The sequence below is a fragment of the Pedobacter cryoconitis genome, from assembly GCF_003259615.1.
Taxonomy (GTDB): Bacteria; Bacteroidota; Bacteroidia; order Sphingobacteriales; family Sphingobacteriaceae; genus Pedobacter; species Pedobacter cryoconitis.
Genome location: NZ_QLLR01000025.1, coordinates 1 through 94,934, shown reverse-complemented (window position 1 = coordinate 94,934; position 94,934 = coordinate 1). Strand labels below are relative to the sequence as shown.

General features: G+C 39.1%; 76 protein-coding genes and 1 tRNA gene. 26 read left to right on the top strand and 51 right to left on the bottom strand.

The window, feature by feature from the left end; translation table 11 throughout:
- Positions 1-39 precede the first annotated feature (39 nt).
- Complete coding sequence (locus tag LY11_RS19890; RefSeq protein ID WP_170132733.1) at positions 40-507, bottom strand: helix-turn-helix domain-containing protein; 468 nt, start codon at positions 505-507, stop codon at positions 40-42.
- Between the two features lie 40 nt (positions 508-547).
- On the opposite strand from LY11_RS19890, the gene LY11_RS19885 reads away from it, so the two are divergent.
- From LY11_RS19885 to LY11_RS19865, 5 genes are all read left to right on the top strand, one after another.
- A complete protein-coding gene (locus LY11_RS19885; RefSeq protein ID WP_111635381.1) occupies positions 548-2,203 on the top strand; it encodes an ISL3 family transposase in 1,656 nt (551 codons plus the stop codon).
- Between the two features lie 417 nt (positions 2,204-2,620).
- The gene (locus tag LY11_RS19880; protein WP_111635380.1) at positions 2,621-3,805 is read left to right on the top strand and encodes an RAD14 family DNA repair protein; all 1,185 of its coding nucleotides are present in this window, start codon (positions 2,621-2,623) and stop codon (positions 3,803-3,805) included.
- Between the two features lies 1 nt (position 3,806).
- Positions 3,807-4,949, top strand: coding sequence for a thiol-activated cytolysin family protein (locus LY11_RS19875; RefSeq protein WP_146610878.1), 1,143 nt, complete (start codon positions 3,807-3,809; stop codon positions 4,947-4,949).
- Between the two features lie 16 nt (positions 4,950-4,965).
- Complete coding sequence (locus LY11_RS19870; protein WP_111635378.1) at positions 4,966-5,997, top strand: thiol-activated cytolysin family protein; 1,032 nt, start codon at positions 4,966-4,968, stop codon at positions 5,995-5,997.
- A gap of 324 nt (positions 5,998-6,321) precedes the next feature.
- Complete coding sequence (locus LY11_RS19865; protein ID WP_111635377.1) at positions 6,322-7,869, top strand: S41 family peptidase; 1,548 nt, start codon at positions 6,322-6,324, stop codon at positions 7,867-7,869.
- A 114-nt stretch (positions 7,870-7,983) separates the two neighbouring features.
- On the opposite strand, the gene LY11_RS19860 is transcribed toward LY11_RS19865, so the two are convergent.
- From LY11_RS19860 to LY11_RS19840, 5 genes are all read right to left on the bottom strand, one after another.
- Positions 7,984-9,519, bottom strand: coding sequence for a thiol-activated cytolysin family protein (locus LY11_RS19860; RefSeq protein ID WP_111635376.1), 1,536 nt, complete (start codon positions 9,517-9,519; stop codon positions 7,984-7,986).
- A 628-nt stretch (positions 9,520-10,147) separates the two neighbouring features.
- Positions 10,148-11,077, bottom strand: coding sequence for a glycerophosphodiester phosphodiesterase family protein (locus tag LY11_RS19855; protein ID WP_211321612.1), 930 nt, complete (start codon positions 11,075-11,077; stop codon positions 10,148-10,150).
- Positions 11,078-11,380: 303 nt separating this feature from the next.
- Positions 11,381-12,295, bottom strand: a complete 915-nt coding sequence (locus LY11_RS19850) for an AraC family transcriptional regulator (RefSeq protein WP_111635375.1) — start codon at positions 12,293-12,295, stop codon at positions 11,381-11,383.
- A 52-nt stretch (positions 12,296-12,347) separates the two neighbouring features.
- Entirely contained in the window at positions 12,348-13,073 is a 726-nt protein-coding gene (locus tag LY11_RS19845; RefSeq protein WP_111635374.1) for an SDR family NAD(P)-dependent oxidoreductase, read from the bottom strand.
- A 187-nt stretch (positions 13,074-13,260) separates the two neighbouring features.
- Positions 13,261-13,533, bottom strand: a complete 273-nt coding sequence (locus tag LY11_RS19840) for a hypothetical protein (RefSeq protein WP_111635373.1) — start codon at positions 13,531-13,533, stop codon at positions 13,261-13,263.
- An 82-nt stretch (positions 13,534-13,615) separates the two neighbouring features.
- Here LY11_RS19840 and ppsA point away from each other — a divergent pair, with 82 nt between their 5' ends.
- The 6 genes from ppsA to LY11_RS19810 all read left to right on the top strand — a co-directional run bounded on the left by ppsA (position 13,616) and on the right by LY11_RS19810 (position 20,732).
- Positions 13,616-16,267, top strand: coding sequence for a phosphoenolpyruvate synthase (ppsA, locus tag LY11_RS19835; RefSeq protein WP_111635372.1), 2,652 nt, complete (start codon positions 13,616-13,618; stop codon positions 16,265-16,267).
- Positions 16,268-16,414: 147 nt separating this feature from the next.
- Positions 16,415-17,566: an acyltransferase family protein gene (locus tag LY11_RS19830; RefSeq protein ID WP_111635371.1), complete on the top strand. Its 1,152-nt coding sequence runs from the start codon at positions 16,415-16,417 to the stop codon at positions 17,564-17,566.
- A 78-nt stretch (positions 17,567-17,644) separates the two neighbouring features.
- Positions 17,645-17,962, top strand: a complete 318-nt coding sequence (locus tag LY11_RS26935) for a hypothetical protein (RefSeq protein WP_211321611.1) — start codon at positions 17,645-17,647, stop codon at positions 17,960-17,962.
- Positions 17,949-18,284 (top strand): YnfA family protein, encoded by a 336-nt coding sequence (locus LY11_RS19820; protein WP_111635370.1) that lies wholly within the window; start codon positions 17,949-17,951, stop codon positions 18,282-18,284. Before LY11_RS26935 ends, LY11_RS19820 begins: the two co-directional genes overlap by 14 nt.
- Positions 18,285-18,513: 229 nt before the next feature.
- Positions 18,514-20,253, top strand: a complete 1,740-nt coding sequence (locus tag LY11_RS19815) for a thiamine pyrophosphate-dependent enzyme (RefSeq protein ID WP_111635369.1) — start codon at positions 18,514-18,516, stop codon at positions 20,251-20,253.
- Positions 20,253-20,732, top strand: coding sequence for an MEKHLA domain-containing protein (locus LY11_RS19810; protein ID WP_111635368.1), 480 nt, complete (start codon positions 20,253-20,255; stop codon positions 20,730-20,732). The genes LY11_RS19815 and LY11_RS19810 overlap by 1 nt, the downstream gene beginning before the upstream one ends.
- Before the next feature lie 3 nt (positions 20,733-20,735).
- Here the strand turns inward: LY11_RS19810 and LY11_RS26930 are convergent, their stop codons facing one another.
- Complete coding sequence (locus tag LY11_RS26930; RefSeq protein WP_211321610.1) at positions 20,736-21,683, bottom strand: helix-turn-helix transcriptional regulator; 948 nt, start codon at positions 21,681-21,683, stop codon at positions 20,736-20,738.
- A 6-nt stretch (positions 21,684-21,689) separates the two neighbouring features.
- Positions 21,690-22,262, bottom strand: coding sequence for a GNAT family N-acetyltransferase (locus LY11_RS19800; protein ID WP_111635367.1), 573 nt, complete (start codon positions 22,260-22,262; stop codon positions 21,690-21,692).
- A gap of 300 nt (positions 22,263-22,562) precedes the next feature.
- Here LY11_RS19800 and LY11_RS19795 point away from each other — a divergent pair, with 300 nt between their 5' ends.
- Positions 22,563-24,077 carry a sulfatase family protein gene (locus LY11_RS19795; RefSeq protein ID WP_111635366.1) on the top strand — a complete coding sequence of 505 codons (1,515 nt, stop codon included), beginning with the start codon at positions 22,563-22,565 and terminating at the stop codon, positions 24,075-24,077.
- Between the two features lie 21 nt (positions 24,078-24,098).
- Here LY11_RS19795 and LY11_RS19790 read toward each other — a convergent pair whose 3' ends face one another.
- The 5 genes from LY11_RS19790 to LY11_RS19770 all read right to left on the bottom strand — a co-directional run bounded on the left by LY11_RS19790 (position 24,099) and on the right by LY11_RS19770 (position 31,600).
- Positions 24,099-24,494: a c-type cytochrome gene (locus LY11_RS19790; RefSeq protein ID WP_111635365.1), complete on the bottom strand. Its 396-nt coding sequence runs from the start codon at positions 24,492-24,494 to the stop codon at positions 24,099-24,101.
- Between the two features lie 162 nt (positions 24,495-24,656).
- Positions 24,657-25,547: a cation diffusion facilitator family transporter gene (locus LY11_RS19785; RefSeq protein WP_111635364.1), complete on the bottom strand. Its 891-nt coding sequence runs from the start codon at positions 25,545-25,547 to the stop codon at positions 24,657-24,659.
- A 19-nt stretch (positions 25,548-25,566) separates the two neighbouring features.
- Positions 25,567-26,763, bottom strand: a complete 1,197-nt coding sequence (locus LY11_RS19780) for an efflux RND transporter periplasmic adaptor subunit (RefSeq protein ID WP_111635363.1) — start codon at positions 26,761-26,763, stop codon at positions 25,567-25,569.
- A 20-nt stretch (positions 26,764-26,783) separates the two neighbouring features.
- Positions 26,784-31,157, bottom strand: coding sequence for a CusA/CzcA family heavy metal efflux RND transporter (locus LY11_RS19775; RefSeq protein WP_111635362.1), 4,374 nt, complete (start codon positions 31,155-31,157; stop codon positions 26,784-26,786).
- Positions 31,158-31,294: 137 nt separating this feature from the next.
- On the bottom strand, positions 31,295-31,600 hold the full coding sequence (locus LY11_RS19770) for a DUF6660 family protein (protein ID WP_111635361.1): 306 nt from the start codon (positions 31,598-31,600) through the stop codon (positions 31,295-31,297).
- A 121-nt stretch (positions 31,601-31,721) separates the two neighbouring features.
- Between LY11_RS19770 and LY11_RS19765 the strand changes: the two genes are divergently transcribed.
- The gene (locus LY11_RS19765; RefSeq protein WP_111635360.1) at positions 31,722-33,014 is read left to right on the top strand and encodes an NRAMP family divalent metal transporter; all 1,293 of its coding nucleotides are present in this window, start codon (positions 31,722-31,724) and stop codon (positions 33,012-33,014) included.
- Positions 33,015-33,105: 91 nt separating this feature from the next.
- Here LY11_RS19765 and LY11_RS19760 read toward each other — a convergent pair whose 3' ends face one another.
- From LY11_RS19760 to LY11_RS19660, 21 genes are all read right to left on the bottom strand, one after another.
- Positions 33,106-34,620, bottom strand: coding sequence for a TPM domain-containing protein (locus LY11_RS19760; protein ID WP_111635359.1), 1,515 nt, complete (start codon positions 34,618-34,620; stop codon positions 33,106-33,108).
- A gap of 9 nt (positions 34,621-34,629) precedes the next feature.
- Positions 34,630-35,403, bottom strand: a complete 774-nt coding sequence (locus tag LY11_RS19755; protein ID WP_111635358.1) for a hypothetical protein — start codon at positions 35,401-35,403, stop codon at positions 34,630-34,632.
- Between the two features lie 93 nt (positions 35,404-35,496).
- Positions 35,497-36,210: a hypothetical protein gene (locus LY11_RS19750; RefSeq protein WP_111635357.1), complete on the bottom strand. Its 714-nt coding sequence runs from the start codon at positions 36,208-36,210 to the stop codon at positions 35,497-35,499.
- A 30-nt stretch (positions 36,211-36,240) separates the two neighbouring features.
- Positions 36,241-38,991 carry an OmpA family protein gene (locus LY11_RS19745; protein ID WP_111635356.1) on the bottom strand — a complete coding sequence of 917 codons (2,751 nt, stop codon included), beginning with the start codon at positions 38,989-38,991 and terminating at the stop codon, positions 36,241-36,243.
- A 5-nt stretch (positions 38,992-38,996) separates the two neighbouring features.
- Positions 38,997-39,473, bottom strand: a complete 477-nt coding sequence (locus LY11_RS19740) for a DUF4280 domain-containing protein (protein ID WP_111635355.1) — start codon at positions 39,471-39,473, stop codon at positions 38,997-38,999.
- 10 nt (positions 39,474-39,483) lie between these two features.
- Positions 39,484-40,470, bottom strand: a complete 987-nt coding sequence (locus LY11_RS19735; protein ID WP_111635354.1) for a hypothetical protein — start codon at positions 40,468-40,470, stop codon at positions 39,484-39,486.
- A gap of 7 nt (positions 40,471-40,477) precedes the next feature.
- Complete coding sequence (locus LY11_RS19730) at positions 40,478-41,419, bottom strand: DUF2931 family protein (protein ID WP_170132731.1); 942 nt, start codon at positions 41,417-41,419, stop codon at positions 40,478-40,480.
- A gap of 70 nt (positions 41,420-41,489) precedes the next feature.
- On the bottom strand, positions 41,490-43,055 hold the full coding sequence (locus LY11_RS19725) for a T6SS phospholipase effector Tle1-like catalytic domain-containing protein (protein ID WP_111635352.1): 1,566 nt from the start codon (positions 43,053-43,055) through the stop codon (positions 41,490-41,492).
- Between the two features lie 2 nt (positions 43,056-43,057).
- On the bottom strand, positions 43,058-44,893 hold the full coding sequence (locus LY11_RS19720; RefSeq protein WP_111635351.1) for a type VI secretion system Vgr family protein: 1,836 nt from the start codon (positions 44,891-44,893) through the stop codon (positions 43,058-43,060).
- A gap of 133 nt (positions 44,894-45,026) precedes the next feature.
- Positions 45,027-45,422, bottom strand: a complete 396-nt coding sequence (gene tssD / locus LY11_RS19715; protein WP_111635350.1) for a type VI secretion system tube protein TssD — start codon at positions 45,420-45,422, stop codon at positions 45,027-45,029.
- Positions 45,423-45,528: 106 nt separating this feature from the next.
- Entirely contained in the window at positions 45,529-45,924 is a 396-nt protein-coding gene (tssD, locus tag LY11_RS19710; protein WP_111635349.1) for a type VI secretion system tube protein TssD, read from the bottom strand.
- Between the two features lie 218 nt (positions 45,925-46,142).
- Entirely contained in the window at positions 46,143-46,538 is a 396-nt protein-coding gene (tssD, locus tag LY11_RS19705) for a type VI secretion system tube protein TssD (RefSeq protein ID WP_084359035.1), read from the bottom strand.
- 36 nt (positions 46,539-46,574) lie between these two features.
- The gene (gene tssD / locus LY11_RS19700; protein WP_111635348.1) at positions 46,575-46,970 is read right to left on the bottom strand and encodes a type VI secretion system tube protein TssD; all 396 of its coding nucleotides are present in this window, start codon (positions 46,968-46,970) and stop codon (positions 46,575-46,577) included.
- Positions 46,971-47,093: 123 nt separating this feature from the next.
- Complete coding sequence (locus LY11_RS19695; RefSeq protein ID WP_111635347.1) at positions 47,094-47,663, bottom strand: NAD(P)H-dependent oxidoreductase; 570 nt, start codon at positions 47,661-47,663, stop codon at positions 47,094-47,096.
- A 170-nt stretch (positions 47,664-47,833) separates the two neighbouring features.
- On the bottom strand, positions 47,834-49,225 hold the full coding sequence (locus LY11_RS19690) for a DUF5458 family protein (RefSeq protein ID WP_111635346.1): 1,392 nt from the start codon (positions 49,223-49,225) through the stop codon (positions 47,834-47,836).
- 35 nt (positions 49,226-49,260) lie between these two features.
- Entirely contained in the window at positions 49,261-49,707 is a 447-nt protein-coding gene (locus tag LY11_RS19685) for a hypothetical protein (RefSeq protein ID WP_111635345.1), read from the bottom strand.
- A 75-nt stretch (positions 49,708-49,782) separates the two neighbouring features.
- Positions 49,783-52,299 carry an ATP-dependent Clp protease ATP-binding subunit gene (locus tag LY11_RS19680; RefSeq protein WP_111635344.1) on the bottom strand — a complete coding sequence of 839 codons (2,517 nt, stop codon included), beginning with the start codon at positions 52,297-52,299 and terminating at the stop codon, positions 49,783-49,785.
- 11 nt (positions 52,300-52,310) lie between these two features.
- Entirely contained in the window at positions 52,311-54,671 is a 2,361-nt protein-coding gene (gene tssR / locus LY11_RS19675) for a type VI secretion system protein TssR domain-containing protein (protein ID WP_111635343.1), read from the bottom strand.
- A 5-nt stretch (positions 54,672-54,676) separates the two neighbouring features.
- A complete protein-coding gene (locus LY11_RS19670; RefSeq protein WP_111635342.1) occupies positions 54,677-55,627 on the bottom strand; it encodes a PKD domain-containing protein in 951 nt (316 codons plus the stop codon).
- Positions 55,628-55,670: 43 nt separating this feature from the next.
- Positions 55,671-56,168 carry a type VI secretion system transmembrane protein TssO gene (locus LY11_RS19665; protein WP_170132730.1) on the bottom strand — a complete coding sequence of 166 codons (498 nt, stop codon included), beginning with the start codon at positions 56,166-56,168 and terminating at the stop codon, positions 55,671-55,673.
- A 2-nt stretch (positions 56,169-56,170) separates the two neighbouring features.
- Positions 56,171-56,692: a type VI secretion system TssO gene (locus LY11_RS19660; RefSeq protein ID WP_111635341.1), complete on the bottom strand. Its 522-nt coding sequence runs from the start codon at positions 56,690-56,692 to the stop codon at positions 56,171-56,173.
- 149 nt (positions 56,693-56,841) lie between these two features.
- On the opposite strand from LY11_RS19660, the gene LY11_RS19655 reads away from it, so the two are divergent.
- A complete protein-coding gene (locus tag LY11_RS19655) occupies positions 56,842-57,276 on the top strand; it encodes a GPW/gp25 family protein (RefSeq protein WP_111635340.1) in 435 nt (144 codons plus the stop codon).
- Between the two features lie 163 nt (positions 57,277-57,439).
- Positions 57,440-59,293 (top strand): type VI secretion system baseplate subunit TssF, encoded by a 1,854-nt coding sequence (locus LY11_RS19650; RefSeq protein WP_111635339.1) that lies wholly within the window; start codon positions 57,440-57,442, stop codon positions 59,291-59,293.
- Positions 59,294-59,306: 13 nt separating this feature from the next.
- Here LY11_RS19650 and LY11_RS19645 read toward each other — a convergent pair whose 3' ends face one another.
- Positions 59,307-60,245: a type VI secretion system baseplate subunit TssG gene (locus tag LY11_RS19645; protein ID WP_111635338.1), complete on the bottom strand. Its 939-nt coding sequence runs from the start codon at positions 60,243-60,245 to the stop codon at positions 59,307-59,309.
- A gap of 117 nt (positions 60,246-60,362) precedes the next feature.
- On the opposite strand from LY11_RS19645, the gene LY11_RS19640 reads away from it, so the two are divergent.
- Both LY11_RS19640 and LY11_RS19635 read left to right on the top strand, forming a co-directional pair.
- Complete coding sequence (locus LY11_RS19640; protein ID WP_111635337.1) at positions 60,363-61,256, top strand: TssN family type VI secretion system protein; 894 nt, start codon at positions 60,363-60,365, stop codon at positions 61,254-61,256.
- A 10-nt stretch (positions 61,257-61,266) separates the two neighbouring features.
- Positions 61,267-62,424, top strand: coding sequence for a hypothetical protein (locus tag LY11_RS19635; protein WP_111635336.1), 1,158 nt, complete (start codon positions 61,267-61,269; stop codon positions 62,422-62,424).
- A gap of 123 nt (positions 62,425-62,547) precedes the next feature.
- On the opposite strand, the gene LY11_RS19630 is transcribed toward LY11_RS19635, so the two are convergent.
- Complete coding sequence (locus LY11_RS19630; RefSeq protein ID WP_111635335.1) at positions 62,548-64,923, bottom strand: ABC transporter permease; 2,376 nt, start codon at positions 64,921-64,923, stop codon at positions 62,548-62,550.
- Positions 64,924-65,219: 296 nt separating this feature from the next.
- On the opposite strand from LY11_RS19630, the gene LY11_RS19625 reads away from it, so the two are divergent.
- Positions 65,220-66,035: a sterol desaturase family protein gene (locus LY11_RS19625; protein ID WP_111635334.1), complete on the top strand. Its 816-nt coding sequence runs from the start codon at positions 65,220-65,222 to the stop codon at positions 66,033-66,035.
- A gap of 35 nt (positions 66,036-66,070) precedes the next feature.
- Here LY11_RS19625 and LY11_RS19620 read toward each other — a convergent pair whose 3' ends face one another.
- Positions 66,071-67,639, bottom strand: a complete 1,569-nt coding sequence (locus LY11_RS19620; protein WP_111635333.1) for a serine hydrolase — start codon at positions 67,637-67,639, stop codon at positions 66,071-66,073.
- A 225-nt stretch (positions 67,640-67,864) separates the two neighbouring features.
- Between LY11_RS19620 and LY11_RS19615 the strand changes: the two genes are divergently transcribed.
- Complete coding sequence (locus LY11_RS19615) at positions 67,865-68,872, top strand: YncE family protein (protein WP_111635332.1); 1,008 nt, start codon at positions 67,865-67,867, stop codon at positions 68,870-68,872.
- A 112-nt stretch (positions 68,873-68,984) separates the two neighbouring features.
- On the opposite strand, the gene LY11_RS19610 is transcribed toward LY11_RS19615, so the two are convergent.
- The 5 genes from LY11_RS19610 to LY11_RS19590 form a co-directional block, all read right to left on the bottom strand.
- On the bottom strand, positions 68,985-72,005 hold the full coding sequence (locus tag LY11_RS19610) for an efflux RND transporter permease subunit (protein ID WP_111635331.1): 3,021 nt from the start codon (positions 72,003-72,005) through the stop codon (positions 68,985-68,987).
- A complete protein-coding gene (locus LY11_RS19605) occupies positions 72,005-72,928 on the bottom strand; it encodes an efflux RND transporter periplasmic adaptor subunit (RefSeq protein ID WP_170132729.1) in 924 nt (307 codons plus the stop codon). The genes LY11_RS19610 and LY11_RS19605 overlap by 1 nt, the downstream gene beginning before the upstream one ends.
- An 82-nt stretch (positions 72,929-73,010) precedes the next feature.
- Positions 73,011-74,261 (bottom strand): TolC family protein, encoded by a 1,251-nt coding sequence (locus LY11_RS19600; protein ID WP_111635329.1) that lies wholly within the window; start codon positions 74,259-74,261, stop codon positions 73,011-73,013.
- Positions 74,248-75,030: a phosphatase PAP2 family protein gene (locus tag LY11_RS19595; protein ID WP_245952839.1), complete on the bottom strand. Its 783-nt coding sequence runs from the start codon at positions 75,028-75,030 to the stop codon at positions 74,248-74,250. The genes LY11_RS19600 and LY11_RS19595 overlap by 14 nt, the downstream gene beginning before the upstream one ends.
- Positions 75,031-75,095: 65 nt before the next feature.
- Positions 75,096-77,051 (bottom strand): LTA synthase family protein, encoded by a 1,956-nt coding sequence (locus LY11_RS19590; protein ID WP_111635328.1) that lies wholly within the window; start codon positions 77,049-77,051, stop codon positions 75,096-75,098.
- Between the two features lie 482 nt (positions 77,052-77,533).
- Between LY11_RS19590 and LY11_RS19585 the strand changes: the two genes are divergently transcribed.
- From LY11_RS19585 to hutG, 5 genes are read left to right on the top strand one after another with little or no spacing between them, the layout of a single operon-like run.
- Positions 77,534-78,043: a MarR family winged helix-turn-helix transcriptional regulator gene (locus LY11_RS19585; protein ID WP_111635327.1), complete on the top strand. Its 510-nt coding sequence runs from the start codon at positions 77,534-77,536 to the stop codon at positions 78,041-78,043.
- Positions 78,036-79,598 carry a histidine ammonia-lyase gene (gene hutH / locus LY11_RS19580; RefSeq protein ID WP_111635326.1) on the top strand — a complete coding sequence of 521 codons (1,563 nt, stop codon included), beginning with the start codon at positions 78,036-78,038 and terminating at the stop codon, positions 79,596-79,598. Before LY11_RS19585 ends, hutH begins: the two co-directional genes overlap by 8 nt.
- Positions 79,576-81,249 carry a urocanate hydratase gene (hutU, locus tag LY11_RS19575; RefSeq protein WP_111635325.1) on the top strand — a complete coding sequence of 558 codons (1,674 nt, stop codon included), beginning with the start codon at positions 79,576-79,578 and terminating at the stop codon, positions 81,247-81,249. Before hutH ends, hutU begins: the two co-directional genes overlap by 23 nt.
- A gap of 15 nt (positions 81,250-81,264) precedes the next feature.
- Positions 81,265-82,491 (top strand): imidazolonepropionase, encoded by a 1,227-nt coding sequence (hutI, locus tag LY11_RS19570; RefSeq protein WP_111635324.1) that lies wholly within the window; start codon positions 81,265-81,267, stop codon positions 82,489-82,491.
- Positions 82,488-83,471: a formimidoylglutamase gene (gene hutG, locus LY11_RS19565; RefSeq protein WP_111635323.1), complete on the top strand. Its 984-nt coding sequence runs from the start codon at positions 82,488-82,490 to the stop codon at positions 83,469-83,471. The genes hutI and hutG overlap by 4 nt, the downstream gene beginning before the upstream one ends.
- Before the next feature lie 8 nt (positions 83,472-83,479).
- On the opposite strand, the gene LY11_RS19560 is transcribed toward hutG, so the two are convergent.
- The 8 genes from LY11_RS19560 to LY11_RS19525 all read right to left on the bottom strand — a co-directional run bounded on the left by LY11_RS19560 (position 83,480) and on the right by LY11_RS19525 (position 92,784).
- Positions 83,480-85,219, bottom strand: a complete 1,740-nt coding sequence (locus LY11_RS19560; protein ID WP_111635322.1) for a HAMP domain-containing sensor histidine kinase — start codon at positions 85,217-85,219, stop codon at positions 83,480-83,482.
- Between the two features lie 369 nt (positions 85,220-85,588).
- Positions 85,589-86,719: a sensor protein KdpD gene (locus tag LY11_RS19555; protein ID WP_111635321.1), complete on the bottom strand. Its 1,131-nt coding sequence runs from the start codon at positions 86,717-86,719 to the stop codon at positions 85,589-85,591.
- A gap of 10 nt (positions 86,720-86,729) precedes the next feature.
- Positions 86,730-87,008, bottom strand: coding sequence for a hypothetical protein (locus LY11_RS19550; protein ID WP_111635320.1), 279 nt, complete (start codon positions 87,006-87,008; stop codon positions 86,730-86,732).
- Between the two features lie 124 nt (positions 87,009-87,132).
- On the bottom strand, positions 87,133-88,203 hold the full coding sequence (locus LY11_RS19545) for a porin (RefSeq protein ID WP_111635383.1): 1,071 nt from the start codon (positions 88,201-88,203) through the stop codon (positions 87,133-87,135).
- Positions 88,204-88,321: 118 nt separating this feature from the next.
- Positions 88,322-88,888, bottom strand: a complete 567-nt coding sequence (locus LY11_RS19540) for a K(+)-transporting ATPase subunit C (protein WP_111635319.1) — start codon at positions 88,886-88,888, stop codon at positions 88,322-88,324.
- 53 nt (positions 88,889-88,941) lie between these two features.
- On the bottom strand, positions 88,942-90,972 hold the full coding sequence (kdpB, locus tag LY11_RS19535) for a potassium-transporting ATPase subunit KdpB (RefSeq protein WP_111635318.1): 2,031 nt from the start codon (positions 90,970-90,972) through the stop codon (positions 88,942-88,944).
- A gap of 6 nt (positions 90,973-90,978) precedes the next feature.
- The gene (kdpA, locus tag LY11_RS19530) at positions 90,979-92,697 is read right to left on the bottom strand and encodes a potassium-transporting ATPase subunit KdpA (RefSeq protein WP_111635317.1); all 1,719 of its coding nucleotides are present in this window, start codon (positions 92,695-92,697) and stop codon (positions 90,979-90,981) included.
- 9 nt (positions 92,698-92,706) lie between these two features.
- Entirely contained in the window at positions 92,707-92,784 is a 78-nt protein-coding gene (locus LY11_RS19525) for a potassium-transporting ATPase subunit F (protein ID WP_082035969.1), read from the bottom strand.
- A gap of 364 nt (positions 92,785-93,148) precedes the next feature.
- Between LY11_RS19525 and LY11_RS19520 the strand changes: the two genes are divergently transcribed.
- Both LY11_RS19520 and LY11_RS19515 read left to right on the top strand, forming a co-directional pair.
- Positions 93,149-94,000, top strand: a complete 852-nt coding sequence (locus LY11_RS19520) for a DUF4349 domain-containing protein (RefSeq protein ID WP_245952838.1) — start codon at positions 93,149-93,151, stop codon at positions 93,998-94,000.
- A gap of 334 nt (positions 94,001-94,334) precedes the next feature.
- Positions 94,335-94,408, top strand: a tRNA-Pro gene (locus LY11_RS19515).
- Positions 94,409-94,653: 245 nt separating this feature from the next.
- Here LY11_RS19515 and LY11_RS19510 read toward each other — a convergent pair.
- Positions 94,654-94,934 (bottom strand): transposase (locus LY11_RS19510; protein ID WP_146610877.1); only part of this gene is annotated, 281 nt, incomplete at its 5' end.

The window sequence follows — 94,934 nt, the reverse complement described above, 5'->3', positions numbered from 1 at the left end:
GCGGTTCTTCGTCAATTTTGGTGAAAGTTTAATAAATAATTACACTTTATTTATTAAACCAGCTTTCTTTTCAAAGGCAATTCCGACTTTCTCTAGAAGGTTGTAGATCTGTGCTTTCTGGTACTCCAGTCCATATTCCTTTTTAATCCATTGTGCCAGTAGAGGGCCTGTCCATCTTTCCGTTTGAAAGCCATGATCTCTCGGGGCTTCTTTTAGCACTAATACTTTAATCCTTGCCAGCTGTTCATCTGATAATGCACTACGCCTTCCACGTCCTTTTTTATCCTTTAGCCCTTCAATCCCTTCTTTTTCGAACCGATGTACCCAGTTTGTTATTTGCTTGAAGCTTATATTATGAAGTTCAGATAGTTTCCTGCTTGAATGACCTAGTGCTACCAGGTATACGAGATATAGTCTTACACCCACCGTGTAAGCGTCATTTGTATTTAATAGTTTTTTTATCTCTCCAGCTTCTGACCGCTGAACCTTCAATACAGATTTTCCCACTATATTTTTCTTTTGATAAAGACAAACATAGGTATAATATATGTGTAATTTTATAGTATACTATATTCCTATGATACCACAATTTATCCTTCCTTCTAATTTACAGCTAAAAGCTGAAACAATCTATTCTGAACCAGGAGTGCTTCATATTCATACTTCTGTTTGTCAAAAATATTCAGTTTGTCCGATTTGCGGCAAAAAAAGTAATAGAATCCACAGCAGATATTTCAGAACCCTTTTAGATCTACCTATTTCCGGGCTACTGGCAAGAGTCAAGCTCAAAGCTAGAAAGTATTTTTGTGATAATGCGGTATGTCCCAGAAAAGTATTTACTGAACGCTTCGATTATGAAATCAGGCCTTATTATAGGAGAATGGTTCGTTCAAATGACCTTCTTACTCGAATGGCACTTGAACTGGGTGGAAATACAGGTGCTGCAATTAGCCGCTACGTTGGTGTGCCTGTCAGCTCATCAACTGTATTACGTGTAATTAAAAAGATAGATATCCAATCAACCGTATTAACATCTGGCGTAATTGGTGTAGATGACTGGGCGTTCAAAAAAGGAAAGACTTACGGAACTGTTATTGTTGATTTAGAAAGAAAGCAAGTGATAGATCTGCTACCGGACCGTGAGGCAGATACTCTTGCCGGATGGCTCAAAAAGCATCCTGAAATTAAAACCGTTTCGAGGGATCGGTACGGGCCATACGCATTAGGAGTAAAAACAGGTGCGCCTCATGCCAGCCAGGTAGCAGACCGCTTTCATTTACTTATGAACCTTGGGGAAGCAACCAAAAGGATCTTTCAATCAAAAGGAAAAGAACTGAGAGAAATATTTACGCTTTATAATGATCCAAAAAGGGGAATTGCAGCCCCAGTCGAGATTGATCAGCCAGTTAGAAGTGTGCCAGAAACTACAGAGCCCTACATTTCAACTGCTAATATTAGTGTCGACAGACAGCATAAATTCGATAAAGTTAAGGAGTTGTACGGTAATGGTGTGGCCATAAAACAAATTGCAAGGACTACAAAGTTAGCACGTGGTACAGTCAGAAAATATATAGTTATGGAACAGCTTGGCAAAAGACAATCCAGAACGTCAACCAATCTGGATGCTTTCATTAACTTTTTATTGCAGCATGAGAACAGAGGTAAAACATACCGCGAACTGCATAAAACTATAATACAGATGGGGTTTAATGGGAGGTATGCACAGTTCTGCTGTAAGATGAACGAGGTTTATAATACGCAACCCTTCATTAGAACCAAATCTATAACTGCAATACCGATAAAAACCTGGTCTCCTACAAGATTATCTCTTATGCTCTATATGGAGTCAGATCAGCTTCATGGAAATGATGACAAAGACTTTTTACGGTTACTGTTTGAAAAGTTACCACAGGTAAAACAAATGGAGCAACTAGTAAAAGGCTTTAAAAGACTTTTTATTGCAAAGGAAGATGGCCTTTTAAAAAACTGGATTGAAGAAGCGCTTAAATCTGAGTGCGGCTTAAAAAATTTCGCCAGAAATCTCTTAAAAGACTATGAGGCTGTAAATAATGCAGTAATAACGACTATCAGCAACGGACAAGTTGAAGGCCAAGTAAATCGAATTAAAAATATCAAAAGGAAAATGTACGGAAGGGCAGGTTTTCAGTTACTGAGAAAAATGGTGCTTGCAAAGTCAGCATAATTCACCAAAATTGACGAAGAACCAGCATTGCCAGAATATCCACTCTAGGGTGATCCAGATCAGAAATATCTGCACACCGATACCAGAATAAGATTTTTCGTCATCATGTATCATTCTACGTAATTTCTACGTGCAATAAAACTTACTATATAATTTTCCTCAGGTAAATAAGCCATCAATATCTCCTGGTCACTGACTTTCATTCTTTCAATTACACCTTCTGTGCCCCATATAAAACCCTGTTACCTAAAAGGTTTATATCAATATTATTTGTAACAAGCATTTTTTTTTCGCTTAATAAGATTCAGAAGAACATTGTTAATTAATTAATATTTATAGAAATAAATAATTACATATTATTACAATTATAAAATATTTAACCGTATTTTTATTTGCCTATTAAAAACCTATTTGAAAATGAATAAAAAAGAATATCATATAACGTCAAAATTATTTCTAAATAACACGTTAAAAAGTAAAACTTCAGCTATTTCACGTAATTATTTTATCATTTTAATTGTCTTTTGTTTCATTTCCTGCAAAAAAAACTCACCCATAACAAAACCTACAGGTCCGGAAACAATAAGAAAAAAGGACTACAAAGATTATCAGTTTCAAGAAATGGCTGCCGAGTCTGGTTATTATATAACAGATACCATTTGGACTAAAGATAAAATATCAGACTTTGTCATCAGAAAAAGCTTCGATTCAGAGTTTTTGTATCCAACAAACGGTGATGATAAGGATCTTTACTTGGGTTCTCCAATTGATGGAAAATATTTTATGGAAAATAAAGGGGTATTTAAGGACTATACAAAGTTCAAAAGGAACCCACTCAGTTTAGTGACCACGAATGCCTATAATTTTAACACTCCAAATTTCAGGTTAGATGTACGAATCAATAACCTGGTTGGTATGGATAGTCTGGTCCGTGAATATTTACAGGGTGCTAAACCTAGTCTATTTGGTTATTCACGTTATCTATACTATCCCTTTTCTAATTATAATGATTTGAAGTTATTCTTTGGGGAAAATTTAATTATACAAAATATGTTCAATATTAGTAACAATGATGATTTAGGAAAAGTAGAAAATGGATTAGTTTATTATAATAGAAAAGAAACATTCACATTACGGGTAATATCTGGTGAGAAAAATTTTTTTCAGCAGCCTTACAGTCTTGATGTGTTAAAGAATGATGAAAGTGGTTTTGTGAGTAGTATTACCTACGGTAAGATCTCTATCATGACAATTGACTCCAAACTGGCCTGGAGAGAGATGAATAAAATCATTCTTAATATCACTGCAAACCAGCCGGTTTCTGATGACGATATGAAAATAATAAATGCAGCAAAAATACACACATATCTCAGAGGATATACTACTGAAGACCAAGCCAGATTGCTTAAAAATTCAGGCAATGCTTTAGAAACTATTAAAGCATTTATAGCCATCACTAATCCACCGACCAACTTTGCCAATAGCGGAACATTTACTTATGAAGACCGCGGGGTTCCAATAGCATTCGAACTACATAATACTTATTCCAGTGAAAAATTTCTAAAGAATTTTAATTATTCAATAACCATAAAATCTATTTAAAGTGAAAAAACTAAATTTACTCTCTCTTGTAGTAATAGGGCTTGCTGTGTCCTGTAAAAAAGAAGCAAAAATTGCTTCTAATGACCAAACTGAACAGTCTAAAGACGGTCAACTGAGCGTCTTTCAAGACCGGAAAATTATCCCAAATCCATTAGTTGAAATTGGAAAAGGTTCTATCCTTAATTTCAACCAGTTAATTAATAGTCAGAAAACCAGCTCAGGAGTTTTGAGAGATAGTGCATGGTCAAACGGCAGCGGAAAAACAATTTTCATAGAATCTGATGATATCATGGTTTCGAATGAAAATGCCGACCTTGCCTATACTGGTGCAATTTTCAACAGTAAATCTATTGTAAACAATTATTTGTTTGATCCAATAAGTGTAAGGGAATATGATGTTTTACCAATAAGAGCCAGTCTTTCTATTCCTGGTACTAACGTTGGTGGCGCAATACAAAGTCCCGATATGCTTACTATGCGTGATTTTGTCGGTCAGGTAGTAGCCAGACAAGGGAATGTACCGCAAATCAATAGCTTTTCTTATACTTCGAGTGAGTTCACTGATTACAATGAACTTAAATATACATTTGGTGCGAACGTGGATATTGGCAAAATAGCAAGTATTGCTGTTAATGGTGGTGGAACAAAGATTAAAGGTCGCACAGGGATTATTGCCAAATTTGTTCAGGAAAACTTTACTGTTGATATGTCGTTACCTAAAAAAACTGAACTAATCAGCCCTGCTGATGCTAACGCATTTATGGCAGAATACGCACCAGTATATATTAACTCTGTAACTTATGGAAGATTCGGTGTATTTATGGCAGAAACTGATGCATCATATCAGGATTTTAACGTGGCTTTTAAAGCAGGTTTAAATATTGGTATTGTAAAATCCGATGTCAACGTAACAAGTGCTCAGAAAGCATTACTGGATAGGGCTAAAATCACTATTTATATGAAATTTGGTCCAGGTAAGGCATATACTGCGACGGTGAATAGTTATGATGGCTTCAAAGCTGCAATATTAGCAGGTGCTGATGTAGCAAGCGATAGTTATGGCGGACCGATTTCGTTTAGAATGAGAAACTTGAAAAACTTTGCTTTGTTTAAAACAATTTTTAAAATTAATCTTCCAAAATAGTTTAACAATAGAAAACATGAGTGTCACTCAATTAAGCAGAACAAATTTTTTTTTATTTAGTGTCTGTACCTTACTGATGATTAGTATTTATGGATGTAAAAAAAATGAATCCCTAACTACTGGTCAAAATACAGTAAACAAAGATGCAGGATCGCGTCAAACCCAAGGTCTTGTTGAGTCTTCTGATTTCACAATTATGGATAATAATACTGATCTCGTTTACCTGGGGAATGTACTCTCGGGTAAACTGCTCACAGATTCAGCACAGTTCCGGGGCCTGAGTGGCTTCCAAAAGTTACCAATTAGAATCACTTGTTCATTTCCCGGGACAAACACTGGAGACGTGATCAATACACCTAGAATGTCTTCTTTCAGACAGACTTTACAAAATATATTAAGGAGAAACAGTTTTCAAAATACGCAGATTGGAGCATTCGCTTATACATACAGACCATTTTATGATTACGATGAGCTAAGAAAAGATTTTGGTTACAACTTAAGTGTAAGAGGACTCTTTTCTTCTTCATCAACGAGTCTGATGCATAATGTCACTACGATCAAAAAGAAGTTCGGCTTTGTAGCTAGCTTCGAAATTGAAAACTTCACTGTTGACATGCCACTGCCTAAAAAGACAGAATTGATTGGGGAAACTGACCTTGTCACGTTAATCGCTACAGGTAAGGACCCACTATATATCAACTCCATTTCATATGGCCAAAAGGGTATTCTATCAGTAGAAACTAATCTGAATATGGAAGAGACCAATAAAGCTTTTACCAAGGTAACAAGTAATATTTTCAAGAAAACTACGGAGATACTTACCGAATATGAAAAGCATCTGATCCAGGAGTCTACTATCACTTTATTTTTAGTCGGCGGACCAAACTCAGGAAGCCCAATGGCTATAGATGGATATAATTCATTTATTACCTATGTCACTTCTTTAGGTGATTTCTCTGCTGACAACCCAGGTTATCCAATCAGTTTCAGAATGAGAAAATTACAAGATTACTCTTTGTTTAAGCTGAGTATAAATATGCCTAACTAACAATAGTAAAACTATTAACGATACTGTTTTTAATAATCGCGGCCTCCCGTTGAAAGGAAGCCGTGATTATTAAAACATTAATCAAAAAGCTTTAATATGATCTTCAAAAGGAATTAATGTCAGCCTTAACAGTAGTTCACTTAACTCCTTTAACAACTGACAAGAGTCGTCATTTATCAATTCCAGGAAAACAAGGACGCTGAAACCCATAACAATTTATTGTTTGTTATTGTTTGAAGGCTCATGATACAACACTCCCTCAACTTTTCCAATGAAGTTATCTGAATAAACTTATGATTCTTACATTGCGATAAAATCTTAATCATGACGCAAATTAATATAACAAGTAAAAATCATTTTGCAGCAAAATTCGCTGTTTTTTTTATTCTTCTGGCTTTTACTAGTTGTAAGAAATCTGAGTCCCTAACTACTGAAGAAATAAATACTGCAGATCTATACGCCAAGGATTCTGTTTTCTTATATGCAAAGGAAGTTTATTTCTGGAATGATCAGTTACCTTCCTATCAGACTTTTAATCCCAGGGGATATAATAGTCTTGATAAAGAATTATTTGACATCAGCCAGTATGCAATAAACCCGGAAACACAAAAATCATTTGAGTTTAACGCTCAAAACCCGAAAGCATCTAAATACTCAGTAATAATTGGCAATGAGAATGCACCTGAAAATAAAACCGCTGATGGCAATTTGAATGTAGGTTTTGGAGTCACTTTTATTGCTATTAAAGATGATGATATTCGAATAGAATATGTTATTTCGGGTTCTCCGGCCGCAATAGCTGGTCTTCAACGAGGAATGAGAGTTATTAAAATCAATAACAGTCCGGTAGAAACTAAATTGTCTTTTTACAAGTATCTTAATTCTTTACTGAGCAGTTCTCAAATAGGAATAACCATAGAAAAATCTAGCCTGCTAACTGAAAAGACTTTCGCGTTGCAAAGACAGCAATTTGTTGCTGATCCAGTAAATAAAGATACAATATTCAATTATAACGGGATAAAGACAGGTTATCTTTCTTATTTGAAATTTAGCAGCCCAAATGGTGAGGATCGACAACTTAGCCAGGTATTTAACCGATTCGCAAATGAAAACATTACTGAATTGATTATTGACCTACGCTACAATCCGGGCGGATATATTTCTACTGCTGATTATTTTGCGAATCTAGTTATCCCAGTTGCTTTTGATAAACATGTGATGCGCAAAGAAAAGTACAATTCAATTATGCAGCGGAATGGAGCTGAATTACTGAAAAATCAAGTTTTAACAGATGATAATGGACGTCCTTTATATTATATTAACAATCGGCCGGCAACAATGGCTGATGGTGATTACTCATTAAATGCGAACACATATAATTTCGATAAAACAACCGGGATAAATTCTTTGAAAAGAGTTATTTTCATAGTCAGTTCTGAAACTGCTTCTGCAAGCGAATTACTGATCAACTGCCTTAAACCTTACCTTGATGTGAAGCTGGTTGGAGTTTCAGGCAGTGGCAACCACCAGGTTAAAACTTATGGTAAACCCATTGGATTTTTTGGTGTCAAAATCAATAAAAGAACGGTTTATTATTCTATGTTTCAAAACTTAAACGCCAAAAATGAAGGAAATTACTTTGACGGCATCACAACAAATCTGAGTGTTGATGATGACGCCAGATTTAACTTTGGTGACACCGATGAACCTGGTTTAAAAGCCTCTCTAAGCTTGATTTCTCCATCTAAATTTGCAAGACAGGGATCATTCAGAAAAGAAGCTGATATTAGCTTTAATAGAGTTGAAATCAAAGCTGACGTAGCTATCCCATCTGGATTAATAAAAGCTAGATCTCATATCAGAATAAAGTAATTCTAAAGGAAATTAATTAGATATTGTAAAAGAATAAGGATTATATACTTTTGTCAAGTAGACGAGGGCATTAAAACCCAAATACAATTGACAATCAACAGCTTACAGTCCAGCTTACCGTATAGGTAAGAGATAATAAAATTGGTTTTGGTTAACTTCATTACCACGTATAAACACGCCTTTAATTATTAGTTCGTTTCCTTGATTTGTATTGTAATGTGCCTCGCTGGCAAATACAGGACTCTGAGAGAAGCCTTCTCTAGGACTACCGGTTCTTTCCCATCTTAAAAACTTCGTATTTGCGTAAATAGGAATACTATTTTGTATTTTTATAGGAATAGTCCCTCTTTGATCTGCGAAAAATGTTAAATACATATCATGACAAGGACAACTTATCGGCCTCGGGGATTGCTCCACATATACAGTTTTAACGTAAAATGGCTTAATTGGCACATCAATTTTAAAGTTGTTTACCAATGGTTTATTATCTGGTAATGAATTCATTTTGAAAGATATAGGCACACCAGGAGTCTCAGGAGAAAACGTAGAGCCCCTTTTTATATAAGCAGAAAGCTCGTCATAAGAAAAAATACTTTTAACTGCTTCTGCACCATTTACTCCTACAAAGTAAATCTTCATTGACGAATTATTGATAATTCCCTGCTCAGTTGAAGTAACACTTGACCCTCCAGAAACTAAGTTACCAAGAACATTAAATGCGTTTTCATAAGCACTTTTAAGAGTCTCACTACTTGCATCACTTTCTATAGCCAAAACACCCGTTGATCCGTATGTAATACTGCTGATATAAGCTGGCCAACTGCCACCAAGAGCGTTTATGTTTAAATTATTATACAGTTCACCTGGTTCTGGAGTGTCCATAAGAAGCGAAAAGTTTTTTTGCATAAACTTAACTACAAGCCCATTTGTTTTTTTTATCCTTAATATTTCATTGCTGGATGATGAACTAGAACCGAAAAATATCGCATTAACCTTTGCATTGGTACCAAATACCATTTTTAATTCATCATAGTAGGAAAACTCCTGCATTCCATAGCTGAAAGTCGCCTTTTGCAAATTATTCATGCCATTTGCGAAGAATAGTTTACTATAAAATTCAGATGTTCTTAGTTCCGTAGGGTTATATATTCCTCCGACAATTTTTAGCGGCAAAGAAATAGAGGCACTAATAGGTCTGGACTCATATTCCCCTAAACGTTCAGATAATGGAATCATCTCAAGCGACGAAATAGTATTTCCTTTAATTAGTGATCCAAGATAAAAATTATCTTGCTGACCTAGCCACTCAGGTAACATGGAGAACTCATCTGCATACCCCGTAAAAGTCATACCCACCTGATCCCCAATCCACTGTGTTGCAGGATTAATGTGGACGGACGAAATTGTTCCGGGACGGTCAAATGAGTTAATTCCCATAACAGCAGTAGTGCTGGTTTTTGCGGACCTCGATTTAGTATTTAAAACCTCACGAAATGCAGAAACGGTAGCGTTATTAATACTTATATTTCCAGCATCAGGAGATCTTAAACCACCATATTTATTCGTATTTCCAATACCCGTATAGTCCGCTTTCGAACAACCAAGCAAAACAATAATTAATAATATGAGACTAATAGTAAATGTTTTCATTCTAGACTAAAATTTAAACTGACTAAATTTAACTTATTTAAGTTATTAATTCGTAATTTAGAAAAAAAAATACGACAAATACAATACTTTTTTACCCAAATGAATGTTCCATATGCTTAGAATCAAAGCAGAAAGAATAAAAAAAAAGTTTTCATAAGAGACTGCGGCCTTACTTGTCCAGCCAAAACCTACAGTACATACTTGACGGATTGCCTCCTTTTCTTTAATTTACCCTACAGTTTTGTTAGTTAACAGTATCTTCTAAAACTCCCTATAGTGAAAAATCACCACCAATAGTGGAAAACCCGGCACAGTTTATTTCTTCATTCCTTGCTATAAGTTTATCTGAATCACGATAGTATACAAGAGACTTTTCGATTTTGATTAATTCGCTGATTCAACCATACATAAAAAAAAAGTTGCCGGAACAGAATTATCTAACAAAATATTAAATGTTTTCCATTAAAAATTTTAACATTTATTCAAAATCTATCTCAAAACATTAAAAATCCCTTCAGGTGTTCTATGAACATCCCCTCTCCCCTTGAATGGAATTCCATTAAACGAGAGTTCATTAAGCAACCTCTGTCAGTTCTGAACAAAACCAATGACAGAGGATGTAAGCCGTTTACTTCAAAAGATCAGAAAAATAATTTGGATAATCAGTTATAATTCCATCCACCTTAAGTTTTTTCATCTGCTGCATATCAGCCATTTCATTAACTGTCCAGGGAACAATCAGCATTCCTTTGCTATGGCAGGCCTCAATCAGCTCCGGAGTAACCATCCCATAATAAGGATTATAAAAATCAGGATTGAATCCCATAGCAGAGAGATTTTCAGCCATACTAACTTTACGATCACCTGTTAAAAGGCCCACAGGAATTTTGGGATATTTTTGATACATTACTTTTAATGGCCGTATATCAAAAGACTGAATGATAAACCTTTTACTTATTTTTTTAGTAGCTATAACAGCCATCATCTTATCCACCAAAACCTCTGGAACAGGTTGTTCAAAACCATCTGTCAAAGGGTTAGATTTAATCTCTATCAAATAATTAACCGCAGGCAGTTTATTGGTTTTAGTATAGGTTTCTACAGAATCAATCAATTCACCAAGAAGAGGTGTATAACAAGCCACTTGTTTTTGTTGCGGGAAAGACGAATATTTTTTCTCACCAATGATAAACTTGCGGATGTCTGCATAATTCATTTGATAAAACGTATATTTCTTACGGTTTTCTCCGGTAAATTCTGAACCATCAGGCAACAGGGTATAATCAGGATTAAATGAGTTGTCATGATATACGATGATCTGGCCATCTTTAGTAAGATGTATATCAATTTCTATGGTATTGCAACCCAGATCAATTGCTTTTTTCATAGCCTGAATAGTATTTTCTGGCATCAGACCTCGTGTACCACGATGACCTACAGTATAGAATGGTGTCGGTTTTAATCGCTGTGCAGTAGTTTTGAGACTAACAAACATCAGTGCTGTACCAATTGAAATAAATAAGAATAAAGTGGGTTTCAGATTTTTTAAGTTCCTCATATTTTTGGTTTAACGGGAAAGAAATTTCAAGCCCGAAATTAAACAATGCGTATAGCTAAACAAAGTCATTTCCGCTATCTTTCCTTAGCCGCAAAAGTAATCAGCGCTGAACTATATACGGTAGAATTGATATTAAGATATTATTAACATAGAATTAAAACAAAAGATTACAGAAAATAATAGATAAACATTTGCAGATTCTTTGAAATACAAAATAACCTGCCAGGAAATCACAAAAAATTCAGCAGACCCGCTTTTAGCAAAGGCTGCTCAAAATAAAAACTGCCTATCAAGCACAGATCACTAACTAAGCGATTGCCGGAATTCCATGGGTGAGAGTTTTGTTTTAGATTTAAACAGCTTACTGAAAGACTGAGAATGCTCAAAACCTAATTCATAAGCGATCTCACTGACAGACATTGTTGTACCTGCTAGTTTTTCCTTTGCCTTTTCGATTAGCTTTTCATGTATATGCTGCTGCGTATTAAGCCCGGTTGTTACCTTTAACAAGGTGCTTAAATAATCCGGGGAAAGATTAAGCTGCCCGGCGATGTATTGAACCGCAGGCAGCCCCTTCATGATCGCATGACCACTGAAATGCTCATCGAGCAATGTTTCCAGCTGATTAAGAACCTTATGATTTGCAATTCTGCGGGTAATAAACTGACGATTATAAAACCGCTCAGAATAATTCAGCAGCACTTCGATTTGCGAAATAATGATCTGCTGGCTGAAACTGTCAATATTAGCATGATACTCCTGCTGAATGTTTTGGATGATACCCGAAACTACTATCTCTTCTTTTTCTGAAAGAAACAAGGCCTCATGGACAGAATAACTAAAATATTCATATTTCTTTATTGTTGTTGCCAATGGAAAGTTCCATAAAAAGCCGGGATGAATCAATAACATCCATCCCGACTTGTCAGGTGCATCCTGGTTCACCTCAATCCTGAAAACCTGTCCCGGTGAAATAAAAAACATAGTACCTTCATCAAAATCATAATCCTGCTGACCATATTTGAATTTGGCACGCATATTCTTCTTCAAAGCGATGAAGTAAAAATCATATACCCAGCTTATCTTATTGTTATCAGGTGAATTTTTGATCGTCGCATAGTCCACCAAGCTGATTAACGGATGCTCAGGCTGAGGAAGTCCCCTGACCCGGTGATATTCGCTGATGGATTTTATACGCTGAATTTGCTGGTTTGCCATGTTCAAAATATTCTATATTACAAACTAAGAAAAAAAATCTGAAAGGAAAGGGCTACCATGAAATCTCGCCCTGTTCCCCGAAGAACTTGCCTGATGTGCCCGGCAGCTGCTGAGTAGCCACGTCTACAATTACTTTAGCGCCCTGTGCTACTGTTTTCCCCTGCGGATTAAAGTCATTCAAATCAGTAGCAGTATAACCTGGCGTAACACTATTTACACGGAATTTAGTACCACTAAGTTCATTGGCCAACATTACAGTGAAAGCATTAAGTGCTGTTTTAGAAGAGCCATAAGTTTGGTAATTGTCCCAGTTAGCCCTTCTTCCAGGTGTAGTCTGCATAGTCAAAGATCCTACCTCACTGGAAACATTCACAATGGATGGTGCGTCAGACTTTTTAAGCAATGGAAGAAACTGCTGCGTTGTCTGGATAACGCCAAAGTAATTAGTCTCAAATAACTGCCTGAGATGAACCAGATCAACCAGAGAAACATTCTGGGGCTGAGGGCCCGGGATGCCAGCATTATTAATCAATACATCCAAGGCTGTTATCTTTCCTGCTAACGTTGCTTTCGCCTTAATAACAGAATTTATGTCTGTAACTTCAAGCTGAATAGCTTCTACATTATACAGGCCTTCAGCTTTCAATTGCTCTTCTGCTTTCAGGCCGTTGTTTTTACTTCTGCTGCCCAGATAAACAAAATATCCCTGCTTCAAAAGTTGTCTCGCTGTTTCAAAGCCAATACCTTTATTGGCCCCGGTAATCAAAACTGTTTTCATCGTAAATTAATTTTGCTGCTGATTCTTATACCTTCAAATATCCTGCTTTCCTAAATGGCGGTTGTAGGCTAATCCCTGAATGTTGTAGCCAAAACCCAAACCTGATATTAAACAAAACGAACTTCCGAGAGCAAATAATTGAACCTCTGATATTATTTGATAAGAATCTTGATTTCAGCAATTGACTTCACAATAGCCTGAACTGAGGCGGTATCTTTAACTTTTCTTTATAGGGTTTGATTTCATTCAAAAACGATATAACTCTGGGTGCTATCCTTAGATTTTCCTGAGAAATGACGCTTTCTTTAATAGCCAAAATACCAGCTACAGCAGCAGCAGCAGGATCTTCTATCTTTTTTATAAAATACGGCCTGAACCAGCCATTAGGACAATGCGGAAACTTTAGATATTCTCCGCTTTTTGTATGTATAACGCCCCTGGCCCCCTGCTTATTGCGCATGGAAAAATATAGTTTAAAAACGTTGTTTTAACACCTTAAACCTTATATTTTTGATTTTCAACACCTCTCAAAAGCCACCCCCATGACAGCAAAAAACAAACTCAGCGGAGCCAAAAACAAGAATAGCCATGTGCTTTTTTTTCAGCAGATCGACAGTTCAAAATTTATGGATGCAGGTGGCAAGGGTGCTAATCTGGGCGAATTATCCAGGATCAGGAACATACAGGTTCCAGATGGATTTTGTGTGACTACCCAGGCATATAAATCAATAATAGAAAATAACCAGGAACTGAATAGCTTACTGGATAAATTAACGGATTTTAAGGCAGAAGACAGGAAAAATCTCAGCGAAATCACTGCAAAAATCCGTACAGTTATCGAAAGTGCACCTATTTCCAGGAAGATAACTGAAGAAATTACAGCCTTCCTTACAAGATTCGGGAACGAAGTGGCTTTTGCCATACGATCCAGCGCTACGGCAGAAGACCTGCCAACAGCATCCTTTGCCGGACAGCAGGATACCTATTTAAATATTATCGGAGCAGCAGCAGTCCTAAGAAATATCAGTAAATGCTGGGCTTCCCTATTTACAGAAAGAGCAGTAATTTATCGCCTTCAAAACGGCTTTGACCACCGTAAAGTTCACCTTGCTGTAGTTATTCAAAAAATGGTATTCCCGCAGGCAGCAGGGATTTTGTTTACTGCCGATCCCCTTACCGCTAACAGAAAAGTGTTATCCATTGATGCCAGCTTCGGACTTGGAGAAGCTATGGTTTCTGGCCTGGTCAATGCTGATCTTTATAAAGTGTGTGATGGCAGGATTATCGATAAGAAAATATCCGCCAAGAAAGCAGCTATTTATGCTTTAAAAGATGGTGGTACAAAAATACAGGAGATTGAACCTGAGTTACAGCATCAGCAAGCACTTACAGATGAGCAAATTTTACAACTTGAACATGTTGGCAGAAAAATAGAAGAACATTTCGGCCACCCTCAGGACATTGAATGGTGTTTAGCTGAAGGTACATTTTATATTGTCCAAAGTCGCCCAATCACTACTTTATACCCGGTCCCTGAAGCAAACGATCAGGAAAATCATGTTTATGTATCTGTTGGCCATCAACAAATGATGACCGATCCTATGAAACCGCTGGGCATATCTTTATGGCAGTTAACAGCTGCAAGGCCTATGTATAAAGCTGGCGGAAGGTTATTTGTCGACATCACCGGCAGCCTGGCTTCAGCGGCCAGCAGAAAAACGATTATAGAGGTAATGGGAGAACATGATCCGCTCATCAAAGATGCGCTGCTAACCATCATCGCACGCGGAGATTTTATAAAACCGGTGCCGGGTGACCAGGAAGAATTAAACCCTGTTCCAAGCAGTACAGGTAAATCGTCTGAGGATATTCTTTCTGCGACAGAAAATGATCCTGCAATCGTTTCTGAGCTGATTAGGTGTAGTGAAATGTCATTAATCGCATTAAAACATAACATCCAGACAAAATCAGGGCAAGACTTATTTGATTTTATCCTCGAAGACGGTCAGCAATCCAAAAAGAGCCTGTTTGACCCGCAAAATATGAATGCAGTTATGGCTTCTATAGCTGCCCGCTCATGGATCAATGAAAACATAAAAAAGTGGTTAGGTGAAAAAAATGCCGCAGACATCCTTTCTCAATCGGCACCCAACAATATTACTTCTGAAATGGGTCTGGAGCTATTGGATGTTGCAGATGTGATCCGTCATTATCCGGAAGTAATTCATTATTTACAAGGGGTAAAAGAGGACAACTTTCTGGATGGCCTGATTCAGTTTGATGGTGGAAAACAAACTCAGGACGCTATTTATGCTTATCTCGATAAATATGGAATGCGATGTGCAGGAGAGATCGATATGACCAAAACGCGCTGGAGTGAAAAACCGGCCATACTTATCCCCATGATCCTCAGTAATATCAAAAACTTTAAGCCTGATGCTCATCATCAGAAGTTTGAACAGGGGCGGCATGAAGCTTTGAAAAAAGAGGACGAATTATTAAATCGATTAAAGCAATTACCTGGTGGTGAGCAAAAGGCCCTGGAAACCAAACAAATGATCAGTCTGCTGCGGAATTTCGCCGGTTATCGGGAGTATCCAAAATACGGAATAGTTAACCGCTACTTTGTTTATAAGCAGGCTTTATTGAAAGAGGCCGGACAATTGGTACAAGCAGGTATTATTCAACAGGAAGAGGACATATATTATCTCACTTTTGAAGAACTCCACAAAGTGGTACGCACCAATCAACTCGATTACCAGCTCATCAGCAAAGCAAAAGACGAATATAAGTTCTATAAAAAACTTTCTCCGCCACGTGTAATTACCTCTGACGGTGAAATCATTTCTGGTCAGTACAAGCAAGAAAATCTCCCGGACGGTGCTATTCCTGGCCTGGCTGTTTCCTTCGGGGTTATAGAAGGACGCGCACGTGTCATCTTAGCTATGGAAGATGCTGAGCTGGAAGATGGAGACATACTGGTCACCTCGTTTACAGATCCTGGCTGGACCACATTGTTTGTATCCATAAAAGGCCTGGTCACTGAAGTTGGCGGACTGATGACTCATGGCGCAGTTATCGCCCGTGAATATGGCTTACCAGCTGTTGTCGGAGTAGAAAATGCAACCAGTCTGATCAATGACGGACAAAGAATCCGGGTAAATGGAACGGACGGTTATGTAGAAATACTATAAACCAGCCTATTCGCTTCTTTTAGTGTAACAATTATGCTTAATAAGATCACCTGGCGGCACTCCTTTTATTCTGTAAGAAAAATACCGTAACTTTTAAAATCTCCTGAATAATGAAGAAGAAAAAATATAACCAGCTATAAACCCAGTATGAGTCAAACCGCTACAATTACAGATCATAAAGTTGAGTATCTTTCTTCATTAACAGCCTTACGCGGGATAGCTGCATTGCTGGTCGCAGTATTTCATTTTGAAATGGCTGTTGCCAGGTTCGTTCCTGCTGCACAAACGATGTTTTTCGAGAAATGCTATTTGATGGTAGATCTCTTTTTTATAATGAGTGGCTTTATCATGATACATGTGTACAGCAGCCATTTTAAAAATAACATACAGGCAAAAACCTTAAAAAACTTTCTTGTTGCCCGGTTTGCAAGAATCTATCCGTTGCATTTGTTTTCGCTGCTGCTGCTTGTTGTCCTTGTACGCTGGATTACTGATTGGGGCAACCCTCCTATTCTCTTTGAACAGCCAGCTGATATTCTACCGAATATTTTCTTACTCCATTCTTTTGGCTTTACGAAGATCTATAATTGGAATATCCCTTCCTGGAGCATCAGTGCTGAATGGGCTGCTTACCTCCTTTTTCCAATCATTGCGTTATGTATTCATAAGAAAAAGACTATTTCTGTTATACTTTTAATCTTGCTGATTGTATTTGCATACTATTCCATCATGTATTTACTTCCCCGCAAAAACCCTATAAATCCTGCTATACCAGTCCCTCATAACTTAAATACCACGTTTGATTATGGATATATCCGGGGAATAGCTGGATTTACAGCAGGTATCCTGGTCTACTTGCTTTACGAGTTACGCGCCTTCAGAAAAGTTTTTTCCCACGATATAGTATCTCTGCTGATAATTTTGGCGATCACTGTTTCCATGCACTTCTCTCTAAATGATGGATTAACAGTTTTTCTGTTTGCTATGCTTGTACTCAGCTTTACGGCTAATAATGGCAGGATAGCTAAACTTTGTAACCAGAAAATCCTGCAATTCCTGGGAGACATTTCTTATTCTGTTTATCTCATGCAGATCTTTCTGCAAGAACCGTTTTCACATGGTATTTATTTGCCAGGGATTACAGGAATAGGTAGAGGTAAACAGAATATTGACTTTTTAAGTGGAGTTTTATATTGTATAACCTATCTGATTCTCCTTATTATGATCTCTTATATTACTTATCAATGGGTAGAACGTCCGAGCCGGAGATTCATCAATCGTATTTGGGGAAATAAATAGCCTTCCTTTGCCCAACGTTTCCTCCCCGGCCTGCGTATTTACTATATAACCATTTAAATGAATGGCCCTGTAATAAATATGAAAGCCTTAATCAAAACATTAAAAAAGACCTTCCCTATTGATAAATTTTTCTTTCACAGATCCTATTCGCAAGAAGGGGAAGATATGATCTACAGGTCATGTTTTGAAAATCGTAAGCATTACAAAGGATTTTATATTGATGTAGGCGCTCACCATCCTTATCGTTTTTCAAACACTGTTCATTTTTATCAGAATGGCTGGCGTGGAATAAATATAGAGGCATTAATCTTTATCCACACGAATTTCACAGGAGTAACGATTTTATTTACTTTTGGATTTATTGAACAGCTGATACTATCCTATGGACATTCTTAAATCGTTATCAATTTTTATACTTGCAGGGCTTTTCGAAATCGGTGGCGGTTACTTAATCTGGCAATGGCTGAAAGAAGAAAAACCTCTTTGGTATGGTCTGGTCGGTGCTTTAATATTAGCTGCTTATGGCGTAGTAGCAACCTGGCAAACAGCTAATTTCGGCAGGGTCTATGCTACTTATGGTGGCGTTTTTATCGTACTTGCATTACTTTGGGCATGGAAAGTAGATGGATTCAAACCTGATAAGTGGGATATTATCGGAGCCTCAATCGCACTCATTGGTGCATGTATTATTATTTATATGCCAAGAACCGTCAATTAACAATATCCGTCCCTCCATTTACTTGTAATCCAAAATTAGGCAAAAACATTGAAGAGTGTGATTAACTGCTGCCATAAAGATTAATGAACATTTTTTTCTTGTTCACACAAGATTTTGAACAAAACAAGCATCAAATACTCGCATTATAATATATATTTTTACTAAAATAAAAAAACATTACACGATATATTAATCATTAGTAATGTAAATTATTCTAATAAAAAATATTATGACGTATAATTCCATCCTCCACCCACAAAAAAAATTAGATAGCTATCAATTTATAATAGATACACTTACTCAATGGAAAATAACGCTATACACTGGGGTAACTGGCGGTGGCGTTATTCATTTCCTTAAATACATAAACCCAATTAGTGAAATTTCTTCAGACCAGCCCGCGTTCTTAACAATTGCGGAATATAGTGCTGGATTTATCCCATTAGGCTATTACCTGGGGAACGGAAGAATAGCGGCGGCAGTTGCTACAACGGGTGCTGCAACCAAATTGATTTGTTGTGGATTAAGTGATGCTAAATTACATGATATACCGGCTGTATATATTGTACCTGTTTCAGGTAAAAGTACTTCAGGCTATTCTCCTTTACAAGACACCTCTGAATATGGCAGCAATATATTAATTCAATTACAGGCTGAATTACCGGATTCTGTTTTCATACTCAATAGCAAAACTACGCTTGAAGAAAAACTTTCCCTGGCAAAAATTCAGTTGGACCGTTCAAAACCAATTATGCTTGTACTAGATAACGAAGGATTAAATGCTCTTGAATATAAAATGCCACCAGTTGCGGCCCCACCTCAGTCACAAATCAGTGAAGTTTTCCATATTAATATTTTCATAGACAACTTCAGGAAGGAGATTAATGGCAAACGTCTGGTAATTTTTGTCGGGGAGGAAATGGCACGTTACCCTGCTGCAAAACAATTAACGAATGAACTTTGTACCCAATTACAATCTGCCGTTATATGGAGTATCAACGGAGCAAATGCGATCAGCCGCAAAAATCCATATGGTTATGGTTATTTTTCTTTTGGTGGTAATGATAAAACTATATCCTTATATAATTCTCTGGGAATAAATGATGTCCTGTTGATTCTGGGGGCCTGTCCGGATGAGTATACTGTTAATTTCAAGAAATTTTCAGCTTCCAGTACGTTTTATATTGGTAATATCCCCGAAGCATATGGACTGGTTGAAAATAGCTTGCAACATGTGGTTACTGGCAAATATCATCAATTGAGTGCTCCAATAGACCTAGTGATCAAACAGTTAATCGAATTTGCTAAAAAACAATTATTTTCAAATGTTCCGATGCCAGTTGCCCCTGATTATTTAAATGATCATCCTTTCGCCCCTGCCCGAAAAAACTATGTAAATATGGCCACCCTGTATCAACGTCTTGACCACTGGTGGCCCGCAGATTCTATTGGGATTGACGATGTATGTTTAGCCTATAAAGATCGTCAATACGTTATCCAGCGCCCAAATGATAATATCCGGTTTTTCTCACTCTACCGGGGTTCAGCAATGGGGGGAGCTTTTGGTGTTGCAGTCGGCGCAAAGTTATCCAATCTTGATAATTCAGTGTTTTTGTTCACAGGTGATGGCTGTTTCCGTTTATTCTCAGGCTCGTTAGGAGAAGCTTGTAATCTAGGTTTAGTTATATTTTTGCTTAACAATGAAACACTGGGAATTGTTGATCAAGGATTAGCAAAGATATTACCTGATATTCCGGCAACACATTATCACACCCGGTTAAACGCTATTGACTATTGTGGAATTGCAAAAGCAAGTGGCTGGGATACAGAACGATTAAATTCAGATCTTAGTAATCTTGATGGAATACTAAGCAGAATAAATAATAAAATGCCGCGTTCTCTATTGATCGAAGTTCCGGTTGACTCTCATCAATCATTAGGTAATAACCCTCGTCTAAAAAACTTGTAATGTCTTGTGAACAAAACCTCAGTTTAGTAGAACAAATAAATGATAGTTTTCGTGAATTTTCAGGAGAGGACCTTTACGCTCCCCCTATTCTTCAAACACCATACAAATGGTTGCACGAAGAAGCTCCTTATAGCATATTGGCACACAATATATCAGAAGATCCGCATTTTATCTACGCGAATAAGTATGCGCTGTCCTGTTTTAAATATAAGCCAGTTGAAATACTGTCCCTTCCTTCCAGATTAAGTGCTACAGATCTGGACAGGCCAGAACGTGAGCGCTTATTAAAATTAGTTACGCGTGATGGAATTGCTTACAATTATACAGGGCCACGAGTAGATAAATATGGAAAAAGCTTTACCATATATGATGGTGTGGTATGGCAACTACGGAATAGACAAGGAAAAATTTGGGGCCAAGCTGCACTTTTTTGGACAGCTCAGCATGAACGTCCGGAATGGTATCCCAGGAAAACATAGCCTTTACTCTTTCAATGCTTTAATCAACATTGTTTTGTTCTCTACTGCAGTCTTAAGAAAAATGTTCTGAACATGTTTGGCAACTGTTCTTTCAGATATAAATAGCTTTTCGGCAATATCTTTATACTTTATACCTTCAGCTATTAATTTCGCGATCTCTATTTCCCTGGTTGTCAGATTATAGAAATTACATTTTTCGATAAAAACAGCAGCAATATCCTTTTTAGCCGCAGTATTAATACTTTCAATTTCACGTCTCATTTCCGCCAGTCTGTCCTGTTCAGATTTTGATTGTCTAACGAACTGCCTCATGAGGATCATATTAACGGCTAAGAATCCAATATTGCATCCAAATGTAATTATCCACTTGTCTATTCCCAGCCATGCACCAAAAATCGGGGTTATACTGACTGGAAATACCGCAAAGAAAATACATAACCTCTCTACCAGCTGCGCTTCATTTTGCTGGAGATTATACTTTTTATATATTCCCTTTAAAGCAGCAGAAAACAGTGTAATAGCATAAAGTACAGGAATAATGTAGACATACTTCCTGGTGAAGGAAATATCATTGTTGATCGGATATAAAATCCCGTAAAAGACAATCAGCGGGATGATAATAAAAAGGAAACCATATCTTCCATGAAACCTCAGAGACTTTAGTCCCATCGTTTTATAAAAATAAAAAGGACAGTAAGCACAAAAAATGTAGCCAAAGGCATAACCTAAGAAATTCTGCCATTTCTCAGGCACAAAAGTTATCCTTTGATCAGGGAAAAAACCTTCGAAGATATTGTATAGTATCAAAAGAAGAACAAGATATAAATGATAAAGCCGCTTTTGCTCATGCTTTCTTGTCAGATACCCTATCCACTGCTGGAATAATAATGCGACTTCAATAATGATTATAAAAAATATAATCAGGGGCATATTTGTATTAAATAGTGTCATCCCCGTTTAATTAAATTCGCGTTTCATACAAAATACAGGGAATCCAAAATCCAATTCATTGTAGATCTTAAATCCAGCTTTTTTATAAAGTTCAATGTTTTTCTCCAAATAGGTTTCCAGGTAAACAGGACGTTTTAATACCTCACTATCGGCGACCAGCTCTTCCAATAACTTACGCCCGATTCCCTGCTGCTGAAAATCAGGGTTAACGCCAATGAAAAGGAGGTAATAAAAAGCAGAATCAGGATGCACCGCTCTGATTTTAGCTTCTCTGCTAAACCCAAGCTTCACACTTTTAAGCCCCAGGACAAACAGAAGCCCTATATCCATCAAAACAGACCTGAAAGTCACCTTCTTCTGATCCGGAAACGAGATCACAGCACAAGCATTTTTATCCTCAGAAAGATAAACTGAACCATATCTTGAACAAGTATCAAAATAGTATTCAAAAACTTTTCTGATTCTGTTTACACGGTGTTTATCTTGTTTAATAATAGAGTTGAAACTCCTGTTTTCATTAAAAGATTTTGTAAGTATATCAACAACTATAGTCTTATCTTTTGATTCTGCTTTTAACACTTTATTAAGTTTCCTCTGTAGGTTAATAATTTAGACCGCTTTTTTACCATATCAACACCAAAGGGCAAGCCCGCAAAGGAGCAAAAATGTTGCTTACGAATATACATATTTAATACTATTACATGTCCAAACATACAACTTAACAATATAATTACATACGTGATTATTATCAAAATTAACCCGCATAAATAGTATCCAAAATTATAACAACAGTTAATTACGCAAACGTTTGCACAGAATTATAATTATATTTTCTTATTGAATTAATTAAATTGATGATTATATCATATAAATGATAACATGAAAACATATTATTTAAGTGTTCTGATTACTTTGGCCTGTTGCATCACGCTTCATGCCCAGCAAAAACGCCCGAATGTAATTGTAATTTACGCAGATGATCTCGGCTATGGAGACGTAAGTTGTTATGGCGCGAAAAGAATAAAAACCCCTCATATAGACCAGCTGGCTAACCGCGGAATCAAATTTACCAATGCCCACGCCACAAGCGCAACCTGTACACCCTCCCGCTTTTCTATATTGACCGGAGTTTATGCCTGGCGTAAAAAAGGAACCGGTATTGCCCCAGGTAATGCAGCTTTATTAATTGATACTGCGCAGCTCACTATGGCAAAAATATTTAAACAAACCGGGTATACTACTGCCGCTATCGGTAAGTGGCATCTTGGCTTAGGCGGTCAGGGCGGCCCTGACTGGAATGGAGAAATCAAACCAGGACCACAAGAACTTGGTTTTGATAAATCTTATATCATACCTGCAACACTCGATAGAGTTCCATGCGTAATTATCGCCGGTCACCGTGTTGAAAATTTAGATCCAAAAGATCCGGTTAATGTAGATTATCATCAAAAAACAGGTGAATGGCCCACAGGAAAAGGACATCCAGAACTATTAACCATGAAATCATCAAATGGCCACGACCAGACGATCATTAATGGAATTGGCCGTATCGGTTATATGACCGGAGGTAAAACAGCAATCTGGGACGATTACACACTGACGGAAAAGCTTACGGCCCAGGCAGAAAGTTTTATTACCGCAAATCAGGCCAATCCTTTTTTCCTTTACTTCGCCTCACCGAATATTCATGTGTCCAGAACCCCGGGTAAGTTATTTGCTGGCAAAAGCGGAATGGGGCCACGTGGGGATGTTATTTTAGAATTCGACTGGAGTGTAGGCCGTTTGATCAAAACATTAGATAGCCTGGGGCTCACCAAGAATACGATGATCTTATTAAGCAGCGATAACGGCCCTGTTGTTGACGATGGTTATCAAGATGAAGCAGAAGCCCTGATAGGTGAACATCAACCCGCAGGCCCGTTAAGAGGAGGTAAATACAGTGCTTTTGATGGTGGAACCCGTGTGCCTTTTATCGTAAGCTGGCCAGCAGCGGTAAAAAGCGGCACAAGCGATGCACTGATCAGCCAGGTAGATTTAGTCAGGTCTTTTGCAAGCCTTTTGAATCAAAAACTTAATGCAGACCAGGCTTATAATAGTTTTGATATGATCAATCAGCTTTTAGGAAAATCAAGAAAAAGCCGCCCATATTTAATAGAAGATGCCAATGGACTGGGAATAATTGCAGATAACTGGAAATATATAGCGCCAAACGATGCTGCAGCATATGATTATACGACCAAAACAGAATTAGGCAACAGCAAAGAACCTCAATTATATAACTTATCGTCAGATATAGCAGAACGCAAGAATCTTGCATCCCAATATCCTGATAAAGTTAAACAGTTATCAAAAAAATTACAGCAGGTAAAAGATGAACATGGTTATCATTTGTAACCAGTTCAGTCTTATACTGCGTTATTTTTCATCAGGATGTGCCTGTCCACGGTGGCAGGTAATACAGTTTACAGCAAGAACTGCTTTGGGATTATAGACATCTTTAATATGAAAATCCTTCTTATTGATACGGTAGGTCATTTTCATCATCGACCTGGCAATTTCCTTTTCTGGTTTTGCATCACTCGCGAAGTCCAGATGTTTAGGATCATCTGCGCTTGCTGCATGGCAAAAATTACATTTGACACCCAATGCTGCCTTAAATCCATCCATAACCTTATCCAGCTCTTCATTACTGATATTCTTGGGAAGAACTTTAAGATTACTGGCTCTCTTCTCTTCCCTGGGCATAAACCCGCTCAACATAATAACAGTACCCAATACTACAGATAGCGTAACGATTGTTTTATATCTCATGGCTTTCGAATTACTTATACCTAAGATAAAAAAGATTCTGACTTTCCATAAGATGTATCTAACTCTTTACCGCTATTTAGAAAGATTCAAACTCCGCCAGTAAAAATTTAAGCCCTTCATCTATAAGATAATGGGCTTAAATTTCACAAATCAAATTATCTCTTAAAGATGAGTCTGCTCCTCTTTAAAACCAGGTTCTTCCAATTGAAGTGTAGTATGAGTTATCTTAAAATTCTCCGTTATATGTTTCTGAAGCGCCGATAAAACCTGCTGACCTTCAGCTCCCTCTTTTAAAACAATATGCGCAGTCATGGCATTTACACCAGACGTTAAAACCCATACATGCAGATCATGAATACCTCCCACATCTTCTACCTGGAGAATAGTGCTGCGCAGTTCGGCCATATTTACGTCCTTAGGTATTCCTTCCAATAAAATACTTATGGATTCTTTAAGCAGAATCCAGGTTCTTGGTAAAATGAAAAGACCAATTCCAGCCGATAACAATGGATCTGCGTAATACCATCCTGTAGCCAGCATAATGATACCCGCAGCAATAACTCCGATGGAGGTCAGCATATCAGAAAGTACCTCAAAATAGGCACCTTTCATATTCAGACTTTCACTTGAACTTTTTCTTAAGATCAGCATCCCTGCAATATTTACAACAAGACCTACTGCAGCCACAGCAATCATTACCTTGCTCTCTACTTTTGGAGGATCGAGAAAACGCAGGTAAGCCTCATAGAGTATATAAAGAGATATACCGATTAAAACCACTGCATTTGCCAGTGCAGCTAATATTTCAGCTCTGTAATAACCATAAGTACGTTCTGCGGTCGCCTTTCGTTCTGCATAATTTATTGCAATCAGCGCTAATGCCAAACCACCAACATCGGTCAGCATATGTCCGGCATCCGCAAGCAAAGCCAGACTTTTGGTCATAATACCACCAATTACTTCTATAATGAGATACAAAAGCGTAAACCCCAGTACAATTTTTAAACGGCCCTTATTTTTACTGGCCTGCGAAATCGTTCCTTCACGTTCCATATTAATTATTTAATAAGATTTATTCCTCTTCACTGTTTTTCATCTTTGATATTAAATCATAAGCTCCTTTAGTCACCACTTTTGCAGTAGTCAGATCGAAGCTTTCGGGCAGTTCGACTTCAATATAACCGGCAGCTGCCGATCCGGTAGTTATCTCTAAAAGCTGAAAATGATAGTTAACTTCAGCCTTTTCTCCTTTACGCTGCCCAGTCTCTATAAAAATATATTTCTTTCCGGCAAAATCAGCTATAGCAGCTTCAGGCAGAGCATTCACCTCTTCCGTTCCGGTTTCGATCAACGCATTCAGATAGGCCCCTGGTATCAAATTTCTACTTTGCGTATTCGCTACACAATGAACGGTAACTGTCTTATCTTCATTAATTTCCCGGCCGACCAAAGTAACCGTTGCTACCCGCTCTTCAGCCTCATTTTGTAAGGAGAAACGAACTTTCTGTCCCTTTTTAATTAAATCTACGTCTTTTTGGAATACCTTCAGCTCCACATGTAAATTTGCACTGTTTACAATTTCAAACATCACATCATTGGGGCTTACAAACTTGCCCGAATTCACATTTACCTTCGTTACATAGCCATTTATAGGTGCATAAATATTAATGGTACTCCGGATATTAGCAGGTGTTAAAGTCGCCGAATTGATGTTAATCAGCATTAACCTTTGCCTTAAAGCGCTTTCTCTGGATAACATCGTTTGATATTGAGATTTCGCCTGCTGCAGCACCTTTTGCGCATTTATATTTTGTCTTGCCAATTCCTGCTGTCTTTTATATTCAGAATCTGCCAGTTCAAGCTGACTCTTATTTTCCAGATAATCCTGTTGCAGCTGCACATATTCCTGATTCTGCAGCACAGCGATAACCTGCCCCTTGTTTACTGTTGAACCTTGCAATAAAGGAGTTGACTTCACAATTCCACCCATTTGTGTTGTAATACTAATCAGGTTTTCTGGTGGTACATCTATCGTCCCGTTGACTTTTAAGACCCCGCTAATCGATTTTTTCTCTACCTTACCCAAGGTCACTCCACTTGTTTTATACTGTGCAGCACTTAATTCCACTGTGTTTGCATCATCTTTAGCCGGGGCTTCAGTAGCGGCGGCGGCATCTTCTGCCACTTTTTTATTCCCGCAGGAAGCAAGGAAAACCGCAGCAAAGGAAAGTATATAAATAGCCTGTTTGAATTCAATAATTGTTTTCATCCGTGTATATTGTTTTTAAATTATTTTAAATCAATTAGATACTGAAGCGTATAAACCGATTGATTGTATTGATTAATTGCCTGTAAATAGCTGAAACGTATATCGGAATAAGTCCTTAAAGCCTGTGAAAACTCCAGATAACCAATATCACCGCTTTGAAAAGCAATCTGTGACTGCTTGAGAATCAGGTTGACGTTTGGCAAAGCGTTTTTTTCATAATAATCAACGCTATGTGAGTTCTTCAGCAAATCTTGTTCAGCTTGTTTATATTGGGTTTGCAAATTAGTTTGAAATAAACTTAATTCAGTCTGTGCGATCTGTTTCTCTATTTTGGCCGCTTTAATCCTGCCAGCAAATGGCTTATAAAACAGCGGAATGGAAATCCCTGCCTGTATTCCCTGAAAACGCTTACCAGCACTAAAGAGCTGATCTTGTCCATTGACGCTCTGACTGCCTATAATAGATTGATTAAAATAACCCACGGTAAAATCAGGGCCCGCCTTTGCACGCTCCAGCCTTAAAGATTTGTCTGCAATTTCTACCTGCTGCTGCTGTAAAGCTAACAAGGAAGTATTATTCAGACTATCAGGAACAACCTGATTCCAGCTCTCTTTCTTTAAATGATCACTACTCACTGCTATCAATTCCTTTGTATTCAGCAGCCTTTGTAATTCAGCACTATAAATTGATATATCAGCCATATTCTTTTCCGACTGATTCCGCACTTCATTCAATTGAGTTTCGGCTGTAGTACGTTCCAGCATATTTGTTTCCCCAGTCTGATAACGCAGAGAAGATGCTTTAAGAAAATTACTGAAAATAGAATCCTGACTCTTATACAGCTTTTGAAGCGCTTTAAAATAGCTCAGCTGTGCATAAGCGCTTTTCACCTGGCGGATGAGTTCATTTTGTGTCACCGAAAGGTTTAACTTGCTGCTGCGGACCTGCGCATCATATAAATTACGCTGGTTTTTAATCAATCCGGGAAATGGGATATTCTGCTGTACTGATATGTTATTATCTTTTTTGATACTATTGAACTGCCCGTACTGCAAATTCAGATTGGTCTTCCCTAAATCAAACGCAGTACCTTTGATAGCCTGCTGTTTACTAATTTGTAACTGAGAAGATTTAACCATCTGATTGTTAGTCAATGCGATTTCAACAGCTTGTTGTACAGTAATCACTCTGCCACCTGCCGGGCTTTGAGCCATCGATTCCGACGGCATAAAAAACAGGCCCATTAGCAAAATAACGGTTGCAATTTCTTTTTTACCTTTTTTAAAGTCTTCGAAATAAGTATATAACACGGGTAAAACGAGTAAAGTTAAAATTGTAGAAGTTAATAAGCCTCCGATCACTACAGTGGCCAGTGGCTTCTGTACTTCGGCACCTGCAGCAGTTGAAAGTGCCATCGGAAGGAAACCCAGTGAAGCTACCGTAGCAGTCATTAAAACAGGCCTTAATCTCAGAGCTGTACCTTTTAACACAATTTCCCTGAGATCACTTATTCCACTGGCCTTTAACCTGTTAAATTCAGTGATCAGCACGATCCCATTTAACACAGCCACACCAAATAAAGCAATAAAGCCAACCCCGGCAGAGATACTGAATGGCATTCCACGCAATAACAGCGCGAATATTCCACCAATTGCTGCCATCGGGATAGCAGAAAAAATCAAGACTGATTGTTTAACAGATCCAAAAGAAAAATACAGCAATAATAAAATCAACGACAGAGCTACCGGGACAGCAATTGACAAACGTTGCTTCGCCGCTTTAAGATTCTCAAACTGACCACCATAAGTAATATAATATCCGGGAGGTAATTTAATTTTCTCATTGATCTTTTGCTCAATCTCACCAACAACTGTGGCAATATCCTGACCACGAACATTTAATCCAACAATGATTCTGCGTTTAGTATCCTCTCTCTGAATCTGATTTGGCCCGATCTTGAATTCAACCGAAGCCAGTTGTATCAATGGAACTTTGGTCCCGTTAGGTGCTGAAATATAGATATTTTTAACATCATCTATTCCCTGCCTGTTCTGTTCAGATAAACGCACCACCATATCATACCGTCTTTCTCCTTCATAAACCAATCCAGCTGATTGTCCTGCAAAAGCAGAATTAATAGCCTGGTTAACAGTTTCAATATCTATCCCGTAACGTGCCAGCTGATCTCTGTTAATTTTCACTACAATCTGCGGAAGCCCTGTAGCCTGTTCCAGGTATAAATCTTTTGCCCCTTTAACAGTAGTCACTATCTTCCCTATTTTCTGAGAAATATCGGTTAGTGTTTCCAGGTCATCCCCGAATATTTTAATTCCTATATCTTGTCTAACCCCAGAAATCAACTCATTAGATCTCAACTGAATCGGTTGTGAAAAACCAAAAGTAACCCCGGTCACCTTATCGAGTGCTGCGGCCATTTGATCTGCTAATTCCTCTCTGGATTTTGTCGTTACCCAATCTTTTTTATCCTTCAGTATAATCGTTAAATCGGTAGCTTCCATCGGCATAGGGTCCGTTGGAATTTCAGCAGAACCTACTTTACCAACCACTTCTATCACTTCAGGGAATTCATTTAATAATATTTTGGAAGCCTGATTAACCTTGTCAATCGACTGACTCAGTGAACTTCCCGTCAATAAACGGGTTTCAACAGCAAAATCACCCTCTTCCAAAGTAGGGATAAACTCTCCTCCCATCCTGGTAAATAAGAAAATGCTGATGACCAGCAGAACTGCCGATGAAACAACAACAAGCATACGTTTACGCAAAGCACCCGTAATTAATGGCGTATAGTACTTTTGGAAGAAATCCATCATGCGGTCAGAAAAATTCTTTTTAACGACTGGCTTTTTACTCAGCAGCAAGGAGGACATCATCGGCACATAAGTCAATGACAATAAAAATGCGCCCAGAATAGCGAAGGAAACTGTCTGAGCCATCGGGCCGAACATTTTACCCTCAATCCCTACCAGTGCAAGAATTGGCAGATACACAATCAGAATAATGATCTGTCCAAAAGCCGCCGCACTCATCATCCGGGTAGCAGACTGTTCTACCTGCTGGTCCATTTCATCCTGCGTCATTTTTCGGGTCAGCTTACCCGCTCCCAAAAGGTGCATCGTGGCCTCTACAATAATTACTGCCCCATCGACAATCAAACCGAAGTCGATAGCTCCCAAACTCATTAGGTTACCAGAAACCCCAAATACATTCATCAGGGAAATCGCGAAAAGCATCGCTAACGGAATTACCGATGCGACTACGATACCCGCTCTGAAATTACCCAGGAATAAGACCAGTACAAAGATGACGATTAATGCTCCTTCAATCAGGTTCTTCGCAACCGTACCAATTGCCCGGTCTACCAAAGCGCTTCTATCTAAAAATGCTTCTACAACAATACCATTTGGAAGTGTTTTATTGATCCTTGCAATCTTTTCCTTGACCTGCTTTACTACATTATTGGCATTAGAACCCTTCAGCATCATGACAATTCCACCAACAGCCTCACCATGGCTTTTTGCCGTTGTTCTGGTTAAAGCACCATAACGAATAGCGTTGCCCAGTTGTACATTCGCAATATCACGGATTAAAACAGGAATGCCAGAGCTGGTATTTCTAACTACAATCTTATTAATATCTTCTATATTCCCAACTAATCCCTCACTACGTATAAAATAGGCATTGGGCTTTTTATCAATATATGCCCCTCCTGTATTTTGATTATTTCTTTCCAGTGCTTTAAATACATCACTGATACTTAAATTATAACTATTCAGTTTATTAGGATCGAGTGCAATTTCATATTGCTTCAATAATCCACCAAAGCTGTTCACTTCGGCAATTCCCGGAGTCCCTAAAAGCTGCCGTCTGACAATCCAATCCTGGATGCTTCTTAATTCCCTGGCATCGTAAGTCTTTTCAAAACCAGGTTTTGCGTGAATTACATATTGATAAATCTCACCCAGACCAGTAGAAATAGGTGAAATTTCGGGATTTCCGATGCCCTGAGGGATATTATTCTTCGCCTCAGAAAGCTTTTCGTTAACCTGTTGCCTTGCCCAGTAGATGTCTACATCATCATGGAAAACAATGGTCACCACAGACAAACCAAAGCGGGAAATAGAACGTACCTGCTCAATTTCGGGAATGGTTGACATGGTTTGTTCAACAGGAAAAGTAATTAAACGTTCTACTTCTTCTGAAGCAAGAGAAGGGCTTAAGGTGATAACCTGTACCTGATTATTGGTAATGTCCGGTACAGCATCGATGGGTAATTTTTTTAGTGAATATACCCCCCACGCAATCAGCGCCAGGGTAAACAGACCAATCACCAACTTATTGTGAATGGAAAATTTTATGATCTTACTTAGCATATCTTATTTATAATGAAATACCAGAGAATAGTTCCGAACGGAATTAGCTAATCCTTTGATAAAAGCATTGATGGAATTATTAAATAATAATAATGACCTATATCATGCCCGAAGCACGTATAGAAAAATGAAGATGGTTAAGAAATCAATTGTGGTGGCTGCCAGATCGGAAGATCGACAGTGATGAACTTCCCGGTTAAATGCGCAGTAAGCACAGGTAAATGGTCAGCAAAAGGAGTAGCAATTACTAAAGCATCTTTAATAACAGAAGCAGTAGCACAACAAGCACAATTACAAAAAGGGCTGCAATTATCATTGTTTCTTTCTGAATGATGCGCTTGTTCAATTTTGGTACTATCATTCAAAACAGACATAGCATCCCCGCATGGCACTAAATTAAGAGCCAGCACTAATACAATCCCTATGAATGATAATAATCTCATATAATTTGAGACGAAGGTAATAAACAAAACAACTAATCACTCAATTTAATACAACTATGCAATCCGATTGCAGGCTTCAGCATGCAATAAATAAGTATATTTATAAGATACATAACGCTATATGCTCACCCCTGAAACACCAAAACCACCTAAAAAGAAATTCTGGAAGTTTTTAACAGTACTGGGCCCCGGTTTAACGACTGGCGCTGCCGATGATGACCCATCAGGAATTGCGACCTATTCTCAAACAGGTGCACAATTTGGTTACGGGCAATTATGGACAGCACTTTATATGCTCCCATTTATGATCGCCGTACAAGAAGCTTGTGCCAGAATTGGAATGGTCAAAGGAAAAGGAATAGCTGCCGTGGTCAAGGAACATTATAGCCGTCCCGTACTTTATGCGGTGGTTGGGCTGGTTGTGGTAGCGAATACCATAAATATAGGTGCAGATATTGGGGCGATGGCTTCAGCTGCACAATTATTGATACCGGTGCACTTTGTTGTACTCACACTACTTTTCACCGTTATCATTTTGACGCTTGAAATTTTCACCAGTTATAAAGTTTACTCCAAAATACTTAAATGGCTTGCAATTTCCTTACTAGCCTATCCTATTACGGCGTTTATTATAGATCAGCCCTGGCCAACTGTTTTGAGAGCAACTATTATCCCGCACTTTGAGTTCAACTTCGCTTTTGTATTTATTATTACCGGTGTTCTTGGAACAACTATTTCACCTTATATGTTCTTTTGGCAAGCTTCACAAGAAGTAGAAGAAGAAAGCGGCAGACATCCTATCAAAAATGGAAGATTGATTAGCTGGCAACGTATTAGAAACATGCGTATTGATAACCTGACAGGTATGATCATTTCTGAATTTACCACCTGGTGCATTTTACTGGTAGGTGCGACCGTACTGCATGGAAGTGGTGTGAAGGATATTAATACCGCAGCAGATGCCGCCAGAGCTTTGGAGCCCTTAGTACATTCTTTTCCTAATTCAGGATTTTTGGCCAAGCTGATTTTTTCGATCGGTATTATTGGTTTGGGCCTGCTCGCTGTTCCGGTTCTTAGCGGATCGGCAGCTTATGCAGTGGCTGATGCTTTTGATTGGAAAGCAAGTTTAAATCTTAAATTGAAAGGCGCACACGGTTTTTATGGAGTGATAATCATTTCTACCCTGATCGGTTTGGCTATCAATTTTATAGGTATCGACCCTGTTAAAGCGCTTGTTTATGCAGCTGTATTAAATGGCGTAGCTGCTGTACCGCTACTATTTCTGATCGGCAAAATAGCCATGAGCAAAGAAATCATGGGTGATTACAAAAGTGGCTTATTATCTAATATTTTAGTCTGGATAACGTTTATTGCTATGGGAGCAGCTGCGGTTGCGATGTTTTATACTATTTAGATATATTTATCCTGTTGACTTAGTGCGATCTGTTACTCGGTCACAAGACAAGACGAAGACATTCAGTTGAAACAGGAGCTTTTTGTAAAGCTTACCAACTACCACCTGAACCACCCCCACCACTACTGCCGCCACCCCAGCTGCTGCTGCTGCTGCTTGAGGAAGAACTACTGCTGCTTCCCCCACTACTACCAGATCCAGAAGACCCCGAATCACTAGCTGTGCTTGACATTACAGGGATTACAATCATTTGTATCAATTCCTCATAACCACAATTTTCACAGGTACGGGCTTCCTTTCCCTCTCCCTCTTTACTGTAGGTTGGTTTGATAACGACAATTACTTTATGGTATTGGAATGTTCTGAAATTACATTGCGGACAAAGCTCAAAAGATTTAAATCGATTACCCTCGTAACTCCTGATTTTTTGCTCCTGCTGATCTTGGCTCAACCAAATATCGTAAGTATTTACTTCCAGTTTTTCTTCTGTAAGCTGTCCCGCACTTAAATATGGAGCACCCTTTTTGTTCTTATTCCGGTCAACCCTGATCATTTCCCTATTCTGCTTATCGAGAACCGTCTTAAAACGACCAGCAGATTTCTTTCTCCTCACTCCTTCAATAACTATCCCAAGCAAAATCAATGGAGAAGCAATAAGATACCACTTCGCCCTGTTATTTAGCAGTTCCACACTTTTCGTGAAGTTTAAATCGTCATTATTAGTCTTTCTGATTGCACTTAATGCGTTAAAATATCTGAAAAACAATAAAAATGAAAGAAAGCCGTAGATGACAATTGCTATTTCAAAAGCATCGCGATGCTTAAACCATGAAATCGCAGGCTCAAATCCCGTAATGATAATCAGGAGAAAAATTGACAATATTAATCCCAGGCAACCAATCCCGTTTACCTTATCATAACCGATCATCTGTTTCGCCTTCTCCCTGGAAACATGTGGTGTCACTTTTTTAATATCATTAAAAACTACAATGAACAGAAGTAATACCAGAGCGGATGGAATAATTGTCTTAAGCCATAAAAAACGACCCTTTTCCTGTTTCCCAAGTAATTGTTCAAGTTCTTTTTTATTAGCTGGCTGCGCCAGATAATCAGCAATAGTGTTTAATGCAAGCGATGTGCCTTCATTATATTTTTCTTCTTTAAAAGCCGGTACAAGGTAATGATCCCCAATTCTTTTCAGGGCAGCGTCAGGAAGAAGCCCTTCCAGGCCATAACCAGTAATAAAGCGATACTGTTTTCTGTCAACAGCAATAAAAAGTAATAAACCATTATTTGCATTGGCCTTGCCTATCCCCCATTTATTAAACAACTTCAATCCAAAGTCAAAAGGGTCATAATTTTTCTCAAAGTCACGTACAATTACAACCGCTATTTCTACTTTTGTTTTGTTTTCCAGACCAGCTATTAAGCGATTGAGTGAATCCACATCATTGCTGCTCAATACCATATCGGGATTACTCACATAGCTATTTCCGTCAGCTTTAGCATTTGGAACCTGATCTATAGTATACTCTTGCTGTGCATATGCAAATCCGGCTCCAAACAAACAGAAAAGCAACACGCAGACTATCTTTTTTAAACGCATCAAAACAGATTAAATCACCACAAATTCAGTTTTACCCGCCGGGATATAAAAAGACAAATCAAGCATGATTTCTTCTCCGGTTTTAGGATTAAATAAGGTAAGAGCCGGTTCTCCGCTTAATTTTTTATAAGCAGCTAACCTTCCTTGTCCAGATATTGTGATCAATACTGTAGGGTCCATAGGCATCACAGTGAATCCATCTTCTATATCTTTAACCAGCGAATTTAACCTTGCTTCGGAGTCTTCCTTACTTAGATACATGGAAGTAGCCATCGTTTTTTCACGGTTAGCAAGCTCCATTTTCAGCTTTTCGTACTCTTTATTTCTGATATGAGAGGCGATTCTGGAATACGCCCGCTTCAATTTTTCATCCAGATCATCAACATCAGTCAATAATGTTCCTTTTTGCCAGACATCAATTGTATACGGTACCTCCGCATTAAAAATCTGATCATGGCTCATAACCTTTAACTTCTTTGATGGGTCTACAGGAGGAAACGCATGCCCTTCGATAGTTGTCTTCAGCTCAAATCCGTATTTCATCTCATACACTTTGATCTTATAGCTGAATACCGCCTGCGGATTGAGAAACTCCTGGCCCGGCAATGCAAGTAATTTGACATTAAGCTTTTGTTCTCCTGTTTTAGCTATTCCTGAATTTAAGGGTATTAAAGTAGAAGCCTGGTTTTCAATCGCCAGAGATATTAGGTTTATTTCATTAATGTTAATTTCAAATTTACAGGCGATAGCCGTAAATTCTACTTGATAATATGGTTCAATCATTTATGTTTCTTTTTAAACGATGCTTTAATGATATTGTCATCTTTCAGATAATTAGTCCATAATGCAATTTAACAAGATTATTATCTATAAATATTATTTGATCGTGTTGTCATTCTTCAGATAATAATCTATTCCCTCTTCATTCTTTTCCTTCGCAAAATCTTTAAAAGTGTATTTACCTGTTTTTTTCTCCTTTGCTCTTAAATAATTCTTATAATACATGAAACCACCACCAAGCCTGAAAGTATACAGATCATTTGCACTTTTATCTACCACCATAAGTTTGGCAGATTCAGTTTTTGGCCCGCTATTCACCGAGAATAACCCATACTCCAACAAATAAGCAGTTTTTTTATCAGGACTATCCCAAATTCTAAACCGATGTCTATCACCCTTTCCCTGATCCATTAATGGCTTGCCAAACAGGGTTTCCAAAGACTTCAGTAATTTCCTGCTTTCTGGCGTTGTATAAGTTTCTATATTGAATCCATAAATTTTATTCGTTTTAGCATCATTAAAGAAATAAACTACATTTTTACCAGCAATGTTATCATATTCGCCACCAGTCTGTCCAGCAAAGCTTTCTTTATTAAAACGCATTAATCCAGGATCAGTTGATTTAAGTAACGCATAATGCAATTCTGCAAGATTATTGTCTGCTAATTTATATTTAGCTAAAGAAGATTTTAGCAATGGGAATTTGATATTTGCAAGATCATAATTTTGCGCATCACACGACTGGAGTCCCATAAAGATTAATAAAATTAAAATAAAGTTTCTTTTCAACGATTTTCCTGTTCTTTTCATAAATATTAGATTATTCTTAAATCATTTTCACTATTCACTCTTTCTCGGTATTATAGCAAAGTTAGCCGAAATCCCCGTTACTGTTTCCAACATTTCCATTATGTCAAAACCAGACCAGAATTCTCTCTGATCATCGATATTAATTGGTTTCCAATCCTTAGAAATTTTTCGATAACTAATTCCTACATCAATCATAAGGACAACATGCCCAATACAAGGCTCTATTTTAAGACCCGGTCGGTAATACAAACCTTCATTAGTGTTATACTTGACAGAGTGCGTTGCTGTGATACCAATCGAAGCTGAAGCACTCAATGTAGCATTTGCATGAAGATCCAAAGCATTTGGCCCTGCTTCTATCAAGATAGCTTTAGCTTTCAAATTTATTCCGGCAGTCAACGTTGCACCAATTTTGGTTACCATATTTGCTTCAGCAGACAAAACATCTGAAGCAGTATTCACAACAATTTCCTTTATTCCTCCACTAATTGTTCCTTTCAGTACCAAATCAATATACATCTCAAATGATACTGTAACACTCTTATCTGTACTCGTGTATCCTTTAGAAGCCCAATCTCTTGCAGTATTAAAAATATTTATAGCCACGGGATTCCCAGTAGTAGCCATTGCTACCGCCATCTGCAAAAGATCAATAGTAGCTTCAACACCAATCAACGGTTCTGTATAAACTTTAATTGTATACTCCGTTCCAATCTCTGCTGTTTTAATCCCCATCTTACTTCCCCTTGCAAGTTTCCATCCTATATCAATTACAAACTTGGGGGCAAGAATCTTAATAGTCGTATTCATGCTGGTTCCGAAATCTGTTTTTCTTAATGCCCCTCCTGTACCAGCGGTTATTCCTCTCGTTATTTCTTTGACAGATGATATCAATTTAAAAAAGGCCTTAATTTCCTTTTCAAATTTTAGCGTAAATTCTTCATGTCCTTTATAAACTTTCTCTGATTTATTCCAGTCAGCACTTAGCTTTACACCAAAATCTATACCTGTAGTTTCATTGTAATGCGCATCACCAAGCTTTTTAGCCGCTTTCCTTAGCTCTTCCCGTTTTGCCGGGCTCAAAAGCGTATCATTCGTCCAGTCAATATTGAGCGGATTACTTAAGTTTAGAAAGAATTGAAAGCTCCATGAGATATCAGAATAGGCCTTAACAATTAAACTTGGTTTTGCTTTATCAGAGAAATAAGCACAGGTATTAATAAAGAAAAAGAAACTTTGAGGAGCCCTTAGATGCGGAAACAAGTAAGTAAAGGCGATCAGTTTGTTGTCCATTGGCGAATAGACATATGGTTTTATCATATCCGACTGAACTGTTAATTGTCCTTTTTTGTTATTGGGTACTGTCTCGCTATAAGGTATTACCTTTTCATTGTGTGGATTAGAAGGAACATTACATACGCCTATAGTACGAAGCCCGTTGATGGTAATAGGAAGTTGTTTCTCATAAGTTTTTCCAGGCTGAATGGTCTCAAAAACCAGACTCTGAGCATCATGGGAAAAAATTCTAAGACGAATTGTAGTACGCCTGTTAACAGAACTGGCCTCCTTGCTCAAATCAGCAGTTTTATCCGCGAGCATGGTTTTACCATAACCTTTGGAAGTAATTCTCGATGCGTTTACATTTCTGGACACCAGGTATTCTAACGCTGTCTTTGCCCTGTTCTCAGATAATGTCCTGTTAAATGTGTCCGATCCGAAACGATCAGTATGTGATCCTAATTCAACGGGAATATATGGCATCTCCATCAGTATGGCTGCCATCTTATTTAAGACTTCTTTTGCCTCAGGTTTAAGGTTATATTTATTGAATTCATAAAAAAGCTTCTCATCCAGATAGAAGGCCTTATTCTTCTCATCCTTGAATTTCATTTTCCCCTCATCAAAAAGAAGTACAGGATCAGGCCCATCCTGAATTTGGATTTGGGTAAACCTGCAGTGATCCACACGACCGGGCTGAGGAAGCTGCTCACCAACTTTTGCTACCGTAACGTTTTCAGGCACACTGGTTACCCTGCTGATTATCTTTTTCTCCATACGAAGAAAACGAGCATGTGCATCATCCCCACGACTATCCTTGATATATCCCTCCGCCGCGTCGCTTTTCACCATGATAAACAATTCAGCCTTACCAGGACCATATTTCATTACATCATACCATGAAAAAGTATTCTTGATCAACAAGTTGACTTCACCATTGATACATTCAGCAACAATATCTCTAACACTCTTATTCTCACCAACTATACGATGGTAAATTTCAATGGTCAGATTACTCCCATTCAGGCCTTCTGTTGTTATCTTCAGGTAAACATCCTCCCCATATTTCATGGCCGTCTGACCAAGTCTTGGCCCGTCTTTTTCGGCACTCCATATCGCTTCTTTGATTAAAGGATCACAATTACCAACAATCAGATACCCGGCGCTTATTTTCTTATCTATTTTAGCACTAAGACTTGCCTCAAGATAATACAGAGGCTTTTTACCACATAATGCTTTCGGGATATTAATCTTATTCAGCACAGGAGCTCTGTGTTCCAGCAGTACATTATTCCGCTGGGCATCCTCAAGCATCCATACCAGATTCTTCTTATCTGCTTCAGTAGTGTCAGGCAACCATTCAATAACTTTAAATGCAGCATCTGCACCTCCGGCCAAAACCAAAAGATTTCCCTTGCTCCTGGCTTTATAATATTGTCCATCAACAAGCTGTATCGATTTTACGCCTTTTGAACTTACTTTCGCTTTTACTCCTTTTGCCATAACAATTAATTGAATATGATGCCTTTGGCACTAATGGGTTCGTCAATGAGCTGCTGAATACGTACTGCAGGATTTAATGTTTTGCTGACTTTTGGCTCAGATTTTTTAAAACTCTGTGAATTAGGTTCAGCAATCTGGCCATGTTTGATTATTTTGATGCAATCGGGGCCTCCGATAGGACAAGTAGCTTTACTAGCTTCAGTTAAGACCTTTCCGCTATTAGTAAGCGTTGTATGCTCATAAAATTCTTTCCACTCAGTAACAACTGCCTGACAGGGCTTGCCAAGCTGTTTTGCACAAGATCCAAATGTATTCTTTTCAAAAGTTAAACCTATATCTTTTGTGCTTGCAATATATTTTTTGACGCCATCTTTATCATTGGCGAATTCTCTTTTATGCGTAAGTACCTTTAACAGGTCAGGAGCAGAACCAAAATTACATAAGCATGTTGCCCCCTGTACTACTAAGTGTTTTTCTGCCATAGCTTTAAATTTATTTCCCTAAGAATAGATTAAATATGCCCGAGAATTTCTTTTCAGTTTTTTTATGATTTCCATCAATAAAGAACATTCCTTCATCAAATGATTTTTCTGTTTTAACCTCTTCAGGTTCTTTCTCTTTCATCAATTCAAACACTTTGACCTGATTCTTTTGCACAGGCTCAGTCTCCACAATCCATTCAGCTACTGCTGAGAATATTGACCTCGTTTCTGCATCAAGCCTGTACAATCCGGTATAACTTCCTTTTGCAGGCAGGTCCTCAGGATATTGAAAATGTGATAATGAAAAATCCTGCTCTTCCAGCAAATCTCTTGAAGACCGTTCGTCGGTTATATGTCCATGATGAATAATCTGTATTTTCCCAGCTTCATTTAATTCAGGACTGACTTCCTGAACTATATGGAACTTTACCGGTGCTGCACTCCCTGCTATCGGGAATAAACAGGTTTCTTCCACCTTAAATTCATTGGTATAAGATTTATATATAGCGGCAAAAAAGACACGATAAAACAATTCGTTTCTAAATATTTCTGATACCTGCTCTTCCGTTGAAACTGCATCATCCATTAGTTTCAGATATTTTTCGGCAAACTCACCGGTAAAGTAGTCCTGAATTTCTACCCGCTGTGCACTCCACCTCGTAATAATTTCTGAATAATTATGAACACCAATAAACTCACCATCAAAATCTATTTCCAGCATTAGTGGATAAAAAACCTTACCACATTCATATGCCAGCTGATCAGCAATAAGATCAGGTTCTATATCATTGACATAAACCGGAGATGTCCGCTCTATCCTAAAGATTCTGCATTCATTAATAATGGTCTTTACATAAGTAATTTTAAGATTGTACTTTACGGTGTTCCCGATCTCACCTGTAGTGTAAGTATGCAGCACGCCATAGTCCCTGGAAAAATCCGGAGGTATCAGCTGGAGCCTTAAACAAGACTGATCTGTAAATTGAACCTTTTCCATTAGCCTGTTATTTGTAAAAACTTTGAGTCTTTATCCGTTGGAATGGAATTTCACTATCTTTTAATTTTAGTTTAATAGTTACGTCAGATTTCTCCTTATCAACGGTAATAATCAATTCCCCCTGTTCATCTTCCTGAAGTTTAGAGAAAATATCAAAGGCTTCATGTTCATCAAATTTGACCTCTGTTCGCAATTCTCTGTTTTTATCGTCAAGCCAGTAAACACTGAGTTCTTCAATTACCGCAGAAGGCTTAACTATCATTTTATTTAGGTTCTCTCCAAAAACAAAATCTCTTTCCTTATTAAAATAATCCAGATCAATTCGTACCACTTTAGCATTACCATTAAAAGTAGGTTTCCAATTATAACGTTTACGCAGACCTGACCAGTAATTAAAAGGAATAGTATGATTCTTAATCTGGTCTTTAACTGTATCGGAAAGTCCTTTGATAACGTCATTAATATAAGGATCAAAAGTCCCCTCCAAATCAGGGTAAACCTTTTTCCAATCCAGATCACCAATTGGCTTCGCTTTGTAATGCCCTATCTCAACCTGTTTATTTCTAACCCCGCTTAACCACAACACAACGTCCCCACCTGGAGCCATACCAACTTTAATCATTTTATAATTACCCACACCACCCTCAATATCACTTGGATAACCTGCAGCAAAAAGCGAATCAATTTTCTTTGTATCTAATTCAAATTTACCAGTGTAGTTCTTTTTTTCAGCGAAAGAAATCCAGGTTATTTCAAGTGTATGCGGTGCTTCTTTCAACTTATCACCTGCAATGTTAATAGAACCTACTTCACCCCACCCAATATCAACATCTCTGCCATCCGGCACATAAATACTACCCTTATCACCATAATAGAAATTCCCCTTATAAATTTGTATCGGGTAATTTTTAGGTGCACACTCTGTGGGAATCCAATCATATTTTTTCATCTTTTCCTGACAAGAACTAATTGTAAATGAACTAATCGACAACAACAACAAACATATTCTCTTCATATATCTAAGTTGATCTTTTATTAAAAACGTCTCTTTCCCTCTCCCCTTTTTTATTAATATTCGGCTCCTTACCGACCCCATCCCAACTAGATGAAAAATGAAGGAATTTATTCCTTAACTCATAAAGAATTTTCGCATCCCTTTCTGTTGCTGCATATTTATCTGCTGGATAAAAGCCATTATCAACCATTCTTTTAATTGATTTTAATTGATTTGAATCATTAAATACCATTGAAGGCGCAGTATTACCTGCATAAGCCTGCAGACGCTTATAAACATCTATTAAAGTCCATTTAGTATCTTTCAAAGGTATAGCCGGTATCTTGTATGTATTATTATTGATCAATTTCTGTACAAAACCACAAGTACTCAGTCCCATTTCATACATTAAATGCAGCGGAATAAGACTATACTTATTTCTTAATGTTCTGGTACCAACCAATTTATAAGGCTGCGTATTAGTCATCTGTTCAGCTCTATACCAGCCCTGACTAATCAACCTGTTTTTTTCAGCATTAATGAGTTTTTCCCGATTGATCAGAGAAAGCATTTCTTCAGCCAGCGAGACTTTTTCAACCTCATTATCTACATAACTTCCACCAATATCAGAGTGAACCCCCGGCAGGGAAAGTTCAATTCCTTTAGTTACCGAGGTTAATTCAAATAACCGGCGGTGCTCATCAGCAGCTGTTAAATGAACGATCTTCGAAGCCTTATTAATTGCATTCAGGTTTAATTCAGTAACATCATTGCTATGTACAAGGCCGAAGGCAGAAACTGTATCAAATAAACCAGCGAACCTGATGTTTACAAAGTTCACTTTAAGACCAGCCTTTTCCATAAGAAGTCCAAAGTGCCCCCTGGCTGGTAAGTCTTTCTTACTCACAGATTTCTGATCAGCATCAAGTAATCCAGGATTTTTCGTATCTCCACTTCTATGAGCCTGATAGGCAGATTTTGTAACTTCATGTACAAAATTTCTTGCTGCTGCTGCTCCCCTGCTAAATCCAAATACATCAAATGTGAGTGTACCAATGTTCTTCTGAGTCTTAGCTTGTATCGCCTCAACGAGACTTTTGCACCCTACTCTTACTTTCCCCCTAACGCCTTTATCACCTGTTGCAAACCCCATATCAGTCAGGTCATCATACTCATCATTCTCAGTTCCAATCCCTTCAATATATATGGAAAAATCAAAAGTCTCCTGTTTATACATTTTCTCCAGGTTGTCAACGTTAGTTCTATCATTTTTGTAACTCGTATTATCCTGCCACTTAAACTTCCAGCCTACAGATTTATAATAATTATCCGACTTACTATTTGATGCAGAGTCTATATTCTTCCTGTTATTTCCTGTACCGTCAAAAAACATTCCGACAGTAATATTAACACGGTCATCCAGAATAGTGCTTTTTTTTGGCTCACCATACACAATGCCTTCCTTGGAATTCTCTAAAATCTTATTCGCCGCATTCGTATGGATATTATTGGCAAAAGCAGTATAATCCTGCGATGCAGATTCACTGAGTGTTCCACCAGATATCTTTATAATATTACCTTTTTGAATCATCGCTAAAACAGGTTACTTTTTTCCCCACTATTGTTATTGATGGTTTTTGCTGCATGTTTGGTAATACTTCCACCAGTACTGTTGTAAGTTAGCTCTGAAGATGCTGTTTTTGTAATATTAGTAGCTTCACTTTTATGAGCATCTGCTGCTATTTCTGTAATATTTGCCGCATTCAGGGAGTAATCAGCCCCTACACTTACGTGGTTATCTACACTAATCTGTGTATTCATATTATTACCTACCATCGTAGAAATATCCTTACCTACTTGTATGTCCAGATTTTCAGTCACATTGATCTGCATATTCTTAGAATTCAGCGTCATGTTTTCCAGAGCGGTAATTGTAATATTATTTCCAGCAGTATCAATGTGAATAATATTCTTATTAATATCCGTAATCGTAATTCCATGTCCCGAAGGCCCATCGTTAAACTCAACCAGGTGTCCGCTTCTGGTCGCAATCCTTTTTAAATGATTCGCATCAGAACCACCTGCCCCCGTAGCACCATGAAAAATACTTCCCATCACAAATGGTCTGTCCGGATCATTATACCTGAACCCAACAATCACCTGGTCACCAACTTCCGGAATAAATACATATCCCCTATTTTTAGAAAATGGTTCACTAGAACCACCATCTGGAGTTAGTACCCTGATCCAGTCTGTTGTTGCATTATTTTTTTGCCATAACATCTGTACTTTAATCCTGCCCGTTTGAGAAGGATCATTGTTATCTGTTACAATAGCTACTTGTGACTCAGCCTGAGGAACTTGAACGCGTTCAACAGTTAGCACTTCTGTATCCGCAGGAACTCCTTTAAATGTATTCGTATACCTGCTTAAACCATCAATATGATGTGTAATTTCTGTGATTAAAAATTTACTCAGAGAATCCTGGTTAAATGCCCCTGTATCATTTTTACGGGAAACATAAACATCTGCTATGCTCCCAATATTCAATGCAGTATTGGTACTTTCACCAGTAATATCCGATAAATTAGAAGCCATTGCCGCTTTATGTTTCTCAGCGAGTTTATCCAGTTGACTTTTATTTTCTACTCTGGGTTTAATCGGGTGGTTCACGCTATTGTCAAAAACAGAAGAAGACTGCTGAAAAGCATGTTGAGAGAAACCATTTAATCCTTCTACATGACCAGGAGCCTGTACATCCAGTGTACTATTTTCTTCAGAACGATACGAGAAATAAGAGAAACCCATCGGGAGAATCCGTACTGCCATGTTCATCACATTCAGATTCTGACCATGTACTAATTTCACAGATTTCTGTTCAGATGGCTTGCCAAAATGCAGTATTCTACCATCATAATAGAAGAACTCGCCATATTCCGAGCTCAGTCTGTTGATAAAACTGAAATTACTTTCCTTAAACTGTGTAATATATTTCAGGCTTTCACTGTATACAGGTTTAATGGAAAAATCAATGTCATTTTTAGCGACACCAGAAGTAACCTTATTGATAATGTCGCCCAGTTTCATGTCACTAAAAGAAAGCATGTTTCCACCACTTTCAAGCAAAATTGTTGGAGAATACCCCTTAATAATAAGATTTCCTCTCAGACCATGGCTTTGAGAAAGATTTACCTCACAAACTATTCCCTTAAAAGCCGTATTTCCCTGATCGATACTAATGATAAAGCTCTTACCGATCCACGATTTAGACTGGTCAATTTTGAAGGATCCTGTTTCCTCAATTACATCCTGATTAATGATAAGTTCAAATTCGTGATGACGATTAAATGCCTGGGTGATTCTAAGAGAATTAAAATGAACAATTTCCTTATCATCAATATGTATTTCCAGATTAATTTTCTTTTCCATTTGTTGGAAGTTTTGGTCGTTTGAAGGTTGATTATATGCTGATCCTGATTCTGGAAAATTTGGAATTTACAGGAATATTTGATTTTATAATTAAGGCCACAAAACACTTAAATTTTGCGGCCTTAAAAATACATTAGGCTTTTGGCCAGTCGTTCGTATGTTCTGCATTTCCAAGCTTTAACTTACGCGCAGATAATACAAAACTTAAAGTCATGGGTGTTTTATCATTTACAGCAATACCTTCATTATATTGAATGATATAACCGTCTTCAAATGATAATTCTTTCATTTTTGCATCTTCTTCCCCTTTTTTGAAAACAATAGTTCCAGATAAAGGTTTGTATTGGTTGTTCACCATCGATTCAATAACTGAAGTATCCTCAGTTGATTCGATCTCAACGTGGATAGTTCCACCATATACACCTGATGATGGACGCCCTTTAGCATCTACATCTCTATTTAATGAAAAACTGCATTGCAGCACATCGAACTCTTTTGATCCTAGAGTTAATCTGGTTTTAAAAGCCATGATAATGTTTTATTGTAAAAATTTGTTAATTGATTAACGCAATAAGATTAAATATCGGTAATATTTAGCTTTATACTAAATATGATATTATAATTTTATAGGTTAATTACGCTTTAGGCCAGTCATTAGTATGCTCTGCATTGCCGAGCTTTAATTTACGGGCTGAAATCTGAAATTTCAACGTCATTGGGTTGTCTCCCGTGATTCTGATTCCTTCCGAATACTTAACAATGTACCCGTCTTCAAAATGAACTTCTTTCATCTTTGCATCTTCATCCGCTTTTTTGATAAGCAATACACCAGCAAGGGGTTTGTATTGATTATTTACCATCGCTTCTACAATAGAAGTATCTTCAGTTGATTCGATTTCTACATCGATCGTACCACCGTATACTCCGGAAGAAGGTCTTCCTTTTGCATCTACATCACGGTTTAGGGAATAAGCACAATGAAGTACGTCGTACTCCTTGCCCGAAAAGGTTAATCTTGCTTTGAAAGCCATAACTTTAATTTTTGGGTGAAATATTTATTTATTACTATATAGACAACAACAAAAAGTTTGCCATCATTATCAAAAGCCCTGAATACAGAGTCAGACAGCATTTGTACACTATACAAATAATTAATTGCTGATTAACAGGACGGTTTGCCCATAGATTGGTACAAATAAATATTCTGCCAGCAGTTATTAGCTGTGGCAGAATAAGTTAAAATACCTGATTAAGCCTTAGGCCAGTCGTTTGTATGCTCGGCATTACCGATTTTCAACTTACGTGCTGAAATTACAAAACCTAAAGTCATTGGTGTATTGTCGTTAACGGCAATTCCCTCATTATACTGGATGATATAACCATCTTCGAAAGATAATTCTTTCATTTTTGCATCTTCCTCACCTTTTTTGAACACGATAGTTCCTGAAAGTGGTTTGTACTGGTTGTTCACCATTGATTCGATTACCGAAGTATCTTCAGTTGACTCTACTTCAAGATGGATAGTTCCACCGTAAACTCCTGACGATGGACGGCCTTTTGCGTCTACATCTCTGTTTAATGAATAGCTGCACTGCAACACATCGTACTCTTTAGAACCTAAGTTCAGTCTGGTTTTAAACGCCATGATAATTTTTTTTAAATGTTAAACGGTCAGTTACAATTAAGCCTTAGGCCAGTCATTAGTGTGCTCTGCATTACCCAGTTTTAATTTACGGGCAGAGATCTGGAACTTCAAAGTCATTGGATTATCTCCAGTGATATTGATTCCTTCTGAATACTTAACAATGTATCCATCTTCAAAATGAACCTCCTTCATCTTTGCATCTTCATCAGATTTTTTGATGAGCAAAGTGCCGGATAAAGGTTTGTACTGATTGTTTACCATTGCTTCAACAACTGAGGTATCTTCGGTAGATTCGAGCTCAATATCGATTGTTCCACCATACACTCCGGAAGAAGGTCTTCCTTTTGCATCCACATCACGGTTTAGAGAATAGGCACAGTGAAGTACATCGTACTCCTTGCCCGAAAAGTTTAATCTTGCTTTGAAAGCCATAACTTTTTGTTTTAGGATTATTATTTATAATTACTAAGACAATAGCAAATAGTTTGCCAAATCATCTTATTACCAACAAGATAATAAATAATTTTAAATAAAACTGCAAAAAGCACTTTAAGGCTAAATAATCTTCGATCCGAAGGCCTCGAGCTTCCTTAACCACTTCTTACTGTAGTCATTATCCAGAGAATACAACTGTCCGATCGTGTTGGTTAAGACCGGATGAAACCGGCAATTTTCGAAAACGTTTCTTTTAATAGACAGGTAAGTAATTTTCTTGTCTTGTTTCCAGTACTCAAAAGTTTCCTGGTCAAGAATAGAAACTATCCGTGCAGATTTCCCGCTAAAATTGTTGTTGATCTTTTGCTGCGAAGGATGAAAAACCTGGTCAGGCATAAAAAGCCTGTCAAAGAATCCAGTGATCCGCGTAGGAATAGACGATAAATACACAGGACAGAATAAAACCACATGATTTGCCCATACAATTAAATCAAGTGCACGTTTCAAATCAGGTTCCAGCTCAGTTACCCGGTTATTAAATTGCTTATTGGAATTAAAGATCAGATCTACAATAGCAATCTCTTTAATATGTGCACCAGCTTCTTTAGCGCCCTTAACATATGCCTGGATCAAATAACTTGTAGCAGCAGTTTTTTCAGGATCACCATTTATGATCAATAATTGTTTCATTTATTTGCGGGCCTATGTAAGAATCAATTGCTAAAATATGAAGAAATTGTTAAGCGGAGAAATGTGAACCGATATATAAAAAAATATCCGGACAGATTATAGCAATCTGTACCGGATATTTTTAAAATAAATAAATCTTACGTCACCACAAAGCGGCAACTCCTTATTTTTTATTGCTGTGCGTATTCTGAACTCCAGGTCGTCTCTTCATCCTCCCCTTTTTGTCCATCAAGCTTTACTACGAAACTTTTTGCAGGGAAATAAGGAGTAATATGAATATCCAGGTGGATTTTATCTTTCTGTAACTCATCACGCTCAAAACGCATAATTTTGAAACGCTCAATTAATCGCTCAGGCCCCTGGATACCATCCAGGAATTTTACGATCTGGCCACGCAGATCCTGTTCAGTTTTAGAAGTCCAGTTTTCAAAAGCCCTTCTGTTTAAGAAATCAAAAAGCACTTTAGTTACATAATCAAACACACGAACTACAGAATAAGTCTGTAAACCGATGTTGTCACCATTGAACAATGTTTTCGCAGAAAAAGCCATTACTTTCCCGTACTCATTCACCATTGGCACTAAACCAATACGTTCCAGGTGAGAAATTTCACTCTTTTTAAGATCAAACTTAACCCCATCCACATCATTGATCGCACCATGCTTCTTACCCGCAGTTACCTGTGACATCAAAGTATAGTACATCTTTCCAGCTAATGCAGCTGAACCTGGAATCGTTAAATCATCTTCCTCACCAACCTCACTTACCTTGCCCCTGCCCACTAACCAATTACAAGTCATGATCACGTTCGATCTGAAAGCATCAGCACCAGTTAAATTAGCCGCAGTAAATAAATCAATCACATCATCAGGCTGGTCCAGATCGGCGAAGTCAGTCACTAACATCGCTTTATTTTCATAAGCCACCTTGCCCCACTTTTCCACTACTTTATTAGAACCCAGGTAACCAGGGATAACCATTAAAGAGTAATTCTCGCGCAAATCAAGACGGTCATATTTTTGTTTCAGCTCATCGCTCACATAATCTACAAACCTTGGATTGTCCAGATCCTTAATCTGATCCATAGAAGCATTTAGCAAGACTACATTTTTCAATTTGTCTGCCTCAGTATTCTGATAAAACAAATTCACCGAACGGTAAGCCTGCTCCAGTTCCCTGGTGCTTTCGAGTGCAGAAGCTATATTTTTATTCAGGTTTTCTTCTGCAGCCAATAACTTCTCTGTACTTTTTGTAGTCATAGAAGCTACAGAATCAGAGTCCTCCAATACATCAATCCACAACTGAATTTTCTTCTTTAACTCTTCTCTTTCTTTTTTCTTTTCATCCCCTGTCAGGAAAATCTGTTTTCTTGCTTTTCTTTCAGGGTTTAAATTTTGTAAACCATCAACAGTTGCTTCCAATAAATCGAAACCACCAACTCTTGCTAATTTATCTAAACTCTCCTGGAGAGACAGTTTCCCCTTCTCTTCCTTTTCTGCTGGCTTGTAACCCGCAGCCTGGGAGTTATCTTGTGTTATTTTTTGTTCTTCTGGAGTTGCCATAATATATTTTATAATCTACCTATGTAATACCTGATCTATTTATTCTCTTCTAACTCAGCAACGAAATTCTTCAATGCACTGATAAACGCGTGTTTTGTTTCCTCATCATCCAATGTAGATTTCAGTGTCTTATTAGACTTCAATTGTTTAATCACATTTAAAGACATTTCACGCTCAATATTGATATTATTCAGGTGTGTACTTTGGTTAATGATACTTTTAACAGAAAAGTCCCCAAGGTTATTGAAATGAAGAGTTTCCGATACAGGCAAACCATCCTGACGCTCAAAACCTACGTTAACTTTAGGTTTATAATGATTAAAGACCTCCTGTACAGTTTTTAAACCCTCTACTTTTTCAGGCTTGATCGGTTCATTATCTGTTAATTTTTGTATAAAAAGTGTTTTATTATGGGCGATGTCTGCGAATGCTTCCGAAGTATCTACTTTTCTTTCGTTTCCGCCAATTTCATAGTTAAACATAGTATTGATATTTAAGGGTTTAAGATCTATTTACAATAAAAATATTGAATTTAATTTTATAAAACAGTATTAATTCTATAATTCGTTTTCTAATTCAGTAACAGGAGTTTGCTCAATAATTTCCCACTCCAGGCGTTCCTCTGATTCATGCTTTCTAATCACGATTGTACTGCCTTTTTTCAAAGCACCAGAGATAATATATTTTGAGATCGGTCTTCTTAACTCATTCCGGATTACACCAGATAATTGTCTTGCCCCGTACTTAGGCGTAAAGCCACTCAGTGCCAGCATTTTCGTTGCCTCTTCTTCAATCTCAAAAGCTATGCCTTGTTTGTGTAAAGCATCAATTAAACTTTTTAGCTGGATCTCGAAGATCCTGACTACATTGCTCTCATTGATCGGTGCGAAAGGTACGATCTCAGACAAACGGGCTAAAAACTCCGGTCTGAACTGACGCGCCATAATCTCCATTAACTGCTGTGAAGTCGGGATGATCCCCTGTCCCACCTGCTCAGAGATCCACTCACTTCCAATATTGGAAGTAAATAAAATAAGCGAATTGGAGAAGTCACCTTCCTTACCCAGCCTGTCGTGCATATGTCCCTCATCCAGAATCTGTAAGAAAGTATCAAATACCGAAGGATGCGCTTTTTCAATCTCATCAAATAATAACACAGAATAAGGCTGCTCTCTGATCTTGTTCACCAGCATACCACCCTCTTCATAACCCACGTATCCCGGAGGCGCTCCATACAGCAAAGCCGCAGAATGCTCTTCCTTAAACTCGGACATATCAAATCGGATCATTGCCTTTTCATCATTGAATAAAAATTCAGCAATAGACTTGGCCAGTTCCGTTTTTCCCGTTCCCGTAGGACCCAGTAAAAAGAACGAACCAATAGGCTGCCCCTTTTTGTTCAAACCACTTCTTGATTCCAGGATCGCATCAGAAACAGCCTTTAAAGCCTGGTCCTGTCCAACAACCCTTCTTTTCAGGAAAGCCTCCATGTTCAACAGCTTTTCTTTCTCCTGCGCCTGGATTTTTCCCAGCGGGATACCTGTTTTATAAGAAACAATAGAAGCAATATCCTGCTTGGTCACCTCATCCGATTTCCTTTCTGTAAGCACTTTCAGCGCATCCAGATTTTTAGCAATATACTGATGATACTCATCGGCCGTTTCAAAAGCCTCTACCTGCGTTTCATCTGTCAGCTGGCCTAACAATACCGGGCTTACTTTATCCTGTAACTGGTTGTACAACCACTTGTAATCCGCAAATTCAGTAACTTCATCAATATCCGACAACTCTAACTCAGCCAAAGTCTGCGTTAACTCTTCCAATACTTTCTCTGACGTATCGTTCATCATTTTCATGGCCGCCATAGAACGGTCCAGCAAATCGAAAGCAGAATCCGGAAGCCTGCGGTCTTTCATATAGCGTTTCGCTAACCGTACACACTCAGGAATTGCATCCGGCTGAACTTTCAGCTGATGATGCTCCTCATATTTAGCCGTTAATTTTTCCAGCATCTTTATCGCTGAAGCTTCGTTAGGCTCATTCACCTGCAAAACTTCAAACCTTCTGCTGAAAGCCTGCTCTGGCTCTATAATTTTTCTGTATTCATCAATTGTTGTCGCACCAATGACCGTAATCTCACCCCTTGCCAGTTCAGGCTTCAGTAAATTACCAACCCCGCCACCTATCGGGCCCTTATTATCTAATAAAGTATGGATCTCATCAATGAATAATACAGCCTTATCAAATTGCTTGATCTCTTTTAAGATATTTTTCAGACGATCTTCAATCTCTCCCTTATAAGAAGCTCCTGCAATTAAAGAACCTAAATCCAGTTCAAAAAGCTGAACCCCTTTCAATAACTCAGGAACGTTATCAGCAATAATATCCTGTGCAAAACCATCTACCAATGCTGTTTTACCAACCCCGGCATCACCAGTAATAATTACATTCGGCTTCGTTCTGCGGCAAAGGATTTCCATGATCATCCTCGCTTCTTTATCCCTGCCAATAATCGGATCTGTTTTACCATCACGGGCAAGCGCAATCCTGTCAATACAATACTTATGCAAAGCAGTAGTTCCAACCCCGCCTTTAGCTCCTTTTCCACCTGCAGAAACCGGTGCTACAACGGCTTGTAACTCTTCATCCTTCAAATAAAGATCCAGCAATTCCTTTTCCTTGATCGGGAATGACTTCAACTGATCCGGCTTAAACCCAACTGTAGGCTTGCACAAAGCGGTAAGCACACAAATAGGTGTAATCAGATCTAATCCAACCTTGATCCTCACCAGGTCAGCTTCCTCAAAAACTTTGGCAATCTCTGGACTACCCTTCACTTCCTCCTGCGAGGAAGAAGTTTTTTCCAGCTCTTCAATTCTTACTTCTGCCCACTCACTGATATATTCTTCATCTTTTCCGATCGAAGATAAAAACCCTCTTAATCCAACCTCCTTGTGCATCAACCCCTTTAAAAGGTGAGCAGCAGTAAATTCAGGATTACGGTATTCTTTAGCGAGGGATTGCGCGACCCTGATCGCCAGTTTTACTGATTCACTAATGTTTGTAAGACTCATAATATCTGATACTAAGGTGTTTCTTTCACTGCATTGTCATTGGCAGCGGCCTGCACAAAATTTTTCTCCGTGATATAGTAGTAAGTTTTTCCGTTGGAAATAAATTGCTGACCAATCTGTGTTCCTCTTTTGATCTGCTCATTAGAGTTGATCAGGAATTTGATATAAGCTTCAAAATCTGCCTGCGGCATTTTACTCTGGCTTCTCAAATCACCAACTGTATATTTAGTCAGCAAATCATTGGTAACCGGCAAACCTGTTACCGTTTTCAGGTATTTGGCTAAAGTCATCGGTTTAATGTGACCTTTTGAAATATTTACATCCAATAAATTGCGCAGAATATTAAAATAGTTTTTCTGCAGTTTTTTTCTGAAAGAAGACTGATCAGGCTGAAGATTCTGTCCGATCATCAAAGAGAAAATATCACCAATCTGCTTGTACTCCATCGTATTCAGGATCAGTGCATACTGTAACAAGTCTTTATTCTTTGATACAATATCAGCATGCACACCAGCAGTCATATAATATTTAAAACCATTGTGCGGCATTTTATCAGCCACATCATCACCCACAGGTGCGCTCAGCTGACTTTCTACAATCGGAGATAGATTTTTACGTTCAATTCCGGTTAACCTGAAAGCACTGTCCAGAGAACTTACCTGACTATTAATATCCATGTCCGTCTCTTTAATGAAACGTCTCACCGCAATATTCATAGACTCAGCAGAATTTACAGAACCCTTGGTCGGGAAAACCACCCCACCCTGAATCAAACTGTTTTTTGGATAATCCAGGTAATAAGAAATTGAATCCAGCTGACTCGTATTGTAGGCCTGTGTATTGTTCAAACCCTCACCCTTCACTAAAAATCTTTTCTTTTTATCAGCTGAATAAACCGCCGATTCAGAAACCAGTTTCTTAGACTGCAGTACAAAATTATTGAATAACTGGTCATAATCACTATACAACTGAATCGCTAATAACCTGGCATCCGCACGCGCAAACTCTTCAGTCAGCTGCGTTAAACGATAAGATGAAGAAGCCTCATTTCCAGTACTACCAATCAATACGATCAGGTTAGTCTCGTTTTTATGGTTTTTAAGCATATTTAAACCCGCCCTTACCCCATCATAAACAGGTTCAGCAACAATTCTTCCATTATATCTTTCTGTGCGTTTAGCCTCAGTAGAAAGGAAACTCATCAATTTTCTGTAATCAGGAGAGATTGCAGGCGTACTTAATATTCCGGCAGCCTCATTTCTATAAACAACCGCACCGTAACTTATCTTATGCTTTTTACCGTAATCATTGAATATATTCTCGAAAGATTGAATCGTGTTCGTTAATCCCGAAAAATAACGCGACATCGGACTTCCGCCATCTACAACAAAAATCACGTTAACATTGTGGATATTTTTTCTTAACTCCAGGTAAGTCAGATAAGAAAGCGTTGCACCATTGATAGTAATCAGCTTATTATTTGATTTATTATAAACATCGCTAGCTACCCCTAAAGTATAATTTCCGGTTCCATCATCACCAACCACAGGAGAACTTCTCAGGATAATATCATTTGCTGATAAAAGCGGGTCCATATGTACACCAGTAAGTGCTAAAGCCACTGAATCACTCTGATCATAAGAATCAATCTGTTTTGGTGTGATATATAACCTGTCACCCCAGCTATGTACCGCATCAGAAGCGATCCATCCATAAATACTTTTAGCAGCGCTATCCGTAACCAGCTGATCTTCATTTCCAATCAGGTATTTCTTACCATCCTCAGATTTTTTAAAGATATAATTAAGCTCATGCAGCCTCACTTTGGTCACTTTCTTTTTAAGCTCAGGAGAACTGTAAACGAAAGCAGAATCCGTATTGTCATAATAGAATTTAGACTCTGTCAGCGGAACTTTACCCGTCACAATAGCAATTGATTTTTCAGGATAACCCGATTTCTGATTAGAATAAGACCGCTGCCACAACAACATCTTTGACTTTGGAATCCAGCCATAGCTGATGGCACTTTTCTTATCATTGATCTTTCTGCCCCTGATCATTCCAGCCTTATATTTAATCAATTTTAAATAACCGTTTTCATCTTTAGAAACATAAAAAGGTTCCATAAAGTTTAGCTTCTTCATGATCAGACTTCCGCCCGGTGCGGTGGTCGTATAATTTTCATCCCTGTCCGAAAAAACGATCCATGGTAATTTGGTTCTGCCCCCATCTTCACTCAGGTTAGTCAGTGCAGATGGCTTAGCATAAGCCTTAGGCATATATTTTACTTTTTTCCCAAAAGCAGCAGGCGATTGTGCCATGACAAAAGCAGTTTGGGCAATTAATATAGAGAGGGATATAATTCGTTTCATAGTGATTATTTTTTTACTGTATTGGCTGAATGTTGTTTGATATTTACCAGGGTGGCACAAGTTGAATTAGGACTGATTGTTAATTGAGCTTCATCAACAACAATTTCACCCCCGAAAGTCAGTCCCATACAATAAGAATAAAAATCACTCGATTTTTTAACCCCATCCTGGTCAACGGCTACAGTAACCTTTTCGTTGTTACACATATACCTGCGAATCAGGTAATAATAATTTGAATTGAAATCTGCCCCATTCGCAATTGCCTGCAAACGTGCCCTGATGTCGTCAATCACCTTTTGTTCCCCTTCACCAGGTACTACCATATCCGTATCCAGTTCCGCATTTGGATCTGTAATAAAAATAGTGTGATAAATAGGTCTGTGGCTTCTGTCGGTGGTTAATTTCACCATGAATTTACCAGGCGTATGAAAAGTATATAAAGCAGTTCTGCCCTTTACATCTACCCGGTTGGTTTCTCCGAAAGACCATTCAAACTGGCTGGCTTTTCCTTCGGCCTCCACTCTCACCTCTTCATTGACGACCCCGGATGTTGGCCCGCTGATCGTGACCATGGTATCTAAAGCAGCGATTACCGTATCTCTTACCGTAACCGGGAACTGTTCTTTTAACTCCCCGTCAACTGTTAACCTGATAATATAAGAACCTGCCTTATTGTAACGGTAACTACCGTTTTGTGTCGTTAGTTTTGCTCCGTTACCAAATTCCCAGAGCCATTTTTTTGCGCTCCTGGTATTGTCGGTAAATACAAGGTCTTCATTCAGGTACATTTCATCTTTTAGAATTCTCGCGTCAACATTGCGTTTATCAAAAAAAGAGCTCTTCAACAAGAAGATAAGTGCAGCAATAATCAGGATTGCAATAAAAATATACAGGAAGATGTATCCCTGTGAATTACTGCTTACTGATTTTCCATTCGTAGTATTAGTGTCGGCCATAGGTTTATATTTTGTTTTTTATTAATTCGGGTTGGTTGGTTGGTTATCTCTGGTTCGGCTGGCTGCCCATGGTTTGTCTGAGCTGACGGGTGGATAACTTACAATCATCTAAGGATTTATTCAATTTCTCTATATCCTTGTTATTTCCTTTAAGCTCTCTTCTATTGTAGAACAAATCACTGTAAAGCTGGGAAGCCTGTAAAAATGTTTTGTAACGTACATCATAAGCTTTCCGTTCATAATTCGATTTAATAGAAGCCATTGAGTTTTTGATGTCATTCTCCAGAAACACAGCCTGTACCCCGGGATCAAAAGTCATAATGTCTTTATACGTGGTATCAATTGTAGCACGCTGTTCCTTAACTGTCGCTTCAAAATCAGCATTCTGTTCCAGTTTATCGGCAAGGTCCTGTTTGGAAACTACCCGGCCATTTCCGTAATCATAGAACAGACCGAAGCTTAACAATCCTGTCGTAAATAGAAATATTCCAATAAAAAAAAGGAACTGATCTCTTCGTTCTTTTATACTTAATTTAATCATAATTACCTGGTAAATCTTCCCCCTCTTATTTTTTTAGCCGCATTGTTGTTTGTTTTAAAACAACCATCCAATTGTGTTTTTACATTTTCAATTTGAAATCTCGTGGTAAACAGTGAATCCTGGATTCCTGCCATTTGAGAAACATCATCCGTCATTTTTTTATATAAGAGAAAACTACTCACCGTTGTCTTTTCTTTTTTAATAATGTCTTTGATTTTGAAATTTGTATTTTGAATATCTTCAAGCATGATGGCCTGATTATTCATTTCCTCAGAATTGATGGAGGTGTATTTGGAAAGTTGCTTGAACCTTAACAGGATCATATCAAATTTAGTATTGATATCTTTCCGTTTAGACAACAGCTGTTCGGTTTGCTTCACTTCTTTTTCCAAAAGCTCATACTCAAATCTGGAAGCCGCAAAAAACAGGTAAACACAGATTACGGAGAAAATGGTAAGGGAAATGAAATTAAAAATAAAGAGCCGGTACGACTTGTTCAGTTCCTGAGCATTTATAGGTTTCATCGGGAATATGTTAGATTTGAGAGGTGTAAGATTTTAATTATAATAACATGTTTATTAAAAGTGCGTTAGTATTATCTTCCAATATATAAAATTTGGACGTAATATTGATTAACCATTTACCAATTATTGTTCCATTTAAGTAGTAACCTATGTCAGATTTCTTATACAACAAACCATTTCGATTAAAAAACATTCTCGAGAACAAAGACCTCACAGAAGCCGATTTAGGCAAATCTATCTCACAAAATATCGAGTTAATTATTTTTACCAGATACGGCGAACACAGGCATAACAGGAACTTCGGGTGCGAAATATGGGATTTAGACTTTGAATTAATAGTCAGTGAGACAACCTGGGAAGAAAAGTTCAGACAATCTTTACTCAGATCTATTACCGAATACGAACGCCGCCTGTATCAGGTTGAGGTTGAAATCAATATGACAGAAGTAGAGAAGAAATTTTCTCTCAGAAATGTTACAGAGATCAAGAAAAAAGTAGACATTTCTATCTGGGGCAAAATGAATATTACCGGAGAAAAATATTATTTTAACACTGGCTTATTCTTAAGTCCACTTTCGAGTTAACTATAGTGTTCTATTTTAAGGAAACACTGAACTAATTTATATACAGCACACTACATCACAAAGCTGTTACAATACGATAAACTAAGGATAACATTACTGTTTTAAATTAAATTACTTAAGCTTACACGATCTTTATCTTTAATTAAGCACAACCAAACCCTACATGAAGAACATATTTTACTCCTCTAAAGACGAAATAAGAAACAGGATTTTAAAAAATGCTTTAGACTACTGGGGTATAAAAAATACAAACGACTTTGATCCCCTGGTTAAATTACTGATTGAAGCCTTAAGCACTGAACTTTTTAATGTTTCTAATGACGTAAAGAACTTAGAAAACCGCATACTGGATCGTATATCCCGTATTCTGGCTTCAGATACTTTAACCTCCGCCCTTCCCGCACATGCTATCTTACATGCACGTGCTATTGAACCCGTAGAAACTATAGATACCAAAACTCAGTTCTTCTTTAGAAAAAGGCTGAAAGATAAAAATGAAAACAGCGGAGAAAACACTTCAGACATCTTTTTCAGTCCCTTAAAGGCAGTCAAAGTATTCCATTCAGAAATAGCTTACCTGGCCAATGGCAGTAATATATTTAAAATTGACGCACAGCACAACAAGACTTTATTGACCCATAGTAATCCCGGAGAAGGCCTGGACAAAAACACTCTTTATATCGGAATCGAAAATCCACCGGCCATAGCTCTTTTACCCGGACTGAGTTTCTATTTTGATTGGCGTAATTATGCCGTCAATGATAGCGTATATGATCTTATAGCGCTATCCAAATGGTTTTTAGACGACCTGCCAGTCAACCTTTCCTTAAATAAATTCTACCTGGAAACAGCACAAAACAGCCAGTCTCCATTTGATAACCAGGATGTTTTAAACCTGATCACACAAGACGTTAACGCTTTCTATGCGAACAGGTTCCTGACTGTTGATGAGGAAAATATATTCCCGCATCAACCCTATCTTCAAAATTATCCTAAAGAATTTGACACCGTATTTCAGACAGGCAGTATGAGCAGCTTCAAAAAACCTATGCTGTGGCTGAAAGTCGTCTTTCCTGCGGCAATTAATGAAGCTATGCTCGATGAATTACATGTTTCCATCAATGCCTTCCCAGTGGTCAACAAAAGGATACATGACTTTAAGCACCGGTTAAAAATGATGACCAATATTATGCCCATCAAACTTCAGGATCATGACCAGTTTCTCTGTGTAGATTCACTGACTGATAAGGCAGGAAATTATTATACTGAAATTCCGCATAGCCATGACGACGACGCGAATGCAGGTTCATTTTCAATACGTTACGGAGGATCAGAGCGCTTTGACAACAGAAATGCCAAGGAAATTGTAGACTACCTTTTTGAATTGCTCAGAGACGAGAAAGCCGCATTTTCTGCCTATGGATCTGACTTCCTGAACAGTTCGCTGAAAGAACTGGAACAAAATATCTCCATTATTGAACAAAAGACAAAAGCGCAGCTGATTACCATTAAAGAACTGCTGAATTACATCATTGTCAAACCCTTAAACAATGCTGACATTCTCTTTCTTGAATTCTGGTCAACGAATGCAGAAATGGGAAATCAAATTAAATCCGGAAGTCACCTGCAATCCTTTGAAAGCAGCAAAACAATACCAGAAAGCCTGTTTTTATTGAGCAATACCAAAGGAGGAAGATCAAGATTAAATGCGACAAACAGAGTTCAGGCTTATAAATACGGCCTTACAACAGGCAACAGGCTGGTTACCCAATCAGACATTATTAACTTTTGCTTTTTTGAACTAGGGAATAAGATCAAGGCTGTCAATATCCGCAAAGGCCTGATGCCCGCACAAAATCCAAAAGAAGGCTTTCTTAAAACTACGGATATTATTATCACTCCCGCTCAGCAAAACGAGCTCAACGAAGAAGAATGGAAATCTATGCTCAGTTTAACCAAATCCAAGCTGGAAATCCGCAGCACGATGAATATTCACTACAGGCTTTTACTGAGTTAAAGAAATCCCTGGATTAAAGATAAACTGTGTACCCTAAATAAGAATTATTGGTATCCGCGCCCAGTGAGCCTACCTGGTTTTGCTGGCCGGCTATTAAATTTGTAGTTACTTCTGTCTCAACAGGGACCAGGTAAGATACCGCCAGATCTATTAAATGTGCATGCGCCGTGCCCGGCATAAAGTTGACTAGTTTATTAATATCTGCTGGTCCGACATTGATAAACACCTGTTCCTCATCACTTAAGAAACTGCTGCCGATAATAGAATTTATTCCTAAAGCACCAGAGCCCAGCCTGAATTGCAACCCTTCATCAATCGGTAAAGGCTTCACATTTGTACTCTTTAAAACTGCTTCTACAGGAACTTTAAAAAGGACAGTTAACAATTGCCCAAGAAATTTCAGGTCATTTCTTTTCTGATGGATCACCGGAAGAAAGTGCATCCAGATTATACTCTGCTCTTTATCAAGCAATTCAAACTCCTTCCAGCCCGCTGCAAAGATATTCGTCAGGTCGTTATAAGTTGTTCTTTTATCCAGCCTGTTCTCATAAAGCTGCAGGACCGTTTTAAGGTAATTGACCTCAGCTTCAAAAGGCATAAAGAACTTTCTCGCATCCTTTTCCTCGTTTCTTCTCAGGCGTACATCCTCCACCATTTCCTCTTCAGACATGCCCGCACTTCCCGTAGGAGGCGTATGGAACAAACCTTCAGGCAGCATATCATAAAAACCTTCCTGGTTAACCTCTATCGTTAAACAATCCTTGCGTTTACTCTCCGAATAATAAAATGAATGGTTGCCAATATCCTTTGCATAAGCCCTTTGTTTAGCGCCTACAGGTAGCACTGCAATCTGATCAGTGTGAAAATCACCATTCTCTATTAACTCTGCAACTTTTGTGATAGCTTCAAAATCAGTATTGAGATCATTCCTTAAATGCAGTCTCTGTTTCATATATTTATTTACGGTATAATTAAACTAATATACACTAATAACTATACCATTCTTATTTTGATAGATTTAAGGTATTATATTTGTTAACAGTTAAACAAAAACATCAAGTACAATTTAATGGACGTTCAATCATTCTTTATCCGATATTTATTATTCCCTTTAATATTTGTTGTATCCGCTGCGCTGCTCTCAATTGTAAATAAGAAAAATCAATTTCTTAATAACAAAAGACTGATCATTGGCATCCTTGTATTAAGTTTAGTACTGGCCCTTCCCGGACTTCTTGGCTTTTTGAGCTTTGATTTTATGCCCTGGGGATATATTATCTGCCAGATCTATTACCTGATGACCGGTACTTTTTTTGTTTACCTGTTCACGAAGAAATATCCAAAAGAACTGCTGGACAGAAAGCTTTTTATTGTATTCGGCATATTAGTCGGTTCACTGCTTAGCTTTTACCTGTTTCAACTGGCCTTCAACTGGCTGAGTGATATTCACTTTGGTTTGTGGGCAGCAACCAGTCTGCTTACTTTTATCGTCCCTCTGCTCTTCTGGTGGGCTTATGTGGCACTGATCAGCATTCCTACAGAGATCTATAAAATCTGGCAATATCCTGCAAGCCCGATCAATATTGATATGGATCATTTAGATTTTGACCGTATGCTGGTACTGGAGCTTGAATTGTATAAAAACACCAGTGATCCGGAACCTTTACGCGTTAAAGCTAAAGCGCCCGAGAATATGATATTCGGTAACTGGTTTTATAAATTCATTGAAGATTATAACCTGAAATTCCCTAAAAGCCCTGTTAAATATATCGGCGAAGACGGAGAATCTTATAAATGGATCTTTTTTATCAAAACATCTTTTTTCAAGAAGAATATTTTCATAGATCCTGACCATGATATTATCAATAACAAGATTACAGAAAAGGTTACTATTTACGCAAAAAGAGTATCTGAAAACGCTAATAAACCCGAAATAATCGGAGACGAATCTATTTTCATCTAAAAAAACACTTATGATTTCACCATTAAAATACAAACCCGTTAACTGGGTGGATGGGATGAAACTATCCAGCAGTCATTTTGTGGCTACTGATCAGTTTAACCAGGACTTTGTGAGGGATGCCAACTCCATATCGCTCAACAACTTCAACTATGGTCTGCTTCCCCCCTTTGCCGGCGAGCGTGTATCACATGATATAGAAATCTCAGAAAAGGCGACAAACCATATTGAAATCAAAGTAAGACATTGTAATGCCATTACTGCAGAAGGCTGCAGAATTGATATTCCGAATACTTCAAACTATGATAATCAGCTTTCCTACAGCCAGTTTTTCAGCAATGAGAACACTGATTATTCTAAAGTTTCGATTTATAATATCCTGCTGCTGGTTAATCCTTTTGACAGAGTCCCTGCAGGTACTCCGGACCCGCAGGACAACCCGCCAAGATACCCCGACATCAGCAAAAAGTATAGTATATCAATTCTTCCGGCATCAGAAATGACCCCGAATGCAACTGATAACTATCATTTAACTATCGGGCAGTTTGTACTGGAGAATGGCAGGATTTCTATCAACACCAATTATATCCCGCCAAGCAGCTCTATTGTGAGCCATCCGGGCCTGATCAGATACTATGAATCTTTCAGTACACTGATCAATGATCTGCAGCTGGCAGCCTTTAAAATCATTGATAAAACTGCTGCGAGAGATTCCATTACCCCGCTTGGAAAAAACATTCGCCTGTTGTCTGAAAAAATGCTGGACTATATTGCCCAGATCTTTTTCAACTACAGGAACCTCGGTTACCAGCAATCACCTGTTTATATCGTAGGCTACTGTTCAAACCTGGCGCATGTATTTTTTACGGGTATCAAACTGATCGAACCTAAAGAAAGAGAAGAAATGCTGAAATATTTCTATGAATGGCGTGATGTCACTCCTGGGAATTTTGAAGAACTGCTGGCCCGTAATATCGAAATGATTTATGATCATCAGAATATTCAGGCTTCCATGTCCACAATTGAAGAATTCCTGAAAGTGATGGTTGCACTCTGGAATAAACTAAGCATGCTTGAATATATCGGGCAGCGTAAAGAAAATATTGTGGTTGCAGAGCAGCAAATGGTACAGCAGGTTCAAACCAAAAGGACCTGGACATTACTGGATTAAAAAACCATTGATAAACAAAAAGGCTATCATCTGTATTTGGACTGCCCCCAGAAAGTGTCTAACTTTTTGGGGGCAGTCCAATTTGAAGATGATAGCCTTTTTTATTTAAAAGATAAATATCATTTATTCATCCCTTAAACAGTCAATTGGATTTTTCAACCCCGCTCTTATCGCCTGCACACTCACTGTAAGCCAGGAAATAAACAGCGCCAGAAATCCAGCCCCTGCAAAATACCACAGCTTCAGATCAATCCGGTAGGCAAAAGTGTCCAGCCAGTGTTTAGTAATAATATAACTTAAAGGCAGGGCAATCAGAATAGAAATCAGCACAGGTTTGACAAAGTCTCTGGACAGGCTGTAAATAATTGCCCATTCACTTGCGCCCAATACCTTTCTGACCCCTATTTCTTTAAGTTTTCGCTGCGCCGTAAAAGAAGCCAGCCCAAAAAGTCCTAGGCAGGAAATAAGAATAGCCAATCCTGCGAAGTATCTTGATAACAAGGAAATCCTGGTTTCAGCCACATATTGCTCCTGAAAATCCTGATCTAAAAACCTGTAAACCATTGCAGCCCCCGGATTGAAATTTTGATAACGCTGTTGCAGCGCAGCTATAACCTGCTTTTCCTGTCCTGTTTTTATTTGCACCATAATCCTGCTCGACTGTTTAGAATTGTATAGAAAAAACATAGGTTTTACAACCTCGTGCATAGATTCAAAATGAACATCTTTAACGACCCCTATAATCTGTAATTCTTTGTGCCATAAAGTAAATATCTTACCGATCGGATCTTTTAATCCCATTACTTTTATCCCCGCTTCATTGATGATAACCTTTGTACTGTCCGCACCATATTTGCTGGAAAAAGAGCGTCCTCCGGCCATTTCCATGCCCATTGTTTCGATCAGACCACTGTTGATTCCTGCAAACTGAAACTTAATAATCCGCTTCGGATCTCTTCCTTCCCAGTTGAAATCACCAATCGTACTTTTTAAATCTCCAATAAAGCGCTTATCAAGACTTGAAGCATTGACAACTCCTGGTATATTCCTGATCTCCGCAATAAAAGTACCCGGATTATCTTTTAATCTCCCTTCACTCTCCACATACAGTACATTATCTTTTTTATACCCGACCTGGGTATGCTGCACGAATTCAATCTGCTGATAAACGACCAGTACACAAACAATCAGGATGACTGAAAGTGTAAATTGAAAAACTACCAGGCCCTGACGCGTCCATAACTCGCCCATACTATGACTTAATTTTCCTTTTAGGGCAACTGCGGGATTAAATCCAGATAAATACAAAGCCGGATAACTGCCCGAAATCAGTCCGGTAAAAATGGTGATCCCGGCTAAAGTCCAAATCAGCTTCCAGTCAAAATGCAGGAACAAATGTTTACCTGTCACTTCGTTAAACTGCGGAAGCAAAAGCTCGACAAAAAGTAAGGAGAAGAATAAGGATATACAGGTTAACAAAACAGATTCCCCCAGGTACTGCAAGATTAAAGACTGGCGGCTGGCTCCCATTACTTTTTTGATTCCCACTTCTTTCATCCTGACCGCGGCCCTGGCAGTAGCTAAATTCATAAAATTCACACAGGCAATGATCAAAATGAAGATAGCAATCAGTGAGAACAGTTTCACATATTCAATCCTGCCACCCACTTGTTTACCATTTTCGTATTGATTATACAGGTAACCATTGGCATAAGGCCGCATAAAAAGTTCCCTGCGACTTTCGCCCTTAGTCTTCATAAAGCCTTTAAGCTTTGCATTCAACGTTTCGGGATCTGCACCTTTTTTCAGCACAATAAAGGTATTTGGCCCATGATTTCCCCAGCTAAGTAAAGGAGAAGGCGGGTCCATGATCATTTGCAAAGACACTACAAAATCAAATTGTATCGAAGAACTGGCCGGCACAGTCTTAAACACACCCGAAATCAAGGCGCGGTTTTCATTGGCCATATCTGCATTTTCCCAAACTATTTCCTTACCCATCACCTCTGTAGTATGAAATAATTTCATAGCCAGTTGCTCGGAGATAACGATAGAATTTTTAGTAGTCAGCACCTGGCTGATATTTCCTGAAACCAGGGGATAAGAGAATATTTTAAAAAAGTCTTTTCCTGCAAAAAGACCACCGCCTCTAACGCCCATTTCATTTTTAGCTGAGAGTTTAGTCTCTGCAATCCAATAAGCAGGCGAAACCGCTACAGCATCTTCTACTTCGGGCATTTCTTTGGCTAAAGCATCTGCCAGGATTCCTACAGTCTGGTCGGTAGTATTGATCCCGCTTTCTGTGCGCTCATTTTCTATCAATTGATATAGCTGACTGCCTTTGCTGTGGAATTTATCCATTTGAACCTCGTCACTTACCCATAAATAAATCAGTAAAGCACAGGTTAACCCCGCGCTCAGTCCGATCAGGTTGATGAAGAATGAACTTTTATACTTTTTGAAATTTCTGTAGATCAGTAATAAGTGATGTTGAAACATAATTGTGCTGGATTTCCATAATGATTAGCCATCCTGATGCCATGCTAAAAAACAAGCCTGAAGAGCAAAAAAAGGGCAGTATTAAAAATAAACTGTACGAAAACGAACAGTCACTGTACGCTAATGTTCAACTATCACAAATTAATGATAAATCAGGATAATCACAAGATCCGAGTTAATCGATTTTAATCGCCTTTTAATGCGGCGATATAGAAACATATTATAACTTTAGTTTTGCTACAGTATTAATTCTTATTCTTGTTTATATTAAATTTAAAATTCATAACCACCACAACATGAACACGATATCCTCCATGCTGAATGATCATGGAACCCTTATACAAATCATTTTATATCTTGTAGTTATCGTTTCTATCTGGCTTGCAGAATTCAGAGTTGCCTTACACTCCCTCAAAGAAAAATGGCAGCACACCTCGGTTAACCTGATGTTTATAGTGACCGCACTTCCAATTCAGCTGGTCATGACTCTATTGGTACTCTTTGTTTCCGGGTGGGTCACGCTGCATCACTGGGGAATTTTATATCTGCTGCCGCATAGTCAAAGTGCCTGGGTAAAATATGTTGCCGGCTTTTTCTTAATGGACTTTTTTGAATACGTGTATCATGTCATTATGCACAAAGTTGGCCCGCTCTGGAATTTCCACCTCGTTCACCATACCGACATAGAAATGGATGTCTCTACTACAGTCAGGGAGCATCCCGGGGAAACTTTTGTCAGGGTATGTTTTCAAATAATCTGGGTATTTCTTGCCGGAGCTTCTATTGGGCTGCTTTTGTTAAGACAGACCGTACAAACCTTTGCCAATTTAATTGCACATACCTATTTGCAGTTACCTGCTAAAACAGAAAAGATATGTGGTTTATTATTTATAACCCCTAATCTTCATCATGTACACCATCATTTTGAATTACCTTATACAGATTGCAATTATGGCGATGTATTCAGTATCTGGGATAGATTATTTGGCACTTACAAGGAAATGAAGGCAAGCGAAATTAAGTTTGGCCTGGACGTTTACCATGGACACTCCCCTTCCAACTTTCTTCAATTGATTAAGTTTCCATTTTTCAGAAAGAATAAACCGAAATAAGCATAAGGGGGTTTCCATAACCCCCGTTAATTTTGTTATTGAGGAGCTTTGATCTGCTTAATGTCTTCCTGTCTGACAAATAAAAATGGTTTTAATTTACTTTCAAGCTGAGCTTCAAAACCATCAATATTACCAGATAAACTCATATGAAACTGCAAATTAAAGCCGGCATATCCGGTAGTGGTATTCACCCCATCTTTAGGGTCTTTATCAAACAATTCAAAAATATCGTAATTGGCATGCCTTAACCAATAAGTACGGATTTTACTCTTTGCAAACAGGGAATCGTTTTCCACATAGATCTTCATGGTCCCATAAGCAGGATGACTATAACTTCCGGCAAACTCCGCCAAAGGATGTGTGGAAGGATTATGCTGAGTTGTTATTGTTTTTTTCTTTTCCTTAGCACTGGCCAGCTCTGCTTTATCCTGCTCATTTTTAATTTTACTGATCCAGTCCTGATATTTAAGATGAAGGAGTCTGTCAACAATTATATCTTTCACTACAACCGGCACCTTTGAGCCATGCTGGTTACTCAATACAACAACACCTATACTATCTGCCGGAAAAAAGGAAGAAATGGCCGAAAACCCGTCAATGTTACCACCATGTTCCACACGGTAATGTCCATTATAAGAATCCAGAAACCAGCCGAAACCATAGTTTCCAAAATAAGTGTTTAAAGATCCCTTCTCTGGTAAAGCCCCCTCAACAATAGCTTGTGAACTGATGGCCTGGTTACGGAAGTCTTCAGGAATAATTTCTTTGCCTTCGTATTTTCCATTATTGATCCAGGCGATCATCCATTTCGCCATATCATTCACATTACTATTAATAGCACCTGCAGGAGCCATACCATCAATATTGTAATAGTCCAGCTTGTCTATGGTGTGATCAGGTTTTACGCCATATCCTTTAGAAATCTCACCGCTTTTTAAAAGCTCAGGTATACTGACATTTGAATGGGTCATACCCAGAGGTGCAAAAAACTTCTCTTTGATATTATCTCCCCAGCTTTTACCAGTTAATTTCTCAATTAAAGCCCCCTGTGCCATATACATAAAGTTATTGTACTGCCATTTCTCTCTTATATCCGCATTGGGTTCCATATATTGAATACGTTTTAAAAGACTGTCAGTAGAAGAAGTATTAAATAAATACCAGGACATATCAAACCTGGAAAGCCCTGTCCGGTGACTCATCATATCACGAAGCGTAATGTGATTGGTCATGACCTCGTTATAGAACTTTAATCCGGGCAGATAATTATTTACAGGCTGATCAATATTAACTTTCCCCTCCTTTTGCAACTTGCCAATCAATGTGGTCGTAAATGCCTTTGAACAAGAACCTATTGCAAATAATGTATTTGGGGTAACAGGCTGCTTGTTTTCCACATCACGGTAACCAAAACCTTTGGCATAAATCACTTTATTTTTCTGTACAACAGCAACCGCAAAACCTGCAGCATGCCATGTTTTAAGCACCCGCTGGAAAGTAGTGTCTAATCCATCAAACCTGGGGTTTGTTTTAGGCACAGATTGCTGAGCTACAGCACTTAATGAGGCTATACTAAGTAATACAGTAATAATTCTTAATTTCATTTTGGGGAGTAATTAAATATTGACTCAATAAAGTTAAAACATAATCCGACATTATATTTATAATTAAACAAATAAAATACTCAAAAGTAAACAGTAATTAAGTTAAAAACAATCTGCTGTTTCAGCTATTTTATCAATATAAGATGTTATGGTATTAAATTTAAAGATTTTTAATGCTCCAGAATTACTACAGACTCTATGTGTTTGTTTGTAGAAAAAAACACTATGAAAAAGAAGGCCGCCTTAGCCCTGTTACTACTCCATTTTTGTACTGGAACAGCTTTATTTGCACAAGCAAAAACTGGTATTCATTTACTGAGCAGCCACCGGGTAAGTGGTGATGAAGGCTGGGATTATCTGCTGGCAGATCACGCGCAAAATAAATTGTATATCTCTCATGGTACGCAAGTGAATATCATCAATGAAACTACCGGAGATTCTATAGGTGTTATTCCCAATACACCGGGTATACATGGAATAGCTGTTGTTTCTGCATTAAAGAAAGGATATACCAGTAATGGAAAAGCAGGTGAATGCACAGTTTTCAATCTTACTACCAATGCTGTGTTGGGTAAAATCAAAGTTGGAGATAACCCTGATGCAATTTTCTATGATGAATTTTCAAAAAAGATATTCGTCTTCAATGGCCATAGTTTAAGTGCAAGTGTTATTGATCCCATAAAAGATCTTGTAATTGCGACCATTCCTTTAGGAGGAAAACCTGAAACAGGCGTATCAGATGGTAAAGGAAAAATCTATGTCAACATAGAAGATAAAAATGAAGTAGTCTGCGTGGATACCCGCAATCTAAAGGTAATCAAGCGTTTCAAATTAGCAAGTGGTGAAGAGCCTTCAGGCTTAGCGATCGACAGGTTAACCTCCCGGCTATTCGTGGGCTGTTCCAATAAAGTATTGATCGTTCTGGATGCAGTTACAGGTAAACAAATCAGTACATTGCCTATAGGAGAAGGGAGCGATGGCGTTGTCTTTGACCTGCAGTTGAAATTAGTATATAGTGCGAATGGAGAAGGTACACTCACCGTAATTAAAGAGGTGAATGCTAATAAATTTCAGGTGCTTGAAAACATTAAAACAAAAAAAGGTGCCCGCACAATTGCATTGGATGAAGTTAACCATCATCTATTTATGCCTACTGCTGATTTAAAGCCCGGTGAAGGTAAAAAAGCAGTACGCATTCCGGGAACATTTACAGTTTTGACATACGGAAAATAACACACCAATAATTATAAACACACCAATAACAGGGCGGTTAGATATTTATATCTGCCGCTTTTTTATGCGCGATAAAAAAGAATGTCATAAACGTAGCAAGGCTTTTTTGAGCCTATTTTTCCTGATAAAGTCTCCTCACCATACTTGGTAAAACAATAAGCAGCAGCGGCAATGCAATCACAAATCCGCCAATTACTGCTATCGCCAGCGGCTGGTGCATTTGTGCTCCTGCCCCGATCCCCAAAGCCAGTGGCAGTAATGCAATAATTGCACCCAGCGCAGTCATTAACTTAGGTCTTAACCGTGTTGAAATCGCATAAACAATAGCTTCCTCCGCGGTCTTATCCTTCAAAGATTCCTTAAACTGCAGGAAAGTAAAAATCGCATTCTCCCCGATGATACCAACGATCATAATCAGGCCCGTATAACTCCCTACATTTAAAGGCGTATGCGTCAGATATAGCGCAAGATAACTCCCTGAAATCCCCAGTAAAGAAATGATCAGAATGAGAAACGCAATCTTAAAATCCTTAAAAAGAAAAAGGATGACACTAAAGACCAGTAAACTTGAAGCTACCAGAATAGTAAGCAACTCTTTAAAAGACTGCTGCTGTTCCGCATAAGCCCCGCCATATTCAATATGATAACCAGCAGGCAAATTGATCTTTGCACCAATTTCTTTTTGAATATCAGCCATTACACTCCCCAGATCCCTGGACTCCAGCCTCGCAGTAACCACTCCAATAGACTGTAAATTTTCTCTTTTAATTTCTGCATCGCCAGCCTTAATAGTTACACTCGCAAGCTGCTGAATAGGTACCATTCCCCCACCCGGTAAAAACAGTTGTAATTTATTGACATCAGCCACACCAAATTGTTTGCTCCCCGGATAAATCATCCTGATTGGCGTAAGCTGCTGCTGATCATATACATTACCAATAATATTCCCCTGTAACGCATTTTGAACCTGGAACTGAAAATCTCCCGGGGTAATCCCATATTGCGCCAGCATAGCAAAATTGGGCTGAATATTTACAGAAGGCCCCGCAATAACAATCCCGTTAAAGACATCGGCAGTTCCGGTTACCTTGCCCATCAGTACTGCAACTTGCCTGGACAAAGCCTTTAATTTATCCTGATCATTACCAAATATTTTCACTTCAACAGGCTGCGTAGAACTCATTAAATCACCCAGCATATCCCCTATAACCTGTCCAAAATCAACAACTAAAGCAGGCTGAGAGGTCTGTATCTTCGATCTGATCTCACTAATAACCTCATCTGTACTCCTTTTTCTATCCGCCTTTAGCTGGATCAGATAATCACCCGTATTAGGCTCGGTGATAAAAAAACCCATTTGTGTGCCTGTTCTGCGCGAATAAGTCTGTACTTCAGGTATTTTAACGATTAACTTTTCTACCTCTTTTAACATCCGGTCTGTTTCTGCCAGTGAAGTCCCCGGCGGGGAAGTATAATCCACCACTACACTACCCTCGTCCATTTCCGGAAGAAATCCGGTTTCCAGCCGCGGCAAGATTAAAAAGATAAGGACCGCTAAGATTACCATAGAAATATAACTGATCCATGGCTTTTTGATAAAATAATAAACCCAGTTCTGCTGATTAACCTGATGCACAACTGCTTGTACCGAATTGGAAGAAGAATCCTTCGTTAATAATAAATAGACAACCGGTAAACCAATCCAGGTCACAAAAAATGAACATACCAAAGTAATGATCATTGTATTGGTCATCACCTGAAAATAAGAGCCTGCCACTCCGGTCATCAGCATAAAAGGAACAAAAATTACGATTGTACTGACAGAAGAACCCAACATCGCCGGAAACAAGTAATCTATTGCTTTTTTAAGCAAATTAACGGTAGGCTCTTCCGGATGTTCCTCATGCGTCCGGTGAATCTGTTCAACTACAACTATGGCATCATCGATAATCAATCCGATAGCCGCAGCAATAGCACCCAGCGTCATAATGTTCAAAGAATATCCAATTCCATAAAGCACCATTACCGTTAAACACAGCGTAATTGGAATGGTAATCAGTATTGTTGCACTTGCTTTCACAGAACGCAAAAAGATAATCGCCACTACAATCGCCAGTACCAGTCCGATCAATAAACTATCGCTTACACTTTGAACAGATGCTTCTACAAAATCAGACTGCTGGTAATAAGGCTTGATCGTTACCCCCCGCGGAAGTATTTTTCTAAGCTCCACAATCTTTTCCTGCATTTGCGTGGACAGGTCAACAAGATTTGCGTTTGGTTGTTTAATGACGGCCACAAGAATCGCATCTTTACCGTTGGCATTAATCCTGGTATAAGCTACCCCCTCTTGTATCTTGACCTCACCAATATCTTTCACCCTGACTATCCTGTTATTTTTTTTACTGATAATCAGATTTTCCAGATCCGTCTTTGTTTTGATAGTCGCATCTGTAATTGATAAATACAGATAATTATAATCTGATAAGTAACCGTTGGATTTGATAAAATTTGTCTGCGTTAAAACCGTGTTCAGTAAGTCCGGACTTATAGACAAGGCACTCATTTTCTGCCTGTCCAGCTGAATCCAATATTCTTTATCCTTACCACCGATTACCCTGATTTCCGATACGCCGTCTACCTGGGATAAAAATGGTTTGATCGTATAAGCAGCTAATTTTTTTAAAGCTATCGGCGATTCCGTATGACTCTCTAAAGTATACCCGCTCACCGGGAGAATCGAAGGGTTCATTTTCTCCACCGAAATATTCACGCCTACAGGCAAGCTATTCCTGATCTTGCTGATTTGAGATTCAATCCTTTGCTGACTTAAATCAATATCAGCGTTCCAGTTCATATAGGCAGAAATCTCACAGCTTCCTCTGCTGGTCGTGCTTCTCACGATATGAAGATCCGGCACCTGTTTCACTGCATTTTCCAGCGGCCGTGTCACCGTAATCATCATCTGATCTACAGGTTGCAATTCCGCATCGGCAATAATCTTTATTTTGGGAAAGGTAATCTCTGGAAACAAAGAAGTTTTTAAACGTTGATAAGAGAACAGTCCTCCCGCCAATATCAGGATCAAAACAACCAGCAGCGGATTTTTATGGGAAATAAAAAAGTTCTTCATTAATGTGTGATTTTAACTTTCGCCGTATCTGCCAATCCGTAATTCCCTACCGTTATTAAACGATCTTTTGTCCCAAAAACAGGTGATAAAATCTGAATAGACTTTCCATCCTCCATTCCTTTTTTCACTACCGTTTTTACCGCTGTAGAATCATTGATCAGCTTCATTACCCAGAACTCATCTTCAGTTTCATTAGTCAGCACAGCCGATTTAGGCAATACCTGTACATGAGCCGCCGCCGATTTAACGACTTTCACTTTTGCAATCAGGTTCTCGGGAATTGGGTGGGCAGCATTCACTTTAATAATCATACGTTGTGTCTGTGCTAAAGAATCAACCGCCGGCAAAGAAGAGGTAATCGTTCCTTTTAACTTCTCCCCATCAGGAAGTGTCAATTCCAATGTCTTATTCTGAAGGATGACACTACGCATTTCATAAGGTAAATCCAGTAAAAAGACCAGGCTGGACTGGTTGATGATCGTCGCCAGCGCTTCACCATCCTGAACATAATCCCCCTTCTGATGATTCACCAGGATAACATAACCACTTTTTTCCGAACGAATCGTAGAAATCCCTGAGAACTTAAAACCCGGATCGAGCTGATTAATCGAATTGCCTATGGCACGCGCCTCTTTGGTGATCAGTTTAAATAAAACCTGGTTACTGCTCACCGCAGCACCTGCCTGTAAGGTTGAACTTTGCAAGTAGCCGTTGGTATTCGCTTTGACAAAGCTTTTTTCCAAATAAGCGGAAGTCGCATTTAAAACTACATCTTCACTCAACGTCGCATTACTTGCTGTGGTTACCTGCACCGGGGTTTCTGGAACGGGTGTTTCTTCTGTTACTTTAGGAGCCTGCTGGCATGAAACGAGTATTCCACTAAATAGAAAGAGAAATAAGGCGTTAATTGTTAGCTGTTTCATTTTTATGTTTTTGAGCTTTTCCATTTTCAGGAGCCGCCTGGTTATCTATTGGGGATACTTATTCAGCTATTCTGGTCCATTCTTACCTGTTCCAGTAATTCAGCTGATTGAACAGCTTTAACCGCGTTATATTGGTTTGTCTTTTCAGATTTTGTGCAGCCAGGTAATTGTTGATGGCTATTACAAAATCGGCTATTCTTATATCCCCGGTTTGTAATAAACGACTGTCTACCTGGATCAGGCTTTTCGTAAATTTTATCTGTTCAGAAACTTGTGCATATAATCCGTTCTGATCCGCAATCTGTTGCCTGAGCAGATTGAGCTGCTGAGTATGCTGATTCAGGAAGAATTCTTTATATACATTGATAGTCTGTTGTGCAATAGAGAGCTTATCATATTGCATTTTCCGCTGATGCCCGTCAAAAATCGGAACCGCAACCGTGAAACCTGCACTTGTTCCAAAATTACGGTAGGGCTGGAAAGCAAAAGAAGAATTGTACCCACCATTCGCATATATACTGGCCTTAGGCTTATAATTAAAATCAACTGCTTTTTTCTGGTTGGCGAGTTTTAAACTGTCTATTCCGAACTTCCGATAAAAAAAACCAGTTTCAGAGCTCAATAATACAGGTTCAATAACAGGTTCTGCAAGTTCATGTGTAGTGGTATCTGCAATACCGGTCAGATAATTCAACGTAGAATAATCATTTTTTAATTGCAGTTCTGCCTGCTTCCACTGCAATTGCTGCTGTTGGAAAGTAACCAGAAAAGTAAGATAATCCACTTGTTTATAAACGTTTGCGCGCGTCAGTTTCTTCAACACAACTTCCTCCTCATGGAGCAGTTGATAAACTTCCTGATTAAATGCGGCCTGCTGCTGGCTGGCAAAAGCAGTGATATACTGATCAGTGACAGCTTTTTGTAAATCAAGAACAGAAAGGCCCGTAGCAAACCTGATCGAATCGGCCTGTAAATGGATACCTTCCAGCTGGTTATTAATATTCTTTTTACTGGCCAGGTTATAGTTTACATTCAGCACCGCTTCCAAAGCTTTCCCATTGGTCAGCACTTCATCAAAACCATAACCATTAACCACCGGGGCGTATAGGCCATTAGCCAATGCAGTGACCTGGGGCAGATAACCAGCCTTAACCCGCATACTATCAATTTTGCTGCTTTGCAGCTGATTGCGGTAATCTTTTAATAGCGGACTGCGCTTAACGGCCTCCTGATAAAAATAGCCAAGGTTTCTGACCAGTTGCTGCGCCCTGACCGGGCACAGTCCAAATCCGGTCATCAACAAGACAAGTATATAGGTTCTAAAATGTGCCATTGAATGAAAGTCCTGCTGCTTTTTGCTGATACATCGGTACTAAAGAATATTTCATAGCCTGTTTTCCAATTACCAACTTCTTAAGATACGGATAAATTAAATAAGCCAGCTTAGTGGAAGCGATACCAAACCCTGCCCCGGCAACGACATCGCTTACCCAGTGTTTATTGTTATACATTCTTAATACCCCTGTTGCTGTGGCTACGGTATAACCCGCATAACCAATCCAGGGGGAAACGTCTCTGTATTCCTGGTTCAGAAATTCGGCTGCTGCAAAAGCATTTGCAGTATGTCCTGAAGGGAAAGAGTAATTATCTGCCCCGTCCGGACGCGCACGGCCAACTATATGTTTCACACTAAAAGTAGAACCAGCCATGATTGCTTCGGCCAGTACATAAATTGCTGTACCGTCAACAACTCCATGTTTACTCTTCACGCCTGCAAGGTTCAGTGCGTAAAAGGCAGCTCCCGGAGCAAACTGAAGAAAATTATCCGCATGCAAAGCAAAGGTCGGATGGTCTTCCTGCAGCTCTGCTCTGGTGCTGTAATCCAGTCTTCTGATGGCGTTATTCCCTAAAGATACCAGGCCATAACTGATCAGTACCGCCGGGACTATAAAGGATTTAATTTGAGGAGGATTCAATCCGCGCGTTTTCATCACCGATTGTTTTGGCGCGTGTTGAATTGAATCTTTATTGAGGGTATCCACCTGCTGGGCAAACACCATTCCGGGTAAACATACCACGAGGATAAAACTGAAAAACTTCATGCAATAATCTTTAAGCTTATAGATATTAAGCAAAGAAACTATTGAATACTGAAGGAAATTTGTAGCTACTGGTGCATTCCTCCGCTTTTGAATAAATCGTAGGCAGTTTGATAGTTGGCGATGGCCTTATCGGTCACTGCTTTTGATAATTTAGCAGGAACCTGCTCGTTTTTCGCCTTGTTGTACAAGAAAGTCTCCATTTTTTGCTGCGGACCAAGGATCACCAGGCTGTCTTGTTTCAGGTAGGCCAGTTTTTGATAAGTACCCAAGACTGCACGAGGCTGATAAGTGGGGTCAAAAAGGTTCTTTCCATATAAATTACTCTCATATTTCCAGCCCAGCAAACTAAATAAGGTAGGATATATATCAATTTGAGAACACATTTTATCAATAACCTGGCTGCCTTTTTTCGGCAGGTTCAGTATAACACAAGGGATATGATATTTATTGATGTCAATCTCATTCCTGCCTGCACTGCTTGCACAATGGTCTGCGACAATAATAATCACCGTATTTTTATACCAGGGTTTCTTGCTTATATTTTTCAGGAATTCACCGATAGCATAATCTGTGTAACGTACTGCACCTTCTCTCCCGCTACCCGACGCGTATTTAATTTTACCAGCTGGAAAAGTAAATGGACGGTGATTAGAGGTTGTCATCACAAAATTATAAAATGGTTTACCTTGTTTGAATTCTGCATCAGCACCACGGGTTACCGCAGCAAACAAATCTTCATCACTGATTCCCCAGGCATTTTCAAAATGAACCTGTTCGTCCTGAATGATTGTTCTTTTAGTTTCATAAACATCATCCAGTTTGATATTCCTACCTCTGTCTGTAATATCAAACCCATTGCTGCCAAAGTATTCATTCATATTATCAAAGTAGCCATCGCCACCGTAGAAAAAGGCCCTGCTATAACCAGCCTTTTCAAAAATATGCCCTACTGTAGTTAATTTTTCATTTCCTTCTCTTCTTACCACGCTGCTTCCCGGTGTAGGCGGGGCAGCTAAAGTTAAAGCTTCCATTCCTCTCACCGTTCTGGTACCAGTAGCATACATATTTGTAAACAGCAGATTTGTAGTTGCCAGGGAATCCAATACCGGCATCAGCTTCTGTGTATTGCCAAAGTGTTCCATAAAGTCAGCACTCAGACTTTCCACCGTAATCATAATTACGTTGGGTTTATAAGTGGTTCCGGGATTATTGATTTCTCTTTTGATAGAATTCCCATTCGCCACAAAAGTACTGTTCGGCTCTTTTAATTCATTTCTGATAACCTTGAAAGCCTCGTTTTTAGGTAGTAAGGTATAGAAATCATTATAGTCCAGTTCATTATTCTTGAAAGCAGCAAAGAAAGAATAGATCCCGGCTTTAGACAATTCATTCTGATAACGGTTAGTCCCTTTTTCAGCGAATGAGTTGCGAACAAATAAAGGATAAAGGATGGTCAGGATTAATAAAGTACCAGAAATCATTAACCGCGTACGGAATGGAGTCCGCGATTGAAAAGCATGGGTAAACACTTTTCTTTTAGCAAACAGGAACATGACCAGTAAAACCAATACTAACACACCGCCTATTAAAAGTGGCAACGGATAAGATTCATTGATATTATTAATAACCTCGTAGGTATAAATCAGGTAATCCACTGCAATAAAGTTAAAGCGGCTTTCAAATTCCTGCCAGAAGGTGAGTTCTGCGAAAAAGGAGAAAAAGGAGATCAGCAGGATCAGGAACAGCCAGCTATAGGTAATGATTTTATTGGTGAGGGTATTTACCCACTTTTGACGCAAAAATAAAAGGTAGATGCTGAAAAGAGTAACCAGAAAAAGGGCAACTCCAAAGTCGTAGAAAAATCCTGTAAAATATAATTGAATAACAGACAGGATAGAGAAATCCGTCTTACCAAATGAAACAGCCAGCAGACCTGTTCTGATTAAAAAAGAGCTGAACAGAAAAACAGCAAAGAAGGAAAACAGAACACTGTATCTGCCTTTAAATATTAATGAAAACATATATTATTTGATAAGAGCTATCAAACCTATCATTAAATAATTGTTAAAAAAAACTAAACCAAATAAATATAAAAAGGAAACTTTTCAAAGAAATCTATATATCCCCTGGAAAAGGAAAAATTTAACAGGATAGATAAACAATTGACTATCACAAAGTCATAATTATTATATCTTCTTTTTTCTTAATATTTCTTTAATATCTGCTCCAGATTAACTGTAAATTTTATCTGCGATTTTAATTAGCCAGAAGGCATTTTAAAATGATAAAATTTACCCGCAAAGAAACAAAATGACCTTTCCCCATTCTTTTTTTGTTTGCACAAAATCTATGCTCTCCCTTTTTCAACTTCTATTTGTCTTCTTGAATAATGAGCATATAACAATGTATCCGTTAAAAACGCAGAAGAAACTGACCATCAATACATTTACAATTATTTCACTAAAATATATAAGTACTTATATAATTACTTATATATTTGAGTATGAATTACTATCAGTCATTAGGATATTTAGTTTTAGGAAGCCGGTTAAAACGGCTGAGTGAACTCTTTCTTTCAGAAATCAATAAATCATACAAGGCAGAAGGCATTGTCTTTGAAACCACCTGGTTCCCCGTATTTTATTTACTTTCTGAAAATAAGACATTGACTATTCAGGAACTATGTGAACAGATTGAAGTCTCCCATCCCGCAGCCAGTCAACTGGTTACCAATCTTAAAAACAAAGGTTTGGTGATCAGCACAACAAGTTCTGAGGATGCCCGTAAGCAATTAGTTACCCTGAGTGAAGAAGGTAAAGCACTTTTAGCGCGGATCATTCCTGTTTGGGATGCCATTAACGCAACTATGGAAGAAGTAGCAGGTGCAAGTGAGCAAGGCAGCGCGATATTAGCGACGCTGACTAAACTGGAAACTACTTTCAAGTCTATCGATATTGTTAAAAATATTCAACATAAAATACATCACCCTGTTAAATCTCAATCCAATGAATAACTCATTTTTTTATGGAACTGACCACCTGACCAGTGGAATTTGCCTGGCTATCGCAGCTGGTCAGACCAAAGGCCAGATTAGTCCGCAAGCAGCAGCAAATATTCAATCTTCCTGGGAAGAGGTACAGAAAATTGTCCGCAGTCAAAAACCCGTATATGGCGTTAATACAGGATTCGGCCCCTTATGTGATACCCATATTTCAGAAAAAGACACTTCTCTTTTACAAAGTAATATCCTTAAAAGTCATAGCGTTGGTGTAGGTAAAGCAATTCCTTTGGAAATCGCCAAAATCATGATGATTACTAAAGTTCAGGCTTTAGCAAAGGGCTTTTCTGGTATTGCACCACAAACTCTGGAACGTATTATCTGGCATATTGACCACGATATTATTCCTTTTGTACCTGAAAAAGGTTCGGTAGGTGCTTCTGGTGACCTTGCTCCCCTATCTCATTTATTCTTGCCTTTAATTGGTTTAGGCGAAGTGTTTATCCATGGAGAGAAAGTTTCTGCTGCAAAAATGCTGGAACAATATGCGCTGAAACCAATTGTATTAGGCCCGAAAGAAGGATTAGCATTGATTAACGGAACACAGTTTATTCTTGCCTTTGCTGTTAAAGCGGTTCAGCGGTTAAATGATGCACTTGATCTGGCTGATTTAAGCGGAGCCATGTCTTTAGAGGGTTTAACTGGTTCTACCCGCCCGTTTGATGAGCGTTTACATAATTTAAGACCTTATAAAGGCACTAAACTGGTTGCACATCGTTTGTCTGCCCTATTGGAAGGTTCAGCAATTGGAACCTCACATATCAATTGCAGTCGCGTACAGGACCCTTATTCTATCCGCTGTATGCCGCAGGTACATGGTGCTTCGCGGAATGCCTGGTTACATTTAAAAGAATTAACAGAAATTGAACTGAACTCAGTAACTGATAACCCGGTTATTTTTAGTGCAGAAGATACAATCAGTGGTGGAAATTTCCACGGACAGCCTTTAGCAATGGTACTTGATTATGCAACTGTTGCCGCTGCAGAGCTGGGTAATATTGCCGATCGCCGTTGTTATTTGATGAATGAGGGGAAATATGATTTACCAAAATTACTGATTGCGGATGCAGGGTTAAACTCTGGTTTAATGATCCCTCAGTATACTACAGCAGCATTAGTAACGGAGAACAAAACTTTATGCTTTCCGGCAAGTGCAGATAGCGTGCCTACTTCTTTAGGACAGGAAGATCATGTTTCTATGGGCTCTATCAGCGGAAGAAAACTGCATATGGTGATTGATAACCTGGAGTTTATCCAGGCAATTGAACTTTTATATGCTGCACAGGCTATTGAATTCAGACGGCCGCTGAAATCAACTCCGGTCATCGAAGCTTGCCACGATTTAATCAGAAAACATGTTCCTTATATCAAGGAAGACCGTCTTTTTGCAGACGATATTAATCAATTACATCATTTGATAACTAACGGTTCATTAGTACAGACTGCGAATGAAACTGCCATTGCTAACCATATTAACCTATTCAACGATGACGACTTCAGAATTTATTAACACCTACGCCAAACATCCGTTTTATAAAGCACCAAGAGGGATGCAATTGCATGCTAAAAGCTGGCAGACAGAGTCTGTATTGCGCATGCTGCTGAATAACCTGGATGGTGAGGTTGCGGAAAACCCGGAAGAATTAGTAGTTTATGGCGGTATCGGCCAGGCTGCACGTAATCCGGAATCTTTACGTAAAATCATAGAGATTTTATTGGAACTGGATGAACACCATTCTTTATTGGTGCAATCGGGTAAACCGGTAGGTATCATCAGAAGTCATCCTCAGGCACCACGTGTTTTAATTGCGAATAGCAATTTAGTACCTGCCTGGGCAAACTGGGAGCATTTCAATGAGCTCCGCAGTAAAGGGTTAATGATGTACGGACAGATGACAGCAGGTAGCTGGATTTATATCGGTACGCAGGGTATTTTACAAGGTACTTACGAGACTTTTGTAGAGTGTGGCCGTCAGCATTTTGAGCACAACCTGACTGGTAAACTGATTGTGAGCGCTGGTATTGGTGGTATGGGTGGTGCACAACCCCTGGCAGCAACTATGGCTGGTGCAGTCTTTTTAGGTGCGGATGTAGATGAAACCAGGATTCAAAAGCGTGTAGATACGCAGTATATTGACCGGATTACGCATTCTTATGAAGAAGCAATTCATTGGGTAAATGAGGCTAAAGCTTCGGGCGCGGTTATTTCTATCGGGATTGTTATGGATGCGGGCGATTTACTGGAGCGCTTAATTGCTGATGGCCTGGTTCCGGATATTCTCACTGACCAGACTTCTGCACATGATCCTTTGAATGGGTATGTGCCTAATGGTTTATCTTTACCTGAGGCGCTCGCTTTAAGAAAAAGTGATCCTGAAAAATATAAAGCGTTATCGTTGAAAAGTATGGCCCGCCATGTAGGTTTCATGCTTGAATTACAGAAACTGGGTGCGGTTACTTTTGATTATGGAAATAATTTAAGAGAGTTTGCTAAACAAGGTGGAGAAAAAGACGCATTTAACTTCCCTGGTTTTACGCCTGCTTATATCAGACCGTTATTCTGTGAAGGTAAAGGCCCGTTCAGATGGGTTGCTTTATCTGGTGATCCTGAAGATATTTATGTAACGGACCGTGCGTTGATGGAAGCATTTCCTGAAAACACCCATTTGATAAACTGGCTGCAAAAAGCGCAGGATAAAATTAGTTTCCAGGGTCTGCCGGCACGTATTTGCTGGTTGGGAATGGGCGAACGTGAAAAAGCGGGCCTGATTTTCAATGAACTGGTTGCAAGTGGTAAGGTCAAAGGCCCGATCGTTATTGGCCGTGATCATTTGGATTGTGGCTCTGTGGCTTCTCCTAACCGTGAAACTGAATCGATGAAAGATGGTTCTGATGCGGTTTCTGACTGGCCTTTATTGAATTTGATGGCCAATACTTCGGGCGGCGCAACCTGGGTTTCTTTTCATCATGGTGGTGGTGTAGGAATGGGGTATTCGCAGCATGCGGGTATGGTTGTATTGGCAGACGGAACTGAGCGTGCAGCGAGCTGCATCAGCCGTGTGCTGTACAATGATCCGGCTATGGGAATCTTCCGTCATGCGGATGCAGGTTATGAGCAGGCAGAAATATGGGCTGAAAAGTTCGGTTTAAAAATAGGATAGTTTAACACATTTAAGATGAAAAAACTAATCGGTCCGTTCAGCGAGATCCTGACCTTGTCGGGCTTAGCGCTGAATGGTGCTATAAATGACAGCCAGCTTGAAGTGGTTCCTCGTGGAGGAGTTATTGTAGAGGATGGTAAGATTGTGGCTACTGGTGATTTTGAGGATTTACGCCTTGCAAATCCGGAGCTGTCGCTGGAAAAAATTGAGGGGGAGCAGGTTTTGCTTCCTGGTTTTATTGATTGCCATACGCATATTTGTTTTGCGGGAAGCAGGGCGAAGGATTATAGTCTTCGTATTCAGGGGAAAACTTATCTGGAAATTGCAAAGAGTGGCGGTGGTATCTGGGATTCTGTCGTGCAGACGCGAGCGGCAGCGTTGTCAAAGCTTGTGGAATTACTGGAGCAAAGGGTACAGCGGCATTTGAGGGATGGGGTGACCACGATAGAGGTTAAGAGTGGTTATGGACTGGATGTAAGCAATGAGCTGAAAATGCTCAGGGCGATTAAATCGGTTTCTTTAACGACTCAGGCAGATCTGGTTCCTACTTGTTTGGCGGCGCATCTTTTACCGAAGGATTTTGAGGGTTCTCAGGTGGAGTATCTGAACCATGTGCTGACAGATTTATTACCTCTTGTGAAGGCGGAAGAACTGGCAAATCGTGTAGATATTTTCATTGAAGAGAGTGCTTTTGACCGGGCTGCTTCGGTTCCTTATTTACTGGCTGCGAAGGCACTGGGTTTTGAGATTACAGTACATGCGGATCAGTTTACAACCAGTGGCCTGGAAGTGGCCATTGAGGTTGGCGCTGTTTCGGCAGATCATCTGGAAGCGAGTACGGAAAGGGAAGCTGCACTGTTGAAGGGCTCTGAGACGGTAGCGGTTGTACTTCCTGGTGCTTCTCTGGGCTTAGGGATGCAGTATGCACCTGCAAGGAAGTTACTGGATGCGGGCGCTTGCCTGGCTATTGCGAGTGACTGGAACCCGGGTTCTGCGCCTATGGGGGATTTGCTGATGCAGGCTGCGGTAATGAGCGCTGCGGAGAAACTGAGCACTGCTGAGGTTTTCGCAGGGTTGACTTTCAGAGCTGCAAAGGCGCTGGGTTTGAAGGACCGCGGTACGTTGACTGAGGGGATGTTAGCTGATATGCAGGCTTATCCTTGTAGTGATTACCGCGAGATTTTATATCATCAGGGAAAAATTAAACCATCCATAGTCTGGAAAAACGGAACAAGAATATGATAGACTCTTTATTTTATCGCAAAACATCGGCTGAGGTTTGGACTGGTCGCAATGATGGAAATGATCTGGCTGTTCAGCGCTGGCATCAGCGGGTGATTTTGGTTGATCTTCTACATGGGGTTATACCTTTGCTATCGCCGGGTCAGAAAGGAATTGCTTTGATTGGCTTTTCTTGTGATGAGGGGGTAAGACGTAATGGTGGCAGGCTTGGCGCGAAGGATGGGCCGGCTCATTTCCGTAAGGCTTGTTGCAATTTACCTGTTCATTTTTCTGAGGATACTTTTTTCCTTGATTTGGGAGACGTGGTTTGTGCGGGTCAGGATATGGAGGGTGCGCAGCGTTCGCTTGCTGAGGTTGTTGGTTTTGCTTTAATGAATGGTTATCAGCCTTTGGTTATTGGTGGTGGTCATGAGGTTGCTTATGGTCATTATACGGGTATTGATAGTTATTTGAATCAGGGGGATAGTATCGGTGTGATCAATTTTGATGCGCATTTTGATTTACGTGAGCCTAATGCGCATGGTACGAATTCTGGTACTGGTTTTTTTCAGATTGCGCAGGATTGTAAGGTATCGGGCAAACCTTTCAGGTATCTGCCTGTTGGAATTCAGCTGAACAGTAATACGAAGTATTTGTTTGATACGGCCGCGGCACTGGGTGTTCAGCATATTGCTGCGGAAGGTTTTATGGTTTCGAACCAGGGGGTGATTCAGCGTCAGCTGGAGGAGTTTATTGCGGGTTCAACGCATATTTACCTGACGATTTGCATGGATGTATTTTCGTCTTCGTTTGCGCCGGGGGTAAGTGCTGCTGCTTTTAGTGGCTTGGTTCCTGATGCGTTTTTCTTTAGTTGTTTAAGGGCTGTGATGGCGAGTGGCAAGGTCATCAGCATGGATATTGCGGAGTGTAATCCGGTTTTTGATCAAGACCAGCGCACAGCAAAATTAGCTGCTGCGCTGGCCTTTAGCATGATCACCTAACCAAAAGATTATTCAGCAACGGGAAGGAAGAAGCAGAAGCGGCTTCCTTCTCCTATTTCACTTTCTACCCATATTTTACCGTTTTCGGCTTCTATAAAGTCTTTGGAAATTGCCAGGCCCAGGCCTGAGCCTGATTTGTTGTTTCCGTCTGTGGGTACCTGGAAGTAACGGTCAAAGAGCCGTTTTTGGTATTGTTCGTCTATTCCTTTTCCGAAGTCCCGTACGGAGAATTCTATTCCTTGTTTTTTCTCTTGTATTTCTATTTGAACTTTTGATTTTTCTGAGCTGTAGCGCAGGGCGTTAGAGAGAAAGTTAATGAGCACCCATGCTGTTTTTTCTACGTCTGCGTTGACTAAAGGAAGGTTTTCTTTACTGATAAGTTCGAGTTGAATGTTTTTTTGTTCGGCTTGGAAACGGACTGCGTTCAGGGCGTAGTTCACGATTTCAAGTGGAGCGGCTTTGACAAAGTTGAGTTGCAGGTTGCCTGTTTCTACTTGTGCGAGGTCAAGGAGTTCACTGGTAATTTTTAACAGGCGGCTGCAGTCGTCTTTGATGTGTTCGACGAGTTGTTTTTGTTCTGTGTTCATGAGCCCGATCCTTTCGTCGTCCATAAGTTTAAGGCTCATTTTTATGGATGATATGGGGGTTTTAAGTTCATGGGATACGGTAGCGATAAAGTTGGTTTTTGCTTCGTCGAGTTCTTTAAATTGGGTGATGTTATTGAGGATGTAAACTGTTCCTGCAGTTTTACCGGTTTGCAGAACAGGTAGTTCCTGGTCTTCAAATATGGGCACAATGATTTCTCTTTTTTGAAGTTGAAAGTAGGATTCTTTCTGGTCTGCGTAGATTTTTATGGGTTGGTCGTTTTTTTCGTTATTCATGATCCTGGCTAACAGATCGTTTTTCTTCATGAGGTCTTTGACGTTAGAGCCGTTTACTTTGTTTTCGTCAAGGTTCAGTATCTGCGCGGCAACTTTATTCATGAAAAGGATTTCTTGTTTTTCGTTAAGCCCGATGATCGCGTCTTGCATTTGTTCGATAATGGCTTCGATACGTAGTTTTTCTGATTGGATTTTTGCAAGGTTACTGTTTTCCCATTTGTTGAGTTGTTCGACCATTTGATTGAATGATCTGGCAAGTTCTGCGAATTCATCTGTACCGTCAAATTCGAGTCTTTGTTTGTAGTTTTTACGCCCGATTTCTTGTATGGCTTCAGAGAATTCTCTGAGTGGGTTGGCGACGAACCCGGGGAAGTTAACGATAAAGGAGAATAGCACGAGAAAGCAGAAGCTGGCCGCGGTAATGAGGTACAGGCTGGCTTTTTCAACGGATTTCTGGGCAACTTCGTTTTTTCTGACGATACCGTCCATGTTGAGTTTGTCAATGATCATGAGTTGAGATCTGATCTTTGCGAGCGCTGGTTTTTGCTGGGTTGGGTTGTTTAGTTCAATGAAGGATTTTGTAAGAGTCCTTACGGCCTCTCCTTCTCCTTTCTCGGTCACGTTTTTTGATTCGAGGGATAGTTGTTTTGTGAATTTTTTCTGTAGTTCCAGGGTTAGGGGAAGGTCGTTCTGGTCAAGTATGGAACGCATTTCTCTGGTGTAGCTAAGGGTTTCATAGTTGTCTTTCAGAATCACTTTTGCACTGACAGAGATTTGGTTCATGTAGTAGAGTGAGATCGAACCGAATAAGAGTACCACCACAAATAGGAATCCGAATCCGAGGCGGAGTTTGGTTTTTATTTTCATTGCGTTTTTTATTGTTCTTCATTTGTAATGAAGCTTGCGGAAGACCGCAGGTTTCATTGTATTACTTGTTGAAAGTTCTAAGGGGGTTTGCCTGGCTTCGCAAAAATATAGGTAGTGCTATGTTCGAGCGACGTTTACTTAGGCCCGAAACGGGCAAAGAAAAACAATGCTCTTCACATTAGCACTACCTATATTTTTCGAGATAACCGGTTAGGTTTATCTATGCAAAGTGGCATACAATTTCATTTTTTTTATTGGTTTATTTGTTGGTTTACTTGCTGGATTGTTAGTTGTTTGCTTGTTGGATTGCTTATTGGGTTGTCTATTGGATTGTTAGTTGTTTACTTGTTGGATTGCTAATTGTTTGCTTTAGGATAGAATGACGAGATCTGTTTCTGTTGATGAAATGTTCCGCAGTAATTCATTGAAGACAGCGGTTCGCATGATGACCTGAAAGAGGTTCAAATGTGGTTTACCGATGCAGATGGTCGTGATTTCTTTTTCCTGAGCAATTCTCATAATGGTTTTGGTTACTTCATCACTTTTTACTTTGATTACTTCTGCTCCGAGTTCTGTGGCGAGCTTAAAGTTATTGATCAGATGCCGTTGCAAATCTAGTTTAATCCGGTCACTACTTTCACTATTATTCTGCACATAAAGTACAATCCAGGGCGATCTGTAATAGGAAGCCAGCCGGGCTGTTTTACGGATAACGATCTTTGCTGTCACGTTATTGGTGGAGATACAGGCCATGAAACGTTCTGGCCGGAGTTTGATCTGTTTGGGGATTTCTACACTTATTTTTCTCTCTACGTGGTGAGCCACCTCTCTTAAGGCAAGCTCCCTGAGCTGAAGGATACGCTCGGATTGAAAGAAGTTCCCTAAGGCTCTCTCTATTTTTGTTTTGTCATATATTTTACCGGATTTAAGCCGGTCAATGAGTTCATCGGCGGTTAAGTCAATGTTCACGATCTCATCTGCAATATCCAGTACTCTATCCGGGATACGCTCTGTGATGGGAATACCAGTGATTTTCTCAATCTCCTCATTCATGCTCTCCAGGTGCTGGATGTTTACGGCCGAGATTACACTGATTCCCGATTCCAGGATGTCCATAACGTCCTGCCAGCGTTTGGTATTTTTACTTCCTTCAATATTGGAGTGCGCCAGTTCATCCACAATAACTACCTCAGGGTTCCTGCTAAGGATAGCCTGCACGTCCATTTCTTCAATTTCCTTGCCTTTGTAGAATAGTTTACGCCTGGGAATGAATGGGATTCCCGCCAAAAGGGCATGAGTTTCTTCTCTGTTGTGGGTTTCGATATAGCCGATTTGTATGTCAATTCCATTTTTAAGCAGAGCGTGAGCTTCTTGCAGCATCCGGTAGGTTTTTCCAACGCCTGCACTCATACCAATATAGACCTTGAATTTACCACGGCGCGATTTCTTCACAAGGTCAAGGAATTGACGTACTGATTGTTCTTTATTATCTTCCACAATTATAATCGGTTTACCATGTAATAATTACATATCCTATATCAACGAGATAGGATACACCGGTAATGAACGTAATGCCTATTAATAAAATCAGTATAAATTTAGCGGAATAATTCCGGTAATTTGCCTGAATTGCAATTGGGTTACGCGGGTTTTTAAGCCCGATTTCCTGACCTCTTTTCAGCCGGGCAATTCTCGCTTTTCTTCTGGTCTTTGGCCCGTATTTTAAGCACAAAAATCCTGCAAAAACAGTGATTGAAGCGGTAAATAAAAATTCTAAAAATGTTTCCATGTTTATAGCTTTTAGCTTTAGTTTTTAAAGCCGGAGATTATATCCCCGGCTAATCATTTCATTAAAAGGCTCTGTATTTTTAGGTAAGGGACTCCGTATCCTTAAATAAGAGGCTCCATATTGGTTAAAAGGAGACTGCAACACTTGCCGTAACTGCAGCATTATAGTTTACGGCATTCATATCTCTTTTAAATATTTTGTCTTTACTGTCATATACTTTACCTTCTAGTCTGACCACTGCGTTTGGTACTGGGGCATAGTCAATGTTTAAGGAATAGCCTTTGGTTTTAAAGCCATTAGGGGTATCAGTCGCAATCAGTACACCGTTTTTATCCTGATAGTATTCAAATCTGCCTGCCATTGCCCATTTAGGGTTAATGGTGTAACGGGCAATAACCACTGGGGATAATACTTCATTTTTACGGTGATCGGTTTTGGATTTTTGCTGTGTAGCGTAGTCAAAGCCTACGGTTACACCAAAAGCATCAGCCAATTGGAATATGCCGTAAACGTTGTGGTAGAAACGGGTCACTCTCACGGAGTCAGCTCCTTCGGTTCCCAGATAGTTACTGTAGTTTACAGTGATCTTATCGGTTGGTTTCCAGGTCAGTTGCAGCCCCCCGGCAGGTTGCCTGTTCCCGTCCTGACGTGCGATACGCTGCCAGCCGTTCAGGTACAGGGCTGAAGCAGTAAATTTATTGTCATCAGTGCTGTAAGTAACCTTTGCTCCTGATTCAAAGTAAGGGGTATTTTCTGAGGAGATATTCCTGGTCAATACCCAGCAGTCTTTGGAGATCGCACTTTCAAAACCAATATGGGAGGAGAATACACCTGCGTCTACCCATAGGTTGGCTTTGTTGGATATTTTAAAGCCAACGTTTGCTTCCAGGATGTTTTTTGACACACCAGATTCAGCAGCCAGATTCGCATTGGCATAAGTTCCCGCCATGATAGCCAGGTTAGCCCTGATCTTTCCGGAGTCATAGGCTGCTTTAATATATCCTAAATTCAGATTCACTTCGTTACTTCTATTGTGCGCATATATAAAGCCAGGCCTGTTGTTGTTTTCTGGTTTATTAAAGTCGTGTCCATAATATACTTCGGCATAACCGGAAATTTTAACTTTAGGTTCTTCTTGTGCGGTTGCACCTAAACCCATACAAACAGTGGCAGCTGTCATCAAAAATTTGTTCATTGTATCTTCTATTATTAAATTGGTAGTAAAGCGTTTTTCCTTCTTGACAAGGGTATATATGAGCCTGTTTAAATTCATTTTTTCCTGGTTGGGTTGTTGAGTTTAAACAGGCTTCAGCTTATTTTTTCAGGTTATCCAAGGCAACATTCAGTTCCAGTACATTCACTGTACTTGGGCCGAATAAGCCTAGTAGTGGGCCATTGGCAGTTTTTTTAACGAGGTCGGATACGGTTTGTTCGCTTAATTTTCTGTTCATGGCTACTCTCTTAATTTGGATAGCTGCACCTTCTACAGAAATATCAGGGTCCAGTCCGCTACCTGAAGCAGTAACCATATCGGCAGGAATATCACTGCGTTTCAGGTAAGGGTGGTATTTCAACAGGGAGTCTATCCTGCCGTTTACTTCTTTTAAGTAGTCCGGGTTGGATGGGCCTTTGTTTGATCCGCCAGATCCGTCTGCTTTATAGCCTACTGAGGATGGTCTGCCCCAGAAGTACTGAGGTTTGGTGAAGGATTGACCGATCAGGGCATACCCTACTACTTTACCGTTCTGAGTGATCTTTTCACCGCCGCCGCTGCCTTTAGAGAAACCTCCGGCAAAGGCAACGATTAAGGGGTATATGACGCATAGCAGCACTAATAAAACTGCAGTAAGACGTATAGATTGTAAGATGTACTTTTTCATGGTTTCTTATTTTTATGATCTTATTTTTTTATGATGTTGTGATTCCTATGTTTTTAAACGAATAGCCCAACTAGTAAATCAATAAGCTTGATCCCGATAAAAGGGGCTATCACTCCGCCAAGACCGTAAATCAACAGGTTCCTGCGTAATAGTGCACTCGCTCCTATTGGTTTATAAGCCACACCTCTTAATGCCAGCGGAATCAGGATCGGGATGATAATCGCATTGAAAATAACAGCCGACATAATTGCACTTTCAGGGGAATGTAAACCCATGATGTTCAAGGCTTGTAAAGCTGGTATCGAACCAATAAACAAGGCTGGAACAATGGCGAAGTATTTAGCTACGTCATTGGCAATGGAGAAGGTTGTTAAGGTTCCGCGCGTGATTAACAGCTGTTTACCGATCTCTACGATCTCAATTAGCTTGGTTGGGTCATTGTCCAGATCGACCATATTTCCAGCCTCTTTTGCAGCTTGTGTTCCACTGTTCATCGCCACACCAACATCTGCTTGTGCTAAGGCCGGAGCATCATTTGTACCGTCACCCATCATCGCAACCAGCTTGCCCAGGGCCTGCTCGTCTTTGATGTAGTTCATTTTATCCTCAGGTTTTGCTTCAGCGATAAAGTCATCTACGCCTGCTTTTTCTGCGATAAACTTAGCGGTTAAGGGGTTGTCTCCGGTGACCATCACTGTTTTCACCCCCATCTTACGCAGACGGTCAAAACGTTCACTGATACCTGGTTTGATAATATCCTGTAGCTCAATTACGCCAAGGGCTTTCTCATTCTCTGAAACTACCAGCGGGGTTCCTCCGTTTGAAGCGATCTTTTTAACTTCATCTTCGATGTCCTGAGGGAAAATATTCCCTGCTTTCTGAACGATGTTACGGATAGAGTCAAAAGCTCCTTTACGGATACGTCTTCCGTCTGGGGTATCAATACCACTGGATCTTGTTTCAGCCGTAAACTTGATAAATACTGCGCCTTCTGGTGTGGTAGGCAAAGCAAAATTATGTTGTGCGTTGGCCAGCTCGATAATAGACTTACCTTCAGGGGTTTCATCTGCTAAGGAACTCAGTACGCAGGCATTGGTAAACAGTTGAGCGTCTACGGCTGCTGTAGGGTAAAAGTTAGTCGCTTTACGGTTACCGATAGTAATCGTCCCTGTTTTATCTAATAACAGTACGTCAATATCTCCGGCGGTTTCCACTGCTTTACCTGATTTGGTAATCACATTTGCCCGTAAGGCACGATCCATTCCGGCAATTCCGATAGCTGACAACAGACCACCGATTGTGGTAGGGATCAGACAAACGAACAGGGAGATTAATGCAGCAATTGTGATTGGTGTATTTGCGTAGTCTGCGAAAGGTTTCAAGGTTACACAGACAATGACGAATACTAAGGTAAAACTTGCTAAAAGAATGGTTAAAGCGATTTCATTTGGCGTTTTCTGACGGGATGCGCCTTCTACAAGGGCAATCATTTTATCCAGAAAGCTTTCGCCTGGTTCAGTACTGACCATGACTTTAATTTCATCCGAGAGTACTTTAGTACCACCTGTTACGGATGATTTATCACCTCCGGACTCTCTGATTACGGGTGCGGATTCTCCGGTAATAGCCGATTCATCGATAGTTGCTATACCTTGAATGATTTCTCCGTCTGTTGGGATGGTATCGCCGGTTTCACAGAAGAAAACATCGCCTTTTTTTAACTGGCTGGAAGAACGCATTTCGATCGTTCCGTCTGCCAAGACTACTTTAGCTGGCGTTTCTTCCCTGGTTTTTCTTAAGCTGTCTGCCTGGGCTTTACCTCTGGCTTCAGCAATAGCTTCAGCGAAATTGGCAAACAGGACGGTTAGAAACAGGATTAAAAAAATAAAGAAGTTATATAGTGGCGATCCTTGTCCGGCATGGCTGAAAGAGTATACTGTAACGTATGCCATCACCAGTGTTCCTACTTCAACAGTAAACATCACTGGGTTACGCACCATCACCCTTGGGTCGAGTTTTATAAAGGATTGTTTAAGGGCACTTTGAACCAATGCAGGTTCAAATAATTTATTAGAAGACTTCATGATAAGCTATTTAATCAGGGTAAAATATTCTGCCAGCGGGCCTAATGTCAGGGCAGGGAAATATGAAAGGGCATTTAACACAATGATCACTGCAAAAGTCATCAGACTGAAAGTCAGCGTATCTGCTTTTAAAGTACCAGCCGATTCCGGGATATATTTTTTAGCACCCAGTAATCCGGCAATAGCGATCGGACCAATAATTGGTAAGAACCTGCCCAGGAATAATACGAATCCTGTAGCCACATTCCAGAACACGTTATTGTCACCCAGGCCTTCAAATCCAGAACCGTTGTTTGCGTTAGAGGAAGTCATTTCGTATAACATCTCTGAGAAACCATGGAAGCCTGGGTTATTGAGCCATGATTTTGGTTGTATTGCCCATGCTGCATCGGCATGATTGACAACGATAAAACTTGATAACGCTGTACCTGCAAGAATTAGAAAAGGACTCAGCAGGGTGATTAATGCTGCAATCTTAATTTCTCTAGCTTCTACTTTATGTCCCAAAAATTCAGGGGTCCGCCCTACCATTAATCCGGATATAAATACGGCAATGATCAGGTAGATAAAATAATTTAGCATACCTACTCCACATCCTCCGTAAAAGGAATTAATCATCATACCTAATAGTTGCCAGAAGCCTGTTAGTGGCATCGCACTGTCGTGCATACTGTTAACTGATCCTGTAGAAATGATGGTGGTCACAGTACTCCAATAGCCAGTAATTGCTGGTCCAAAGCGTACTTCTTTACCTTCCATAGCGCCTGTAAGCTGTGAAATACCCATTTTTGCGATTGCAGGGTTTCCTCCGAGCTCACTGCTTACGGTTGGAATCAGTAGCAAGAGCATCCCGATAGTCATTACACCAAATATCATCCAGGATAGTTTTCTGCGCCTGATAAAAATACCGAAAGCAATAACCATTGCTATTGGAATGATCACCTGTGCAATGAGTTCTACCGAATTGGTGAAATAGGATGGGTTTTCTAATGGATGGGCAGAGTTGGTACCAAACCAGCCACCGCCGTTTGTTCCTAAGTGTTTAATAGCTACAAATGCTGCTGCGGGGCCTCTTGATACGTTGACGGTATCGCCCTGCAGGGATATGAATTTATCTTTTCCTTCGTAACTGGTTGGTGTACCTGAAAAGGCAAGGATCAAAGCCATTATTAAGGAAAGGGGTAATAATAGCCTGGTGATTGATTTCACAAAGAATTCCCAGAAGTTACCCAGATTGGTAGAGGTTTTATCTCTGAAGGCTTTAAAGAAGACTACAGCGGCGGCAATACCTGTTGCGGCACTCACAAACTGAAGAAACATCATGACAAAGTGCTGTGTAAGATAGGTCACACCACTTTCTCCTGAATAATGCTGCAGGTTACAATTCACGACGAAACTGATAATAGAGTTAAAGGCAAGGTCAGGAGACATTCCTGGGTTACCGTCGGGATTAAGTGGCAGCTTATCCTGATTCATGAGCACAAAGAATCCGTAAACCAGCCATACAAGGTTAATGGTCATCAGCGCTTTCATATGCTGTTTCCAATTCATCTGCTCGTTGGGGTTAATTCCGGAAAGTTTGTAGATACCAGATTCAATTGGTTTTAAGAAGTCAGTCCAGACTTTTTCACCAGCAAATACCTTTGCAAGGTATTTACCTAAAGGAATTGCTATAACCAGGGTAAGCAGGTAGGTAGCGAAGATTCCAAATAATTCAGTGTTCATAGCGTTCAATTAAAATTTTTCGGGTTTAATCAGCACGTAAATCATATAGATGAATACTGCGATTGCGATAATAAATAGTGCGATCATAATTTTAGATTTTTTCGAACCAGTCGATTGATTTGTAACAGATCCATGTCAGGACCAGAAGAGCGATTAATAGTAGTACAGTCATCATGGTGTTTATTTTTTATGGCCTTATCCAATCGCTATACCAAAGAAAAATAGTATGACATAAAGAGTTATTTTTCAGCGTTTTAAGAGGAAAAACGGATTTTAAGCAGAAATCTACAGGGTTAAAACCCTTCCATTTTGGAAGGGTCGATTACCGATATGGAAGGTTAGCTGCAGATAAAGCGCTTTTAAATTAATTTAAAAGGGTTATGATATATATGCGTGACATAGGGTTACTTAATGGTAGATAGTTGTATTAAGAGAGAATTTAATTCTTAACATGATGAAGAAATATTTGATTTATGGAATACTGGTTTTAACTGCACTGGGTTGTAATAGTGAAAAAAAATCGGGCGCTTATGAGGAAGCTGAGCAAAAGTCAGTTGCTAAGCTTTCAGATACTTCGGTAGCTGAAAAAATTGTTAAAACGGCCGACATGAGATTCAGGGTAAAGGATGTCCAGGGTACTAAGGAAAAATTAGGAAGTATCCTGAAGGTTGAGGGAGGCGCGATTACCGAGTTTAACACACATAGCATGATCAGACAGAATGAAAAGGTAAAATACTCCGCCGATTCTTTACTGGAATTGATTGCTTACCGGGTAGAGGGTTTAGTAGTTGCAAGAATTCCTTCGGAGAAATTGGATGATTTTACGAATGAAGTAGCAAAGATGGCGGTGTTCATTGATGACCAGTCTTTAAAACAGGATGATTTGAGTCTGAATTATTTGAGCAATCAACTGAAAAATAAGAATAAGGCAGAGGCGGTAACGCAGTTGAATAATTCTGTTTCAGGAAAAAAGGTGAGTGTAGCGGAAAGGTCTTTAGTGTTGAAGGATGAGTTGGTAGATAATAAGGTGAATAATTTACTGACTGACCGGAATGTGCGGTACAGTACGATTACTTTAAATTTTTATCAGGACAATACGATTAAGAAAATGATAGTGGTCAATGATAATTTATCTGATTATCGCCCTGATTTTTTTAAACGGTTCTGGCTGAGTTTTGAGAATGGCTGGAGTGTATTTAAAGAGTTTATTCTGATCCTGGCTAATTTATGGGCTTTAATTTTAGTGGCGATTGCCGGTTATTTTGTTTTCAGACACTACCGCAGGAAAAAATTGATCGCCTAATGTGATTATTTCAGATATTTTAAACGTTCATGGGCCTGTTTAAGCTTTATTTTATAAGTTTAAACAGGTTCATGAACTGCTTTTTTTAAGCAATCCCCTCCCCTGTGTTATAGATCTGTATCTGCTCTGAAATTTTTTCTCCTTGAAAAGCAACACATTAAGATATTTTTAGGGTTTAAATGCTCGTGAGCGATAAAAATGTCAATTCTTTACTTACCTTTGTTGCACACCAAATCAGAAAGATCATTTATGATTCATCAAAATTTGGTCTCTGCAAATAATTAATATATATTGCAGACCCTTCGCAAGAGGGACAAAGGTGATACCATTTTTTCGGGGTGTAGCGTAGCCCGGTATCGCGCCTGCTTTGGGAGCAGGAGGTCGTAGGTTCGAATCCTGCCACCCCGACAGTTAGTCTTCTAAAAGTCGGCAAAAAACCTTAAATCATATGATTTAAGGTTTTTTTGTTTTATCTCCACCCTATTCAATGAATAGAGGATCAAGTCATAAACTTGTAGAGTAGGTTCTTTTTTAAGCATACATTTTTTCAGATCGGGATCGCACGTATTTTAATTGTTTGCGTACGCCTCTTACTACCCAAACTTGATAGCGGGAACTTGGGATCAAGCGGAATTCTTGGGGGGAGATAAATTTTAAGCATATATTTTCGATAACCTGAACAGGAAGAATTTGATGTCCCGAACCCCTCTTGAAGTGGCTCTGAATGCTTTAACTTTAGCATTGAATGATTCAGCAGAGGCATTTGTACTTCTGTTGAGAAAGAAGTTCAAGATCGATAGATAATGTGCCTGTATAGACCTTGACACCGTCCTAAATGACTCAATTCCTGACTCTTCCACCTGATTGTACCATAATGCTAATGGCTTAAAAGCCTGCTCTTTACTTGTACATATCTTGAAAATGTTTCCAAGAC

Bases quoted from the DNA above. Each gene is read 5' to 3' on its own strand.
- LY11_RS19785 (WP_111635364.1), bottom strand. From the start codon at position 25,547: ATGGAACGTGAAGGAACGATTTCGCAGGCCAGTAAAAATAAGGGCCGT.
- hutI (WP_111635324.1), top strand. From the start codon at position 81,265: ATGAAAAAACTAATCGGTCCGTTCAGCGAGATCCTGACCTTGTCGGGC.
- LY11_RS26930 (WP_211321610.1), bottom strand. From the start codon at position 21,683: ATGACACTATTTAATACAAATATGCCCCTGATTATATTTTTTATAATC.
- LY11_RS19880 (WP_111635380.1), top strand. From the start codon at position 2,621: ATGAATAAAAAAGAATATCATATAACGTCAAAATTATTTCTAAATAAC.
- LY11_RS19685 (WP_111635345.1), bottom strand. From the start codon at position 49,707: ATGTTTAACTATGAAATTGGCGGAAACGAAAGAAAAGTAGATACTTCG.
- LY11_RS19760 (WP_111635359.1), bottom strand. From the start codon at position 34,620: ATGCGTTTAAAAAAGATAGTCTGCGTGTTGCTTTTCTGTTTGTTTGGA.
- tssR (WP_111635343.1), bottom strand. From the start codon at position 54,671: ATGAAACGAATTATATCCCTCTCTATATTAATTGCCCAAACTGCTTTT.
- LY11_RS19860 (WP_111635376.1), bottom strand. From the start codon at position 9,519: ATGAAAACATTTACTATTAGTCTCATATTATTAATTATTGTTTTGCTT.
- LY11_RS19695 (WP_111635347.1), bottom strand. From the start codon at position 47,663: ATGAAACAATTATTGATCATAAATGGTGATCCTGAAAAAACTGCTGCT.
- LY11_RS19590 (WP_111635328.1), bottom strand. From the start codon at position 77,051: ATGTTTTCATTAATATTTAAAGGCAGATACAGTGTTCTGTTTTCCTTC.
- LY11_RS19625 (WP_111635334.1), top strand. From the start codon at position 65,220: ATGAACACGATATCCTCCATGCTGAATGATCATGGAACCCTTATACAA.
- LY11_RS19630 (WP_111635335.1), bottom strand. From the start codon at position 64,923: ATGTTTCAACATCACTTATTACTGATCTACAGAAATTTCAAAAAGTAT.
- LY11_RS19660 (WP_111635341.1), bottom strand. From the start codon at position 56,692: ATGAAACCTATAAATGCTCAGGAACTGAACAAGTCGTACCGGCTCTTT.
- LY11_RS19520 (WP_245952838.1), top strand. From the start codon at position 93,149: ATGATGAAGAAATATTTGATTTATGGAATACTGGTTTTAACTGCACTG.
- LY11_RS19850 (WP_111635375.1), bottom strand. From the start codon at position 12,295: ATGGCAAACCAGCAAATTCAGCGTATAAAATCCATCAGCGAATATCAC.
- LY11_RS19750 (WP_111635357.1), bottom strand. From the start codon at position 36,210: ATGAAAAGAACAGGAAAATCGTTGAAAAGAAACTTTATTTTAATTTTA.
- LY11_RS19610 (WP_111635331.1), bottom strand. From the start codon at position 72,005: ATGAAGAACTTTTTTATTTCCCATAAAAATCCGCTGCTGGTTGTTTTG.
- tssD (WP_111635348.1), bottom strand. From the start codon at position 46,970: ATGGCTTTCAAAGCAAGATTAAACTTTTCGGGCAAGGAGTACGATGTA.
- LY11_RS19620 (WP_111635333.1), bottom strand. From the start codon at position 67,639: ATGAAATTAAGAATTATTACTGTATTACTTAGTATAGCCTCATTAAGT.
- LY11_RS19755 (WP_111635358.1), bottom strand. From the start codon at position 35,403: ATGATTGAACCATATTATCAAGTAGAATTTACGGCTATCGCCTGTAAA.
- LY11_RS19780 (WP_111635363.1), bottom strand. From the start codon at position 26,763: ATGAAAACAATTATTGAATTCAAACAGGCTATTTATATACTTTCCTTT.
- LY11_RS19845 (WP_111635374.1), bottom strand. From the start codon at position 13,073: ATGAAAACAGTTTTGATTACCGGGGCCAATAAAGGTATTGGCTTTGAA.
- LY11_RS19820 (WP_111635370.1), top strand. From the start codon at position 17,949: ATGGACATTCTTAAATCGTTATCAATTTTTATACTTGCAGGGCTTTTC.
- kdpB (WP_111635318.1), bottom strand. From the start codon at position 90,972: ATGAAGTCTTCTAATAAATTATTTGAACCTGCATTGGTTCAAAGTGCC.
- tssD (WP_084359035.1), bottom strand. From the start codon at position 46,538: ATGGCGTTTAAAACCAGACTGAACTTAGGTTCTAAAGAGTACGATGTG.
- LY11_RS19765 (WP_111635360.1), top strand. From the start codon at position 31,722: ATGCTCACCCCTGAAACACCAAAACCACCTAAAAAGAAATTCTGGAAG.
- LY11_RS19865 (WP_111635377.1), top strand. From the start codon at position 6,322: ATGACGCAAATTAATATAACAAGTAAAAATCATTTTGCAGCAAAATTC.
- tssD (WP_111635349.1), bottom strand. From the start codon at position 45,924: ATGGCTTTCAAAGCAAGATTAACCTTTTCGGGCAAGGAGTACGACGTA.
- LY11_RS19885 (WP_111635381.1), top strand. From the start codon at position 548: ATGTGTAATTTTATAGTATACTATATTCCTATGATACCACAATTTATC.
- kdpA (WP_111635317.1), bottom strand. From the start codon at position 92,697: ATGAACACTGAATTATTTGGAATCTTCGCTACCTACCTGCTTACCCTG.
- LY11_RS19735 (WP_111635354.1), bottom strand. From the start codon at position 40,470: ATGGAAAAGGTTCAATTTACAGATCAGTCTTGTTTAAGGCTCCAGCTG.
- LY11_RS19560 (WP_111635322.1), bottom strand. From the start codon at position 85,219: ATGAAAATAAAAACCAAACTCCGCCTCGGATTCGGATTCCTATTTGTG.
- LY11_RS19855 (WP_211321612.1), bottom strand. From the start codon at position 11,077: ATGAGGAACTTAAAAAATCTGAAACCCACTTTATTCTTATTTATTTCA.
- ppsA (WP_111635372.1), top strand. From the start codon at position 13,616: ATGACAGCAAAAAACAAACTCAGCGGAGCCAAAAACAAGAATAGCCAT.
- LY11_RS19870 (WP_111635378.1), top strand. From the start codon at position 4,966: ATGAGTGTCACTCAATTAAGCAGAACAAATTTTTTTTTATTTAGTGTC.
- LY11_RS19830 (WP_111635371.1), top strand. From the start codon at position 16,415: ATGAGTCAAACCGCTACAATTACAGATCATAAAGTTGAGTATCTTTCT.
- LY11_RS26935 (WP_211321611.1), top strand. From the start codon at position 17,645: ATGAAAGCCTTAATCAAAACATTAAAAAAGACCTTCCCTATTGATAAA.
- LY11_RS19790 (WP_111635365.1), bottom strand. From the start codon at position 24,494: ATGAGATATAAAACAATCGTTACGCTATCTGTAGTATTGGGTACTGTT.
- LY11_RS19585 (WP_111635327.1), top strand. From the start codon at position 77,534: ATGAATTACTATCAGTCATTAGGATATTTAGTTTTAGGAAGCCGGTTA.
- LY11_RS19740 (WP_111635355.1), bottom strand. From the start codon at position 39,473: ATGGCAGAAAAACACTTAGTAGTACAGGGGGCAACATGCTTATGTAAT.
- LY11_RS19655 (WP_111635340.1), top strand. From the start codon at position 56,842: ATGTCAGATTTCTTATACAACAAACCATTTCGATTAAAAAACATTCTC.
- LY11_RS19525 (WP_082035969.1), bottom strand. From the start codon at position 92,784: ATGATCGCACTATTTATTATCGCAATCGCAGTATTCATCTATATGATT.
- hutU (WP_111635325.1), top strand. From the start codon at position 79,576: ATGACGACTTCAGAATTTATTAACACCTACGCCAAACATCCGTTTTAT.
- LY11_RS19730 (WP_170132731.1), bottom strand. From the start codon at position 41,419: ATGAAAAAATATGATTGGATTCCCACAGAGTGTGCACCTAAAAATTAC.
- hutH (WP_111635326.1), top strand. From the start codon at position 78,036: ATGAATAACTCATTTTTTTATGGAACTGACCACCTGACCAGTGGAATT.
- LY11_RS19545 (WP_111635383.1), bottom strand. From the start codon at position 88,203: ATGAACAAATTTTTGATGACAGCTGCCACTGTTTGTATGGGTTTAGGT.
- LY11_RS19600 (WP_111635329.1), bottom strand. From the start codon at position 74,261: ATGGCACATTTTAGAACCTATATACTTGTCTTGTTGATGACCGGATTT.
- tssD (WP_111635350.1), bottom strand. From the start codon at position 45,422: ATGGCTTTTAAAACCAGATTAACTCTAGGATCAAAAGAGTTCGATGTG.
- LY11_RS19665 (WP_170132730.1), bottom strand. From the start codon at position 56,168: ATGATTAAATTAAGTATAAAAGAACGAAGAGATCAGTTCCTTTTTTTT.
- LY11_RS19650 (WP_111635339.1), top strand. From the start codon at position 57,440: ATGAAGAACATATTTTACTCCTCTAAAGACGAAATAAGAAACAGGATT.
- LY11_RS19690 (WP_111635346.1), bottom strand. From the start codon at position 49,225: ATGGCAACTCCAGAAGAACAAAAAATAACACAAGATAACTCCCAGGCT.
- LY11_RS19770 (WP_111635361.1), bottom strand. From the start codon at position 31,600: ATGAGATTATTATCATTCATAGGGATTGTATTAGTGCTGGCTCTTAAT.
- LY11_RS19540 (WP_111635319.1), bottom strand. From the start codon at position 88,888: ATGAAAAAGTACATCTTACAATCTATACGTCTTACTGCAGTTTTATTA.
- LY11_RS19670 (WP_111635342.1), bottom strand. From the start codon at position 55,627: ATGGCCGACACTAATACTACGAATGGAAAATCAGTAAGCAGTAATTCA.
- LY11_RS19680 (WP_111635344.1), bottom strand. From the start codon at position 52,299: ATGAGTCTTACAAACATTAGTGAATCAGTAAAACTGGCGATCAGGGTC.
- LY11_RS19720 (WP_111635351.1), bottom strand. From the start codon at position 44,893: ATGGAAAAGAAAATTAATCTGGAAATACATATTGATGATAAGGAAATT.
- LY11_RS19815 (WP_111635369.1), top strand. From the start codon at position 18,514: ATGACGTATAATTCCATCCTCCACCCACAAAAAAAATTAGATAGCTAT.
- LY11_RS19550 (WP_111635320.1), bottom strand. From the start codon at position 87,008: ATGGAAACATTTTTAGAATTTTTATTTACCGCTTCAATCACTGTTTTT.
- LY11_RS19840 (WP_111635373.1), bottom strand. From the start codon at position 13,533: ATGCGCAATAAGCAGGGGGCCAGGGGCGTTATACATACAAAAAGCGGA.
- LY11_RS19725 (WP_111635352.1), bottom strand. From the start codon at position 43,055: ATGATTCAAAAAGGTAATATTATAAAGATATCTGGTGGAACACTCAGT.
- LY11_RS19795 (WP_111635366.1), top strand. From the start codon at position 22,563: ATGAAAACATATTATTTAAGTGTTCTGATTACTTTGGCCTGTTGCATC.
- LY11_RS19810 (WP_111635368.1), top strand. From the start codon at position 20,253: ATGTCTTGTGAACAAAACCTCAGTTTAGTAGAACAAATAAATGATAGT.
- LY11_RS19635 (WP_111635336.1), top strand. From the start codon at position 61,267: ATGATTTCACCATTAAAATACAAACCCGTTAACTGGGTGGATGGGATG.
- LY11_RS19605 (WP_170132729.1), bottom strand. From the start codon at position 72,928: ATGAAACAGCTAACAATTAACGCCTTATTTCTCTTTCTATTTAGTGGA.
- LY11_RS19640 (WP_111635337.1), top strand. From the start codon at position 60,363: ATGGACGTTCAATCATTCTTTATCCGATATTTATTATTCCCTTTAATA.
- LY11_RS19645 (WP_111635338.1), bottom strand. From the start codon at position 60,245: ATGAAACAGAGACTGCATTTAAGGAATGATCTCAATACTGATTTTGAA.
- LY11_RS19775 (WP_111635362.1), bottom strand. From the start codon at position 31,157: ATGCTAAGTAAGATCATAAAATTTTCCATTCACAATAAGTTGGTGATT.
- LY11_RS19615 (WP_111635332.1), top strand. From the start codon at position 67,865: ATGAAAAAGAAGGCCGCCTTAGCCCTGTTACTACTCCATTTTTGTACT.
- hutG (WP_111635323.1), top strand. From the start codon at position 82,488: ATGATAGACTCTTTATTTTATCGCAAAACATCGGCTGAGGTTTGGACT.
- LY11_RS19745 (WP_111635356.1), bottom strand. From the start codon at position 38,991: ATGGCAAAAGGAGTAAAAGCGAAAGTAAGTTCAAAAGGCGTAAAATCG.
- LY11_RS19595 (WP_245952839.1), bottom strand. From the start codon at position 75,030: ATGAAGTTTTTCAGTTTTATCCTCGTGGTATGTTTACCCGGAATGGTG.